Source organism: Pararoseomonas sp. SCSIO 73927 (assembly GCF_037040815.1).
GTDB lineage: Bacteria > Pseudomonadota > Alphaproteobacteria > Acetobacterales > Acetobacteraceae > Roseomonas.
In genome coordinates this window covers 2,256,361-2,367,688 of the sequence record NZ_CP146232.1, presented here as the reverse complement: position 1 = coordinate 2,367,688, position 111,328 = coordinate 2,256,361, and the positions used below count along the sequence as shown (strand labels likewise).

Annotated in this window: 107 protein-coding genes, 2 tRNA genes and 1 other RNA gene (1 of these 110 cut by a window edge); 48 read left to right on the top strand and 62 right to left on the bottom strand. The window is 72.3% G+C overall.

Going from position 1 to position 111,328, the window contains the following annotated elements; genetic code table 11:
• Together VQH23_RS11190 and VQH23_RS11185 are read left to right on the top strand one after the other, a co-directional pair.
• A protein-coding gene (locus VQH23_RS11190; protein ID WP_338665720.1) for a protein-disulfide reductase DsbD domain-containing protein crosses the window boundary here: on the top strand, window positions 1–1,699 show its 3' portion. It extends 434 nt beyond the left edge of the window; only the last 1,699 of its 2,133 coding nucleotides appear in the window; the start codon falls outside the window, past its left edge; the stop codon is at window positions 1,697–1,699.
• A tRNA-Leu gene (locus VQH23_RS11185) sits at window positions 1,679–1,763 on the top strand. Before VQH23_RS11190 ends, VQH23_RS11185 begins: the two co-directional genes overlap by 21 nt.
• Before the next feature lie 43 nt (window positions 1,764–1,806).
• Here VQH23_RS11185 and VQH23_RS11180 read toward each other — a convergent pair.
• Window positions 1,807–2,052: a hypothetical protein gene (locus VQH23_RS11180; RefSeq protein ID WP_338665719.1), complete on the bottom strand. Its 246-nt coding sequence runs from the start codon at window positions 2,050–2,052 to the stop codon at window positions 1,807–1,809.
• 187 nt (window positions 2,053–2,239) lie between these two features.
• Complete coding sequence (locus VQH23_RS11175; RefSeq protein ID WP_338665718.1) at window positions 2,240–2,665, bottom strand: hypothetical protein; 426 nt, start codon at window positions 2,663–2,665, stop codon at window positions 2,240–2,242.
• Window positions 2,666–2,887: 222 nt separating this feature from the next.
• Here VQH23_RS11175 and VQH23_RS11170 point away from each other — a divergent pair, with 222 nt between their 5' ends.
• A complete protein-coding gene (locus tag VQH23_RS11170; RefSeq protein ID WP_338665717.1) occupies window positions 2,888–3,265 on the top strand; it encodes a DUF2934 domain-containing protein in 378 nt (125 codons plus the stop codon).
• Between the two features lie 83 nt (window positions 3,266–3,348).
• Here the strand turns inward: VQH23_RS11170 and VQH23_RS11165 are convergent, their stop codons facing one another.
• Entirely contained in the window at window positions 3,349–4,101 is a 753-nt protein-coding gene (locus tag VQH23_RS11165; protein ID WP_338665716.1) for an SH3 domain-containing protein, read from the bottom strand.
• 158 nt (window positions 4,102–4,259) lie between these two features.
• On the opposite strand from VQH23_RS11165, the gene VQH23_RS11160 reads away from it, so the two are divergent.
• Window positions 4,260–4,916, top strand: a complete 657-nt coding sequence (locus VQH23_RS11160; RefSeq protein WP_338665715.1) for a DsbA family oxidoreductase — start codon at window positions 4,260–4,262, stop codon at window positions 4,914–4,916.
• A gap of 56 nt (window positions 4,917–4,972) precedes the next feature.
• Here VQH23_RS11160 and VQH23_RS11155 read toward each other — a convergent pair whose 3' ends face one another.
• The 14 genes from VQH23_RS11155 to VQH23_RS11090 all read right to left on the bottom strand — a co-directional run bounded on the left by VQH23_RS11155 (window position 4,973) and on the right by VQH23_RS11090 (window position 21,735).
• A complete protein-coding gene (locus VQH23_RS11155; protein ID WP_338665714.1) occupies window positions 4,973–6,193 on the bottom strand; it encodes an FAD-dependent oxidoreductase in 1,221 nt (406 codons plus the stop codon).
• Between the two features lie 244 nt (window positions 6,194–6,437).
• Window positions 6,438–8,057 carry a squalene/phytoene synthase family protein gene (locus tag VQH23_RS11150; RefSeq protein ID WP_338665713.1) on the bottom strand — a complete coding sequence of 540 codons (1,620 nt, stop codon included), beginning with the start codon at window positions 8,055–8,057 and terminating at the stop codon, window positions 6,438–6,440.
• Between the two features lie 10 nt (window positions 8,058–8,067).
• Window positions 8,068–9,165, bottom strand: coding sequence for a glycosyltransferase (locus VQH23_RS11145; RefSeq protein ID WP_338665712.1), 1,098 nt, complete (start codon window positions 9,163–9,165; stop codon window positions 8,068–8,070).
• Window positions 9,166–9,206: 41 nt separating this feature from the next.
• A complete protein-coding gene (locus tag VQH23_RS11140) occupies window positions 9,207–10,001 on the bottom strand; it encodes a lysophospholipid acyltransferase family protein (protein WP_338665711.1) in 795 nt (264 codons plus the stop codon).
• 5 nt (window positions 10,002–10,006) lie between these two features.
• On the bottom strand, window positions 10,007–11,605 hold the full coding sequence (locus VQH23_RS11135) for a phytoene desaturase family protein (RefSeq protein ID WP_338665710.1): 1,599 nt from the start codon (window positions 11,603–11,605) through the stop codon (window positions 10,007–10,009).
• A 2-nt stretch (window positions 11,606–11,607) separates the two neighbouring features.
• Complete coding sequence (gene crtI / locus VQH23_RS11130) at window positions 11,608–13,158, bottom strand: phytoene desaturase family protein (protein WP_338665709.1); 1,551 nt, start codon at window positions 13,156–13,158, stop codon at window positions 11,608–11,610.
• A gap of 172 nt (window positions 13,159–13,330) precedes the next feature.
• Window positions 13,331–14,914, bottom strand: a complete 1,584-nt coding sequence (locus VQH23_RS11125; RefSeq protein ID WP_338665708.1) for an acyl-CoA dehydrogenase family protein — start codon at window positions 14,912–14,914, stop codon at window positions 13,331–13,333.
• A 117-nt stretch (window positions 14,915–15,031) separates the two neighbouring features.
• Window positions 15,032–16,057: a DUF3140 domain-containing protein gene (locus VQH23_RS11120; protein WP_338665707.1), complete on the bottom strand. Its 1,026-nt coding sequence runs from the start codon at window positions 16,055–16,057 to the stop codon at window positions 15,032–15,034.
• Window positions 16,054–16,824 (bottom strand): hypothetical protein, encoded by a 771-nt coding sequence (locus VQH23_RS11115; protein ID WP_338665706.1) that lies wholly within the window; start codon window positions 16,822–16,824, stop codon window positions 16,054–16,056. Before VQH23_RS11115 ends, VQH23_RS11120 begins: the two co-directional genes overlap by 4 nt.
• Before the next feature lie 61 nt (window positions 16,825–16,885).
• Window positions 16,886–17,725 (bottom strand): aldose epimerase, encoded by an 840-nt coding sequence (locus tag VQH23_RS11110; RefSeq protein ID WP_338665705.1) that lies wholly within the window; start codon window positions 17,723–17,725, stop codon window positions 16,886–16,888.
• 6 nt (window positions 17,726–17,731) lie between these two features.
• Entirely contained in the window at window positions 17,732–18,574 is an 843-nt protein-coding gene (locus tag VQH23_RS11105; RefSeq protein ID WP_338665704.1) for an NAD(P)-dependent oxidoreductase, read from the bottom strand.
• A 325-nt stretch (window positions 18,575–18,899) separates the two neighbouring features.
• The gene (locus VQH23_RS11100; protein WP_338665703.1) at window positions 18,900–20,180 is read right to left on the bottom strand and encodes a TRAP transporter large permease; all 1,281 of its coding nucleotides are present in this window, start codon (window positions 20,178–20,180) and stop codon (window positions 18,900–18,902) included.
• A gap of 20 nt (window positions 20,181–20,200) precedes the next feature.
• Window positions 20,201–20,746: a TRAP transporter small permease gene (locus VQH23_RS11095; RefSeq protein WP_338665702.1), complete on the bottom strand. Its 546-nt coding sequence runs from the start codon at window positions 20,744–20,746 to the stop codon at window positions 20,201–20,203.
• Window positions 20,747–20,748: 2 nt separating this feature from the next.
• Entirely contained in the window at window positions 20,749–21,735 is a 987-nt protein-coding gene (locus tag VQH23_RS11090; RefSeq protein ID WP_338665701.1) for a TRAP transporter substrate-binding protein, read from the bottom strand.
• Between the two features lie 144 nt (window positions 21,736–21,879).
• Here VQH23_RS11090 and VQH23_RS11085 point away from each other — a divergent pair, with 144 nt between their 5' ends.
• The 9 genes from VQH23_RS11085 to VQH23_RS11045 all read left to right on the top strand — a co-directional run bounded on the left by VQH23_RS11085 (window position 21,880) and on the right by VQH23_RS11045 (window position 32,324).
• The gene (locus VQH23_RS11085; protein WP_338665700.1) at window positions 21,880–23,232 is read left to right on the top strand and encodes an amidase; all 1,353 of its coding nucleotides are present in this window, start codon (window positions 21,880–21,882) and stop codon (window positions 23,230–23,232) included.
• A 211-nt stretch (window positions 23,233–23,443) separates the two neighbouring features.
• On the top strand, window positions 23,444–24,526 hold the full coding sequence (locus tag VQH23_RS11080) for a glycosyltransferase (RefSeq protein WP_338665699.1): 1,083 nt from the start codon (window positions 23,444–23,446) through the stop codon (window positions 24,524–24,526).
• A gap of 253 nt (window positions 24,527–24,779) precedes the next feature.
• Window positions 24,780–25,547, top strand: a complete 768-nt coding sequence (locus VQH23_RS11075) for a sugar phosphate nucleotidyltransferase (protein WP_338665698.1) — start codon at window positions 24,780–24,782, stop codon at window positions 25,545–25,547.
• A complete protein-coding gene (locus VQH23_RS11070; protein WP_338665697.1) occupies window positions 25,544–26,353 on the top strand; it encodes a TIGR04290 family methyltransferase in 810 nt (269 codons plus the stop codon). The genes VQH23_RS11075 and VQH23_RS11070 overlap by 4 nt, the downstream gene beginning before the upstream one ends.
• Window positions 26,354–26,394: 41 nt before the next feature.
• Complete coding sequence (locus VQH23_RS11065; protein WP_338665696.1) at window positions 26,395–27,135, top strand: PIG-L family deacetylase; 741 nt, start codon at window positions 26,395–26,397, stop codon at window positions 27,133–27,135.
• Complete coding sequence (locus tag VQH23_RS11060; RefSeq protein ID WP_338665695.1) at window positions 27,132–28,175, top strand: glycosyltransferase; 1,044 nt, start codon at window positions 27,132–27,134, stop codon at window positions 28,173–28,175. Before VQH23_RS11065 ends, VQH23_RS11060 begins: the two co-directional genes overlap by 4 nt.
• Window positions 28,160–29,149: a GNAT family N-acetyltransferase gene (locus VQH23_RS11055; protein WP_338665694.1), complete on the top strand. Its 990-nt coding sequence runs from the start codon at window positions 28,160–28,162 to the stop codon at window positions 29,147–29,149. The genes VQH23_RS11060 and VQH23_RS11055 overlap by 16 nt, the downstream gene beginning before the upstream one ends.
• Window positions 29,146–30,003: a class I SAM-dependent methyltransferase gene (locus VQH23_RS11050; RefSeq protein ID WP_338665693.1), complete on the top strand. Its 858-nt coding sequence runs from the start codon at window positions 29,146–29,148 to the stop codon at window positions 30,001–30,003. The genes VQH23_RS11055 and VQH23_RS11050 overlap by 4 nt, the downstream gene beginning before the upstream one ends.
• A 350-nt stretch (window positions 30,004–30,353) precedes the next feature.
• A complete protein-coding gene (locus VQH23_RS11045; RefSeq protein WP_338665692.1) occupies window positions 30,354–32,324 on the top strand; it encodes an alkaline phosphatase in 1,971 nt (656 codons plus the stop codon).
• 84 nt (window positions 32,325–32,408) lie between these two features.
• Here the strand turns inward: VQH23_RS11045 and VQH23_RS11040 are convergent, their stop codons facing one another.
• A complete protein-coding gene (locus tag VQH23_RS11040; RefSeq protein WP_338665691.1) occupies window positions 32,409–33,767 on the bottom strand; it encodes an FAD-dependent monooxygenase in 1,359 nt (452 codons plus the stop codon).
• A 179-nt stretch (window positions 33,768–33,946) separates the two neighbouring features.
• Here VQH23_RS11040 and VQH23_RS11035 point away from each other — a divergent pair, with 179 nt between their 5' ends.
• The 3 genes from VQH23_RS11035 to VQH23_RS11025 all read left to right on the top strand — a co-directional run bounded on the left by VQH23_RS11035 (window position 33,947) and on the right by VQH23_RS11025 (window position 36,832).
• On the top strand, window positions 33,947–34,285 hold the full coding sequence (locus VQH23_RS11035) for a P-II family nitrogen regulator (RefSeq protein ID WP_338666089.1): 339 nt from the start codon (window positions 33,947–33,949) through the stop codon (window positions 34,283–34,285).
• Window positions 34,286–34,326: 41 nt separating this feature from the next.
• Entirely contained in the window at window positions 34,327–35,685 is a 1,359-nt protein-coding gene (locus VQH23_RS11030; protein ID WP_338665690.1) for an ammonium transporter, read from the top strand.
• A gap of 121 nt (window positions 35,686–35,806) precedes the next feature.
• The gene (locus VQH23_RS11025) at window positions 35,807–36,832 is read left to right on the top strand and encodes a DUF808 domain-containing protein (protein WP_338665689.1); all 1,026 of its coding nucleotides are present in this window, start codon (window positions 35,807–35,809) and stop codon (window positions 36,830–36,832) included.
• Window positions 36,833–36,844: 12 nt separating this feature from the next.
• Here VQH23_RS11025 and VQH23_RS11020 read toward each other — a convergent pair whose 3' ends face one another.
• The 8 genes from VQH23_RS11020 to VQH23_RS10985 all read right to left on the bottom strand — a co-directional run bounded on the left by VQH23_RS11020 (window position 36,845) and on the right by VQH23_RS10985 (window position 46,348).
• Entirely contained in the window at window positions 36,845–37,822 is a 978-nt protein-coding gene (locus tag VQH23_RS11020) for a tripartite tricarboxylate transporter substrate binding protein (RefSeq protein WP_338665688.1), read from the bottom strand.
• Window positions 37,819–39,405 carry a hydantoinase B/oxoprolinase family protein gene (locus VQH23_RS11015; protein WP_338665687.1) on the bottom strand — a complete coding sequence of 529 codons (1,587 nt, stop codon included), beginning with the start codon at window positions 39,403–39,405 and terminating at the stop codon, window positions 37,819–37,821. Before VQH23_RS11015 ends, VQH23_RS11020 begins: the two co-directional genes overlap by 4 nt.
• Complete coding sequence (locus VQH23_RS11010; protein ID WP_338665686.1) at window positions 39,402–41,417, bottom strand: hydantoinase/oxoprolinase family protein; 2,016 nt, start codon at window positions 41,415–41,417, stop codon at window positions 39,402–39,404. The genes VQH23_RS11015 and VQH23_RS11010 overlap by 4 nt, the downstream gene beginning before the upstream one ends.
• 32 nt (window positions 41,418–41,449) lie before the next feature.
• The gene (locus tag VQH23_RS11005; RefSeq protein ID WP_338665685.1) at window positions 41,450–42,457 is read right to left on the bottom strand and encodes a tripartite tricarboxylate transporter substrate binding protein; all 1,008 of its coding nucleotides are present in this window, start codon (window positions 42,455–42,457) and stop codon (window positions 41,450–41,452) included.
• Between the two features lie 69 nt (window positions 42,458–42,526).
• Window positions 42,527–43,765, bottom strand: a complete 1,239-nt coding sequence (locus VQH23_RS11000; RefSeq protein ID WP_338665684.1) for an FAD-dependent oxidoreductase — start codon at window positions 43,763–43,765, stop codon at window positions 42,527–42,529.
• A gap of 137 nt (window positions 43,766–43,902) precedes the next feature.
• Complete coding sequence (gene coaE / locus VQH23_RS10995; RefSeq protein ID WP_338665683.1) at window positions 43,903–44,499, bottom strand: dephospho-CoA kinase; 597 nt, start codon at window positions 44,497–44,499, stop codon at window positions 43,903–43,905.
• 10 nt (window positions 44,500–44,509) lie between these two features.
• Complete coding sequence (locus tag VQH23_RS10990; RefSeq protein WP_338665682.1) at window positions 44,510–45,376, bottom strand: shikimate dehydrogenase; 867 nt, start codon at window positions 45,374–45,376, stop codon at window positions 44,510–44,512.
• A 48-nt stretch (window positions 45,377–45,424) separates the two neighbouring features.
• Window positions 45,425–46,348 (bottom strand): LysR family transcriptional regulator, encoded by a 924-nt coding sequence (locus VQH23_RS10985; RefSeq protein WP_338665681.1) that lies wholly within the window; start codon window positions 46,346–46,348, stop codon window positions 45,425–45,427.
• Between the two features lie 105 nt (window positions 46,349–46,453).
• Here VQH23_RS10985 and VQH23_RS10980 point away from each other — a divergent pair, with 105 nt between their 5' ends.
• The 4 genes from VQH23_RS10980 (at window position 46,454) to VQH23_RS10965 (ending at window position 49,856) form a co-directional block, all read left to right on the top strand.
• Window positions 46,454–47,317 (top strand): NmrA/HSCARG family protein, encoded by an 864-nt coding sequence (locus tag VQH23_RS10980; protein ID WP_338665680.1) that lies wholly within the window; start codon window positions 46,454–46,456, stop codon window positions 47,315–47,317.
• A 40-nt stretch (window positions 47,318–47,357) separates the two neighbouring features.
• Window positions 47,358–47,831: an SRPBCC family protein gene (locus VQH23_RS10975; protein WP_338665679.1), complete on the top strand. Its 474-nt coding sequence runs from the start codon at window positions 47,358–47,360 to the stop codon at window positions 47,829–47,831.
• A gap of 145 nt (window positions 47,832–47,976) precedes the next feature.
• Window positions 47,977–48,924 (top strand): glutathione synthase, encoded by a 948-nt coding sequence (gene gshB / locus VQH23_RS10970; RefSeq protein WP_338665678.1) that lies wholly within the window; start codon window positions 47,977–47,979, stop codon window positions 48,922–48,924.
• 62 nt (window positions 48,925–48,986) lie between these two features.
• On the top strand, window positions 48,987–49,856 hold the full coding sequence (locus VQH23_RS10965) for a DMT family transporter (protein ID WP_338665677.1): 870 nt from the start codon (window positions 48,987–48,989) through the stop codon (window positions 49,854–49,856).
• Between the two features lie 58 nt (window positions 49,857–49,914).
• Here the strand turns inward: VQH23_RS10965 and VQH23_RS10960 are convergent, their stop codons facing one another.
• Window positions 49,915–50,559, bottom strand: a complete 645-nt coding sequence (locus VQH23_RS10960) for a gamma-glutamylcyclotransferase (protein ID WP_338665676.1) — start codon at window positions 50,557–50,559, stop codon at window positions 49,915–49,917.
• Window positions 50,560–50,674: 115 nt separating this feature from the next.
• On the opposite strand from VQH23_RS10960, the gene VQH23_RS10955 reads away from it, so the two are divergent.
• Window positions 50,675–51,799, top strand: coding sequence for a DUF2125 domain-containing protein (locus VQH23_RS10955; RefSeq protein ID WP_338665675.1), 1,125 nt, complete (start codon window positions 50,675–50,677; stop codon window positions 51,797–51,799).
• Window positions 51,800–52,101: 302 nt separating this feature from the next.
• Here the strand turns inward: VQH23_RS10955 and VQH23_RS10950 are convergent, their stop codons facing one another.
• Genes VQH23_RS10950 through VQH23_RS10930 form a run of 5 tightly spaced genes read right to left on the bottom strand, consistent with a single transcriptional unit; the run spans window position 52,102 to window position 56,052 of the window.
• Window positions 52,102–53,607 (bottom strand): LolA-related protein, encoded by a 1,506-nt coding sequence (locus VQH23_RS10950; RefSeq protein WP_338665674.1) that lies wholly within the window; start codon window positions 53,605–53,607, stop codon window positions 52,102–52,104.
• A 10-nt stretch (window positions 53,608–53,617) separates the two neighbouring features.
• Window positions 53,618–53,923 (bottom strand): hypothetical protein, encoded by a 306-nt coding sequence (locus VQH23_RS10945; protein WP_338665673.1) that lies wholly within the window; start codon window positions 53,921–53,923, stop codon window positions 53,618–53,620.
• A complete protein-coding gene (locus VQH23_RS10940; RefSeq protein WP_338665672.1) occupies window positions 53,920–55,233 on the bottom strand; it encodes an AMP-binding protein in 1,314 nt (437 codons plus the stop codon). The genes VQH23_RS10945 and VQH23_RS10940 overlap by 4 nt, the downstream gene beginning before the upstream one ends.
• A complete protein-coding gene (locus VQH23_RS10935; protein WP_338665671.1) occupies window positions 55,226–55,744 on the bottom strand; it encodes a hypothetical protein in 519 nt (172 codons plus the stop codon). The genes VQH23_RS10940 and VQH23_RS10935 overlap by 8 nt, the downstream gene beginning before the upstream one ends.
• 32 nt (window positions 55,745–55,776) lie before the next feature.
• Window positions 55,777–56,052: a phosphopantetheine-binding protein gene (locus VQH23_RS10930; protein WP_338665670.1), complete on the bottom strand. Its 276-nt coding sequence runs from the start codon at window positions 56,050–56,052 to the stop codon at window positions 55,777–55,779.
• 79 nt (window positions 56,053–56,131) lie between these two features.
• On the opposite strand from VQH23_RS10930, the gene VQH23_RS10925 reads away from it, so the two are divergent.
• A complete protein-coding gene (locus VQH23_RS10925; protein WP_338665669.1) occupies window positions 56,132–57,145 on the top strand; it encodes a polysaccharide deacetylase family protein in 1,014 nt (337 codons plus the stop codon).
• A 275-nt stretch (window positions 57,146–57,420) separates the two neighbouring features.
• Here the strand turns inward: VQH23_RS10925 and VQH23_RS10920 are convergent, their stop codons facing one another.
• Window positions 57,421–57,996 (bottom strand): nucleotide exchange factor GrpE, encoded by a 576-nt coding sequence (locus tag VQH23_RS10920; RefSeq protein WP_338665668.1) that lies wholly within the window; start codon window positions 57,994–57,996, stop codon window positions 57,421–57,423.
• A gap of 159 nt (window positions 57,997–58,155) precedes the next feature.
• On the opposite strand from VQH23_RS10920, the gene VQH23_RS10915 reads away from it, so the two are divergent.
• The 5 genes from VQH23_RS10915 to hemJ all read left to right on the top strand — a co-directional run bounded on the left by VQH23_RS10915 (window position 58,156) and on the right by hemJ (window position 62,372).
• Window positions 58,156–58,605, top strand: coding sequence for a MarR family transcriptional regulator (locus tag VQH23_RS10915; protein WP_338665667.1), 450 nt, complete (start codon window positions 58,156–58,158; stop codon window positions 58,603–58,605).
• A complete protein-coding gene (locus tag VQH23_RS10910; protein ID WP_338665666.1) occupies window positions 58,602–59,792 on the top strand; it encodes a multidrug effflux MFS transporter in 1,191 nt (396 codons plus the stop codon). Before VQH23_RS10915 ends, VQH23_RS10910 begins: the two co-directional genes overlap by 4 nt.
• 338 nt (window positions 59,793–60,130) lie before the next feature.
• A complete protein-coding gene (gene hemH / locus VQH23_RS10905) occupies window positions 60,131–61,249 on the top strand; it encodes a ferrochelatase (protein ID WP_408904334.1) in 1,119 nt (372 codons plus the stop codon).
• Window positions 61,249–61,923 carry an HAD family phosphatase gene (locus VQH23_RS10900; protein WP_338665664.1) on the top strand — a complete coding sequence of 225 codons (675 nt, stop codon included), beginning with the start codon at window positions 61,249–61,251 and terminating at the stop codon, window positions 61,921–61,923. The genes hemH and VQH23_RS10900 overlap by 1 nt, the downstream gene beginning before the upstream one ends.
• Window positions 61,920–62,372 carry a protoporphyrinogen oxidase HemJ gene (hemJ, locus tag VQH23_RS10895; protein ID WP_338665663.1) on the top strand — a complete coding sequence of 151 codons (453 nt, stop codon included), beginning with the start codon at window positions 61,920–61,922 and terminating at the stop codon, window positions 62,370–62,372. The genes VQH23_RS10900 and hemJ overlap by 4 nt, the downstream gene beginning before the upstream one ends.
• A 19-nt stretch (window positions 62,373–62,391) precedes the next feature.
• On the opposite strand, the gene VQH23_RS10890 is transcribed toward hemJ, so the two are convergent.
• The 7 genes from VQH23_RS10890 to VQH23_RS10860 all read right to left on the bottom strand — a co-directional run bounded on the left by VQH23_RS10890 (window position 62,392) and on the right by VQH23_RS10860 (window position 68,855).
• Window positions 62,392–62,631 (bottom strand): DUF3072 domain-containing protein, encoded by a 240-nt coding sequence (locus VQH23_RS10890; RefSeq protein WP_338665662.1) that lies wholly within the window; start codon window positions 62,629–62,631, stop codon window positions 62,392–62,394.
• Window positions 62,632–62,720: 89 nt separating this feature from the next.
• The gene (locus VQH23_RS10885) at window positions 62,721–64,304 is read right to left on the bottom strand and encodes an ABC transporter substrate-binding protein (RefSeq protein WP_338665661.1); all 1,584 of its coding nucleotides are present in this window, start codon (window positions 64,302–64,304) and stop codon (window positions 62,721–62,723) included.
• On the bottom strand, window positions 64,301–65,650 hold the full coding sequence (locus VQH23_RS10880; RefSeq protein ID WP_338665660.1) for a CapA family protein: 1,350 nt from the start codon (window positions 65,648–65,650) through the stop codon (window positions 64,301–64,303). Before VQH23_RS10880 ends, VQH23_RS10885 begins: the two co-directional genes overlap by 4 nt.
• A gap of 331 nt (window positions 65,651–65,981) precedes the next feature.
• Window positions 65,982–66,521 carry a hypothetical protein gene (locus tag VQH23_RS10875; protein ID WP_338665659.1) on the bottom strand — a complete coding sequence of 180 codons (540 nt, stop codon included), beginning with the start codon at window positions 66,519–66,521 and terminating at the stop codon, window positions 65,982–65,984.
• Window positions 66,518–66,817, bottom strand: a complete 300-nt coding sequence (locus VQH23_RS10870; RefSeq protein ID WP_338665658.1) for a phosphoribosylamine--glycine ligase — start codon at window positions 66,815–66,817, stop codon at window positions 66,518–66,520. Before VQH23_RS10870 ends, VQH23_RS10875 begins: the two co-directional genes overlap by 4 nt.
• Entirely contained in the window at window positions 66,814–67,755 is a 942-nt protein-coding gene (gene nudC, locus VQH23_RS10865; protein WP_338665657.1) for an NAD(+) diphosphatase, read from the bottom strand. The genes VQH23_RS10870 and nudC overlap by 4 nt, the downstream gene beginning before the upstream one ends.
• Window positions 67,756–67,841: 86 nt before the next feature.
• Entirely contained in the window at window positions 67,842–68,855 is a 1,014-nt protein-coding gene (locus VQH23_RS10860) for an alpha-L-glutamate ligase (RefSeq protein ID WP_338665656.1), read from the bottom strand.
• 164 nt (window positions 68,856–69,019) lie between these two features.
• Between VQH23_RS10860 and ffs the strand changes: the two genes are divergently transcribed.
• The 8 genes from ffs (at window position 69,020) to VQH23_RS10820 (ending at window position 77,521) form a co-directional block, all read left to right on the top strand.
• Window positions 69,020–69,116, top strand: an RNA gene (ffs, locus tag VQH23_RS10855) — signal recognition particle sRNA small type.
• Between the two features lie 48 nt (window positions 69,117–69,164).
• Window positions 69,165–71,165: a DNA polymerase III subunit gamma/tau gene (locus VQH23_RS10850; RefSeq protein ID WP_338665655.1), complete on the top strand. Its 2,001-nt coding sequence runs from the start codon at window positions 69,165–69,167 to the stop codon at window positions 71,163–71,165.
• 58 nt (window positions 71,166–71,223) lie between these two features.
• The gene (locus VQH23_RS10845; protein ID WP_338665654.1) at window positions 71,224–71,565 is read left to right on the top strand and encodes a YbaB/EbfC family nucleoid-associated protein; all 342 of its coding nucleotides are present in this window, start codon (window positions 71,224–71,226) and stop codon (window positions 71,563–71,565) included.
• 299 nt (window positions 71,566–71,864) lie between these two features.
• Window positions 71,865–72,497 carry a recombination mediator RecR gene (gene recR, locus VQH23_RS10840; protein WP_338665653.1) on the top strand — a complete coding sequence of 211 codons (633 nt, stop codon included), beginning with the start codon at window positions 71,865–71,867 and terminating at the stop codon, window positions 72,495–72,497.
• Window positions 72,498–72,611: 114 nt separating this feature from the next.
• The gene (locus VQH23_RS10835; protein WP_338665652.1) at window positions 72,612–74,093 is read left to right on the top strand and encodes an FkbM family methyltransferase; all 1,482 of its coding nucleotides are present in this window, start codon (window positions 72,612–72,614) and stop codon (window positions 74,091–74,093) included.
• Window positions 74,094–74,109: 16 nt separating this feature from the next.
• Window positions 74,110–75,147 carry a glycosyltransferase family 4 protein gene (locus VQH23_RS10830; RefSeq protein WP_338665651.1) on the top strand — a complete coding sequence of 346 codons (1,038 nt, stop codon included), beginning with the start codon at window positions 74,110–74,112 and terminating at the stop codon, window positions 75,145–75,147.
• On the top strand, window positions 75,144–76,178 hold the full coding sequence (locus tag VQH23_RS10825) for a glycosyltransferase family 4 protein (RefSeq protein ID WP_338665650.1): 1,035 nt from the start codon (window positions 75,144–75,146) through the stop codon (window positions 76,176–76,178). Before VQH23_RS10830 ends, VQH23_RS10825 begins: the two co-directional genes overlap by 4 nt.
• The gene (locus VQH23_RS10820; RefSeq protein WP_338665649.1) at window positions 76,175–77,521 is read left to right on the top strand and encodes a glycosyltransferase; all 1,347 of its coding nucleotides are present in this window, start codon (window positions 76,175–76,177) and stop codon (window positions 77,519–77,521) included. The genes VQH23_RS10825 and VQH23_RS10820 overlap by 4 nt, the downstream gene beginning before the upstream one ends.
• A 51-nt stretch (window positions 77,522–77,572) precedes the next feature.
• Here the strand turns inward: VQH23_RS10820 and VQH23_RS10815 are convergent, their stop codons facing one another.
• The 7 genes from VQH23_RS10815 to VQH23_RS10785 all read right to left on the bottom strand — a co-directional run bounded on the left by VQH23_RS10815 (window position 77,573) and on the right by VQH23_RS10785 (window position 84,072).
• Window positions 77,573–78,808: a nucleoside transporter C-terminal domain-containing protein gene (locus VQH23_RS10815; protein WP_338665648.1), complete on the bottom strand. Its 1,236-nt coding sequence runs from the start codon at window positions 78,806–78,808 to the stop codon at window positions 77,573–77,575.
• Window positions 78,808–79,191, bottom strand: coding sequence for a DUF971 domain-containing protein (locus VQH23_RS10810; RefSeq protein ID WP_338665647.1), 384 nt, complete (start codon window positions 79,189–79,191; stop codon window positions 78,808–78,810). The genes VQH23_RS10815 and VQH23_RS10810 overlap by 1 nt, the downstream gene beginning before the upstream one ends.
• 4 nt (window positions 79,192–79,195) lie before the next feature.
• Window positions 79,196–79,417, bottom strand: coding sequence for a Trm112 family protein (locus VQH23_RS10805; RefSeq protein WP_338665646.1), 222 nt, complete (start codon window positions 79,415–79,417; stop codon window positions 79,196–79,198).
• A 38-nt stretch (window positions 79,418–79,455) separates the two neighbouring features.
• Window positions 79,456–80,118 carry an LON peptidase substrate-binding domain-containing protein gene (locus VQH23_RS10800; RefSeq protein WP_338665645.1) on the bottom strand — a complete coding sequence of 221 codons (663 nt, stop codon included), beginning with the start codon at window positions 80,116–80,118 and terminating at the stop codon, window positions 79,456–79,458.
• Window positions 80,119–80,182: 64 nt separating this feature from the next.
• Window positions 80,183–81,115 (bottom strand): co-chaperone YbbN, encoded by a 933-nt coding sequence (locus VQH23_RS10795; RefSeq protein WP_338665644.1) that lies wholly within the window; start codon window positions 81,113–81,115, stop codon window positions 80,183–80,185.
• Between the two features lie 376 nt (window positions 81,116–81,491).
• Window positions 81,492–82,889, bottom strand: a complete 1,398-nt coding sequence (locus tag VQH23_RS10790) for a cytochrome P450 (RefSeq protein WP_338665643.1) — start codon at window positions 82,887–82,889, stop codon at window positions 81,492–81,494.
• Complete coding sequence (locus VQH23_RS10785) at window positions 82,876–84,072, bottom strand: hypothetical protein (RefSeq protein WP_338665642.1); 1,197 nt, start codon at window positions 84,070–84,072, stop codon at window positions 82,876–82,878. The genes VQH23_RS10790 and VQH23_RS10785 overlap by 14 nt, the downstream gene beginning before the upstream one ends.
• A 122-nt stretch (window positions 84,073–84,194) precedes the next feature.
• Between VQH23_RS10785 and VQH23_RS10780 the strand changes: the two genes are divergently transcribed.
• From VQH23_RS10780 to VQH23_RS10770, 3 genes are all read left to right on the top strand, one after another.
• A tRNA-Gly gene (locus tag VQH23_RS10780) sits at window positions 84,195–84,269 on the top strand.
• A gap of 595 nt (window positions 84,270–84,864) precedes the next feature.
• On the top strand, window positions 84,865–86,169 hold the full coding sequence (locus VQH23_RS10775; protein ID WP_338665641.1) for a cation:proton antiporter: 1,305 nt from the start codon (window positions 84,865–84,867) through the stop codon (window positions 86,167–86,169).
• Between the two features lie 623 nt (window positions 86,170–86,792).
• Entirely contained in the window at window positions 86,793–88,316 is a 1,524-nt protein-coding gene (locus VQH23_RS10770; protein WP_338665640.1) for an ABC transporter substrate-binding protein, read from the top strand.
• Here the strand turns inward: VQH23_RS10770 and VQH23_RS10765 are convergent.
• Window positions 88,303–89,328 (bottom strand): P1 family peptidase, encoded by a 1,026-nt coding sequence (locus VQH23_RS10765; protein ID WP_338665639.1) that lies wholly within the window; start codon window positions 89,326–89,328, stop codon window positions 88,303–88,305. The two genes, VQH23_RS10770 and VQH23_RS10765, sit on opposite strands and share 14 nt — an antisense overlap.
• Window positions 89,329–89,582: 254 nt before the next feature.
• Window positions 89,583–89,732, bottom strand: a complete 150-nt coding sequence (locus VQH23_RS10760; protein WP_338665638.1) for a hypothetical protein — start codon at window positions 89,730–89,732, stop codon at window positions 89,583–89,585.
• Between the two features lie 218 nt (window positions 89,733–89,950).
• Between VQH23_RS10760 and VQH23_RS10755 the strand changes: the two genes are divergently transcribed.
• Entirely contained in the window at window positions 89,951–90,130 is a 180-nt protein-coding gene (locus VQH23_RS10755) for a DUF6726 family protein (protein ID WP_338665637.1), read from the top strand.
• A 116-nt stretch (window positions 90,131–90,246) separates the two neighbouring features.
• Here the strand turns inward: VQH23_RS10755 and VQH23_RS10750 are convergent, their stop codons facing one another.
• From VQH23_RS10750 to VQH23_RS10740, 3 genes are read right to left on the bottom strand one after another with little or no spacing between them, the layout of a single operon-like run.
• Window positions 90,247–90,669 carry a hypothetical protein gene (locus tag VQH23_RS10750; RefSeq protein ID WP_338665636.1) on the bottom strand — a complete coding sequence of 141 codons (423 nt, stop codon included), beginning with the start codon at window positions 90,667–90,669 and terminating at the stop codon, window positions 90,247–90,249.
• Complete coding sequence (locus VQH23_RS10745; RefSeq protein ID WP_338665635.1) at window positions 90,666–91,586, bottom strand: recombinase family protein; 921 nt, start codon at window positions 91,584–91,586, stop codon at window positions 90,666–90,668. Before VQH23_RS10745 ends, VQH23_RS10750 begins: the two co-directional genes overlap by 4 nt.
• Window positions 91,586–91,873: a DUF3489 domain-containing protein gene (locus VQH23_RS10740; protein WP_338665634.1), complete on the bottom strand. Its 288-nt coding sequence runs from the start codon at window positions 91,871–91,873 to the stop codon at window positions 91,586–91,588. Before VQH23_RS10740 ends, VQH23_RS10745 begins: the two co-directional genes overlap by 1 nt.
• Before the next feature lie 709 nt (window positions 91,874–92,582).
• On the opposite strand from VQH23_RS10740, the gene VQH23_RS10735 reads away from it, so the two are divergent.
• Window positions 92,583–93,536, top strand: coding sequence for a tripartite tricarboxylate transporter substrate-binding protein (locus VQH23_RS10735; protein WP_338665633.1), 954 nt, complete (start codon window positions 92,583–92,585; stop codon window positions 93,534–93,536).
• Between the two features lies 1 nt (window position 93,537).
• On the opposite strand, the gene VQH23_RS10730 is transcribed toward VQH23_RS10735, so the two are convergent.
• Both VQH23_RS10730 and VQH23_RS10725 read right to left on the bottom strand, forming a co-directional pair.
• On the bottom strand, window positions 93,538–94,413 hold the full coding sequence (locus tag VQH23_RS10730; RefSeq protein ID WP_338665632.1) for an aspartate/glutamate racemase family protein: 876 nt from the start codon (window positions 94,411–94,413) through the stop codon (window positions 93,538–93,540).
• 66 nt (window positions 94,414–94,479) lie between these two features.
• The gene (locus tag VQH23_RS10725; protein ID WP_338665631.1) at window positions 94,480–95,463 is read right to left on the bottom strand and encodes a dihydrodipicolinate synthase family protein; all 984 of its coding nucleotides are present in this window, start codon (window positions 95,461–95,463) and stop codon (window positions 94,480–94,482) included.
• Window positions 95,464–95,540: 77 nt separating this feature from the next.
• Between VQH23_RS10725 and VQH23_RS10720 the strand changes: the two genes are divergently transcribed.
• Window positions 95,541–96,557, top strand: a complete 1,017-nt coding sequence (locus tag VQH23_RS10720; protein ID WP_338665630.1) for a ketopantoate reductase C-terminal domain-containing protein — start codon at window positions 95,541–95,543, stop codon at window positions 96,555–96,557.
• Between the two features lie 25 nt (window positions 96,558–96,582).
• Here VQH23_RS10720 and VQH23_RS10715 read toward each other — a convergent pair whose 3' ends face one another.
• The 7 genes from VQH23_RS10715 to VQH23_RS10685 form a co-directional block, all read right to left on the bottom strand.
• A complete protein-coding gene (locus VQH23_RS10715) occupies window positions 96,583–97,419 on the bottom strand; it encodes an alpha/beta hydrolase (RefSeq protein ID WP_338665629.1) in 837 nt (278 codons plus the stop codon).
• A 6-nt stretch (window positions 97,420–97,425) separates the two neighbouring features.
• On the bottom strand, window positions 97,426–98,247 hold the full coding sequence (locus VQH23_RS10710) for an alpha/beta hydrolase (RefSeq protein WP_338665628.1): 822 nt from the start codon (window positions 98,245–98,247) through the stop codon (window positions 97,426–97,428).
• A gap of 22 nt (window positions 98,248–98,269) precedes the next feature.
• A complete protein-coding gene (locus VQH23_RS10705; protein ID WP_338665627.1) occupies window positions 98,270–99,259 on the bottom strand; it encodes a tripartite tricarboxylate transporter substrate-binding protein in 990 nt (329 codons plus the stop codon).
• 95 nt (window positions 99,260–99,354) lie between these two features.
• Window positions 99,355–100,152, bottom strand: a complete 798-nt coding sequence (locus tag VQH23_RS10700; protein WP_338665626.1) for an SDR family oxidoreductase — start codon at window positions 100,150–100,152, stop codon at window positions 99,355–99,357.
• Window positions 100,153–100,156: 4 nt separating this feature from the next.
• Window positions 100,157–101,119 (bottom strand): tripartite tricarboxylate transporter substrate binding protein, encoded by a 963-nt coding sequence (locus VQH23_RS10695; RefSeq protein ID WP_338665625.1) that lies wholly within the window; start codon window positions 101,117–101,119, stop codon window positions 100,157–100,159.
• 80 nt (window positions 101,120–101,199) lie between these two features.
• Complete coding sequence (locus VQH23_RS10690) at window positions 101,200–102,033, bottom strand: polysaccharide deacetylase (RefSeq protein WP_338665624.1); 834 nt, start codon at window positions 102,031–102,033, stop codon at window positions 101,200–101,202.
• Between the two features lie 2 nt (window positions 102,034–102,035).
• Window positions 102,036–102,611 carry a hypothetical protein gene (locus tag VQH23_RS10685; RefSeq protein WP_338665623.1) on the bottom strand — a complete coding sequence of 192 codons (576 nt, stop codon included), beginning with the start codon at window positions 102,609–102,611 and terminating at the stop codon, window positions 102,036–102,038.
• Between the two features lie 46 nt (window positions 102,612–102,657).
• On the opposite strand from VQH23_RS10685, the gene VQH23_RS10680 reads away from it, so the two are divergent.
• Genes VQH23_RS10680 through VQH23_RS10655 form a run of 6 tightly spaced genes read left to right on the top strand, consistent with a single transcriptional unit; the run spans window position 102,658 to window position 109,057 of the window.
• Complete coding sequence (locus tag VQH23_RS10680) at window positions 102,658–103,386, top strand: GntR family transcriptional regulator (RefSeq protein WP_338665622.1); 729 nt, start codon at window positions 102,658–102,660, stop codon at window positions 103,384–103,386.
• A 2-nt stretch (window positions 103,387–103,388) separates the two neighbouring features.
• Window positions 103,389–104,609: an MFS transporter gene (locus VQH23_RS10675; RefSeq protein ID WP_338665621.1), complete on the top strand. Its 1,221-nt coding sequence runs from the start codon at window positions 103,389–103,391 to the stop codon at window positions 104,607–104,609.
• A complete protein-coding gene (locus tag VQH23_RS10670) occupies window positions 104,606–105,454 on the top strand; it encodes an aspartate/glutamate racemase family protein (RefSeq protein WP_338665620.1) in 849 nt (282 codons plus the stop codon). Before VQH23_RS10675 ends, VQH23_RS10670 begins: the two co-directional genes overlap by 4 nt.
• A 32-nt stretch (window positions 105,455–105,486) precedes the next feature.
• Window positions 105,487–107,067, top strand: coding sequence for an ABC transporter substrate-binding protein (locus VQH23_RS10665; RefSeq protein WP_338665619.1), 1,581 nt, complete (start codon window positions 105,487–105,489; stop codon window positions 107,065–107,067).
• Window positions 107,068–107,088: 21 nt separating this feature from the next.
• Window positions 107,089–108,120 carry a 2-oxoglutarate and iron-dependent oxygenase domain-containing protein gene (locus VQH23_RS10660; RefSeq protein WP_338665618.1) on the top strand — a complete coding sequence of 344 codons (1,032 nt, stop codon included), beginning with the start codon at window positions 107,089–107,091 and terminating at the stop codon, window positions 108,118–108,120.
• Window positions 108,121–108,175: 55 nt separating this feature from the next.
• Entirely contained in the window at window positions 108,176–109,057 is an 882-nt protein-coding gene (locus tag VQH23_RS10655; protein WP_338665617.1) for an alpha/beta hydrolase, read from the top strand.
• A gap of 6 nt (window positions 109,058–109,063) precedes the next feature.
• Here the strand turns inward: VQH23_RS10655 and VQH23_RS10650 are convergent, their stop codons facing one another.
• Window positions 109,064–109,804: an aspartate/glutamate racemase family protein gene (locus VQH23_RS10650; protein WP_338665616.1), complete on the bottom strand. Its 741-nt coding sequence runs from the start codon at window positions 109,802–109,804 to the stop codon at window positions 109,064–109,066.
• A 1,212-nt stretch (window positions 109,805–111,016) separates the two neighbouring features.
• Between VQH23_RS10650 and VQH23_RS10645 the strand changes: the two genes are divergently transcribed.
• A complete protein-coding gene (locus VQH23_RS10645; protein ID WP_338665615.1) occupies window positions 111,017–111,289 on the top strand; it encodes a hypothetical protein in 273 nt (90 codons plus the stop codon).
• Window positions 111,290–111,328: the final 39 nt, after the last annotated feature.

Genomic DNA, 111,328 nt, shown 5'->3' with positions numbered 1-111,328 from the left:
CGAGGAGGGTGATTTCCGCCTGGACCTGCCGGTCGAGGCCGCCCCGCGCCCCGATCCGGACGCCGCCCCCCTCTTCCGCGCCGCCGAGGCCGCCCTGCCCCGCCCCCTGCCCTTCGCTGCCCGCGCCGGCTTCGAGGGGACGCGCGGCGCCCTGGAGATCGTCGGCCCCGGTCTCGCCCCCGGCGCCGTGAGGGAGGCCTTCTTCTTCCCCGAGGCGTCAGGCGTCATCGAGAGTGCCGCGCCCCAGCCCCTCTCTCTCCGGGACGGCACCCTCACCCTCTCCCTCGCCCGTGACCGGGCGCCGCTGCCGGACCGCCTCTCCGGCGTGGTCGCCATCACCGACGCCGCCGGCGTGCGCAGCGCCTATACCCTCTCCGTCGCGCCCGGCCCGATGCCCGCCGCCCTGGACCAAGAGAGGGGCGGCCTGCCGCTGTGGCAGGCCGCGCTCCTCGCCGCGCTGGGCGGCCTGATCCTGAACCTCATGCCCTGCGTCTTCCCGATCCTGGCGATGAAGGCGGTGTCCCTGGCCCGCCACGCCGGCGCGGGCCGCGCCGCCCTGCGCGCGGAATCCCTGGCCTACGCCGCCGGGGTCCTGCTCGCTTTCCTCCTTCTCGGCGCCGCCCTGGTCGGGCTGCGCGCGGGGGGGATCGCGGCCGGCTGGGGCTTCCAGTTCACCGCCCCCGCCTTCGTGGCCGCCATGGCTTGGCTCATGCTCGCGGTGGGGCTGAACCTCTCCGGCGTCTTCTCCGTCGCCGGCCCCGCCCTCTCCGGCGGGCGCGGCAGCTTCGCCACGGGGCTGCTGGCGGTGGCCGTCGCCACCCCCTGCACCGCCCCCTTCATGGCCGCCGCCCTCGGCGCCGCCCTCGCCATGCCGCCCGCCGCCGCCCTGGCCGTCTTCGCCGCGCTCGGCCTCGGCATGGGCGCACCGCAACTCCTCATCGCCCTCTCCCCCAACCTTGCCGTGGGCCTGGCCCGCCTCCTCCCCCGCCCCGGTGCCTGGATGGAGCGCCTGCGCCAAGCCCTCGCCTTTCCCATGTACGGGGCCGCCGCCTGGCTCGCCTGGGTCGTCTCCGTGCAGGCCGGTCCCGAAGGATTGGGCTGGGTCCTCGCCGGCGCCGTGCTCGTGGGCTTCGCCGCCTGGGCCCTCGGCGCCGCCCCGGCCGGCCGCGCGCGCTGGATCGGCCGCGGCGCCGCCGGGCTCGCCCTCGCCGCCGCCCTCGCCACCCTGCCCGCCCTCTCCGGCGCCGCCCCCACCCCGCGCGCGGAGGCATCCGGCGAGCCCTGGTCGGGCGCCCGCCTCGCGGCGCTGCGGGCGGAGGGACGCCCGGTCTTCGTGAACCTCACCGCCGCTTGGTGCATCACCTGCCGGGTGAACGAGCGCGTGGCGCTGGAAACCGAGGCCACCCGCGCCGCCTTCGCCCGCGCCGGGGTCGCCGCCCTCACCGGCGACTGGAGCCGCGGCGACCCCGCTATCACCGCCCTCCTGCGGGAACAGGGGCGGGAGGGCGTGCCCCTCTACCTCCTCTACCCGCCGGGAGGCGGCGCCCCGGTGGTGCTCCCCCAGATCCTGACCGAGCGGATGGTGGTGGATGCGGTCGCCGCCCTGCCCCCTCCCGTGGCGCGCGCCTTGGCGCACCCGGATGACGCGCGGACGGGAAGCGCTATGCTGCGCCGCCCTCCCCCCTTGGCGGAACGGTAGACGCAGGCGACTTAAAATCGCTCACCCATCGGGTGTGCCGGTTCGAATCCGGCAGGGGGGACCAGCATCCCGCGGCAGGGAAGGCGCCGCGGCTGCCGGCCCGAGGCCTAGCGCCACTGCCTCCGCCCCATCCCGCCCGTGCCCGCCCCCTCCATGCCCGGCGCGGGAAGCGTGACCTGCGGGAAGACGGACAAGCCCTCGTTCCCTGACGAGGGCGGGAGCTCGGCGGGCGCCGCGCCGCAGCCCGGTCGTAGCGCGCCGCAATCCCAGGCGAAGCGGTCGCGCCGCCCCGCGACGCTGCCGCCCCGCTCGAACCGGCAGAGACAGGCCTTGCCCGCCAGGCAAGTCGTCACACCCTCCCGCGCCGGCCCGCAGATGGGGCCAGTCCCACCCCCTGCCTCATCCGGCAGCTCGTCACCCCTGGCGCAAGGCACGGCCAAGAGGAGAGTCAGCGGGAGGATGAAGAGGCGAGGCACCCTTCCCCGATACGCCCCGCCGGGCTGACGGAAGGTGAACCGCCCGGCCGCTTCGCGCGCGGCCTCAGCCCGCCCCTGCCCCGTAGCCGGCCATCCGCGGCAGCCCCGGCGGGTTCAGCAGCCCCGCATAGGCGCGCCAGGCATCCCGCGCCTCCAGCGCCGGCGCCTCCGCCTCCCCGCCCTTCGGCACGGCCGGCCGGGCCAGGTCCTGCAGCAGCCGCAGCGGGGGCACGCCCCGCACCGCCGCGGCGCTCGCCCGGGCGATCACGTCCACGTCCTCGCGCTCGATCAGCGCGGCCACGACCCGCGCGGCCTCGCGCTCCACCAGCGGCAGCGGCCAGGCCGGGTGATAGACGCGGAACACCTCCACCGCGTCGGCCCAGGCCGCCCCCTCCGGCACGCCGCGCGCGACGGCGGCGCGGAACAGCCGGGCCGCGCGGCGGGCGGCCAGCACGTCGAGATCGGGCGAGGCGGAGCGGGACTCGGGCATGGGCGAAGGATAGCCCAGAAGGGAACGATACGTGAACACGAAGTTAATGCCTTGCCTGCCCTTCTCTGTGCGGGCACCGGGCGGCAACGCCGTGCCCTGGCAGCGCCGCCCAACGGCCACTCTCAACGAAAAGTGGTCCGGTGGCGCGGGAAGCCTGCTTGCCGCAGGTTGGTGGCAGCGGGAGACAATGGGATTACCACCTCTCCACGAGCAGAGAGAATCATGACCGACGACAGGCGCATCCGCGAGCGGGCCTACGCGATCTGGGAAGATGCCGGCCGGCCCGAGGGACGGCACGAGGCGCACTGGGACCAGGCCCGGCAGGAGATCGGGTCGAAGGCGCCCGCCGTCGCGGCCGAGCCCGCCGCGAAGCCGGGGCGGGCCGGGAAGGCCAAGTCGCCGACACCGGCAGCGCCGGATGGCGGCTCTGCCCCCGCCGAGGTCGCGGTCGCGACCGAGGAGAAGGGCAAGGCCAAGAAGTCGAAGCCTGCCACGAAGACGGCCGCCGCCACCCTTGCGGCGCCCGATGGCGGCGGCTCCACCCCGGCGGAGGCCGCGGCGGCCAAGCCTGAGGCGAAGAAGAAGAGCAAGAAGGCGTAAGGCTGCGCCCCTCCGGGGGGAACCGCCTGCCGGCCCCAGGCCGGAAGCGCTCGAGCCGGAGCGCCCCAGCCCTGGACGTGCCTCTACTGCACCGAGGCGAGCGCGCCGGAGGACCCGGAGGCCTGCCGCGCCGCCACGGTGCTATGGACCCAGCCCTCCGGCTCCGTCTCGCCCACCTGGAACCAGCCGCCCGGCGCCGTGCCGAACACGTTCATCACCGTGCCCGTGCGTGCCACACGCAGCACCGCGCCGCCACCGCCCGGCGAGGCGCGCAGGTTGCCGTTCTGCTTCATCACCACGGAACCGGCGCTGGCGGGCGCGGCATTCGCGGCGGCGGTGACGAGGTCGGGCGCGGGCGGCGCCTCCGGCCGCACCTGCTCCAGCAGCGGCAGGCCGTTGGGCAGGGGCGGCGTCGGCGCGCTCACCAGCGTACCGCCGGCGCGCTGGATCGGCCCGCCGCCCTCGAAGCAGCGCCCGACCATCTCCACGTAGACGCGCGTCGCCTCCACGTTGCTGCGCCCGACGAACTGCTCCACCTCCATGGCGCCGTTGCGCTGGCTCACCACGGAGACGAAGGGGATGTACACGGCCTCGCCCGTCACCGTGGCCTGCCCGCACACCGCGTAGGTGTCGGCCATCGCCTGCCGGTAGGTTTCCACGGCGCGGAAGCGGAGCGAATTCGCGTCTCGCGCCACGCCGCGCACGCGCTCCTCGGCGGCGGTCCTCACCCGGGCCGCGGCGCCGCCATCCGTTCTCGCTGCGGGCTTCGGCGCCGCATCCTCCAGGCACCCGCCCAGAGCCAGTAGCCCGACGAGGAGAAAGCCCTTGCGCATCATGTCTCTCCACCCGGGTGTTACGACGGGTGCAGAACGCGCGGCGCGCCCGGATCATTCTTTCACGTTCCCGTGCCACCCATCTTGCGAAACGGCGCGCACCGATGGTGTCGCCATCCCGCGCGTGCTTCCCTGAACAACGGGCGAGAGGGGAACCACCGATGGCCGGAACCGAGGCGACTCTGCTGGTGGTGGTGGACACGGTCTGCCCCTGGTGCTGGGTCGGCAAGCGCCGGCTGGACCGCGCCGTGGCGATGCTGGCCGGTGAAGGCCTGCACCTCTCCCGCCAGTGGCACCCCTTTCAGCTCAACCCCGACATGCCCGCCGGCGGCATGCCGCGCGCCGAGTACCGCGTGAGGAAATTCGGCAGCGTGGAGCGTGGCCGCCAGCTCGATGCCCGTCTCGCCGCCGAGGGCGCGAGGGACGGCATCCCCTTCGACTTCGAGCGGATCGAGCGCAGCCCCAATTCCCTCGACAGCCACCGCCTGATCCGGCTCGCCGCGCTGGAAGGTGGCGCCCCCCTGGCCGATGCCGTGGCCGAGGCGCTCTTCTCCGCCTACTTCTCGGAAGGCCGCGACATCGGCGACCCAACGGTCCTCGCCGCCATCGGCGACGCCGCCGGCCTGCCCCCTGGGCGCGCCGCCGCCATGCTGCACTCCGACGAGCTGGCGAAGGAAGTGGCGGACGACGCCGCCCGCGCCACCGGCCTCGGCGGCGTCCCCGCCGTCATCCTGGACCGCCAGCTCATCATCTCCGGCGCCCAGCCCGCCGAGGCGATGGCCGAGGCCGTCCGCACCGCCCTCCGCACCGCGGCCTAGGGCGCGTCCCGCCCGAGCGGCCCCGCGCGCCCGGCGAACACCTCCGCCGGCCCGCCCTAGCCCGCCAGCGCCCGCGCCGCTCGCCGCCCGGACCGCACCGCGGCGTCGATCGTCGCCGGCAGCACCGGCTCCATCCAGTCCCCCGCCAGCGCCAGGTTCGGCAGCACCAGCACCGGCGGCGGGGCCGGATCGCCCGGCCGGTGCCGCGGCGTGGCCCGCTTCTCCTTCACCGCGCGGCAGGGCGGCGGCACGTCCGGCCATTCCCCCGGGAGGTCGAAGGCGGCCGCCAGCGCCCGGATCTCCGCCCAGGCGCGCGGCGCCAGATCCTCCGTCGCCTCCCGCGCCTCCGCATCCGCCGCGCTCACCGTCACCGCCACCGTGTCCGGCCGCACCAGCACCCACTGGCACAGGCCGCCCAGCACCCCGAGGAACCGGACCGGTCCCCCTTTCCCATCAGGGGGCGTGCGGTGATCGAAATGCAGGTTCAGGATCGGCGCGTGCGCCACCGGCACCGGCAGCCCCGGCAGCAGCCGCGCCGCCTCCCAGGGCGGCACCGCCAGCACCACCGTATCCCCATCCCCCAGCGCCAGGGTTCCATCCCCGAACTCCAGGGCGATCACCCTCTCGTCCTCGCCGGTCCGCAGGCCACGCAGCCGCGCCCCCGGCCGGATCTCCACGCCCCGCGCCCGCAGCGCCGCCAGCGCCGGCTCCACCAGGTCCGGCCCCAGCCCGCGCCGCGCCACCAGCAGCCGCGCCGCCCCTGGCGCCCCCACCCGCCGCAGCACCGCCCCCAGCTTGCGGGACGATGCCTCCGCCACCGGCGTGTTCAGCGCTGCGATCACCAGCGGCTCCACGAACCCCCGCAGGAAGGCCGGATGCCCCGCCATGGCCTCTGCCACCGCCACATCCCCCGGCCCCGCCAGCCGGAGCAGCGCGCCCAGCGCCCGCACCCCGGCCCCATCTGGCCGCCGATCCCGGCGCCACCAGCCCAGGGGGGACAGCGCCACCCGCCGTGCCCGCCCATCCACCATGTCCAGCACCGGCAGCCCGCCCGGCTCCGGCTCCACCCAGCCGTCCCGCGCCCCGATCTCCCGCAGGAAGCCCAGCGCCGCCCGGTTCGCCCCCACCAGCGCGTGCGTGCCGTTGTCCAGCCCATCCGCCAGCGCCCGCGCCCGCCCGCCGGCCAGCGGCGCCGCCTCATGCACCACCACCCGCCCCCGCGCGGCCAGCGCGGCGGCCAGGCCAGCCAAGCCGGCACCGATGACGTGGGTGGTCATGGGTTGGCGCCCGTGGACTTCGGGGAAGGGCGCCGCCCTTCCCCGCGCCCCAACCCGCCAGGAAACTGAGTTTCCTGGACCTTCCATCTGTTAAACGCCCTTGGTTGGAGGAGTCCGAAGGGGGCCCCTCCAACCAAGGGCATCTCTTTCACGGGCGGGAGGTGCGGGAACCTCAGGTTCCTGCCGGATAGGGGGTCCGGGGAGAAGGCAGCGCCTTTCCCCCGAACACCACGGACCCACCCCATCACCACCCCAGTGCCATCGCCGCCAGCCGCGCCTTCTCGCCCGCGCTCAGCCGGGGCCGCAGGCGGGGCGCATGGAAGCCGCGGGCGGCGAGGCGGCGGAGAATGCGGTGGTAGGCCCACATCATCACGCGCGCCGGGCGCAGGGGCTTGCTGTTGGTGCCCTTGGCAAGCTCGGCCTCGGCGGCGGCGAAGCCGGCCTCCGCGCGGGCCATCAGGCGGTCGCAGGCCTCGAAGAGGTCGGGCCGGGCGATCAGCGTTCCCGCATCCGCGTCGGGGCCGAGCCAGGACAGGGGGATGTAGACCCGGTCCCGCGTGGCATCCTCGTCGATGTCCCTGAGGATGTTGACGAGCTGCAGCGTGCGCCCGAGCGCCAGCCCGAAGGCCTCCGCCTCCGGCGCGCCGAAGATGCGCACGGAGAGCGCGCCGACGCTCCCCGCCACGCGCCGGCAGTAGAGATCCAGCGCCGCCTCGTCGGGGATGCGGAGCCGGGCGGTGGAGTCCGTCTCCATCCCCGCGATCATCGCCTCGCACTCGGATTTCGGCAGGTCGAAGGCCTCGCGCGCCCAGAACAGCTCGCGCGAGACGGCGCAGTCCGGCGCGTCCAGCTTGCCCCGCCACTCCATGAGGAACTGCCGCTTCTCCGCCTCCGGCGTCGTCCCGTCCGCGATGTCGTCCACCGCCCGGCAGAAGGCGTAGACGGCGTAGAGCGCCCGCCGACGCTCCCCCTTCAGGCTCGCCATCCCCTTCGCGAAGGAGGACCCGGCCCGCATCACCCGCGCCCGCACCAGCGCGGCGTCCGACGGCCCGCCGGTCGGCGCTGCGATCAGCGCGCCGAGGAAATCCGCCTTCCCGAGCGCCACCCGCCCGGCCATCGGATCGGCCGCCCGCAGCTTCGCCAGCAGCCGCCGCGCGCAGCCGATCGTGGTCGCGGACTGGAAGGCCAGCCGCCGGCTCTTCAGCAGCCGCGGCAGCGCGGCCGCCACGTCCAGCAGCGTGTCCGTACGGTCCAGCAGCGCATCCAGCACCGCGCGGCGCGGGCCGGGCTGGGTGAACATTGCCTCCACCCCTCCGACCTCGGCCATCCAGGATTGCGGGATGTAGATCCGCCCGATCGTGTCCCGGTCCACGCCCATGTCCTGGATGTGGTTCAGCACCTGCAGCGAGGTGCAGAGCGCGTCCGCCGCCCGGATCGCCGCCGGGTCGTCATCCCCATGGATCCGCAGCAGGAACCGCCCCACCGGATCGGCGGAGTGCGCGCAGTAATCCGCCAGCGCGTCCCAGTCCGCGCAGGGCTCGTTGCGGGAGTCCCGGCGGAAGGCGGTCAGCATCTTCCGCGCCTCCTCCACCCCCGTGCCGCTCGCGCGCAGCGCGCTGGCCTCCGGCACCTCCGCCAGGGCAGCGGCATCGCCGTCCAGCGCCGCCTCGATCAGGTCCAGCCGCCGCAGCTTCTCCTCCGCGGGAAGGTCGGGGCTGTCCCCGATGTCGTCCGCCAGCCGCACCACGCGGTAGAAGGCGAGCACCTTCCCCCGCACGGCGGGCGAGAGCAGGCGGGAGGCGACGGGGAAGTTCTCGGAATCCGGCCCGCGCGTGGCGGGCCCGGCGGCAATGCTGGCGCTCATGTCGGGTCGCTTATGCCCCATCCGCGGGCTGGTAGGCACGGCCCTTCCACCCCGCCGGCCGCCCCAGGGCGGATCGGACGAGTGCGGTCCACTGAATGGCAAGGGCGACAAGGACGGTGGCGGGGTGCAGGGGAATGGTCCAGCTCGGCTCCTGCCCCCGCCAGGTGATGGCGGCGCGGGTGATGTAGGTGAGGATAAGGGCCACGGCGGCCAGGGAACCCGGCAGCAGCAGCCAGGGCAGCAGATGCCCTCCCGCCAGCAGGAGAGTCCAGACCGGCAGCCCGACGGGCGTCGCCATGCCCTCCCGCGCGTTCTTCACGAACCCGCCCCAGGCCTCCCGGAAGCCGCCATACATCCGGCACTCCGCCAGCGGCGCCCCGTCCACCACCTCCGTCCGGTGCCCCGCCGCGCGGAGGTTGCGCGCCAGGTGCAGCCCGTCATGCAGCTTGGTGCGGAAGGCCCCGTGCCCGCCCACCGCCTCGTAGGCGCCCCGCTCGACCAGGATGAGCTGCCCGCAGGCGGCCGCCATGCCGGGATGGCGGGTGGCCGCGCGCCCCCCGCCGGGCAGGTAGCCCATCATCATGAGGTTGATGGCGGGCACCGTCAGCCCTTCCCCAACGGTCCGCATGACCTGCCGCGGCACCCCGGTGACGAGGGCGATGCCCCTGGCCGCCGCGTGCCCCGCCATGGCCGCCGCCGCCCCCGGTGCCAGCCGCACATCGGCGTCGATGAACAGCAGGTGCGTCCCCCGCGCCGCCTCCGCCAGCCGGGCGCAGGCGTGAACCTTCCCCGTCCAGCCCGGCGGCAGGGGCGGCGCCCGCAGCAATCGCAGGCGCGAATCCGCCTTCGCCCGCGCCGAGACGATGTCCGGCGTCGCGTCAAGCGACCCGTCATCCATCACCAGCACTTCCACATCCACACCCGCGCTCGCCAGCGCCGCGTCCAGGCAGGCCCCGATGTTCGCCGCCTCGTCCCGCGCGGGAATCAGGACGGAAACCATGGTGCCGGCCGCCGGCCCGGCCTTCGCGCGGGGCTGCAGGGCCAGGTTGGCCGCGGCCATGCCGGCCGGCAGGGCGGCCAGCGCGAGAGCGAGCGTCTCCAGGATCATCCGCCCACCCCGCTGCCCTGCCCCGGTGCCACGCCGGCCTTCTAGCCCGGTTCCGCCCGGCGCGCATGCCGGGGATCGAAGCGCCGCCCGCGCACCAGCGCCGAGACGCGCCGCCACAGGTCGTAGATCCCGCCCATCCCCTCCGCGCCGGAGACCAGCACGGCGAAGCGCGCGGGATCGCGCGTCATCGCCTCCTCGGCCAGCCGATCCATCGTTGCGGTCAGTGCCGCGCGGATCCGCTCCTCCCGCGCCTCGCGGTCCAGCGCCAGGAGCTCGCGCGCCTCCAGCGGTTCGCCGAAGGCGGCCAGCATCTCCGGCCGCCGCTCCGTCCAGAACACGTAGTCCAGCGCCAGGGGCAGCACGATCGCCTCCGGCGCGATCTCCGGCAGCCGCGTCACCCCTGGCGCGATCGCCACCGGCCGCTCCCGCACGTCCTGGAACCGCCCCGGCGCGTTCATCCAGAGCATCGCGCGCGGCCCCGCCAGCACCTCCTTCGCGGTGCGCAGGAAGGCCACCGCCCCGCGCGGCCCCGGCTCGATCCCGAACACCCCCAGGCGCCGCATGAAGCGGTACTTGGCCAGCGCCGCCGCCTCCATCGGGATGTAGATCTGGCGATCGCTGAACAGCCGCACGGGCAGCAGCATGAAGGCCACCCCGTCCCACCAGGAGGGGTGGTTCGCCAGCACGATCAGCGGCCGCTCGCCCGCATCCGGGGGCATCCCCCAGGCCGGCACCCGCAGCGCGCCCATGTGCCGGCGGAAGAAGCGCCGGAAGATGAAGTGGTAGAAGGCGAAGAGCCGCGCGTCCCGCAGCGCGAGGGGGGACGGCTCCGCCATGGTCCTTACTCGGCGGCCTGGGCCAGCAGCGCGTCCCGCATGCCCGCGCGCTCCGCCGCCGCCGACATGCCGCGCCCGCCCATGTCCCCGTCCATCGCGTCCGCCGCGATCCAGCCGGACATCATCACCATCGGCATCCCCGGCCCGGGATGCGCCGCGCCGCCCGCGAGGTAGAGCCCCTTCACGGCCTTCGAGCGGTTCCCCGGCTTGAACGCCCCCGTCCAGGCCCCGTGGGAGGCAAGGCCGTAGATGGCGCCGTCCAGCACCTTGTAGCGGTCGTGGATGTCCTGCGGCGTCAGCGCGCTCTCCACCACGATCCGCTCCTCGATGTCCTCCATCCCCGCCGTGCGCTTCAGCTTGTCGAGGATGGTCTGTCGGTAGGCCGGGAACATCTTCGACCAGTCCTGGCCGGGGCGGAGATGCGGCGTGTGCACCAGCACATACAGCGCCTCCCCCCCATCCGGCGCCACGGAGGGATCGGTGGAGGAGGGCGCGGCGAGGTAGGCGGTGGGATCGGGCGCCGGGATCCCCTTCTTGTAGATCGCGTCGAACTCCTCCTCCGCGTCGCGGGAGAAGACGAAATCGTGGTGCGCCAGGTGGTCGTACCGCTTGTTCAGGCCGAGGTAGAGCACCACGCCGGAGCAGGCCGGCTCGAACCCCTTCCTCTCGTACTTCCGGCCCGTCTTTCCGCCGACGAGCTCCTTGTAGGTCCGCAGCGCGTCCATGTTGGAGATCACCGCGTCGAAGGGAATGGTCTGCCCCTTCGCCACCACGCCGGCCACGCGCGTGCCGTTGTCGCGCAGGTCCAGCCCCGTGACCTCCGTGCTCGGGCGCAGCTCCGCACCGAGGCTCTCGGCGAGCTTCATCAGCCCTTCCGCCACCGCGCGCGTGCCGCCCACGGGGTACCAGATCCCCTCGCTCGCCTGCATGTCGCCGATGCTGCACAGCACCGCCGGCGCCAGATAGGGCGAGGAGCCGACATACTGGCAGTAATGGTCCAGCATCTGCGCCAGCCGCGCATCCGGCACGTGCCCGCGGATCACCTTCGCCACCCGCTTGCCCATGCCGAGGGCCATCACGTCCTTCAGCGTGTCGGCGCGCATGTTGGCCTTGAAGTCGATCGTGTCGGCGATGTCCTCCACCGGCTTCCAGAAGAAGAAGCCCTCGGAGATGCGGTGCAGGTTCTCCGACATGCGCTGGAATTCGCGGTAGCCCGCGCCATTCCCTGGCGCGAAGGAATCCATGTCCTTCGCCATCTCCTCCACGTTCTCGCGCAGGTCGATCCGCGTGCCGTCCTCGAAGAAGCAGCGCCACTGCGGGTCCAGCCGGATCAGCGGCAGGTCGCGCGCCTGCTCACGGCCCGCTTCCGCGAAGATGCGGCGCAGCACGCGCGGCACGGTCAGGATCGTCGGCCCCATGTCGAAGCGGAAGGACCCGCCGTTGCGCCCGCCCGGCTCCGAGGGCGCGTCGAGGTTCAGCACCGCCGCCTTGCCGCCCAGCCACTCGTTCTTGTCGAACAGCGTCACCTGATGCCCGCGCGCCTGGGCGACGCAGGCGGCGGCGAGGCCGCCGAGGCCGCCGCCGATGATGGCAACCTTGGCCATGCTTAGATCCTCGTGGAAACGGGCGCGCGGCCGAGATCGCGCAGCAGCAGGTTCGCGCTGATCCGCGCGCCCTCGTAGATCACGGGCAGGCCGGAGCCGGGATGGGTGCCGCCCCCCACCAGGTAGAGCCCCTGCGTGTCGCCGAAGCGGTTCCCCGGGCGGAACATCAGCATCTGCCGGAGATCATGCGCCAGGTTGAAGGTGGCGCCATAACCCACGGCAAACTCGTCCCGCCAGTCGCGCGGCGTCACGCACCTCTCGTAGCGGATGCGGGCTTCGATGTCCGAGATCCCCAGGGCCCGCAGCCGGTCCAGCGCCAGCGCGCGGTAGCGGCGGGTGTCCGCCTCCGTCCACTCGTGCCCGTGGGTCAGGTTCGGCACGGGCACCAGCAGGTAGAGGCTGGAATGCCCCGCCGGCGCCATGGTCGGGTCCGTCGCCACGGGGTTGTGGAGGTAGAGGGAGGGCACGTCCGGCACCGTCCCGTCCTCGATCTCCTGGATGTTCCGCTGGTAGTCCTCGGAGAGCAGGATGGAGTGGTGCGCCAGCTCCGGGAAGGTGCCCTCCACGCCGAGGTAGAGCATGAAGGTGGAGCAGGAGTAGCGCGCCTTGCCGATCTTCCGGTCGGACCACTTTCGCCGGATCGCGTCCGGCACCAGCCGCGGCATGGCGTGCGCAAAATCCGCGTTCATCACCACCGAATCCGCCGGGATGAAGGCGCCGCCCGCCTCCACCCCCGTCGCGCGGTTCCCCTCGAAGGCAATGCGGTCCACCGGCGTGTTGAACCGGAACTCCACCCCGAGATCCGCCGCCACCCGCGCCATGGCCGAGGCCACGGTGCCGCAGCCGCCCCGCGGGTGGAACACCCCGTGCTCGTACTCGAGGAAGGAGAGGATGGTGAAAAGGCTGGGGCAGCGGAACGGGCTCATCCCCAGGTACTTCGTCTGGAAGGAGAAGGCGAGCCGCGTGCGCGGGTCCCGGAAGTGCCGGCGCAGGTCCGCATCCACCGAACGCCCGGGCCGCAGCAGCGGCAGCGCCCGCAGCATGTCCGCCCCCATCACGTCCGCCGCCCGGGTGAAGGCCCGCTCCAGCACCGGGCGGAAGGCGGCCAGCTTGCGCCGGTTCTCCTCCAGGAAGGGGCGCACCCCCGCGGCGTCGCGCGGGTGGATCTTCGCGACCTCCGCCTCCATGCGGGCGAGGTCGGGCGTGGCGTCCAGCGTCACGCTGCTGCCGCCCGCCCCCTCGAAGATCAGGCGGTACTGCGGGTCCAGGCGGATCATCTCTACCTCGTCCTCCAGCCGCGCCCCGCACTCCGCGAAAACCTCCGACAGGATCCGGGGATAGAGGAAGAAGGTCGGCCCGAGGTCGAAGCGGTAGCCCTGCTCCGTCTCGATCGTACGGCTCCGCCCGCCGACCACCCGGTCCTTCTCCAGCACCGTCACCTTCAGCCCGCGGGAGGCCAGCAGCATGGCGGAGGCGAGTCCGCCCGGCCCGGCGCCGATGATGACGGCGTGCGGCCGTTCGGGGCGCAGGGCAGGTCGGCTGAGGGCGTTCACGCGGTCTCCGGTACCAGTGGGAGGGGCGGCAAGGGATGCCAGGATGTTTGGGCGGATGACAAAGGCGCAAGATGCCCGCCGCGCTTTAGGTCCCGAGTGGCGCAGCCGTGATGGGCCGCGGCGCGGCAGCAAGGGGCCGCGGCGCTGCCGCGGGAAGCGCACCCGTGGCGGATCAGGCCGGCGCCAGCGCCTCCTCCAGCCGCGCCCGGGCCCGGGGCAGCAGCCGCCGCAGGAAGAAGCCCGCCTCCCCTGCCAGCCCCGGCTCCACCGCCGCCGCGCGGGCCAGCCAGGCCCCGCCCAGCACCCAGCCGGCGGCATCCAGGAAGGGCGCCGCCCCTGCCCCCGCCACCTCCGCCGGGGCCGAGGCCAGCCGTCCGGCCGCCTCCGCCAGCGCCTCCGCCGGCCCCCGCAGGGCCGGGTCCGCCGCCCCCGCCTCCGCCGCCATGGCGCGGAAGGCCTCCATGCCGCGCGGCAGCTTGCGGGCGACGAGGTCCATGGCCTGGATCCCGTTCGTTCCCTCGTAGATCGGCGCGATCCGGGCGTCGCGCCAGATCTGCGCCGCCCCCGTCTCCTCCACGTAGCCCGCGCCGCCATGCACCTGGATGCCGAGCGAGGCCACCTCCACCGCCCGATCCGTGCACCAGGCCTTGCAGACCGGCGTCAGCAGCGCCAGCCGCGCCTCCGCCCCCGGCTCCCCCACCCGCGCCCGGTCCAGGGAGACGGCGCAGTCCAGCGCGATCAGCCGTGCCGCCGCCGTCACCGCCCGCATTTCCGCCAGCATCCGCGCCACGTCCGGATGTCCCGCGATCGCCCGTCCGCCCTGCTCCCGCCCGGCGGCGTAAGCCTCGGCCAGGGCGGTGGCGCGGGCGCACTGCCCCACCCCCTCTACCCCCACCGCCAGCCGGGCGGCATTCATCATGGCGAACATGGCGGGCAGCCCCCGGTGGGGCTCCCCCACCAGCTCCCCTTCCGCCTCCTCGAAGATCATGGTGCAGGTCGGGGAGGCGTGGATCCCCGCCTTCCTCTCGATCCCGCCGCACCGCACCCCGTTCCGCCGCCCGCCCGGCAGCAGCTTCGGCACGGCGAACAGGGAAATGCCGCGCGACCCTGCCGGCGCGTCCGGCAGCCGCGCCAGCACGAGGTGCAGGGTGTTCGCGGCGATGCTGTTCTCGCCCCAGGTGATGAAGATCTTCGCCCCGGTGACGCAATACCCGCCCGCCCCGTCGGGGACCGCCCGCGCCCGCACGGCGGAGAGGTCGCTCCCCGCCTGCGGCTCCGTCAGCCCCATCGTCCCGTTCCACTCGGCCGAGACCAGTGGCGGCAGGAACCGCGCCGCCTGATCCGCCGAGGCTTGATGCGCCAGCAGTTCCACCGCGCCCGCCGTCAGCATCGGCATCAGCCCGAAGGCCATGTCGGCGGAGGAGACCAGCTCGAACACCGCCGCCCAGACCGCGTGCGGCAGCCCCTGCCCACCGTGCTCAGCGGGCGCCGCCACCCCCTGCCACCCCGCCGCCTGCCACTCCCGCAGCAGCCCGGCATAGTGCGGCGGCGTGCGCACCACGCCGTTCTCCAGCACGCAGCCCGCCCGGTCCGCGTCCCGCCGCCCGGGCGCGATCCGCTCCTCCGCGAAGCGCGAGGCCTCCTCCAGGATCGCGACCAGGTCCGCCTCCGCCAGAGGCGCCCCGAGCCGCCCCGAGAGCTGTGGCAACCCGTGCAGCCGGTTCAGCGCCAGGGCGAGCTGCTCAGCCGGCGACATCACGGCGCCACCCGCCCGAGGTGGAGGCCCATGATCCCGGCCCCGAGGACAAGCGCTTCTCCCATGCGCCCATCCTGCGCCAGGGCGGGGCCGGGCGGAACCCGGCCCCGCCCCGGTTCAGCGCTTCGCCGGCCTGCGCGGGGCGACGGTGCGCCGGGTGCCCGGCTTCGAGGCGCCCGGCTTCGTGGCCGCCACCTTTGAGGCACCCGTCTTAGAGGCCGCCGTTTTTAAAGCTCCCGCCTTGGCCGGGGCGCGCCGCACGGGCGCGCTGACATCCTTCGCCGCCGCGCGGACCACGCGCTTCGCATCCTTCGCGGCGCCTCGCACCTTCGGTGCCTCGCCGGTGGCGGCCTTGCGGACGCCGCCTTTCACCGTGCGCGCCGCAGCGCGGGTGGTGGTGCGGGCCTTGTCCGTCGCCTTGCGGGCCACGCTCCGGGGCGCGGGCTTGCCGCCCGCGGCCGCCTTGGCGGCGCGGGCCGGCGCCTTGCTCGCGGCGGGCTTGCGGGTGGCCGTGGCGGCCCGCGTCGGGGCGCCGCGCTTCGGGGCGGCCGTGCCCGTCCGCTTCGCCGCCGTGCCGCCGGCGCGCCGGCTCGAGGTCGTGGTGCGCTCGGCGGCCGCCACGCGCTGCCCCGCGCCCGCTCCGGCGGTGCGCTGCCCGTTCGTGCCGGAGGCGCGCTTGGGGGTCGTGCCGGAGGTGCGCTTCGTGGGCGTGCCAGCGGCGCGCTTCGTGACCCGCTTCGCCGCCCCGCGCTCCGTAGCGGCGCCGGCCGCCTTGCGCGGTGCCGCCGCGCGGCGCGCGGCCGGCTTCTTCATCGGGTCGTGCCCCCAGTTCATGAGGCTGTACCGCCAGCGCGTGTGCTCCACGTCGCCGTCCGGCCGCTGCGCCAGGTGACGGTGCACGTAGCCCACCACCTTTCGCATGTGCTCCACATCCTCGTCGGAGGGATCGCCTTTGTGAGCCTCCAGCAAGCGCAGGATGTGCCGCCCGCTCTCGTGCCCGATGGACTCGCTTTCCCCCTCCGGCGTGATCCCGACGGAGCCGCTCTCCTCCGATCCCAGCCACTTCTTCAGCGCGGCGGGGGTCATGTTCACGGCGGCGCGGAACTCCCGCAGCACCGCCTCGCGGTCGAGGTGCTCGGTCACGCCTTCTTCCCTCCCTTCGGAGCCTTGGAGGCGGCGCGCCGCGTCGCCGTGCCCTGCCGCGCCGCCGCCGCGCGCCGGGGCGGGGCCTTCGCCGCCGAACCTCTGTTCGCCGGGGCCTTCGTCGCGGCCGAGGCCCGCTTGGGGGCCGCCTTCTTCGCGGACGGCGCCGCGCGGCGCGCCGGCGCCTTGGCACCCTTCGCGGGCGCGGCGCGCTTGGCCGCCGGCTTGCGGGCCGCCGTCGTGCTCCGCTTCGCGGCCGCGTCCGTCCTCGGCTTCGCCGGCGCGGCGCGGCGCGTCGTGGCCGTGCTCCGCTTCGCGGCGGGCTTCGCGGCAGCCTTCCGGGCGGGCGCCTTCTTCGTGGTGTCCTTCCCCGTGTCGCGCGCCTTCGCCGTCTTGCGCGCCACATCCTTCGGCTGGCTGGAGAACTGCTTGCCCTTCGCCGTGTCCCGCCGCTTGGCCGCCGTCGTCCGGGCGTACTCCGCGTCGCTCAGCTCCTCGCGCGCCTTGCGCGGCAGGTAGCGCTCATGCGTCTCCCCGCTCTTCTTGCCGGACTTGGTTCCCCAGTCCTCCTTCGTCCACTGCGTCAGGCTGTTGTCGGCGCTCTTCCCGCCCTCGTAGCCGCCGCCGGCCTTCTTGTACTCGGAGACGGCGAGCTGCGCCTTGCGCGCGGACCACTCACCGGCGTCGCCGCCCTTGCTGCCCTTCGTGACGCGGGCCTTCACCTTCTCCCAGAGCTTCTCGTCGGTGCGCTTCGCCCGTGCGGCCATCTCGCGGTCCTCCGTGGTTCACGGGCGAACGCGGCATGATTCACGAAGGTTGCAGGTTGCATCACGTCCGCGGCAGCAGCACCGCGCGCCCCGTAACCATCCCGCCGCGCGGCAGACGCCGCATGTCGCCCAGCGCCGCGAGTCCCGGACGGTTCACCACGTCCGGCACATGGCTCACCGGCTCCGCCGAGATCACCGCCGCCCCGTGCGGCGCGAAGACCTGCAGGTTCCCCGCCCAGGCCTCCTCCCCGCGCAGCGCGAAGCGCGCGTCGCCGAGATCCAGCCGCGCCTCGCCCGCCCATCCCGTGTAGTGCGTGTCCAGCCCCGCGAAGGCCTCCTCCCCGCCATCCAGCCCGGAAGAAGGCACGGCCGCCACCGGCAGGTTGCGGTCGTCCCGCGCCAGCGTGCCCGTGGCGGAGAAGCCGATCCGCGTGCCCGCCCGCCGCACGAAGAACGGGTGCAGCCCCGTCCCGAAGGGCATCCCGTCCACGCCGAGATTCGTCACCGCCAGCGTCAGTGAGAACGCCTCGCCCACCGCCACCTCCAGCCGGGCCGCGTAGTGGTAAGGCCCCTCCGCCATCTCCTGCACCAGCACCGCGCGGTCCGGCGCGGCGCTCCTCACCTCCCACGGGTGCTCCCGCCCGAAGCCGTGCAGCGCCGTGCGCTCCGCCGCCCGGTTGCAGGGAAAGCGATGCACCCCGCCCGGCCAGGGCAGCCGCCCCTCGTCCAGCCGGTTTGTCCAGGGCAGCATCAGGAAGGCGCCCGCCCAGCTCTCGTTCGGGTTCGCACCCGCCGGCAGCGGCAGCAACACGTCCTGCCCCTCGTAGGAGAGCGCGGCCACCGCGCCCCCACGCTCCGGCAGCAGCGCCGCGCGCCAGCCGCCCCCCGCGATCTCGATCACCTGCCCTCAGTCCAGCGAGAAAGCATCCTTCGGGGAGGGCGCCTTCCGCGTGTACCCGTCCGAGGTGTAGCTCCCGCCCTGGTACCGCTCCGTCACCGGATCGCCGGAGACCTTGCCCCCCACCTTCTCCTGGAAGGGCGCCGAGGAGTCCTGCGGCTGCCACCCAATGCGGTCGCGATGGTCCGCGCCCCAGTAGCTGTCGGGATTGTCGGAGGCGCCCCACACCACGGCGTGCCCCACGCGCGGCGCGGTCACGAACTTCTCCACCAGCCGCGCCAGATCCCCGTAGGACAGCCAGGTGGACAGCATCCGCCGGTCCACCGGCTCCGGGAAGGAGGACCCGATCCGCAGGTTCAGGTTCTCCACCCCGTGCTTGTCCCAGTACAGCCGCCCCATCAGCTCCCCGAAGGCCTTGGACAGCCCGTAGAAGGTGTCCGGCCGGAACTCGCAGGTCGCGTCCAGCCGCTCCGCATTGCCGCTCGGCCGCTCATGGAACCCGATGGCGTGGTTGCTGCTGGCAAACAGCACCCGCGCCCCCTCCCGCCGCGCCGCCTCGTACACGTGGAACAGCCCGCGGTAGTTCGGCCCCAACACCGTCTCGAACGGGTGCTCCGTGCTGATTCCCCCGAAATGCAGGATCGCCTGGCACCCCTCCGCCAGGCGCAGGATCGTCACCCCGTCGTTCAGGTCCGCCTTCGTGAAGGTCGCGCCCGCCGGGATCGCGTCCGGGAACGGCGCGATGTCCGTCAGCCGCAGCGTCCACCCGGCCTCGCTCAGCGCCTTCGTCAGCGCGCGGCCGAGATTGCCGGATGCCCCGGTCAGGAGAAGGGGGCGGGTCTTGTCGGTCATCGGAGCCTCAACGGCGATTCGGGATTGGAGGGACGTTCGCGCGGACAACGGTTCAGGGGAAGATGCCTGCCGGGGCAGTCTGTCCCGGGGAGAGGAAGAAGGAATTCTTCCTCTCCCCGGCCCCCTCACCATCATCTCTTTCTAGTAGGTGGTTTTACCCTGCTGACGGTGCGCCTCGGGTCGACGACCCGAGGCGACTGCAAGGGCAGGACGGAACCCCTCGGCCAGCAACACCGCCTCAGGACGGCGCGGCGGCAGCCAGAAGGGGATCCAAGGGCCTCAGGCCCTTGGCGGGGGTTCCAGGGGGCGGAGCCCCCTGGGGCCACTACCGGAACATCGCCGGCAGCCACAGCGACACCGCCGGCACGTAGGTGACAATCATCAGTACGATGAAGCTGGCGATGTAGAACGGCGCCGATGTCTTCGTCGCGTCCCACATGGACACCTTCCCCACCGCGCAGGCCACGAAGAGCAGCGGCCCCACCGGCGGCGTGATCAGCCCGATGCCGAGGTTGAGGATCAGCACGATCCCGAACTGCACGGGGTCCATCCCCGCCGCGATCGCCACCGGCAGGAACACGGGCGTGCCGATCATGATCAGCGGCGCCATGTCCATGAAGGTCCCCAGCACCAGCAGGGCCAGGTTGATCAGCAGCAGCATCATCAGCGGGTCGCTGGTGATGCTCTTCATGAAGGCCACCGTGGTCGCCGGGACCTGCATCAGCGCCATCAGCCAGCCGAAGGCGGAGGCGGTGCCGATGATCAGCAGCACCATGCCGGTGGTGCGGCAGGCGCCCAGCACCGCTTCCTTGAAGGCGTCCAGGGTCAGGCTGCGGTAGACCAGCCCGATCACCAGCAGCGCGTAGATCACCGCCACGCAGGCGCTCTCGGTGGCCGTGAACACGCCGGAGCGGACGCCGGCGAAGATGATGACGATCAGCATCAGCCCGGGCAGCGCCGCCACCAGCAGCCGCAGCAGCACCGCGAAGCCCGGGAACGTCTCCCGCGGGTAGCCGCGGCGCACCGCCACCAGCCAGGCCGCGAACATGATCGCGAACATCAGCAGCGCGCCTGGGATGAGGCCGGCGGTGAAGAGGTCCGCCACGCTGATCGCGCCGCCGGCGGCGATGACGTAGAGGATCATGTTGTGGCTGGGCGGGATCAGCAGGTCGATCAGCGCCGCGTTGGCCGTGACGTTCACCGCGTAGTCCGGCGCGTAGCCCCGCGCCCGCATCTGCGGGATCATCACCCCACCCACCGCCGAGGCATCCGCCACCGCGGAGCCGGAGACGCCGCCGAACAGGGTCGCGGCCACCACGTTCACCTGCCCCAGCCCGCCGCGCAGGTGCCCGACCATGGCGGCGGCGAGCGCGACCAGCCGGTCCGCGATCTGCCCGCGCATCATCAGGTCGCCGGCGAAGACGAAGAAGGGGATGGCCAGCATGGAAAAGATGTTCATGCCGGAGACGATCTGCTGGAAGACCACCACCGCGGGCAGGTCCATCCAGAGCACGGTGATCAGGGCGGCGATGCCGAGCGCGAACGCGACCGGCGTGCCGATGAGCAGCAGCACGGCAAAGCTGCCGAGCAGGACGGCAATGTCCATTGTAGGGGCCTCTCCGGCGCTCAGGCGTCGGTCAGGATGGGGGTGGGGTGCCTGTCGGCGGGCGCGAGGCGGCCGGCGGCGTGCGCCAGCAGGCGCTCGATCCCGAACAGGGTGATGAGGATGCCGCCCAGCGTCATCGGCGCGTACTCGATGGCGCCGTTCAGCCCGAGGACGGGCAGGGTGGTGTCGGCGACCTCCGCCGCCAGCTCCCCGGTGAACCAGACCATGCCGGCCCCGAACCCCGTGATGCAGAGGTCGGAGACCACGTCGAAGAAGCGGCCCACCGGGGCGGGCAGCACGGATTTCAGCGCGTCGAAGCCCATGTGGAAGCCCTCGCGCACGCCCACCGCAGCCGCGCCCATGATCATCCATCCCATGAGCAGCATGGAGGCGGATTCCGCCCAGGCCGGCGTGTCGTTCAGCACGAAGCGCCCGAACACGGCGTAGGCCACGATCGCCGTCATCGCGAGCAGCGCGAAGCCGGAGACGAAGAGGGCGATGCGGCAGGTGGTGTCCAGCGCGGCCGCAAGGCCGCGCTGCGCCCCGGAGAGCCGGGTACGGACCATGGTCAGGCGGTTTCCCGGATCTTGGAGACGATGCCCTTCATCCGCGCATCCCGCACGAACTGGTCGTAGACCGGCCCCATGGCGCGCTCGAACGGCTCCTTGTTCATGGCATTGATCTGCGCGCCGGCCGCGATCACCGTCGCCTTCGCCTCGTTGCTCCGGGCCTGCCACAGCCGCCGCATCTCCGGCACGCTGTCCTTCGCCGCCTGGCGCAGCAGGTCCTGCAGCTCCTTCGGCAGCCGGTCATGGCTGCGCTTGGACATCACCAGCAGCTCCGGCGCCATGGAGTGCTCGGAGACGGAGTAGAACTTCGCCACCTCGAAGTGCCGGAAGGACTGGTAGGAGGGGTAGTTGTTCTCCGCCCCGTCCACCACGCCCGTCTGCAGCGCGGAGTACACCTCGCCCGTCGGCAGCGGGGTCGCGTTGGCGCCGAAGGCGCGCATCATCGCCACCCACATGTCGCTCGGCTGCACGCGGATCTTCTGCCCGCGCAGGTCGCCCGGCTCGTTGATCGCCTTGGCCCGGGTGTAGAAGCTGCGCGCCCCGCTGTCGTAGTAGCCCAGCGGCACGAGGTTGTGCCGCGTGAGGCCGGAGGCGATGTCCTCGCCGATCGCACCGTCCAGCACGCGGTGCATGTGCTCCTCGCTGCGGAACAGGAAGGGCAGGCCGGGGATCACCGTCTCCGGCACCAGGGAGTTCAGGCTGGCGGAGTTCACGCGATTCAGGTCGATCACCCCGAAGCGCGTCTGCTCCAGCGTGTCCTTCTCCTCGCCCAGCTGGCGGGAACCGAAGACCTGGATGCGCAGGCGGCCGCCGGATTTCTCCTCCACCTGCTTGCTCATGAACTTCACGGCCTCGACGGTCGGGTAGCCGTCGGGGTGCACGTCGGCCGAGCGCAGCGTGACCGTCTGCGCGCGCGCGGGATCGGCGAGGAAAGGCGCGGCGAGCGCGCCGAGCAGCACCGCGCGGCGCGGGGCACTGATGGTCATGGACTTCTCCCGGTTCTCTTTAAGGCCCGCCTCGGCGGGCCGGCGTCTTGGGGCGGAGCGTGCTGCTATGGCAGAACGCTGTCAACGGTGTTCGCCGCCCTTCACCGGTGGACGCCCCGCCCGCCCCGCTCCAATCTCCGGCGCATGAGGACCATCGAAGACGCCGCCCGCGCCCTGGAAGCCGGCAGGACCACGTCCGCCGCCCTGGTGGAGGAAGCCCTGGCCCGCATCGCCGACCCGGCCGGGGAAGGCGCGCGCGCCTTCGTCGCCGTGCAGGCCGATGCCGCCCGCGCCGCCGCCGGGGCCATGGATGCGCTGCGCCGCGCGGGCCGCGCCCCCTCCCGCCACGCCGGCATCCCCATCAGCGTGAAGGACCTCTTCGACCAGGCCGGCGTCACCACCACCGCCGGCTCCGTCGCCCGCCGCGGCGCGCCGCCCGCCACCGTCACCGCCCCCGCCATCGCGCGGCTGGAGCGCGCGGGCTTCGTCGTGCTCGGCCGCACCAACATGGTGGAGTTCGCCTTCTCCGGCACCGGCCTCAACCCGCACCACGGCACCCCCGCCGCGCCCTGGGACCGCGGCAACATCCCGCGCGCGCCCGGCGGCTCCTCCTCCGGCGCCGCCGTCGCCGTCGCGGACGGCATGGGCTTCGGCGCCATCGGCTCCGACACCGGCGGCTCCTGCCGCGTCCCCGCCGCCCTCTGCGGCATCACCGGCTTCAAGCCCACCGCCCGCCGCGTGCCGCTGGCCGGCGCCTTCCCTCTCTCCACCACCCTCGACAGCATCGGCCCCCTCGCCCCCACCACCGCCTGCTGCGCCGTGCTGGACGCGGTGATGGCCGGCGAGGAGAACGCAGAGGCCCCGCCGCCCGCCCCGCTCGAGGGCCTGCGCTTCGCCCTGCCCAGCAACACCGTCCTCTTCGACGGCTTGGCCCCGCCCGTCATCGCCGCCTTCGACATCGCCCTGCGCCGCCTGGAGGCTGCCGGCGCGAGGCTCATCGACCTGGACCTGCCCGAGCTCGCGGAGATCCCCCGCGCCAACGCCCGGGGCAGCTTCGCCGCCGCCGAGGCCTGGGCCCTGCACCGGGACCTCATCACCCGCTCCCGCGACCTCTACGATCCCTTCATCCTCGCCCGCATCGAGCTCGGTGAGAGGATGACGGCGGCCGACCTCTACGACCTCACCGCCGCCCGCGCCCGCATCATCGCCGCCGCCGCGCCCCGCACAGCGCCCTTCGACGCGGTGCTCTGCCCCACCAGCCCGATCCTGCCCCCCGCCATCGCCGATCTCGAAACCGCCGAGGCCTTCAACAGCATCAACCTCCTGCTGCTGCGGAACACCAGCATCGGCAATTTCCTGGACCGCTGCTCCATCAGCCTCCCCTCCCACGCGGAGGGCGAGCCGCCCGTCGGCCTCATGCTGACCGGCGAGACCATGGGCGACGCGCGCCTCCTCGGCGTCGCGCGCGCCGTAGAAGCGGTCCTGCGGCCCGCGTGACCGCGGCGCCGCAAGCACATAAGATGGTCCGGAAGGGATTGCTTTTCCCCCGCCGGACCGCCGTGTGGCAGGAACATCCCCGCCCTTACGCAATGGTGAACCCCCGGACTCTTGATGCCCGCCGCCATCGGCCCAGGATTGTACCTGCCTTTCCGGACGGTCCCCCGATGCTTCCTTCCCCCTTCCCCGCACCGCGGAGAACCGACGCCGCATGAGGCTCGTCGTCTTCGGCCTCGCCGTGTCCTCCTCCTGGGGCAACGGCCACGCGGCGCTCTGGCGCGCCCTCATTGCCGCCCTGCTGGCCGAAGGCCACCGCGTCACCTTCTTCGAGCGCGACGTCCCCTACTACGCGGAGAACCGCGACCTCCACGCACTGCCTGAGGGCGGCGAGCTCGTCCTCTACAAGGACTGGGCCGAGGCGCTTCCGAAGGCCCGCCGCGCCCTCGCCGAGTGCGACGCGGGCATGGTCACCTCCTACTGCCCGGACGCGGGGGCCGCGACCGCCCTGCTCATGGAATCCCGCGCCCTCCGAGTCTTCTACGACCTCGACACCCCCGTCACCCTCGCCCGCCTCGATGCGGGGGAGGACGTCGGCTATATCGGCCCCGAGGGCCTGGGCGGCTTCGACCTCGTCCTCTCCTACACCGGCGGCGCCGCGCTGGACGCGCTCCGCACCCGCCTCGGCGCCCGCCGCGTCGCCCCCCTCTACGGCTCCGCCGACCCCACCATCCACGCCCCCGCGCCCGCCCCCGCGGACCGCTACGCCCTCTCCTACCTCGGCACCTACGCCGAGGACCGCCAGGCCGCCCTCGAAACCCTCTTCCTCGCCCCCGCGCGCCAGCGCCCGGAGTCCCGCTTCGTCATCGGCGGTGCCCAGTACCCGCAGGACTTTCCCTGGGGGAAAAACATCTGGTTCCGCCGCCACCTCCCCCCGCCCGAGCACGCGGCGTTCTACGCCGGCTCCCGCCTCACCCTGAACATCACCCGCGCCGCCATGGCCGCCTCCGGCTGGTGCCCCTCCGGCCGCCTCTTCGAGGCCGCCGCCTGCAACGTCGCCCTCCTCTCCGACAATTGGGACGGCCTCGACACCTTCTTCGAGCCCGGCCGCGAGATCCTCATCGCCTCGACCACCGAGGAAGCCCTCGCCGCCCTCGACCTCTCCGACGAGGCGGTCGCCACCATCGCCCGCCGCGGCCGGGAGCGCTGCCTCGCCGAGCACACCGCCACCCGGCGCGCGCGCGAGATGGTCGAAGCGATCGAAGCCGCCTCCTCCCCGGCCCTCTCCCGCGCATGACGGTGGCGCTTGCGGCCCCAGGAGAGGCTTTGCCTCCCCTGGAACCCCTCCACCGAGGTGGCGACGGCCACCCCGGACCCCGCGAGAGAGCTGCCGCCGCACGAACCGCCATGTCCCACGCCGAGGGTCCTGGACCCTCGGCGCACCACAGCCGAACATTCCGCGGCAGCCCTGCAGAAAAAGATGAGGGGTGGGTTCCAGGGAGGGGAGAATTCCTTCTCCCCTCCCTGGCGTCGCCCGGAGCACCAGCAGCATGACGAAGACCTGGGGCATCATCCCCGCCGCCGGCCAGGGCACGCGCATTCAGCCGCTGGCCTTCTCGAAGGAGCTGCTCCCTGTCGGCAGCCGCATGGACGAGAACGGCACGGAGCGCCCGCGCGCGGTCAGCGAGCACCTGGTGGAGCGCATGGTGCTCGGCGGCGCCGACCGCATCCTCTTCGTCATCTCGCCGCTGAAGTCGGACATCCTTCGCTACTACGGCGCCCGCTACGGCACGGCGGACATCGCCTACGCGGTGCAGGAGCGCGCGGCGGGCCTCTGCGACGCCATCTTCCGCGCGGTACCTTTCGTGCGCGACGACGAGTGCGTCATCATCGGCCTGCCCGACACCGTGTGGTTCCCCGCGGATGCCCTGCGCCGCCTGCCGGACGACCGTCTCGCCTTCCTCCTCTTCCCCGTGGAGAACCCCGCGCTCTTCGACGCCGTGGACACGGATGAGGAGGGCCGCGTGCGGGAGATCCAGGTGAAGCGCCCGGACGCCGCCACGCACTGGATCTGGGGCGCCTTCAAGATGCCCGGCCACGTGTTCCGCGCGCTGCACGCGCTCTGGGAAGCGCGCGAGCGGCAGGACGAGTACATCGGCACCCTCGTCAACGCCTGGATTGCGCGTGGCAACGCCGCCTGGGGCGTGCGCGCGGGGACCAGCTACGTGGACACCGGCACGCTGAACGGCTACCGCGACGCCTCCCGCCTCCTCGACGTGCCCCAAAGAGCGGATCAGCAGGCCGGAGAATCCGCATGACCAACTGGACACCGGAATCCATTGCCGCCCGCGCGGCCGAGCTCGGTCCCTGGTTCCACAACCTGGACCTGAGGGGCGTCCGCACCGCGCCCGACCACTTCCTAGGCGACTACCCCGCCAACAAGTTCCGCAACTTCGCCCACGTCATCCCCGCCGACCTCACGGGCAGGACCGTGCTCGACATCGGCTGCAACGGCGGCTTCTACTCCATGGAGATGAAGCGCCGCGGGGCGGCCCGCGTGCTCGGCATCGACTTCGACGAGGACTACCTCGCGCAGGCCCGCTTCGCCGCTGAGGTTGAGGGCCTCGACATCGAGTTCCGCCGCCTCTCCGTCTACGACGTCGCCCGCCTCGGCGAGCGCTTCGACGTGGTGGTGTTCATGGGCGTGCTCTACCACCTCCGCCACCCGCTGCTGGCGCTCGACCTCATCTTCGAGCACGTCGCGGGCGACCTGCTGCTCTACCAGTCCCTCCAGCGAGGCAGCGAGGAGATCGCGCCCATCCCGCCCAACCCGCCCTTCACCGAGACCGCCATCTTCGACGAGCCCGGCTACCCCAAGCTGCACTTCATCGAGGGCGAGTACTCCAACGACTTCACCAACTGGTGGGCCCCGAACCGCGCCGCCTCCGCCGCCATGCTCCGTTCCGCCGGCTTCACCATCGAGGCCGAGCCGGAGCCGGAGGTCTTCCTCTGCCGCCGGGCCAAGCGCGACCAGTCCTTCTACGGCGCCGTCTATCCCGCCCGCGGCCCGGAGGACGAGGAAGGCGGCGGCACCGCGCCCACCGCCCCGGACAGCACCACCTGACCACGCGAGACCTGCTCGCGCGCCTCGCCGCGCGCGCGCCGGTGGAGGCGCCGGCGGCTCTCGTCATCGCGCATCCCGATGACGAGACCCTGGCCGCCGGCGCCGTCCTCCCCCTCTTCCGCAACCTCCTCATCGTGCAGGTGACGGACGGTGCCCCGCGAAACCTCGCGGACGCCAACGCCGCCGGCTTCGCCACCGCCGGGACCTACGCCGAGGCCCGCGCCCACGAACTGCAAGCGGCCCTCTCCATCGGCGGCGTCCACGCACAGCGCACCACCCTCGGCGCCGCCGACCAGGGCGCCGCCCACGCCATGCCCGAACTCGCCCGCGCCCTCGCGGCGGTGCTGCAAGAGCACGGCGCACAGGCCATCCTCACCCACGCCTACGAGGGCGGCCACCCCGACCACGACGCCACCGCCCTCATCACCGCCGCCGCCGCGCGCCTCGCCGGCATCGAGACCCTCGTCGAGTTCCCGCTCTACCACGCCGCCGAGCAGGGCTGGGCCCTCGCCACCTTCCTCCCCGGCCCGGAAGCGACCACCCTCGACCTCACGCCGGAGGAACGGGCCCGCAAGCGCGCCATGCTCGCCGCCTTCACCACGCAGCGATCCACCCTCGCGCAATTCCCCGTCGCGCAGGAACGCTTCCGCCCCGCCCCCGCCCACGATTTCACCGCCCCGCCCCACCCCGGCCAGCCCCTCTATGAGCGCCACGGCTGGGGCCTCGACTTCCCCCGCTGGCAGGCCCTCGCCGCCGCCGCACGCGACGCCCTCGCGGAATGACCCTCACGATCCTCTCCGTCGCCTACCCCCTCGCCCCCGTCGGCCCCGATTCCGTCGGCGGCGCGGAACAGGTCCTCTCCACCCTGGACCACGCCCTCCACGCCGCCGGCCACCGCTCCATCGTCATCGCGCAGGAGGGCTCGGCCACCGCCGGCCGGCTCCGCCCGATCCCCCCTCCGGTCGGCCCGCTGGACGAGGCCGCCATCGCCCGCGCCCAGCGCGCCACCGCCGAGGCCATCGCCGCCACGTTGGCGGAGGAGCGGGTGGACGCGGTCCACATGCACGGCATCGATTTCCACGCCTACCTCCCGCCCCCCGGCCCGCCGGTCCTCGCCACGCTGCATCTGCCGCCGGGCTGGTACACCGCCCCCGCCCTCGCCCCCGTGCGCCCGCGCACCTGGCTCCACGCCGTCTCCGCCGCCCAGCACGCCGCCCTGCCGCCGGGCTGCACCGCCGTCCTCCCCCCCATCCCGAACGGCGTCCCGGTGGACGAACTGGCCGCCGCCCGCCACGCCCCCCGGACCTACGCCCTCACCCTCGGCCGCATCTGCGAGGAAAAGGGCCAGCACCACGCGCTGGAAGCCGCCCACCGCGCCGGCATCCCCCTCCTCATCGGCGGCGCTGTCTTCCCCTACCCCGCCCACGAGGCCTTCTTCGCGGACAGGATCCAGCCCCGCCTGGACGAACGCCGCCGCTTCCTCGGCCCCCTCGCCTTTGCGCGGAAGCGTCGCCTGCTGGCCGCCGCAAGCTGCCTCCTGGTCCCCAGCACCGCGCCCGAGACCAGCTCCCTCGTCGCCATGGAGGCCGCGGCCTGCGGCACCCCCGTCATCGCCTTCCGCTCCGGCGCCCTGCCCGAAGTCGTGGAGCACGGCGCCACCGGCCTCCTCGTGAACGACGCCGCCGAGATGGCCGACGCCATTCCCCTCACCGCAACCCTGGACCGCGAAGCGATTCGCGCCACCGCCCGCGCCCGCTTCTCCCGCACCCGCATGGCCGCCGATTACATCGCCCTCTACAGACAGCTATGCGCCACGACCTGATCACCACGAACGAGGCCATCCCCGCCCTCCGCGAGGAGTGGGACGCCCTCTGGCGCCGCGCCGGCGCCCGCCCCTTCCAGGCTCCCGCCTGGCTCCTCCCGTGGTGGAGCGTCTTCGGCACCCGCCACCCCCGCATCGCCACCCTGCGCGACGGCGGCGGCACCCTCCGCGCCCTCCTCCCCCTCTATCGCCTGGAGGAGAACGGCACCGCCAAGCTCCTCCCCATGGGCGTCGGCATCACCGACTACACCGATGCCCTGCTCGACCCCGAAGCCCCGCCGGATGCCGTCACCCACCTCCTCGCCACCGCCCTGGCGAACGAGACGGGCCCCTGCGACCTCCCCGACCTCCCCCCCGACGCCGCCCTCCTCGCCGCCGCCCCGCCCGAGGGCTGGCGCGCTGAGACCTGGTCCGGCGAGCCCTGCCCCGTCCTCGCCCTCCCTGACAGCGTCGAGGCCCTGCGCGGCCCCGTCCCCTCCAACACCCTCCGCAAGCTCCGCATGTCCCGCCACCGCGCCGAGCGCGCCGGGGGCTGGTCCGCCACCACGGCCAGGCTCGACGAAGTCCCCGCCCTCTGGGAACGCCTCGTCGCCCTTCACCAGTCCCGCTGGACACGAAAGGGGGAAAAGGGCGGCGTGCTCGCCGACCCGTCCGTCCTCGCCTTCCACCGCGCCGCCCTGCCCGAGCTCCAGGCCGCCGGCGCCCTCCGCCTCCACGCCCTGAAGATCGGCGGGGAGATCGCGGCGGTCTTCCACACCCTCGCTGGCCCCGGCCGCCTGCACCTCTACATCGGCGGCTTCGACGAGGCCCGTGCCTTCGAGAGCCCCGGCACCCTCCTCCTCGGCCACCTCATCGAGTCCGCCGTGACGGAGGGCCTGCGCGAGATCCACTTCCTGCGCGGCGCCGAGCCCTACAAATATGCCTGGGGCGCGGGGGACCGCGTGAACACCGGGCGCCGCCTGACGCGCGCATGAGCGACCCCGTCGCCCTCTGCCTCGCCGGCCGCCTCTCCCCGGAGGTGGCCCTCGCCCGCCTCCTGCTCGCCGGCACCCCGCCCGAAGGGATCCCCGCCCAGCTCGCCCCGCACGAAGCGCCCGGGAATCCCGCCTGGGACCGCCTGCAGGCCCTCGCCGCCCGAGGCGAGGCGCTGCAGTCCCTCGCCACGATGCTCCGCGAGGCCGAGGTGGACCACGACCCGGCGGACACCACCCCCGAGGCCGCGGTCGCCACCATTGCGAAGGTCTTCGACCGCGCCGTCGCCCGCGCGCCGGAGGCCAGCGTCGCCGCCTATTCTCTGAACGACCCCGCCATCCTCGCCGCCGCGACGGACGAGATCCTGTCCTGGCTCCGATCCGAAACCCTGATCGCCCCGGACAAGGACGTCCTCGACCTCGGCTGCGGCATCGGCCGCGTCGCCGCCGCCCTCGCCCCCCTCTGCCTTAGCGTCCTCGGCCTCGACGTCTCGCAGGGCATGGTGGACGAGGCCCGCCGCCGCCACGGCAACCTCCCCAACCTCCGCTTCGCCACCACCCCCGGCACCGGCCTCGCGGACCAGCCCGGCGGCGCCTTCGACCTGGTCCTCGCCGTGGACAGCTTCCCCTACCTCGTCCAGGCCGGCATCGCCGAACGGCATATGGAGGATGCCGCCCGCCTCCTCCGCCCCGGCGGCGCCCTCGTGATCCTGAACCTCTCCTACCGCAACGACCCCGCGGCCGACCGCGCCGACGCCGCGAGCTGGGCCGCAAGGGGCGGCTGGCACCTCGCCGCCAACGGCACAGACGCCTTCACCCTCTGGGACGGCCGCGTTTTCCTGTTCCGCAGGCCCTGACAGGCCGGCCGGGGCAGCCGGCCGGGCACGCCTCTCGGCAACAAACCTCCCTGGTCGCCCGGTTTTCTCGCAAGTTGCGGTAAGGTGCTGCATCGTTCCCAGCGGCCGTAAGGCAAATACCGGCGCAATAACCGGCTTTGTAAATCACGCGGCTATGATGCCGAATTCATCATAGGTCCTCAGTTTCTTAATTCGACGCCGCAATTTCCCGTCCCTAACAATCGGTCCGTCCCCGGGATCTCCGTTCCATCCTCCGCGGCACCCTCCCACCGGGAGGGACGTGCCCGCCCGAAGCGCGCCTCCCCCCGCTTCGCCCTCCCGACAGAAATCCCCCGAAAGGAACGCCTTCCATGTCCGAGAGCACCCCGCCCGTCGCCAGGAACGTCATCTTCCTTCTGCCCGACGGCTTCGGCCCGGCCGCCGACACCGGCTACCGCTGGTTCAAGGGCGAGGGCGCCGAAGACCCCGTCTGGTCCGACTACCTCAGGGTCCAGGTGCACACGGAATCCGCGAACAACCCCGTCACCGATTCCGCCGCCTCCGCCACCGCCTACGCCACCGGCGTGAAGACCTTCAACGGCGGCGTCGGCGTGGACGCCGAGGGCAACCCGGTCACCTCCGTGCTCGACATCGCCAGCGCCGCGGGCAAGGCCACGGGCATCGTCAGCACCGCCGCCATCTGGGACGCCTCCCCGGCCGCCTTCGCCGCGAGCAACGCCAACCGCAGCAACGCCGGCGCGATCACCCAGGAGTACATCGACAACGGCGACCTCGACGTCATCCTCGGCGGCGGCCGCGCGGCCTTCGAGCTGGACGCCGACGGCGACAACAGGACCACGCTGCAGGAGGCCCAGGACGCCGGCTTCGACCTCGTGCAGACCGGCGCCGAGCTCTCGGGCTACGGCGGCGACAAGCTGCTCGGCCTGTTCAACGACGAGGACATGGTGGCCCCGATCGGCGGCGGCGCGCCCGGCGAGCGGCCGAACGGCGAGCCGTCGCTCGCGGAGATGATGGAGGCGGCGCTCGGCGTCCTGGGGAACGACGAGGACGGCTTCTTCCTCTTCGTCGAGGAGGAGGGCACCGACACCTGGGGCCACGCCAACGACGCCGGCACCGTGTTCAACTCCGCCGCCTCCTTCGAGAAGGCCTGGCAGGTCGCGCTCGACTACGTCGCGGCCCACCCGGACACGCTGATCGTCTCGGTCGCCGACCACGAGACGGGCGGCATGACGCTGGAGCTCGGCAACGACCGGCTGCCCTCCATCTACCAGGACTTCCAGGCCACCTACGAGGCGATGGGCACCGCCGTCCTCGCGGCCGTGGACGCGCTGGGCGAGGATGCAGACCAGGCCGCCGTCGTCGGGGCCGTGAACGCGGTCGTCTCCGACCTCACCGGCGGGACCGTCACCCTCACCGGCACCGAGATCGGCACGATCCTCGGCGCCGAGGACGAGGACGCTGCCTACGCGGCCCTCGCCGCGGTGCTGAACGCGCGCGGCGGCATCGACTTCACCACCACCGGCCACACCGCGGTGGACGTCCCGCTCTACGCCACCGGGGCGGGGGCGGAGCTGTTCAACGGCGTGATCGACAACACGGCGGTGGCGGAACTGGTCGCCCGGGCCATGGGGCTGTCCCTGACCGAGGAGCCGGACGACGGCACCATCCGCGGCACCCCGGGCGACGACGACCTCACCGGCACCCGTGATGACGACGTCGTCGAGGCCGGGGCGGGCAACGACCGCGTCGCCGGGCGCGCGGGCGACGACGCGGTGAACGGCGGTGCCGGGGACGACCGCCTGGACGGCGGGGCCGGCGACGACCGGCTGGCCGGCAATGTCGGCGCCGACCGCATGACCGGCGGTGCCGGGGACGACCACCTCCGCGGCGACGACGGGGACGACCGGATCGCCGGCGGGGCCGACGACGATCGCCTCATGGGCGGCGAGGGCGACGACCGCCTGACCGGCAACGACGGGGATGACCGCCTCCTCGCGGATGCGGGGGCGGACCGGCTGGACGGCGGCGCGGGCGACGACCGCCTGACGGGCGGGGAGGGCGACGACCGGATGACGGGCGGCGACGGGGACGACGTCTTCATCTTCGCCGCGGGCTCCGGCTCGGACCGCGTGACGGACTTCGTCGGCGGCGAGGACAGGATCGTCTTCGAGGGCGGCCTTTTCGCCGACTTCGAAGCCCTGCTGGAGGCGAGCGAGAGCGTCGGCGACGACCTGATCGTGTCCTACGGCGAGGGCGATCAGCTCCGCATCGACAGCTACGCGCTGAGCGCCAGCAGCGAGAGCGACTTCCGCCTCGTCTGAGCCACTCTGGGCAGCATGGGGGGCGCCGCAAGGCGCCCCCCATGCTCCTGAAGAGCCGGGCGACCCGCCGCCGGACCCGCGCCCCTACCCCGCTACAACCCGCCCGGTCAGCAGCGCGGAGGCCGCCCCGCCCCCCATTCCCATCGCCCGCCGCGCGAAGAACCCCTTCAGCCCGGGCATCCGGTCCACCGCCGCGATCCCCAGCCGCCGGGCGATCCGCACCGGCGCGAAGTCGTTCCCGAACAGCCGCTCCAGCGCGTGGGTGGCCCCCAGCATCACCAGGGAGTCCGGCCGCCGCGCCGCCTGGTAGGCCGCCAGCAGCGCCGGCCCGCCCACATCCTCGCCCCGCCGCTTCGCCGCCACCAGCAGCTCGGCCAGCGCCGCCACGTCCCGCAGCCCCACGTTCAGCCCCTGCCCGGCGATGGGGTGGATGCCGTGCGCCGCATCCCCCACCAGCGCCAGCCGCGTGTCCACGAAGCGCATCGCCTGCAGGGCGGAGAGCGGGTAGGACCACCGCCCCCCCACCAGCCGCACGCGCCCGAGATGGTCGCCCATCCGCCGCGTCAGCTCCCGCTCGAAGGCCTCCGCCCCCATCGCCATGAAGTGCGGCGCCAGGTCCGCCCGCTCGGACCACACGATGGCGGAGGCGTGCGGGAATCCCTCGCGCGCCGCCTGCGCCCGCTCTCCTTCCCCCGCCGGGTCGGCGTCGGAGAGCGGCAGCTGCGCGAAGGGCCCGTTCGGCAGGAAGGCCTCCAGCGCCGTTCCCCGGTGCGGACGCTCATGCGCGATGGCGCAAACGATGGCGTGCGTGCGGTAGTCCAGCCGTGCCGCGCCGATCCCGGCGCCTCCCCGCAGGCTGCTGTTCCGCCCCTCCGCCGAGACCGCCAGCCGCGCCCGCACCGTCCGCCCGTCGGAGAGCCGCGCGATCACCCCCTCCGCCCGCCGCTCCAGCGCCGCCGTCATCGGCGCCAGCACGGAGAGGCCGGGCAGCGCCGCCAGCCGCGCGTTCAGCGCCACCCGCAGGGCGCGGGCCTCCACCATCCAGCCGAAGGCCTCCTCACCCGTCGCCCCCATTCCCATCTCCTGGGCGTCGAAGTGCAGGTGCAGCCGGGAAGGCCGCTCCCCCGGCCGCCCGTCGCTCACCCGGATCCCCGTGATCGCGCAGGGCTCGCCAGAGGTGTCGCGGGGGATCAGCCCCCAGATCCCCGCCGCCTCCAGCAGGTTCCGGCTTCCCGCGGCGATGGCGTAGGCCCGCCCGTCGAAGGCCGGGAGCTCCATCGGCGGCAGCGCCTGCGCGTCCAGCACGGCGACGGAGAGACCCCCCGTTGCCAGCGCCGCCGCCAGCGTGCCCCCCGCCGGCCCCGCCCCGATCACCAGCACGTCCAGTTCCCCGGCCAGCTCGGGGTGCGGAGGCTCGGGGGCCAGGTCCGGGTTCGGCATCATCGGGTCTTCCTGCATCGCGGCGCGGTGTTCTGCCCATGATTTGGGCACTCCGCCAGCCTTCACAACCGCGCCGCAGCCGCCCCCGCAACGGTCGGGGCGATCCCGCCGCGCGTGTAACGGGCATGGCACGCAAGTCGCATTGCAGCCCCGGCACAGCGGAGGAAGGGGGCCGCGAGACGATGAAATTGGTGATGGCGATCATCAAGCCGTTCAAGCTGGACGAGGTGCGCGAGGCGCTCACCCCGCTCGGCGTGCAGGGGCTGACGGTGACCGAGGTGAAGGGGTTCGGCCGCCAGAAGGGCCAGACCGAGATCTACCGCGGCGCGGAGTACCAGGTCTCCTTCCTCCCGAAGCTGAAGATCGAGGTGGCGGTGCCCTCCGAACTGGTCGAGGCCGTGGTGGAGGCGATCGCTACCACCGCCCGCACCGGCAAGATCGGCGACGGCAAGGTCTTCGTGCTCGACCTCGAGCGCGCGCTCCGCATCCGCACCGGCGAGACCGACGCGGGGGCCCTGTGAGGAACACCGTGGACACGATGCTGACGAACAAGGAAACGACGATGCGACCCGACACCCGCCGCTGGCTGGGGATGGCCGCGGCCGCCGCCCTGCTGATGGCCGGCCCCGCCCTGGCCCAGGACGCGCCCGCGGCCGCCGAGGCCGCGACCGTGAGCGCCGGCGACACCGCCTGGATGCTCACCTCCACCGCCCTCGTCCTGCTGATGACGATCCCCGGCCTCGCGCTCTTCTACGCCGGCATGGTCCGCAAGAAGAACGTGCTGTCCACCATGATGCAGTCCTTCTCCATTACTGCGATCGCCACGATCGTGTGGATGGTGATCGGCTACAGCCTCGCCTTCGGCGAGGGCGGCGCCTACATCGGCGACCTTTCGAAGCTGCTGCTGCGCGGCGTCGCGGAGAACTGGGACAAGCCCTTCACGCTCGGCACGAGCGACGACGCGGTGCCCTTCACGATCCCCGAGACGGTCTTCCTGATGTTCCAGATGACCTTCGCGATCATCACCCCGGCCCTCATCACCGGCGCCTTCGCGGACCGGATGAAGTTCTCGGCCATGGTGCTCTTCACGGTCCTCTGGATGCTCGTCGTCTACGCCCCGGTCGCGCACTGGGTGTGGCACCCGAACGGCTGGATCTTCGACCTCGGCGCCGCGGACTTCGCGGGCGGCACGGTGGTGCACATCAATGCGGGCGTGGCCGGCCTCGTCGCCGCGATCGTCCTCGGCAAGCGCGTGGGCTACGGGCACGACAACATGTCGCCCTTCAACCTGGCGCTGGCCGTGATCGGCGCCGCGCTCCTCTGGGTGGGCTGGTTCGGCTTCAACGCGGGCTCCGCCGGCGCCGCCGGCGGCCGCGCGGGCATGGCCATGCTCGTCACGCAGGTCGCCGCTGCCGCCGCCGCGCTCGCCTGGCTGTTCGTGGAGTGGGCCGTGAAGGGCAAGCCCTCCGTGCTCGGCGTCATCTCCGGCGCCGTGGCCGGGCTGGTGGCCATCACCCCGGCGGCCGGCTTCGTCCTGCCCGGGCCGGCGCTGATCATCGGCGTGGTCGCCGGCCTCACCGGCTTCTGGGGCGCCACCGCGCTGAAGCACTGGTGCGGCTACGACGACAGCCTGGACGCCTTCGGCGTGCACGGCCTCTGCGGCATCGTCGGCGCGCTGCTGACGGGGGTCTTCGCCTACGGCCCGCTCACGGCCACGACGGCGCTGCCGGACGGCGCCTATGTCGGCGGCGCCGAGCTGCTGACAAAGCAGGCCATCGCCACCGTCGCGGTCTTCGTCTTCACCGCGGTCGCCACCTGGATCCTGCTGAAGATCGTGGACGTGATCGTCGGCCTCCGCGTGACGGAGGAGGAGGAGCGCGAGGGCCTCGACGTCTCCCTCCACGGCGAGCGCCTGGGCTGATCCCAGCCGGATCGGCGTGAACCGGAAGGCCCCGGCGGAGCAATCCGCCGGGGCCTTTCACGTTCCGGCCCGGGCAACGATGCGCTGCCCGACCGGTTAACGCCCCGGACCCGCGGAGGAGATGCGCGTGAGCCTGGGCCTGATCGCATTGCTGGACGACGTGGCGGGCCTCGCCAAGGCTGCCGCCGCCTCGCTGGACGACGTGGCCGCCCAGGCCGCTCGCTCCGGCGCCAAGGCCGCCGGCGTGGTGATCGACGACGCCGCCGTCACCCCGCGCTACCTCACCGGCTTCAGCGCCAGCCGCGAGCTCCCGGTCGTCTGGCGCATCGCCCTCGGCTCGCTCCGCAACAAGCTCCTCTTCCTTCTCCCCGCCGCGCTGCTCCTCAGCGCCGTCGCCCCCTGGGCCATCACGCCCATCCTCATGCTCGGCGGCGCCTACCTCTGCTACGAGGGCACGGAGAAGGTCTACGAGGCCATCCACCCCCACGGCGCCCACGGCCCGGAACATGTCACCGGCCAGGCCCCGCAGGATCCCCAGGCCTTCGAGGACGCGAAGGTTCAGTCCGCGATCCAGACTGACTTCATCCTCTCCGCCGAGATCATGGCCATCTCCCTCGCCAGCATCCCGGACGGCTCCTTCCTCTTCCGCGCCGCCATCCTCGCCGCGGTCGGCCTGGCGCTCACCGCCCTCGTCTATGGCGGCGTGGCCCTCATCGTGAAGGCGGACGACGCCGGCCTCGCCCTCGCCGGGGCCGAACGCCCCCTCACCGGCCCTCTCAGCCGCGACGGCACCCCCACCGCGGCGGACCGCCTCCTCCGCCCGGTCACCCGGGCCATCGGACGCGCCCTTGTCGGGGGCATGCCCGTCCTCCTCCGGCTTCTCGCGATCATCGGCACCGCCGCCATGGTCTGGGTCGGCGGGGGCATCATCATCCACGGCCTGGAAGGCTTTGGCCTGGCCGGGCCCGCGCACCTATCGGAAGCCGCCTCCCACGCCGCTGCCGGCGCCGTCCCGGCGATCGGCCCCTTCCTGGGATGGCTCGCCGGCGCCGCGATCTCCGGCATCCTCGGCCTGCTCATCGGCGCCGCCCTGATCCCAGTGGTGGAGCACGGGATCGCGCCCCTTCTCAGGCGGGTGCGCGGGTAGCCCTCGATCGGGCTACTCCTCGATCTCCACCTTGGCGTCGCGCACCACATCCGCCCAGCGGCGCATGTCGGCGCGCCAGACCGCGTCGAACTCGGCGGCGGGGGCCGCGGCGGGGGTGGCGCCAATGGTCCGCAGCCGCGCCTGCCCCTCGGGCGCCGCGACGGCCCGCTGGATCACGTCGGAGAGCTGCGCCACGGTGCGCGGGTTCATGCCGGCCGGCCCGAAGATGCCGACCCAGCTCGTCACCACGAAGTCGGGCATGCCCGCCTCCGCCATGGTCGGCACCTCCGGCAGGGTGGGCAGCCGGTTGCCGCTCGTCACCGCCAGCGCGCGCAGCGTGCCGCCCTGGATCTGGCCGAAGACGTTGGGCAGGTTGTCGAACATCACCTGGATGCGGCCGGCCTGCAGGTCCAGCACCGCCGGGGCGCTGCCGCGGTACGGCACGTGCGTCATCGACAGGCCGGAGCGCAGGCGGAACAACTCCCCCGTCAGGTGGATGGAGGTGCCGGCCCCCTGGGAGCCGAAGTTGATCCCGCCGGGCCTGCCCCTTCCCCAGGCGATGAACTCCTGCACGCCGCGCACCGGCGTGTCCGCGCCCACCACCATGACGTTGGCGAACTCGGCGATGCGCCCGATGGCCGTGAAGTCCCGCCCGGCGTTGAAAGGCAGGTTGCGGCGCACGGCCGGCGTCACGCCGTGCGTCCCCGCGCCGCCCACCAGCAGCACGGCCCCGTCCCGCGGCGCCTTCGCCACGAAGTCCGAGGCGATGGTGCCGCCGGCGCCCGGGCGGTTCTCCACGATGGCGTTGATGCCGAGCTGCTCCCGCAGCCCGTCGGTCAGGATGCGGCCGTTCACGTCGAAGGAGCCGCCGGGCGCGTAGCCCACGATCACCCGCACGACGCGCCCGGGCTCGAGCTGCGCCGCGGCCGGCGGCGCGTGCGCGGCCGTGCCGAGGGCGAGGAGGATCAGCGAAGCGATCGCGCGTCTCATGTCGGGGTTCCCCAGCCTCCGGCGCCGGCCGTGCCCATCCGCAGCCGGTCGCCCGTGTTCAGCACCGTGGTCAGCTTCGACCGAACTTCCTCCCGCGCGCCGTCCGCGCGGATCACCAGGGCCTCGGCCACGCGGCCGTCGCCGCCGCCGGCGCTGCCGCGGGCCGCGTGGAAGTGCCGCTCCCCGCGGAAGGTGAGGGTCAGCGGCCCGCACAGCACCTCGTACTCCCGGTCGATCCCCGCCCCGCCGGGATGCCGCCCGGCCCCGCCGGAGCCGCGCCGCACGCGGAGGTGGTGCACCCGCACCGGCGCGTCGGACTCCATGGCCTCCACCGGCAGGTTCATGGTGTTGCCCACATCGGTGGAGATGCCGTTCACGCCCGGCCCGCGGCCGGACCCGCCGCTGCCGCCCGAGAGCACCTCCGTCACCACCCAGGCCGATCCGTCCGCCCGTCGCCCGGAGAGCGCCATGACGGTAGAGCAGCCGGAATTGGCGGCGGGGATGCGATCCGGCAGCGCTTCCGCCAGCGCGCCGAGGATGGCGTTGGTCACGAGCTTCACCGTGCCCGTGCGCGCGTTCAGCGCGGCGGGCATGCGGGGGTTCAGCAGCGATCCCTCGGGCAGGATCACCTCCAGCGGGCGCGCGCAGCCGCCATTGTTCGGGATGTCCGGCCCGGTCACCGCCCGCAGCGCGAAGAAGCACCCCGCCATCACCCCGGCCGGTGCGGCGTTCACCGGCCCGCGCACCTGCGGGGCGGTGCCGGTGAAATCCAGCCGCATCGTGTCCCCCGCCACGGTCACGCGCACGCGGATCGGCACCGGGCGGTCCAGCTCCACCCCGTCATTGTCCAGCGCGTCCTCGTAGGTCCAGCTGCCGTCGGGGATGGCGCGGATGGCGGCGCGCGTCGCGGCCTCCGCGCGCCGCACCAGCTCCGCCATCATGGCGGCCAAAGGCGCGGCGCCGTGGCGCGCGGCGAGTTCCCCCATCCGCACCGCCGCCAGGTCGCAGCAGGCGATCTGCGCGCCCAGGTCCCAGGCGAAGGCGTCCGGGGTGCGGGTGTTGAGGGCGATGATCCGCATGATCCCCGCGTCCGTCACCCCGTCCCGCCGCAGGCGCAGCGGCGGCAGGCGCAGCCCCTCCTGGAAGATCTCCGTCGCCGTGGTCGGCAGGGAACCCGGCGTCATGCCGCCGAGGTCCTGGTGGTGCACGATGGCGCCGGCCAGCGCGATCACCCGCCCCTCCGCGAAGACCGGCACCATCAGCGACACGTCCGGGATGTGCGTGCCGCCATCATAGGGGTCGTTCATCAGCAGCACGTCGCCCGGCCGCATCTCCGCCACCGGGAACTCCCGCAGCATGCGCGCCACCGCCGGCATCAGGGCACCCAGCAGCAGCGGCAGGGAGATGGACTGCGCGATCAGCGTGCCGTCCGGCAGGAACAGGCTGGCCGAGGCGTCGTTCGCCTCCCGCACGATGGGGGAGACGGCGGAGCGCAGCATCACCGCCTGCATCTCCTCCGCGATCGCCTCCAGCCGGCGGCGGACGATCTCGACGGTCGCGGGGTCCAGATGCGTCTCGCTCACGGCGCGCGCTCCATCAGCAGGTGGGCGGGACCGGCGGTCACCCGCCAGCCGGCGGGCACGACGACGGTGGTGTCGTCCTGCTCGATGATGGCGGGCCCCTCCAGCACCTCGCCGGGGCGCAGCGCGGCGCGGGGCACCACCGCCACCTCCCCTGCCAGGCCCGCGATCACGGCGGCGCGGCGCGTGCGCGCGGCCCCGGCGCCGGAGACGGCGCGGGGCGCCACGGGCGCCGTGCGCAGGCGGCACACGGCGCGAAGGGCGATCAGCCGCACCGGCGCCTCGCGCGCGTGGCCGTATGTGGCGCGGTGCAGGGCGACGAAGCCGTCCCGGATGGCGGCGCGCGGGTCGTCGTCCCCCACCGGCAGCGGCACCTCCAGCGCGTGGCCCTGGCCGGCGAAGCTGGCCTGGGCGGTCAGCACCACCTCCGCCGCCCCGGCATCGGCGCCCTCCGCCACCATCGCCGCGCGGGTCTCCTCCACCAGCGCCCGGATCGCGGCGCGCAGTTCCTCCTCCGGCAGATCGTCCAACAGGCGCCCGAAGCCGCGCGCGGCGTCGTGCTCCAGCGGCGCGTCCAGCAGGCCCGTCGCAGCCAGCACGCCGGGCGCGGCGGGGATGACGATCCGGGTCTGCCCGAGGTCCTCCGCGATCGCGGCCACGTGCAGCCCGCCGCCGCCGCCGGCGGCCACCAGGGGCAGGTCGCGCGGGTCCACGCCGCGCGCCACGGTCACGGCGCGCACCGCCTCCGCCATGGTGGCGTTGATGACGCGGTGGATCGCCACCGCCGCCTCCCGCACGCCCAGCCCCAGCGGGCCGGCCACCTCGCGCGCGATCGCCTCCTCCGCCGCCGCCGCGTCCAGCGGCAGTTCCCCGGCGGCGAAGCGGGCCGGATCCACCAGCCCCAGCACCACGGAGGCGTCCAGCACCGTCGGGCGCGTCCCGCCGCGCCGGTAGCAGGCCGGACCCGGCGCGGCGCCCGCCGAGCGCGGCCCCACACGCAGCCCGCCCGCGGCGTCGATCCAGGCGATGGAGCCGCCCCCGGCCGCCACCGCCAGCACGTCGGCGGTGGGCACGCGCACGGGGAAGGTGCCGATCCTCCCGTCCATCCGCAGCGCCGGGGCGCCGTCGCGGATCACGGCCACGTCCGCGCTCGTCCCGCCCACGTCGATGGAGACGCCGTCGGGGAAGCCCGCCCCCCGCAGCACCGCCGCCGCGCCGATGGCGGCCGCGGAGGGGCCGGAAAGGGTCAGCCGGATCGGCCGCCCCCGCGCCGCCGCCGCGCCCAGCAGGCCGCCGCGCGAGTGCATGACCTGCAGCGGCACCCCCACCTCCGCCCCGCGGAGGATCGCCTCCACCCGGCCGAGATAGTCGCTCATCACGGGCTTCAGCGCCGCGTCGAAGGCGGTGGCGCAGGTGCGCTCATACTCCCGCGGCGCGGGATCCACCTCCGAGGAGAGGGAGACGGCGAGGTCCGGGCAGGTGGCCCGCACGATTTCCCGCGCGCGCCGCTCATGCGCGGGATCAACGAAGGCGAAGAGGAAGCAGATCGCGACCGCCCGTGCGCCCGAAGCCTCCAGCGCCCGCGCCGCCTCCGCCACCTCCGCCTCGTCCAGCAGTTCAAGCACTGCGCCGTCGGCGCCGATCCGCTCCGTCACCTCCATGCGCCGCTCCGGCGGCACCAGCGCCACCGGAGTCTGCGGGCCGAAGAGCAGGTCGTAGTTGGAAGCGCGCGTCATCCGGCCGAGCTCGATCACGTCCGCGAAGCCGCGCGTGGCGATCAGCCCGACCGGCGCGGCCGTGTTCTCCAGGATGGCGTTGGTGGCCACCGTGGTGCCGTGCAGGAAGCGGCGCACGCCTTCCGCCCCGCGCTTCCCCAGCAGCCGCTCCAGCGCGTGGCCCACGGCGCGGGCGGGGTCGTCCGGCGTGCTCGGCACCTTCAGGGAGCGCAGGGAACCGTCCCCGCCGCGCAGCACCGCGTCCGTGAAGGTGCCGCCGATGTCGATGCCGATATCCAAGCGCCCGTCTTCCCCACCCGTTCCCGGCCCGTTCAGTCGAGCCTGACCCTGCCCTCGCGCACCACCTGGCCCCACTTCCCGACCTCCGCGCGCACGAAGGCCGCGAAGCTTTCGGGGGTGGTCGCCTCCACGCGGAAGCCCTGCCCGGCAAAGGAGTCGCGGATCTCCGGCGCCTCCATGGCGCGCGCCACCTCCGCGTGCAACCGCGCCAGGATCGCCGGCGGTGTCCCCGGCGGCGCGAAGACGCCCTGCCAGGACTCCGCCTCGAAGCCCGGCAGCGCGGCCTCCGCCACCGTCGGCACGTCCGGCAGCAGCGGGTGGCGCGCCGCGCCTGTCACGGCGAGCGCGCGCACCGCGCCCGCGCGGATCTGCGGCAGCAGGATGAGAAGGTCGCCGAAGCTGGACCGCACGCGCCCGGCGATCAGGTCCGTCGTTGCCTGGGCGGTGCCGCGATAGGGCACATGGGTCAGCTCCACCCCGGCGGCGAGGCCGAACATGACGCCGGTGAGGTGCATGGAGGTGCCGTTGCCCGGCGTGGCGTAGGTGATCGCGCCCGGATTCACCCGCGCCTCCGCGATGTAGCCGGCCAGGTCCCGCAGCCCGGTCTCCGGGTTCACCGCCACGACCAGGGGCGCGGAGACCACGCGGGAGATGGGCGCGAAGCCCGCCACGGGATCGTAGGGCAGGTTGGGGAAAAGGGTACCCGCGATCGCGTTGCTGCCCGTGACGCCCATGAGGAGGGTGGTGCCGTCCGGCGCGGATTTGGAGACGAGGTCGGCGCCCGTCGTGCCGCCCGCCCCCGGCCGGTTCTCCACCAGCACGGGCTGCCCGAGGGAGGCCGTCATCCGCTCCGCCAGGCGCCGCGCCAGCGCGTCCGTGCTGCCGCCGGGCGGGAAGGGCACGACGAGCCGGACGGGACGGCCGGGCCAGCCAGGGGCCGGGACGGGACCGGGAACAGGACCCTGGGCGCGGGAGACCGCCGGCAGGGCCAGGCCGATCGCGCCGAGGCCGAGGGCGCGGCGGCCGAAGGAGAGACTCATGCGGGCATCGCTCCGAAGGGGTTGCGCGCCGATCGTTGCAGGAAGCGGGCCGGAAGCACGCCGATTCCCTCAGCCGAAGCGAAGAGGCGAGAAGGGCGCGAGGTCGATCTCCGGCGCGCGCCCCGCGACGAGGTTCGCCACCTCCCGCCCCGTGCTCGCTGCCCCGCACATGCCGACATGGCCGTGGCCGAAGGCGAACCAGGCATTGCCCGCGCGCGGGGCGGGGCCGATCACCGGCAGGCTGTCCGGCAGGCAGGGCCGGTGCCCCATCCAGGAGGTGGTGCGGGAGGTGTCGAGGTGCGGGAACATCTCCCTTCCCCGCGCCAGCAGCACATCCGCCCGCGCGAGGTTCGCGGGCGCCTTCAGCCCGGCGAACTCCACCGATCCCGCCAGGCGCAGCCCCATGCTCATCGGGTTCACCATCATGTTGTGCTCCACCGCCATCACGGTGTGCCGCAGCCCGAGGTTGTTGCTGGCGACGGTGACGTGGTAGCCGCGCTGCGTCTCCAGCGGGATGGAGGGGCCGAGCTGCCGCGCCAGCCGCGCGGACCAGGCGCCGCCCGCCAGCACCACCCCGTCGCAGGCCACCTCCCGCCCGCCCTCCAGCAGTACCGCCGCCACCTCCGTCCCGTTCCGGCGGAAGCCCGTGGCGCGGGCGCGCACGACCTCGGCGCCATCCGTCACGCAGCGGTCGAAGATGGCGCGGGTCAGCGCCGCGGGATCGGTGGCGGAGCCGTTCTCCGCCGCCAGCAGGCCGAAGCGGAAGCGGCCCCGCAGGTCCGGCTCCAGCGCCGCCAGCTCCTCCTCCCCCACCTCGCGCAGCGCGACGCCGAGGGAGCGGCGGAGGTCCATCCCCCATTGCCACTGCCGCGCCACTGATGCGGAGGAGTAGACGTAGAGGCAGCCGCTGCGGCGCATCAGCCCGGTGCCGCCGGCGCGCTGCAACAGCGGCTCGTAGCACTCGAAGATCGGCGCCAGCAGGCCGCGCAGCGCGGTGGCGATGCGGACCACCTCCGCCGGCCCGCTCGCCCGCAGGAAGCGCAGCAGCCAGGGCGCCGCCACCGGCGCGTAGCGCCAGCGGACGGAGAGCGGGCCGAGCGGGTCCAGCAGCCAGCCCGGCACCTTCTTCCACATTCCCGGCATTCCCACGGGCAGGCAGGCGGAGGGCGAGAGGGAGCCGGCATTGCCGAAGGAGGTTGCCTCCGCCGGCCCGAGCGGATCGACGAAGACCACCCCATGCCCGTCGCGCTGCAGCCAAGCCGCGCAGCAGCTGCCGAGGATGCCGTTGCCGATGACGGCGATCTTCATGCGGGCCCTCCCTTGCCGGGGCGCCCCGACCCCGGTGCCCGTCTCAGATCACGCGTCTCAGATCACGCGCCGCAGGTTAGCGGCAGCGGAACGGGCGCATCCAGTGCCGCGGCGGATGCGGGACCTGCCGGAGTCCCTCAGCCCTCCGCCAGCACCAGCCGCCGCACCGCCCGCTGCGCGTGGTGCCGCGACAGCCCGGTATGCACCAGGTGGTCCGCCCGCCGCCGTCGCAGCGCATCGGGCACCTGCCGCGCCAGGATGGCGGCCAGCCGCTCCCCGCTCATCCCCTTCCGCCGCAGCACCCGCGCGCGCTGGATGGCGGCCGGTGCGGTCACCACCACCACCCGGTCCACCCGCCGCTCCCCGCCCGTCTCGAACAGCAGCGGCACGTCCAGCACCGCCAGCCGCGCGCCCCGGCGCCGCGCCGCCGCCAGGAACCGCCGCTCCTCACGCCGGACCAGGGGGTGCACGATCCGCTCCAGCCGGTTCATCGCCGCGTCCTGCCCCAGCACGGCCCGCCGCAGCGCCTCGCGGTCCACGGCGCGCCCGCGCGGCGTCTCCCGCGTGGTGCCGGGAAAGGCCGCCTCGATCGGCCGCACCGCGGCCCCGCCCGGCCCCTGCAGCCGGTGCACGGCCGCGTCCGCGTCGAAGACCGGCACGCGAAGGCGGCGGAACGTCGTGGAGGCGGTGGACTTGCCCATCCCGATGCCGCCCGTCAGCCCCCAGACTTTCATGGAGCGGCCTTCATGCCGGCCTCCTCGGGATGTCCGCCGCCACGAAGTCCCGCAGCTCCTGCGTCACCTCCGGCATCACCCCAAACCAGGCCTCGAATCCCCGCCGCCCCTGGTGCAGCAGCATCCCCAGCCCGTCCACCGCCGCCAGGCCCCGCGCCCGCGCCGCCGCCAGAAGGGGTGTCTCCAGCGGCACGTAGACGATGTCCGCCACCACCGCCCCCGCCGGCAGCGGCGAGAGGTCGATCTCCAGCGCCGGCTGCCCCTGCATTCCCAGGCTCGTCGTGTTCACCAGCAGCGCCGCACCCTTCAGGGGCGGCGCCGCCGCCACCGCGACCCGCGCCCCGTGCCCCGCCAGCTCCGCCGCCAGCGCCTCCGCCCGCGCCGTGCCGCGGTTCACCAGGGTCAGCCGCGGACACCCCGCCCCCAGCAGCGCGTGCGCCACCGCCCGCGCCCCGCCCCCGGCCCCCAGCACCACCGCCGGCCCCGAACCCAGGGTGAAGCCCGGCGCCCCCTCCCAAAGGCTCTGCAGGAACCCCCAACCGTCCGTGTTCCAGCCCTCGACCCGGCCGTCGTCGCGGAACACCAGCGTGTTCACCGCCCCGATCCGCCGCGCCTCCTCCTCCACCACGTCGCAGGCCGCCAGGGCCGCTTCCTTGTGGGGGATGGTCACGTTGGCGCCCCGGAACCCCAGCGAGGCCAGGGCTCGGACAGCGGCGCCGAACCGGTCGGGTTCCACGGGCAAGGGCACGTAGGCCCCGTCGATCCCGTGCCGCTCCAGCCAGAAGCCGTGCAGACGCGGGGAGCGGGAATGGGACACTGGATGGCCGAGAAGACCGGCCAGACGGCTGTGTCCGGTCAGGGTGCGAAGCGCCTGCATCCCCCGGCCATAGCCCAGCCCCGCCGCCGGGGGCAGAGGGCGCCCGCCCTACCCCCCGACATAGGCCGCCAGCTCCTCCGGCGCCCCCGTGGGGAAAGCCTCCTTCAGGAAATCCAGAAAGGCGGAGACGCGCGCGCTCAGCAGCCGCCGCGAGGGGTACAGCGCCCAGAGCGCAATCTCCGGCCCGTCTACGTCGCCCCAGTGCACCAGCCTTCCCGCGGCCAGGTCGCGGCCGACGAGCGAGACCGGCAGCCGCGCGGCCCCCACCCCCGCCCGCACCGCGTCCCGCACCATGACGAGCGAGGACAGCCGCAGCACCGGATCCACCGCGATCCCCGACCGTCCCTTCGCCCCTACCACCTCCCAGACCCCGGCCCCCTCCCCCGCCCCGCGCACCACCGCCGGAACCGCCGCCTCCCCCGCAGGCCTCGCCAGCCCGGGGGTCGCCACCACCACCAGCCGATCCCGCAGGAAGGCCCGCCCGACCAGGCTCTCATCCCGATCCGGGTTCACCCGGATCACCAGGTCGAACCCCTCCTCCACCATGTCCACGGCCCGGTCCTCCGTCGTGACCTCCAGCCGCACCTCCGGGAACCGCAGCGCGAACCCCGCCGCCAGACCTCCCATCGCCGTCTGGGAGAAGAGCAGCGGCGCGCTGATCCGCAGCCTCCCCCGCGGCCGGTCCCCGCCCGAGGCGATCGCCGCCGCCGTCTCCTCCAGCTCCGTCAGCAGCGCCCCCGCCCGCTCGTGCAGCGCCCGCCCCTCCTGCGTCAGCCGCAGCGCCCGTGCCCCGCGCTCGAACAGCCGCAGCCCGAGCGCCGCCTCCAGCTCCCCCACCCGCCGGGACAGCGTCGCTTTCGGCCGCCCGCTGGCGCGCGCCGCCCGCCCGAACCCGCCGTGCCCGGCCACCAGGTTGAAGTCAGCGAGGGCGAGAAGGTCCATGTGTTCCACCAGCGGGACGGTCTGTCCCAACATACCGTCTCCCGGGCCAAGTGTGGACCGATCATCTTCGGGGCGTCCCATACACCAGCCTTTCCAGGCACCAGCCTTTCCAGGCACCAACCCGGAGTGATCCCTATGACCATCCTCGTCACCGGCGCCACCGGCAGCATCGGCCGCCATGTCGTCACCCAACTCGCCGCCCGCGGCGCCGACATCCGCGCCCTCGTCCGCGATCCCGCGAAGGCGAACCTCCCCGCGGGCGTCGAGGTCGCGAAGGGCGACCTGCTCGACATCGGCTCCCTCCGCCGCGCTCTCGAGGATGCCTCCACCCTCTTCCTGCTGAACGCGGTGGTGCCCGACGAATTCACCCAGGCCCTCGTCGCCCTCAACCTCGCCCGCGAGGCCGGGGTGGAGCGGATCGTCTACCTCTCCGTCATCCACAGCGATGTCTACGTGAACGTGCCCCACTTCGCCGGCAAGTTCGGCGTGGAGCGGATGATCGGGCGGATGGGCTTCTCCGCCACGATCCTCCGCCCCGCCTACTTCATGCACAACGACCTCATGGTGCGCGACGTCGTGCTGAACCACGGCGTCTACCCCATGCCTCTCGGCGACAAGGGCCTTACCATGGCCGATGCGCGCGACATCGCCGAGATCGCCGCGATCGAGCTGCTGCGCCGCGACCGCGCCGCCGCGCCCCTGCCTTCCAGCACGATCAACGTCGTCGGCCCGCAGACCCTGACCGGCGCGGACGTCGCCGCCATCTGGTCGGGGGTGCTGCAACGCCCCGTCGCCTATGGCGGCGACGACACCGCCGGCCTCGAGCGGAACCTCCAGGCCTTCATGCCGCCCTGGATGGCCTACGACATGCGCCTGATGAGCGAGCGCTTCCTCACGGACGGGATGATCCCCGAGCCCGGCGACGTCGAGCGCCTGACCGCGCTGCTCGGCCGCCCCCTCCGCTCCTACCGCGACTTTGCCGCCGAAGCTGCGGCCTGACACCCCGCAACCCCGCACCCCCGAGACAGGAACCGCCGCCATGATCTACTCGACCGCGACCGTCCCGGTGAACCCGGAAGGCGAGACCCCGCTGACCCGCGCCCAGGCCTGGGCCGGCCTCGTCCTCAAGGCCCGCGACGCCCGCCTCTTCCTGCCCCCCGGCCTCTGCACCCGCTGCGACGTGGTGGAGGAGAGCGCGACCCACATCGTCCGCGAGGCCACGATCGCCGGCGCCGGGCTGCGCGAGATCATCGCCTTCGAGCCGGAGAGCAAGGTCACCTTCTTCCAGGCCACCGGCCCGCGTGAGGGCGCCATCGTCAACGAGCTCTACGAGGACGACTCCGGCGCTCTCCAGCTCCGCTTCTACTGCCTCCTCGGCCTGCGCGGCCGCGAGCCGGACGGCCCCGAGGAACGGGCGGAGCAGGCGCAGTTCGACAGCGACAAGGGCTACCGGGCCGCCCTGCTCTCCACCCTGAAGCGCACCCGCGAGCTGCTGGCCGAGGGCCGCCTCTGACTCCGAAGGACCGGGAGGGCGGGAAAGCCCCTCAAGGCCTGTCCCGCCCTTCGCCCCCTGGCGTACCGCGCCAGGGAATGCCACCAACACCGCCGAAGACGATTTCCCACGACGATCCCCCCACGAAGATCACGGACGGACACCCATGGCGAAGACCCTGCGGGTAGCGGTGCAGATGGACCCGATGGAAGGCATCGGGATCGAGGGCGACAGCACCTTCGCCCTGATGCTGGAGGCCCAGGCCCGCGGCCACGCCCTCTGGCACTACCACGTGCGCGACCTGGCCCTGCATGGCGGCCGCGTCACCGCCTGGGCCCACCCCGTCGAGGTCCGGCGCGTGAAGGGGAACCACTACACCTTCGGCGAGCGCGTGGAGCTGGACCTCGGCCGCGACGCGGACGTGGTCCTCATGCGTCAGGACCCGCCCTTCGACATGGCCTACATCACCGCCACCCACATCCTGGAGCACATCCACCCGAAGACGCTCGTGGTGAACGACCCGGCCAGCGTCCGCAACGCCCCGGAGAAGCTCTTCGTCACCCACTTCCCGGACCTCATGCCGGAAACCCTCGTCACCGCGGACCGCACGAGGATCATGCGCTTCCGCGAGAGGCACGGGGACATCATCGTGAAACCGCTCTTCGGCAATGGCGGCGCGGGCGTCTTCCACCTCCGGCCCGACGATTCCAACCTGAACTCCCTCATCGAGATGTTCACGGAGCGCTCCCGCGAGCCCCTGGTGATCCAGAAATACGTCCCCGCCGTGCGCCAGGGCGACAAGCGCATCATCCTCGTGGACGGCGAGCCCATGGGCGCCATCAACCGCGTCCCCGCGGAGGGCGAGGCCCGCTCCAACATGCATGTCGGCGGGGTGGCCGTGCAGACGACACTGACGGACCGCGAGCGCGAGATCTGCGCCGCCATCGGGCCGGAGCTGAAGGCCCGCGGCATGATCTTCGTCGGCATCGACGTGATCGGCGGCTACCTGACGGAGATCAACGTCACCTCCCCCACCGGCCTGCAGGAGGTTGCCCGCTTCGACGGCGTCCACCTGGAGAAGGCCATCTGGGACGCCATCGAGGCGAAGCGCTGAGCTAATCCCGAGAGAGTGGCCCCAGGGCGGTGAGGACGGGCACGGAAATCCGCCAGGGCTCGATGGCCTCGGCCGCCATCGGGCTCACGGTCCTCTCGGGGCTCCTCTACGTCCTGGGCTATGCGCTCTCCAGGAACCTCGTCACGGACCACGGCCTGAGCCCGCTGCAGGTCACCTTCCTCCGCTGCGTCGTGATCCTTGTGGTCGTCCTGGCCGCGACCGCCTGGCCGGGGAGCCGAATGACGTGGCGGCGCCTGCTGCGGCCCGAGAGCGCGTGGCAGCAGCGGGCGGCGGCAGTCGCGCTCGTCGTCTCGAACGCGCTCGCGGTGCTCGCCTACACGCTCCTGTCCGTCACCGCCGCATCGGCCCTCGGCTTCACCGCACCGCTGCTGCTCGCGCTCCTCGGCGGGCTGTTCCTGCGCGAACGGGTCTCGCTGGGCCGCTGGCTCGGGACCTCCATCGGCTTCGCCGGCATGCTGCTGATCGTCAGGCCGGGCGGGGAGGCGAGCCTAGCCGGCATCGCGGCGGCCTTCGCGGGCGCGCTCACCTACGCCGCCTATCAGATCGTCATCCGGCGCCTCCGCGAGGTCGCCACCACGCTCGACACGATCATGCAAGTCGCCCTGGTCGGGGTTGTCCTGCTGGCCGTGCCGGTCGCCGCCGATTGGCGCCCCGTCAGCCCCGTATCCGCCGGGCTGATCGTGGTGGTGACCGCCGTCCAGACGGCCGCACTGGGGAGCATCGCGGCGGCGCTGCACCGGGGCGAGGCGTCGCGCCTGGCACCGTGGCAGTTCTCCGGACTCCTCTGGGCCATGGCGCTCGACGCCCTCGTCCTGCATGCCACGCCGACGCCCCTGGGCCTGTTCGGTGCCGTGCTCGTGATCGGCGGCGGCGTGCTGGCGCAGGTGCTCCCATCCCCGGAACGCACCTAGCCAGGCCCGCCCTCCATCGCCAAGCCTCGCGCCTGCCCGGGGGCAACGCCCCCGAGAGCTACCCCGCCGGCTCCAGCAACGCCGCGATCCGGTCCAGCCCCGCGTCCCGCACCCCCATCTCGCGCAAATGCGCCACCGTGTTGAGCAGGTAGTCCCTGTTCGGCCCCATCACCCCGTGCCCCCGCGCGATGGCCGCCGCCGCCGCATCCGGCTCCAGCGCCCCGCAGTAGGATCCCGCCCGGCGGTCCGCCACGAAGGCCACCGCCCGCCGCACCCCACCCCCGCCCCCACCCCCACCCCCACCCTTGGCCCCGTCCAGCAGCCGCACGGGCAGCAGCCGCCGGTGGTACACGTCCCCCGACATCTCCCGCTCGTTCAGATAGGCGAGCACCTCCGCCGCCCGCGGCGCCGCTACGCGGAACGCCACCCCCCGGCAGGACCCGCCCCGGTCCAGCCCGAGAACCAGCCCCGGCATCTCCGGCGTGCCCCGGTAGCTGCGGGACCAGATGCAGAAGCGCCGGTGGAACCCGCGCAGCAGGGCCGGATGGGCCGAATCGAAGGTGAAGCCCGGCTTCCAGATCAGGGATCCGTAGCCGAACACGTAGAGCGAACCGTCCGGGTCCAGCATCGGCGCGGGATCCAGGGAAGCGGGGTCGAGGGCGCCGGGGTCGAGGACAGTGAGGTCTGGCGGGGCGTCGGTCATGGTCCTGGCCATGCAAGATAGGGGGATCCCGTCCCCGATCCACCCCAGGGCCACCCCAGGGCCACCCCGCGCGGCGGGCTGGGCAAGCCCCCCGCCCGGTCCCATATGCCCGCCCGTGAGCGACACCCGCACTTCCCCTTCCCCATCCGAGGCCAGCCCGGGCCCCAGGTCCCCGGGCCGCCCCTGGCTACGCCCGCGCCGGCTCCTCCTCGGCGGCGCCCTGTTCCTCGTACTGCTGGCGGTGGCCCACTCCCTCCTCTGGCACGCCATGGCCGGCCGCCTGCAGGCCGGCTACGACGCCTGGGCCGGCGCCCGCCGCGCCAGCGGCTGGCGGGTGGACCACGCGCCCCCTGTCCGCGGCGGCTGGCCCTTCTCCGCCACGCTGCGCCTGCGCGAGTTCCGCCTCGCCGGCGCCGCGGCCACCCTCCCCGGCGGCATCGACTGGACCGCCCCCGTCGTCACCCTCCGCGTCGCCATGCACCGCCCGGGGGAGTTGCGCATCGCCGCCGGCGGCCCCCAGCGCCTCCGCCTCGGCACCACGGAAATCCCCTTCGCCGCCGACCGCCTGACCGCGAGAGTTCCCCTCCAGGCCAACGTCCTCCCCCGCGGCGGCACCTTCGAGGCCGGCCGCCTCCGCATCGGCACCGCCGCCGGTGGCCTCGACATCGGCAGCGCCCGCCTCAGCCTCGACAGCCGCACGACCGCCATCGAGGGCGAGCCCGCCATCAGCCTGGAAGGCGAGGCGGCGAACATCGCCCTCCCCACCGCCACCCCCCTCGGCCGGACGCTCCAGGACGTGCGGATCGACGCCGCCCTGACCGGCCCGCTTCCCGGCGGCCGCAACCCCACCAACCGCGCCGCCACCTGGCGCGACGCCGGCGGCACCCTCGAACTGCGCAATCTCCAGCTCCGCCTCGGCCCCGCCACCGCCGGGGCTACCGCCACCATCGCCCTCGACGACACTCTCCAGCCCATGGGTGCCGGCACCCTGAAGCTGACCGGGGCGGAGGCCGTGCTGGACGCCCTCGCCGCCGCCGGCCTCGTCACCCCCCGCAACGCCGCACTGGCCCGGCGCGTCGTCACCGCCCTCGCCCGCCCGCCCGCGGAAGGCGAGCCGCCCCAGATCGAGGTCCCCCTCACCCTCGAGCGCCAGGGCCTCGCCGTGGCCCGCATTCCCGTCGCCCGTCTGCCCGCCCTGGTCTGGCCGGGGCCCGCCGAGAGAAGCGGGCCGGGTCCGTGAGGCGGTTCGCAAGGGGGCGCCGCCGCCTGCAATCCCCGAGCAAATGCGAAGCATCTGTCCCGAGTCAGTGGGCCGAGGCCCCTGCATCGCGATCCGGCTGCCGCCACCCGTCCTGACGCGGGATGGCTGGGTGAAGGGCTTATCCCTGCTCTCGCCATCGCCTCGGGTCATGAACCCGAGGCGCACTGTCAGCCGGGTAGAACCAAAATTCAGAAGAAGATGATGGAGAGGGGTCCGGGGAGAGGAAGAATTCCTTCTTCCTCTCCCCGGGACATCCTGTCAGTCCAGGACCGGCCGCGGCATCACCGCCGCGTCCTGACCTCCATCACCGAGGATTCGTTCCCCACCGTCTCGAACCGCGAGATGGTGCCGCCGCTGCCCCGGATAGCCACGCGCTGGACGACCGCCGCCACCCTGGGGGAGAGGGGCGAGAGGCGGATGGTCCAGTCCGCCGGGCTGCCCTCGAACTCCAGCTTCCAGAAGCGGCGCAGGGTGGGCAGGTCGCCGGCGAGGGTGGAGCGGATGGCTTCCACCAGGGCGCGCACCTCCGGCGCCCCGTTCAGGTCCACCTCCTGGCGTTCCCGCCCCTGGCGCTCATAGACCACGCGGTCGCCGGAGACGGTCACGCGCTCGGCGAAGGGTTCCACCACCCGCTTCTCCAGGGTGGACGGGGCCTGCCAGAGGAGGGTGCCGCGGCTCGGCAGGGTGTCGGCCAGCCCGGCGATCTCTTTCCGCTCCTCAAAATCGGCCTCCGTCCTCCGCACCGCGGCCAGGGCGGCCATCACGGCTTCCAGCCCGCCTTCCGCGGCCAGGGCAGGGGAGGCCAAGGCAGGGGCGGCGAGGAGGGGCAGGACGAGGGCGGCGCGGCGGAGGAGACGGGGCGCGGGCGGGGCTGGTTCGGACATCTCCTCCCAGAAGTCGTAGAAGTTGAACCAGTTGCCGGGATGGTCCCGGGCCACGCGCTCCAGCGCGGCGGCGTAGCGGGCGGCGCTGGTGCGCAGGTCCCTCTCCCGGTTGCGGCGGTCCAGCACCAGGCGGTCGGCGAAGGGCTCGAAGCGGATCTCGTAGCGGCGCGGGCCCTTCCAGATGCCGAAGGCGAGCATGACGGGGGCGCCGAGCACGGCGGCCAGGATGTGCGGGCCGGCCGGCATGGGGGCGGGGGCGCCGAGGAAGGGCACGGGCATCACCCGGTCCTCCCCCACCGCGGGGCGGCGATCCGCCAGGATGCCGACGAGTCCGCCGCGCTCCAGGCACTCCTTCGCGCGCAGCATGGAGTCCGGGCGGCCGAGCGGCACGACGAGCTCTGCCTTTTCGGCCGAAAGGGCGGAGAAGACGGCGTTCGCGCGCGCCGCGTTGTCCTCGTACATGAAGGCCATCACCTCCACGGGGCAGCCCCCCCGGCCATGGCACCCGTCCGCGAGCGCCCGCATGGCGCCGAAGCTGCCGAGATGGGCGCCCAGCAGCACGCAGCCCCGCCCCTCCGCGATGCGCGCGTCCAGCAGGTCCAGGCCGGTGGTGGTGATCTCGAAGTTTCGGGTGTCCCTGCGCAGCAGGTAGACCCGGTCCAGCATCGTAGCGGCGAAGGCGAAGTAGGGGCGCCAGAGGTCGCGCCAGCCCGGTTCCCGCCCCAGCGCCCGCCGCTGGAACCGCCGCACCGCTTCCTTCTGCCGCGCGGGCGCGGTGAGGAGGAAGTAGGACGTCACGGGGAAGAGCAGCGCGTAGGAGAGGTGCCAGCCGGCGTGCCGCGCGATCCAGGCCATCAGCGCCAGCGCCGCCCCGCCCCGCTCCCGCTGGGACTTCCAACTCATGAAGGGCCGCTCACGCCAGCTCGCCCCCAAAGGCCGGGGTGCCGGCGACCCCGCCCGCGAAGGCCAGGCGGCCGGTAGCGGTGCGGCGCAGCGTCAGCTCCACCTCCTCCTCCGGGCCGACGGGGCGCAGGAACTTGGCGGAGGCGATGCGCGCGGCCTCCTCCCTTCCCATGGGCAGCCCGGCGGCGCGGGCGGCCTGCATCACCGCATCCAGCAGCACAACGCCCGGCACCACGGGGCGGCCGGGGAAGTGGCCGGGCAGGCAGGGGTGGTCCGCCGGCACGCGGAAGCGGGCGGTCCAGGGGCCGTCGCTCACGACCCCTCCTTCGGCGCGTCGCGCAGGGATTGCAGGCCGCGGCGGGTGATCTTGCCCACGGCGTCGCGCGGCAGCCGGTCCACCAGCACCACGGGGCGGGGCAGGAACACCGCCTCCACCCGCTCGCGCAGCGCGGCCACGATCTCACCGCTCGTGCGGCCGGGGGCGACGACGTAGGCGGCGAGACGGGCGGCGGGGTTGGCCTCCAGGTCGTCGGGGGCGAGGAAGACGCCCTCCTCCACCCCCTCGATCTCCGAGAGCACCCGGTTCAGCCCGGCCAGCGAGGCGCGCTTGCCGCCGCGCTTCACCATGTCCCCGCGCCGGCCGAGCAGGCGGAAGCGGCCGTCCGGCTCCGCCTGGATCAGGTCGGCCAGCGGCACGGGCTCCGGCAGGCCGGGCACCCTCGCGGCCGCGGCCTCGTCCCCCTCCAGCACCACGCCGTCGTAGAGGGTCCAGGCCTCGCCCTCCATGGTGCGACGGCTGGCGATGGAGCCCATCTCCGTCGCGCCGTAGATCTCCAGCACGGGCGCGCCGAGCGCGGCCTCCGCCTCCCCCGCAAGCGTCGGGGAGAGGGGGGCGGTGGCGGAGATGAAGGCTGAGGCGCCGCGCACCCCGCCCGCCACCAGGGCGCGGAGCTGCAGGGGGGTGGTCACCACCACGCGGCGGCCGGGGGCGGCGGCCACGGCCTCGGCCACCTCCACGGGATAGAAGTGCGGGCCGGAATGCACGGCCACCGGCGCCCGCAGCGGCAGCATGACCGTCGTCTCGAAGCCGTACATGTGTTGGGCGGGCACGGTGCCGATGACCGTGGCCGGGTCCGCCGCGTCGTCCAGCCCGAAGCGCGCGGCCGCGGCCCGCGCGGCGGCGGCCAGGGCGCCCCAGGGCTTGGCGTGCGGCCGCGGCTCCCCCGTGCTGCCGGAGGTGAAGCCGATCGCCGCCACGCGGTCCGCGGGGATGGTGAAGTTCGCCCACTCCCCCTCGCCCCGGGCGTCGGCCAGCACGGTCGGGATCACCGTCTCCACACCGTCCGCGATCGCCACCGTGCCGGGCCAGGCGGCCGCCAGCTCCCGCTGCCGGTGAGGGGAGCGGTCGGCCGAGAGCAGCGTGACCTGCCCGCGCGCCAGCGCCGCGCCGAAACCCACGAGGGCCAGGTAGCGGTCCGCGCAGAGGTTCAGGACATAGGGGGCTTCCGGCAGGCGCGCGGCCAGGGCCGCCACGTCGGCCAGGTAGCGCCCGGCCGTGACGGGCTCACGGCCCCGCAGCGCGAAGAGGTCGCCCGGCGCACGGGCGAGGAAGGGGGTCTCAGCCATGCCGCGCCCTCTCCGCCCGCAGGACGGCGCGGAAGGTCTGGCTGGGCCAGGCGATCCCGCCTTCCGGGAAACGCAGGCTGCGGACCGCGTGCTCGCCGAGGAAGAGGGCCAGCAGGGTCACCTCCGGCGCCCAGCCGAGCTCCACGCCCCGCAGCGCCGCCGCCAGCTCCGCCACCGCCATCCCCGCCATCACCGCCGCCCAGAACAGCGTCAGGCCGCGCGCGTAGCCGGCGCAGGCCACGGGGTCGCGCCGCTCGTCGAAGCGGATGTACTCCGCGATCAGGGGCTGCGCGCCCGGGCGCAGGGTGCGGGCGAAGGCCCAGGCGAGGCCGGCAGCGCCCAGCGCGGGGAAGAACGCCTCCCCCTTTCCCACCCATTCGCCGAGCCCGAAGGGCCAGGCAGAGGCCGGCAGGGCCCAGGCCAGGAGCAGGAGCAGCGCCAGCGCCGCGCGCCGGACGGCCCGGCGGCGCCCGCGCGCCCGCGCGCCCGGCACCGGTTCTACCCCCGGCACCGGACCCGGCCCTGCAGCCGGACCAGCCATGCTCACCCCGCCCGGTTCTTCTCGATATGCGCGGAGAGGCTCCGCAGGGAGGCGAAGATCCGCCCGTTCCGCTCGTCGTCGGAGCGGAGCTGGAAGCCGTACTTGCGCGAGATGGCCAGCGCCATCTCCAGCGCGTCGATGCTGTCCAGGTCTAGCCCTTCGCCAAACAGGGGCGCCTCCGGCTCGATCTCCTCCGGCCGCACCTCCAGCTGGAGGGCGCCGACGATCAGCGCCGCCACCTCCGCCTCAAGCGCCGTCATCGCAGTCGTCGCACCCACGCGTCCCGTCTCCACCCTGGTCCTGGCAATCACATGGGGATAAAGCACACGGGATGGTGACGCGCCTTAAAAATTCAGCATGACGGCGCGTCCCCCGCGCCCCGCCACGCTCGATGCGTGCCCAGGGAGCGGCAAGCCGGCCGACGCCCCGGCGGCCCCGTGGGGGAATCCAGCCGCGATCCGGGGGACCGGGTCCGCTCCGGGCGACGCCTTCACGGCCCTGCCACGCCTGCTGAGCTTCACCGCCGACATCGAGCCGAGCCCGACCGACCGCACGGGCCGGCGCCACCTGGCCGCCACCGCAGCCCTGCTGGACCTGCTGGACGAGACGGGCGCGCGCGGCACCTTCTTCGTCCTCGGGGATGTGGCGGACGCCGCGCCCTGGCTGGTGCGCGAGATCGCGGCGCGTGGGCATGAGCTGGCCAGCCACAACCAGACCCACCGCGCCCTGCCCGAACTCGGCCCCGCCGCCCTGCGCGAGGAGGCCGGGCGGGCCCGCGCCGCGCTGCAGGACCTCTCCGGCCAGCCGGTCGCGGGCTTCCGCGCGCCCTACTTCTCCCTCACCCCCGATACGGAATGGGCGGCCGATACGCTGCGGGAGGCGGGCTATGCCTACTCCTCCTCCGTGCTGCCGGCGCGGTGCTTCCTCTACAACCACCCCTCGGCCCCGGCCCGGCCCTTCGCCTGGCCCTGCGGGCTGTTGGAACTGCCCGTGCCCGTCGGCACGCTCGGCCCCCTGCGCCTGCCCGCCCTGGGCGGCATGTACCTGCGCTACCTGCCGACCTGGGACCTGCGCCGCCTGACGGCACGGCTGGAAGGTCCCCTGGCCTGGACCTACTGCCACCCCTACGACATCGACGCGGACGAGCCCTTCTACCCCAACCGGGAGCTCGGCCTGCTGAACAGCCTCTTCCTCTGGGCCAATCGCGGCGTCACCGCCCGCCGCCTGCGCGCCCTGCTGCGGGGGCGCGTTTCCGTCCCGCTGGGCGAACGGCTGGACGAGGCCTGGGAGATGACGCACGCGGTGCCGCAGGCGCGGCCGGTGCCCGCAGGCACCGCGCGCCGGCTGCTGACGCTGGCTGTCGGGGGATAGAGGAGCCGCTGTAGCTCCGCCCCGGCACCCCAGGGCAAACGCGAGCGTTGTCCCGAGCCCGGAGCTTGAGCCTCCTGGATCGGCCTGAGGCTGCCGCGGGACTGGCGGAACGCGCCCACTCTTTAAGACCTGCCCTCGCAGTCGCCTCGGCTCCTCGAGCCGAGGCGCACCGTCAGCAAAGGTCAGACCAATCTGAAGAAAAAGATGATGGAGAGGGGTCCGGGGAGAGGAAGAATTCCTTCTTCCTCTCCCCGGGGCATCCCGTCAGCGACGGATCAGCCCTTCCCCGCCACCACAACCATGGCCGGCTTCAGAAGGCGCCCGTTGATGGTCCAGGCCGGCGTCCAGGCCGTGATCACGGTGCCCGGCTCCACGCCGGCCGGCGCCGGCTGCTCGGCCATGGCCTGGTGCAGCTCCGGGTCAAAGGGCTTGCCGGAGGGGTCCTCGGACTTCACCCCGTGGCGCTCCAGCATGGCAAGGAAGGCGCGCTCCACCCCCTCGAAGCCGCCGCGCAGCTTGGCGACGGGGGAGTCCTCGCCTTCCGCCGTGGGGGGCAGGGCGTCCAGGCCGCGGCGCAGGTTCTCGGCGGCGTCGGCCACGTCGCGCGCGAACTTCGTCACGGCGTAGTTGCGGGCGTCCTCCAGCTCGCGCTTGTGGCGGTTGCGGAGGTTCTGCATCTCGGCCTCGGCGCGCAGCCACTTGTCGCGCATGGCCGAGAGCTCCGCCGCCGCGTCGGGGGCGGGGGTCTCGACGCTGGATGTCCCGGGGGTGGTGCCGGGCTCATGGATCTCGGGGGCGTTGGTGGCCCCGGGCTGGGCATCGACTTCGGAGGGCTTCTGGGGATCGCTCATCGGATGATCGGGTCTTTCCTGGCCCTCGGCAGGGCCGTTTCTCGACGCCTCACCTAGGGTCCGGGGAGCGTCGGGGCAAGCTGCGCCGTGCCCGCCCAACCGCGGCGAGAGAGGTGAATATTGCATCGCAGCAAATGCGTGACATACCATCGATTGGCGATGCACACGTCCCCCCGGGCGACCCTGCCCATCCTTATCGCCGCCACGGCGCGGCACTGGCGGCGCGCCGTGAACCGGAGGCTGGAGCCGTTCGGGCTCTCCGAGGCGACCTGGCTGCCGCTGATCCGCCTGGCCCGCGCCCCGGCGCCCATGCGGCAGAAGGAACTGGCCCTCTCCCTCTCCCTGGACGGCTCCTCCGTGGTCCGGCTGCTGGACTCGCTGGAAGCGGCGGGGCTGGTGGAACGGCGTGGGGCGGGCACGGACCGGCGCGCCAAGGCGATCGTGCTGACAGAGGCGGGGCGGAGCCTGGCATCGCGGGTGGAGGAGGTCTCTGCCGCCATGCGGGACGAAGCCATGGCCGGGCTGACCGAGGCGGAGATCGACGCGGCGCACCGCGTGATGACGCGGATCATGGCCCGGCTGGCGGACCCGGAGATGCAGGCGGCATGAGCGACGCGCCCCGGCCGGCGGTTCCCCTCTGGCTGCTGGCCCTCGTCACCTTCAGCGGCACGGTGGCGATGTACATCTTCGTCCCCGCGCTGACGGCGGCCACGGCGGCGCTGGGCGCCAGCCAGGGGGTGCTGCAGCTCACCATCAGCCTCTACGTGCTGGGCCTCGCGCTGGGGCAGCCGATCTACGGACCGCTGGCGGACCGGTTCGGGCGGCGGCCGGTGCTGCTGGCCGGCCTCTCCCTCTACACCCTGGCCGGCCTGGCCGCGCTGGTGGCGCCGAACGCGGAGACGCTGGTGGCCGCGCGGCTGTTCCAGGCGCTGGGCGGCTGCGCCGGCGTGGTGCTCGGCCGCGCCATCGTGCGCGACACCTCCGGCGCGGCGGACACGGCGCAGCGGCTGGCCCTGCTGAACCTGATGGTCACGGTCGGCCCCGGCCTCGCGCCGCTGGTCGGCAGCGCCGCCGTGGCCGTGGCCGGCTGGCGCTCCACGCTGCTGATCCTCTGCCTGCTGGGGGTGGCCAACCTCGTCTTCACCTGGCGCCTGCTGCCGGAGACGGGCCAGCCCGCCGCCACCCCGACCTCCACCCTGGTGCGGGACTACCTCCGCCTCGCCTCCTCCCCCGTCTTCCTGGGCTACGCGGTCTGCGGGGGCTGCGTGACCACGGCGGCCTACGCCTTCTTCAGCGCCGCCCCCTTCATCCTCCACGAGCTGGGCCGGCCCGCGCACGAGGCGGGGATCGCCCTCAGCGCTCTTGTCGTCGGCATCTCCATCGGCAACTGGATCGCCAGCCGGCTGATCCGGCGCGGCGCGCTGGACCGCGTGCTGGCCCGGGCCAGCCTTCTCGGCGCGGCCGCCTCCCTCACCTTCCTCGTCGTGGTGCTGGCGGGGGCGCTGAACCCTGTCTCGGCCATGCTGCCGATGTTCGTCTTCACCCTCTGCGTCGGCGTCGCGGGGCCGGCGGTGCTGACCCAGGCCATCAGCCTCAACCCGCGGATCACCGGCTCCGCCTCCGGCCTCTACGGCTTCATCCAGATGGCGATCGGCTCCCTCTGCTCCGCCCTCGTCGGGCTGGGGTCGAACCCGGCCCTGGCGGCGGCGGTCGTGCTGACCGGGGCCGGGGTGGTCGGGCAGGTCGCGTTCCGGGTGGCGCTCTACGGGAAGGGGCGCGTCGTCTCGGCGGAGTAGCGTGGGTGGCCCCAAGGGAGGGGAGAAGGAATTCTCCCCTCCCTTGGACGTCGAAGGCAGTGCCTTCGACCCCCTCATCTTCTTCTGGTGGGCTGCCGCGGAAGGGGGGGGCCGGGGTCTCGCCTCGGGTCAGCGACCCGAGGCGTGGGACACGTCTGCCCGCGTTGCCGTTGAGTGAAGATTCCGGCGATGCCAGCCCCGCTTCCCGCGGCAGCCGAATGAGGAAAGATGATGGGGTCCAGGGGAAGAATTCCTTCTTCCCCTGGCGGAGGGCACGGGAGGCGGAGCCTCCCGACCTTGACCCCACCGCCGGGAATGGCATCTGGCGTCCCATGAGCATGAACGAGGGCGGCCCGTCCGGGCCCCGGCGGCTGGCGGTGGTGCTGTTCAACCTCGGCGGGCCCGACAGCCCGGCGGCGGTGCGGCCCTTCCTGACGAACCTTTTCACCGATCCGGCCATCCTGCGGTTTCCGGCCATCCTGCGGATCCCGCTGGGACGTTTGGTGGCCGCGCGGCGGACGAAGGCGGCGACGGAGAACTACGCCATCCTCGGCGGCAAGTCGCCGTTGCGGGAGCTGACGGAGGAGCAGGCGCGCGCGCTGGAGGGCGTACTGGCGGAGGAGGGCGTGGAGGCGCGGTGCTTCGTGGCCATGCGGTACTGGCACCCCTTCACCGAGGAAGCGGTGCGGCAAGTCAAGGAGTGGGGTGCTGACGAGGTGCTGCTGCTGCCGCTCTACCCGCAGTTCAGCACGACGACGACGGGCAGCAGCCTGACGGTGTGGCACGCGGCGGCGAGGAAGGCCGGGCTTTCCGTGCCGGTGACGACGCTGTGCTGCTGGCACTCCGATGACGGCTACGCGGAGGCGACGGCGGCGATCGTGCGGCGCGCGCTGGAGGAGGCGCGGGCGGCGCTGCCGGCCGGGGCGAAGCTGCGGCTGCTGTTCAGCGCGCACGGGCTGCCCGAGACGATCGTGAAGCAAGGCGATCCCTATCAGTGGCAGGTGGAGCGCAGCGCGGCGGCCGTGCTGGCGGCGCTGGACATGCCGGAGCTCGACAACGCCATCTGCTACCAGTCCCGCGTGACGCCGCAGAAGTGGCTCGGGCCGAGCACGGAGGAGGAGATCGCGCGCGCCGCGGCCGACGGCACCGCGATCCTGGTCTGCCCCATCGCCTTCGTGTCGGAGCACTCCGAGACGCTGGTGGAGCTGGACGTGGAGTACCGGGAGCTGGCGGAGCACAAGGGCGTGCCCGGCTACTTCCGCGTGCCAGCGCAGAACAGCGACCCGGCCTTCATCCGCGCCGTGGCCGCGCTTGTCGCGCGCGCGCGGGCGGAGACGCGCGGATCGCGGGACGCGGCGGGCGGCAAGCTCTGTTCCTTCGCCGGCGGGCGGCAATGCCCGAAGGCCCATACGGGTTGCCCGCACTCCGCGGCCCAGCCCCTCCGGAGTGCCGCCTGATGCGTCCTGCTGCCGTGCTGCCCGCTGCCGTGTTGTTCGACTGCGACGGGGTGCTGGCCGACAGCGAGGCCGTGGCGAACGGCTCCATCGCCGAGGACCTGACCGAGCGCGGCTTCCCGATGACGATGGAGGCCGCGAAGGAGACCTTCATGGGCACCTCCCTGCCCGACATCGTGGCGGTGGTGCGGGACAGGCTCGGCCTCGACGTGCCCGATGACTGGCCGCGGCAGATCGTGGCGCGCATCGTCGGCAAGTACCGCGCGGGGATGCTGGACCCGATCCCCGGCGCGCAGGGCGCGGTGGAGGCGGTGGCAGCGGCGGGCATTCCCATGGCCGTCGCCTCCAATTCCGGCCGCGACGAGCTGCGGACGAAGACGGGGCTCCTTCCCTTCTTCTCGCATTTCCAGGGGCGAATCCTCTGCTTCGAGGACGTGGAGCGGCCGAAGCCGCACCCCGATCTCTACATCGCCGCCGCGCGCCTCTGCGGCGCCGATCCGCGCGACTGCGTGGTGATCGAGGACAGCGTGACGGGCGCGCGGGCGGGGGTGGCCGCCGGCTGCCGCGTGCTCGGCTTCGCGCACGAGACGCCGGCGCTGGACCTGCTGGAGGCGGGAGTGGCGGAGGTGTTCACCAGCCACGCCGCCCTGCCCGGGCTGCTGGGGATTTCCCGGTGACGATCCCCTGGCTGATCAACCTCTATCCCTGGACCAAGGCGCTGCACCTGATTGCGGTGGTCGCCTGGATGGCGGGGATGTTCTACCTGCCGCGGCTCTTCGTGTACCACTCCGCCGCCCCTGCCGGGGGCGAGCCGTCGGAGACCTTCAAGGTGATGGAGCGCCGGCTGCTGCGCGCCATCATCAACCCCGCCATGGCCGCCACCTGGCTGCTCGGGATCACGCTGGTGCTGACGCCCGGGGTCATCGACTGGTCGCAGGGCTGGTGGCACGTGAAGCTGCTGGCCGTGCTGCTGATGAGCGGCTTTCACGGCCACCTCTCCGCCGCGCGCAAGCGCTTCGAGCGCGACGAGCGGCCGAAGAGCGAGCGCTACTGGCGGATCGCCAACGAGGTGCCGACGATCCTGCTGGCCGTGATCGTGGTGATGGTGATCGTGCGGCCGTTCTGAGCTTGCTGGGCCGGGCGCCTCAGGTGCCGCGCCCGGTCTTCTCCTGCAGTTCGTCGATGCGCTTGGAGGCATCGCCCTTGGACAGGGTCTCGTCGAACTCCTCGCCCGCCTCTTCCGAGAGGGTCTTGAGGTAGGAGGCCTGGGCGCCGGTCATGGGCTGGTCGCCCGTCGTCCAGTCGTCCGGGTCCTTGATGGTGTTGGAACCGGGCTCGGGATCGGTCTTCGGGTTGTGCGCGTGCTGGTCGGCCTGCTTGGCCATGATGGCATCCTCCTGCGTGCTGTTCTCCAAACGTTCGCGGATGGAAGAGGTTGCGTGCGCGACCCCGGGAGGCTCTGCCCCAAGGACCGTTATCCCCGCCGTACCCCGTAGAACAGCGGCGCCCCCGGCGGGAAGCCGGTGAGGTCGGTCTTGTGCGCCGTCAGGGTGCGGTACTCGCCGAGCGGGATGTAGGGCACGTCCTGGAAGGCCTGGCGCTGCATCTCCGCGCAGAGGGCGGCCTGCGCGGCCGGGTCCGGGGCCGTGATCCAATCCTGGCGCAACTCCTCCAGCCGCGGGCTGTCCGGCCAGCCGAACCAGGCACGCGCCCCGTTGGCCCGCAGGCCCAGGTGGCCGCCGGGATCGATGGTGTTGCCGAGGCCGGTGACGAAGATGCTCCACCCGCCCCTGTCCAGCGGGCCGCGGTTGGCCCGGCGGGTGCTGATGGTGCCCCAATCCCCGTTCTGCACCTCCACGTTCATGCCGACCTGCTTCAGCAGGTCCGCCGTGACCTCCGCGAGGCCCTTGAGAGAGGGGTAGTCGTCGGCCTGCAGGACGACGACGCGCTCCCCCGCGTAGCCGGCCGCCTGGAGGTCGCGCTTCACCTTCGCCAGGTCGCGCCGGCCCGTCAGCACCTCCAGCCCGGCCTTGCTCGCCATGGGGGAGTCGGAGGTGAAGTAGCCGACGTTGATCTCCCACGCCGCCGGGTCCGTGCCGTAGGCGGCGGTCATGAAGTCCTCCTGGCTCACGGCGCCGAGGAGGGCGCGGCGGATCGCCGGCCTGTCGAAGGGCGGCTGCAGCCAGTTGAAGCGCATGATCGTGCCGAACAGGTCCTCCACCACATGGACGTTCAGGTTGCGGTTGCGCTTCAGCAGCGGGGCGAGGTCGTTGTTCGTCACCTCCAGCCAGTCCACCTCGCCCGCCAGCAGGGCGGAGGCGGCGGTGGCCTGGTCGGGGATGATGGTCCACTCCACGCGGTCGAAATGCGCGAGTTTCGGGCCGGCGGTGCGGCTGGCCGTGCCGTCCGGGCGGGGAACGTAGCCCTCGAAGCGGGCATAGGCGGCGCGCGCCCCGGCCATGCGCTCGTCCGCCAGGAAGCGGTAGGGGCCGGATCCCACCATCTCCGTCACCTGCCTCGTCGCCTCCGTGTTGGCGAGGCGCTCCGGCATCATCGGGCAGACGGAGGCGCCGTTCTTGCCCAGCGCGGCGTGCAGGCCGGGGAAGGGCTTCTTCAGGCGAAAGCGGATGGTGCGGTCGTCCGGCGCGCTGATCTCGTCGGCGCGCGCGATCACCTCCTGCCCGTACATGTCGCGCGATCCCCATCGGCGGATGCTCGCCACGCAGTCGCGGGCGCGCACGGGCTCGCCGTCGTGGAACCTCAGCCCCTCGCGCAGGGTCATGGTCCAGGTCAGGCCGTCATTCTCGACGACGTGGCCCGCGACCATCTGCGGGTGCGGGCGGAACCTGGCGTCCAGCCCGTAGAGGTAGTCGAACACCATCTGCGAGTGGTTGGTGGTGACGGCGGCGGTGGTGAAGACGGGATCGAGCACCGCGAGGTCGGCCTGCGGCACGAACTTCAGCACGCGCCGCCCCTGCGCGGCCGAGAGGCGGGGGGCTGCGAGAAGCGCGGCGCCGGCGCTGAGAGCGGCGCGGCGGTTGAGGGTCGGGACGCTCATGCGGGCTCCTCCTGACGGGCGGGGGCGGTTTCGGGGGTGAGGTCGAGGAAGGCGCGCTCCCCTTCCAGCCGCAGCCGCGTGCCGAAGGGGGCGGAAAGGGCGGCAAAACGATCGAGGATGCGCCGGGCCTGCTCGCCCTCCGCGAGGCGCGGGCGGCCGCGCAGGTGGCGCGCCTCGCCGAGGCCGAGGGAGACGGGGACGATCTCCATTCCCGCCAGCCGCCCCGCCTCGAAGGTGAGGAAGGGCACCACCGTCTCCCAGTATCGGCCATCCGAGGGGAAGCCGCCCTCGTCGTTCCGCGTGCGCTGGCGATAGACCATGCCGGGCGTCAGCGCCGGGTCCGCCCGGAAGCGCTCGTAGGAATCGCTCGGCAGGCGCGGCACCAGCTCGTTCTGTCCGATGAAGTTGCCGAGCGAGTAGAGGATCGGGCGGCCCTTGTAGACCTCCATCCCGCGCAGCAGGTGCGGGCCGTGGCCCACCACGAGGTTCGCCCCCTCGTCGATCATGCGCCGCGCGAAGACGGACAGGAACTCGGCGGGCTGCTCCTTCGTCGCGGCGAAGTCGTGCTCGTGCGCGTGGACGGAGACGAGCACCACGTCCGAGGTCAGCCGCGCCTCCCGCACCCAGCGGGCGATGCCGTCCAGGTCCGCGGGCTTCGCGGTCTGGCGCTGCGCCACCCTCTCCGCCTCCCGGAAGTTCAGCGGGCCGAAGGGAAAGACGCCCTCCTCCGGCGGGAAGCCGAAGCCGAGCTTCACGATCATCTGCCGGAAGGCCTCCAGCCCCAGCCCATCCGCCATCTCGCGCAGCGCCCGCATGTGCTCGGGCCGCACCTCGTGCACCGTGTCGTAGCGCAGCGGGTTCAGCCCCGGGCGGCCGGGCATGTCGGGCCGCTGCGCGCTCGCCTCCTGGCCCTTGGCGAAGGTGGCGGAGCAGGCGAGCATCGCCACCGTGCCGTTCGGGTGGCCGTGGAAGACCGGCCGCCGCGCCTCCTCCAGATTGCGCCCGAGCCCGGCATGGGACAGGCCGCGCGCGTCCAGCGCCTCCAGCGTGTGCAGCAGGCCGGAGACGCCATAGTCCAGCGCATGGTTCGTGGCGGTGGCGAAGAGGGAGAACCCGGCCTCTGCCAGCTCGTCCAGCACCCAGGCCGGGGCCCCGAAATGCGAGCCGCCCGATTCCAGCGCCGGATCGCCCCGGAAGTCATTCGCGAGCGTCTCGAAGTTCGTGAAGGCCACGTCCGCGCCCCGGATCATGTCGAAGAGCGGGCGGAGGACCGGATCGGTGCGCGAGAGGAGGCGGCGCTGGAGGATGCTGTCGCCGGTCAGGGCAAGGCGGAGCGGATCGGGCAAGGCGGCGTCTCCGGGGAGGAAGCCCGGCGATCCTGGCACGGGCCGTGCCAGATCGTGCCCGGAAATCGTGTGCGCCGTCCCGCACCGGCCGTCTGTCCCGGGGAGAGGAAGAAGGAATTCCTCCTCCCGGCCCCGTTCGAAGCAGTGCTTCGAACCCTTCCTCTTCTTCGAGCTGGTCTCCCTCCGCTGACGGTGCGCCGCGGCTCATGAAGCCGAGGCGGCTGACGCGTCCCGCCCGTCCTGCGGCAGCCCGATGCAGGTCCAGGAGGCTCAGCCTCCTGGTGGGGGTCCAGGGGGCAAAGCCCCCTGGCTCCGGCCCCCAAGGACGGCCTCAGCCGCAGCCCAGCCAGGCGATGAAGGCGGGATGATGGGGTGCGATGGCGCGGGCGCCCAGGCCATTGCGGCTGGCCCAGTTGCAGTGGAAGGCGCGGACCAGGGCGGCCCCGGCCTCGTCGGGTGGGGCAAGGAGGATTCTGGCCACCTCCGCCTCCCGCCCGATCAGGCGCGTCTCCTCGCCACTCAGCGGGCGGACGCCCTGGATGCCGAGAGGAGTCAGTTCGCTGGAGAGGGAGATGATCCGGCCCAGGGTGCCCGGGCCGGTCTCGGCGGCGGCCCAGGGGGCGGCGACCTCCACGCCGTCGGCCAGGCTGGGACGGTGGCGATAGGCGAAGGCGTAGCGGCGCAGGGAGCCCTGCGGCGGCCAGGCGACGGGAAAGGCCGGGGAGGCGAGGAGGGACCAGCCCCGGGCGGCGGGGCCGAGCGCGGCCCAGGCCGCCTCGATCTCGGGGCCGGGCGGCAGGGGCTGGGCGCGCGCGGCGGCGGGCAGGGTGAGGAGCGCGGCGCCGAGGGCGCGGCGGCCGTCCGCCCTCACCCGGGCGGGCGGACGGGCTCCACGCCGCCCGGCGCCGCCAGCCCCTTGGTGCGGAGGCAGCGCAGGTAGGCCTGACGCTCGGCCAGGGCGATCTCGCCCGTCACGCGCTGGTTCTGGGTCGGGTTCTGGATTTGCAGGCGCTCGAAGCCGCGGTCCACGCCGGCGGAGTCCTGCGCCTCCCGGCGGCAGGCGGCCTCGGCGGCATTGGCGGGGGGCGGCAGGGGATCGTTGGCGCGGCAGGCCGCCAGGGCCAGGGGGGCCAGCAGCAACGCGGCGAATGGAAGGGCGCGGGTCATGGGGCGTGCTCCAGCCAGTCCTCGATCAGGCGCCGGGCAATGGAATCCACCCGCGGCAGGAGGAAGCCGGCGGCTTCGGGGTTTCGGATCTCCTCCCGCGTGAACCAGCGGGCGTCGCGCAGCTCGGCGGGGTCGATCGTGACCTCGCGGCTCAGCGCCTCCGCGTGGAAGCCGAGCATGATCGAGGCGGGGAAGGGCCAGGGCTGGGAGGAGTGGTATTGGCAGGCGCCGACGGTCACGCCCGTCTCTTCCTTCACCTCGCGGCGCACCGCCTCCTCCAGGCTCTCCCCCGGTTCCACGAAGCCGGCGAGGGTGGAGTACATGGCGCTGTTGGGGAAGCGCGTGGAGTGGCCGAGCAGGCACTCGTCGCCGTTCACCACGAGCATGATCACGGCGGGGTCGGTGCGCGGGAAGTGCTGGGCGTTGCAGTTCGTGCAGGCCATGGCGTTGCCGGCGCTGCGAGGCTCGCAGGTGTGGCCGCAGACGCCGCAGAAGCGGTGGCGGGTGCGCCAGTGCATCAGGCCGCGCGCGTGGGCGAGCATGGATGCCTCGCCCGGGGGCAGCAGGCCGGCGACAGCGCGCAGGTCGTGGAAGGCGCCCATGCCCTCGGGCAGGAGGGGGAGCGGGTCCTCCGCCGCGCTGCAGTCCACAGCGAAGACGGGGGTGCCCCCGTTCAGGCCGAGGAGCGCCCAGGTGGACTGATCATGGCCGCCGGCCATGAGGACGGCCTCGGCGGCCTCCCGCGTCAGCAGCACCGCCTCCGGGGCGCCCTCCTCCACCCCGCGCAGGAGGCTCTTCGATCGCCAGACGGGGGCGATGAGGCTCTCCTTCGAGGCCAGGGCGGCCGCGACGAAATCGGCGTCGTCCCGCCGGTCCGAGACCCGGTCGAGCGGGGAGCCGGTATAGGCGTTGGGGCGGCTGGCGGGGATGGTGAGCATGGACCGGCCGAACCTGCCATGGCCGGGGGGTACGGTCCATCCGGCGGGACCGGGGAGAGGAGGAGGCCTCCCCTCCCCGCCGCGCGTCAGGCCGCCGCGCGCCGGGTGCGGGCCAGTTCGGCGCCGAGGAAGGCGGCGATCGCGCCAGGGCCGGAGCGGTCCGTGCCCGCGAGGTCGGCGGCCTCCTCGGCGGCCGGGTTGTAGTTGGTATTGGTGTTCACGTCGTAGGTGAACACCTCGCCCTCCACCGTGCGGATGAACTCGATCCCCGCCACCTCGATGCCGTTGGCGGCCAGGAAGCCCTCCAGCGCCGCGCGCTGCCCGGCCTCGATGCCGTCCGGCAGGACGCGGAAGCGCGGCGCGGCCGCCACCGGCGCGGCGGCCGGCGCCTCACCAACCGGACAGAAAGCGTCGCCCACCGCGGCGGAGGGGCTGGGCACCTCGCACACATCGGCGGGGCAGAGCTCGAAGCCCGAGGAGGTGTCCACCTCCACCGCATAGAGGAATCGGCCGCCGACGAACTCGGCGCGGGTGATGAAGGGCCGCGCGGCGCGGAGATAGTCCTGCAGCAGCCAGAGGCCGTCGGCGGGCAGCTCGTCCTCCGGCGCGTCGGCCAGGAAGGCGGCCAGCGCGTCCGGATCGGCGAAGAGGCGCACGCCCAGGCCCTTGCCACCACGGTTGGGCTTCAGGATCAGCGGGCCGCTGCCGTACCGGGCGCGGGCCGCCCTCACCACGTCCTCCGCCTCACCCCGCACCACCACGGTGCCGGGCACGGCGATCCCGGCCGCCTCCAGCGCCGCGTACTGCCGGGCCTTGCTGATCTCCAGGTCCAGGGCGCGGGGGCCGTTCACCACGCGGCGCCCGTAGCGCTCCAGCCAGGCCAGCACAGCCGCCGTCAGCTCCGCGGAGTAGCGGTGGCCGCGCGTGTGGGAGGAGGCGGACATGCGGTTGTAGAACACGCCCTCCGGCGGGGGCCGGGAGAGGTCGAAGCTGCCGGAGGAGAGGTTCCAGTCCGCCCAGGGCAGGCCGCGCTTGTCCAGGGCCGCGGCCAGCGGCGGGAGCCACTCGGGGTTCTCGTGGATGATGTGGATCTGGGACATCCCGGCGTCTCACGATGAGCTGTTGTGGTGGCCAGAGATAGGGCGACATGCCATCGTGAGAAAGGGTGGGCGGCGGGGACGCGCGGGAAATCGTCGTTCCCAACCCGCGAACCGGCCCCGATCCCGGTTGCTCCCGGGGCGCCTTCCCCTCATATACCGCGGCGGAAGGCCGGTCGCGGACGGGCGCCCTGTCGACCCGGTCAGGTCCGGAAGGAAGCAGCCGAGGCGGGTCATCGCTCGGGTCGCGGTCCGGTCTTCCACCTCTTGGTATGATGCCTGGCGGCCCAGGCCGCGTATGATGCGGCCCGGATGACCAGCGACACCGACCTCTCGACCGAAGCGCCGGACGACCTGCCGGAGCCCCCGATGGAAGGGCCCGGCCTGTTCGGCGATCCCGCACCGGCCGCGCCCCCTGCGCCCACCGCCGCGCCCACACCCGCGCCCACACCGGATGAGCCGGCCCAGCCCTATCGGGTGCTGGCCCGCAAGTACCGGCCGAAGAGCTTCGCGGACCTGATCGGGCAGGACACGCTGGTCCGCACCCTGCGGAACGCCTTCGCGCAGAACCGGGTGGCGCACGCCTTCATGCTCACGGGCGTCCGCGGGGTGGGGAAGACCACCACGGCCCGCATCATCGCCCGCGCCATGAACTGCATCGGGCCCGACGGGAAGGGCGGCCCCACGGCCGATCCCTGCGGCGTGTGCCCGGAGTGCCGCGCCATCCTGGCGGACCGCCACCCGGACGTGGTGGAGCTCGACGCCGCCTCCAACAACAGCGTGGACAATGTGCGGGAGATCCGGGAGGCGGTGCGCTTCCGGCCGAGCCAGGGGCGCTTCAAGGTTTACATCCTGGACGAGGTCCACATGCTCTCCGGCGCGGCCTTCAACGCGCTGCTGAAGACGCTGGAGGAACCGCCGCCGCAGGTGAAGTTCCTGTTTGCCACCACCGAGATCCGGAAGGTTCCGGCCACCATCCTCTCCCGCTGCCAGCGCTTCGACCTGAAGCGCGTGCCGCAGGAGACGCTGCGCGCGCACTTCGCCCGCATCGCGGAGGCGGAGGGGACGACCGTGGAGCCGGAGGCGATCGCCATGGTCGCCCGCGCAGCGGATGGTTCCGTGCGCGATGGCCTCTCCCTGCTCGACCAGGCCATCGCCATGCCGTCCGAGGACGGGGCCGGCGTCACGGCCGAGGCGGTGCGGGACATGCTGGGGCTGGCGGACCGCGCCCTGGTGATGGACCTGATGGAGGCCGCCCTGCGCGGCGACCTTCCCGCCGTGCTCGCCGCCATGGACCGCGCGCATGAGCGCGGCGCCGATCCCGGCGTGGTGCTGGCCGACATGGCGGAGCTGACCCACACCCTGACGCGCTTCCGGGCCGTGCCGGCGCTGAGGAACGACCCCTCCGTGCCGGAGGCGGAGCGCACGCGCGGCGCGGCCCTGGCGGAGACGCTGACCATCCCCGTGCTCGGCCGCGCCTGGCAGGTGTTGCTGCGCGGCATCAACGAGGTGGCGGAGAGCCCGGACCGGCGCGCGGCGGCGGAGATGGTGCTGATCCGCTTGGCACACCTGGCGGAGATGCCCACCCCCGGCGACATTGTCCGCCGCCTCTCCGGCGCCAGCCCGCCCCCGCGCGGCGGCGGGGGCGGCGGTGCGCCCGCGGGCAGCCCCGGCGGCGGGGCGGAGGCCGTCGGCACGCCGATGGCCGCTGGTGGCCCAACCGGCGGCTTCCGGGCCATCGCGGGTGGTGGCGGCGCGGCCGTGGCCGTGGCGGCCCAGCCGGAGCCCGAGGCTGCCCCCCTCGCCCGCCCCACCACCTTCCGCGAGGTGGCGGCGCTCGCTTCAGGCCGTCGGCCGAAGCTGCACGCGCACCTCGTCCATACCGTCCACCTCGTCCGCTTCGCGGAAGGGCGGATCGAGCTGCGGATGCTGCCGGACGCGCCGCGCGACCTGCCCGGCCAGCTCTCCGCCCTGCTGCAGGAGATGACGGGGGCGCGCTGGACCGTCTCCCTCTCCAACGCCGAGGGGGAGCCGACGCTTGCCTCGCAGCGCCGGGCGGCGGACGAGGCGCGGCTGGAGGTGGCGCGCAGCCACCCGCTGGTGCTGGCCGTGATGGAGACCTTCCCCGGCGCCCAGATCCGCGACGTGCGCGACGCCAACCTCGACGACTACGGCCTGCCCCCGCCCGAGGCCGCCCCGGCGGAGGAGCCGGAGGTGGTGCTGGCGGACGACGTGAACTTCGCCCCGGTGGACGACGACGATTTCGCCTTCGCGCCGCTGGACGCCGAGCCCGCGGGGATGGACAGGCCCTGAGGCTTGGTCCATCCGCCTGGGCCATCGCCCTCCCCCCCCCCCAATTGAGGACCGCCGCATGAAGAACCTGGGCAACATGCTGAAGCAGGCTCAGCAGATGCAGTCGAAGATGCAGGAGATGCAGGCGACGCTGGAGGCCGCCACCATGGAGGGCCAGGCCGGCGCCGGCATGGTGCGCGTCACCCTCTCCGGCAAGGGCGACCTGAAGGGCCTGGCGATCGACCCCTCCCTCATGGTGGCGGAGGAGCGCGAGGTGCTGGAGGACCTGATCGTCGCCGCCCACGCCGACGCCAAGCAGAAGGTGGAGGCGATGATGGCGGAGGAGATGTCGAAGGCCACCTCCGGCCTCAACATCCCCGGCATGGGCGGCGGGCTGGGCGGGTTCAAGCTGCCGTTCTGAGCGCGACCGGCCCCAGGGGGCTTCGCTCCCTGGACCCCCACCAAGGGCCTGAGGCCCTTGGATCCCCTTCTGGCTGCCGCCACGCCGGCCTGACACGAGGTCTCGGCGTGACGGGCCTCTTCCTGCCCTTGCAGTCGCCTCGGGTCATCGACCCGAGGCGCACCGTCAGCAGAGTAAATCCAAAGCCTAGAAAAAGATGATGGTGAGGGGTCCGGGGAAAGGAAGAATTCCTTCTTCCTCTCCCCGGTCCGCAAGCGCCGTCCGATGCGCCGGAGGGGGATCGTCACCATATGCAACGGATGCCGTTCGACCCTTCCGCGATGCGCCCGGATCCGGTTCCGCCCAACGACCCGGTGGAGCAGTTGGTCGCCCTGCTGGCGCGGATTCCCGGCCTCGGGCGGCGTTCCGCCCGGCGCGCCGCGCTGCGGATGCTGCAGGACCCGGAGCGGCTGATGCGTCCGCTCTCCCGCGCGCTGGATGCGGCGGCGGAGGCGGTGAAGCCCTGCCGGGTTTGCGGCAACCTCGACTCGCGTGATCCCTGCGGCGTCTGCCGCGACCCCCGGCGGGAGCGCGGGCTGGTCTGCGTGGTGGAGGGGGTTTCGGACCTCTGGGCGCTGGAGCGGGCGGGGGCGCATCGCGGGCTGTACCACGTGCTGGGGGGCACGCTCTCGGCGCTCGGCGGCGTGTCGCCGGAGGACCTGGCCATCCAGCCGCTGGTGGAGCGGGTGGCGAAGGGGGAGGTGGAGGAGGTGATCCTGGCGCTGCCGGCGACGGTGGAGGGGGCCTCCACCGGCCATTACCTGGCGGACCGGCTGCGGCCGCTCCTCGTGCCCGTCACCCGGCTGGCCCAGGGCGTGCCGATGGGCGGAGCGCTGGACGTGCTGGACGACGGCACCCTGGCCGCCGCCCTCCGGGCCCGCCGCCCGGCGTAGCGGGAGCACAGCGTCGGTTTCGGTACGGGTCGTCCCCTCCCCGACTTGCCGCCCCCCGTGGGTCCGTTATGAAGGCGCCGCGGCCCAGGCCGCCGATCACCCATGACAGGTCCGGTGCCGCGCGTGTCTGAGAGCCAGCCTCCTCGTCCCATCCACCGGCGCGCCGGCCGGGTCGCGCTGCGGGGACTGCGTCCCTTCGCCCTACCCTTCCTGCACCGCATCCAGCTGCGGCTGCGGCAGGCGGTGGAGGACACGAACCTCGACGCCCGGATCAACAGCGGGGTTGCCGCCACCGTGGCGGCGGCCACGCACGCGCTGGCGCGGCAGATGCAGGCGATCGCGGACCGCATCGACCCGCTACCCCCGCGGCTGGACGACCTCGCGGGGCGCCTCGAGCGGGTGGAGCACCACCTGCGGGCCGAGACGGCCGGGGTCGAGCAGGCGATCGACCGGCTGGGGCTTCGGATGCGGGCGCTGCAGCTCGGCATCGACGCGCTCCGCCTCGAGCAGGGGCAGCGGCAGGACGCGGTCACCGGGGCCGTGACCGCCACCGGGGAGCGGCTCGCGGGGGCTGTCACCGCCACCGAGGAGCGGCTCGTGGGGGCCGTGGCCAGCACGGAGGAGCGGCTCGCGGGGGCCGTGGCCAGCACCGAGGAGCGGCTCGCGGGGGCTGTGGCCAGCACAGAGGAGCGGCTCGCGGGAGGGGCCAACGGAGGGGCGGAGGCGCTCTCCGGCCAGCTGCAGAGCCGGACCGACATGCTCTACGGCCTTGTGCGGGACCGGACGGAGCCGTTGCTCTCGCGGGTGGCGCTTCCCGTCGGCGACGCCCTGCTGATGCGCCTGCCCGAGGGCTTCCTCCTCATCCCCGCCGAGGACGCGCCGCTCGTCGCCGCGATGTACGAGAGCGGCGGGCGGCTGGAGCCGGGCACGGTGGCGGTGATCCAGGCCGTGCTGCGGGAAAGCGACACCGTGCTGGACGTGGGGGCGAATGTCGGGCTGACGGTGCTGCCTGCGGCGCGGCGCGTCGGCCCGGCGGGCCGGGTGATCGCGGTGGAGCCCACGGCCCGGCTGGCGGAGCTGCTGCGGCGGAGCCTGGTGACGAACGGGCTGGACAGGATCGTGACGCTGCACCGCTGCGCGGCCGGCGCGGCGCCGGGCACGGCGGAGCTGAACCTCGGCGTCACCTCCGGCCACTCCTCCCTGCTCGCCCTGCCGGGCTCGGAAGGGAGCGAGACGGTGGATGTGCGGCCGATGGACGCGCTGGTGCCGCCCGGCACGCGCGTGCACCTCGCCAAGATCGACGTGGAGGGGTTCGAGCCGGAGGTGTGGCGGGGCATGGGCCGCATCCTCTCGGAGAATCCGGGCATGGCGGCGCTGGTGGAGTTCGGGCCGGAGCACCTGCGCCGCGCGGGCGTCGCGCCCGCGGAGTGGATGGCGCTGTTCACGGGCGCCGGCTTCACGCCCTACGAGGTGGACGAGGCCACGGGCACGGTGCGGCCGGCGCGGCCGGTTTCCGCCCTGGCGGCGGTGCCGACGGCCAACCTGCTCATGCTGCGTCAGCCGGCCGAGACCTACCCCGCGCTGCGGCTGGCCTGAGCGGGGATCGGCGCGCGTGAGGATCGGCATCGTCTCCTCCGCCGTGCCGCTGGTGTACGGCGGCGGGCGTTTCATCGTGGACTGGCTGAACGAGAAGCTCACGGCGCGGGGGCACCAGGTGGAGACGGTCTACCTGCCCTTCGTCGAGTACCAGGACCAGATCCTGTCGCAGACCGCGGCCTTCCGCATGATGAAGCTCGACGACTACTTCGAGCAGGTCATCACGATCCGCCCGCCCGCCCACGCGGTGCGGCACCGCCGCAAGGTGGTGTGGTTCATCCACCACCTGCGCGGCTTCTACGACCTCTGGGGCACGCCCTACGGCGCGGTGCCCGACCATGCCGCCGGCCGGGCCCTGCGCGACGCGGTGATGGCGGCGGACAACGAGTTCCTGTCGGAGGCGCGGCACGTCTTCACCAACTCCCGCGTGGTGGGGGACCGCCTGCGGCGCTTCAACGGCGTGGCCAGCGACATCCTCTACCCGCCCATCCTGCGGCCGGAGATGTTCGTCGCCGGGGCCTACGGCGACGAGATCGTCAGCGTCTGCCGGATGGAGCACCACAAGCGCCAGCACCTGATGGTGGAGGCGATGGCGCACACGCGCACGGCCGTGCGGCTCCGGCTCTGTGGCCTTTCCATGCACCCGGCCTACGTCGAGGGGCTGCGGCGGCGCGCGCTGGAGCTGGGGGTCGCGGACCGCGTGACGGTCGAGGAGCGCTGGATCTCCGAGCAGGAGAAGGCCGACCGGCTGGAGAACGCCCTCGCCTCCGCCTACCTGCCCTTCGACGAGGACAGCTACGGCTACCCGACCATCGAGGCGGCCCATGCCGCGCGCTGCACGGTGACCGTCTCCGACTCCGGCGGCGTCGCGGAGTTCGTGCAGGACGGCGTCACCGGGCTGATGACCGGCCCGGACGCGGCCGAGCTGGGCGCCGCCTTCGACCGTCTCTATGCCGACCGCGCCCTGACCGCCCGGATGGGTGCTGCGGCGCGGGAGCGGGTGGCGGAGCTCGGCATCGACTGGGACACGACGATCGAGAGGCTGCTGGCATGAAGGTGCTCGTGCTCAGCACCATGGTGCCCTTCGTGCACGGGGGCGCGGAGGAGCTGTTCGACCATCTCGTGCTCAACCTGCGCCGCCAGGGGCACGAGGCGGAGGGGATGCGCATCCCCTTCACCTGGCACCCGGCCGAGGGGCTGATCGAGGAGATGCTGATCGCCCGGCAGCTCCGCCTCTACAACGTCGACCGGGTGATCGCGCTGAAGTTCCCGGCCTACATGGTGCCCTGGCACGACAAGGTGCTGTGGCTGCTGCACCAGTTCCGCCAGGCCTACGACCTGCTGGATGCCGGCCAGAGCAACATCCCCGACACCCCGCGCGGGCAGGAGATCCTGTCCGCGATCCGCGCGGGCGACGCGCTGGCCTTCCGCGAGGCGCGGCGCATCCACACCAACGCGCCCATCACCTCCCGCCGACTGAAGCGCTACAACGGCTTCGACAGCAGCGTGCTGCGCCCGCCGCTGAACGACCCGGAGCTGTTCACGGGCGGCGAGTCCGAGGGCTACATCCTCGCCACCGGGCGGGTGAACGCGGGCAAGCGCCAGGCCCTGCTGGTGCGCGCCCTGCGCCACGCCCCGGGCCTGCGGCTGGTGGTGGCCGGCCCGCCCGACCGGCCGGAGGACGCGGAGGCGCTGCGCCGCCTGGCCGCGGAGGAGGGCGTGGAGGACCGGGTGACGCTGGACCTGCGCTTCCTGCCGCGCGCGGAGCTGGCGCGGCTGGTGAACGGCGCCCTGGCCGTGGCCTACCTGCCCTATGACGAGGACAGCCTGGGCTACTGCACCATGGAGGCCTTCCAGGCCGCCAAGCCCGTGATCACGAGCACGGATTCCGGCGGCGTGCTGGACATTGTGCGGGACCGGGACAACGGCCTCATCGCGCCGCCGGAGCCCGAGGAGCTGGGCGCGGCCATGGCGGCGCTGGCCGCCGATCCCGCCCTCGCCCGGCGCTACGGCCGGGCCGGGCGCGGCGCGATGGAGGATGCGGGGCTGGACTGGCCCACCACCATCGAGAGGCTCGTCGCGTGAGGCATCTCCGCATCGCCTGGGCAGGCCCCTGGAACGAGCGCTCCGCCATCGCCGCCTTCGGCCAGGGCATGGCGGAGGAGCTGACCGCGCGCGGGCACGAGGTGACGGTGCTGCGGACGGAGCTGGGCGCGGGCGCCGGCCTGCCGCCGCGCCCGGCGCCCGGGGCGGTGCACCGCATCGAGGCGCTGGACGACGGCGCGATCGAGCGCGGCTTCGACGTGCTGGTGGCGCAGATCGGGGATAATCACGGCTTCCACGGCGCCCTGCTGGACCGGATCAGCCCGCTGATGACGGTGGGCGTGTTCCACGACGCCTTCATCCTGAACCTTGCCGTCCAGCACGTGCTGGCGAGCGAGGACGACGCCGCGCTGCGGCGGCTGGTGCGCGCGGTGCACGGCGAGGAAGGCCTGCACGAGGGCGAGCCCATCTGGACGGATCTGGCGGAGGTCGCCCGGCGCCGCCCGATGCTGGAGTGGCTGGCCCGCCGTTGTGCCGGGGCCGTGGCCCACGCCGCGCACTACGCGCCGCGCCTGGCCGCCGCCTGCCCCGGCCCCACCGCCACCATCCCGCTGGCCTTCGAGGTGCCGGACCTGCCGCCGCCGCCCGCCCGCTGGAACCGCATGACGGTGGCGGCCATCGGCCATGCCAACCCGAACCGGCAGCTGGACCAGGTGATCACCGCGATCGGCGCCTCCGGCGCCCTGCGGGAGCGCTGCCGGCTGCGCGTGATCGGCGCGGCGGATGCGGCGGAGCGGGAGCGGCTGACAGCGCTCGCGGCGCTCCTCGGCGTCGATCCGCCGGAGTTCACGGGCTGGGTCAGCGACGAGGACCTGCGCTGGAGGCTGCGCGACGTGGACGCCATCGCCTGCCTTCGCAACCCGGTGCTGGAAGGGGCCTCGGCCTCCGTCATCCTTGCCCTCTCCTCCGGGCGGCCGACGCTCGTCACGAATCACGGGTGCTACGCCGAGCTCCCCGGCGACACCGTGCTCGCCTGCCGCCCGGAGGCGGAGGCGCTGGACGCCATGCGGCACCTGGAATGGGTGCAGGCCAACCCGGCGGATGCGGCCGGGCTGGGGGCGCGCGGCCAGGCGCTGGCGCGCACCCGGCATTCCTTCCATGCCTATGCCGACGCGCTGTTGCCGTTGCTGGAAGAGGTGGTGAGGGGCCGCCCGCGGCGCGAGGCGCGGGTGCGGCTGGCCTCGATCCTCAAGGATTTCGGGCTGGGGCCGGACGATGCGGCGGCCGGGCGCGTCGGGGCGGTGGTGGACGCGATGGGACTGGACCCGGCGAAGGTGGAGAAGGCCCGGCAGATCGCCGCGCCGGCCTTCCGGGCGGCGGACTGAGCGGGGGCGGTTCCGGCAGGCCTTCCCCTAGGGACTGCGAGCGCCGCCGGGTCAGGGCGAGAGCAGCCCCACCGTCGCGCCGGTCATGCAGCAGGCGATGGTGGCCGCGAGGAGAGAGGGCAGGCCGAGGCGGACGATCTCCGCCCGGCGCTCCGGGCAGAGGGCGCCCATGCCGGAGACCATGATCCCCACGCTGGCGAAGTTCGCGAAGCCGCAGAGCGCCCAGGAGAGGATCAGCTTCGTCCGCGGGGCCAGGGCGGCGCCGTTGGGGCCGGCCATGTCGAGATAGGCGACGAACTCATTCACCACGCCACGGATTCCCAGCAGGCGGGCGGCGGCGGCGGCGTCCTCCGCCGCGATGCCCATGGCCCAGGCGAGCGGCCAGAGGAGGGTGCCGGCGAGCGCCTCGAGCGTCAGGCCGGTGAGCGGCTGGAGTATCATGTTCGCCAGCGCGACCAGGGCCACGAAGACGATGAGGCCGGCCATGATGTTCAGCAGCAGGGAGAGGCCGTCCGCGGTGCCGCGGGTGAGGGCGTCCATGCTGCTGTCGTAGAGGCGCGGGGCCTCGATGTCGGCGGATTCGGGGGCGGCGGCCTCGGGCAGCATGAGGCGGGCGGCGAGGATCGCGGCGGGGGCGGAGACGAGGGAGGCGGCGAGAAGCTGGCCGGCGGCGTCCGGCACGGCGCCGGAGAGCATGGCGGCGTAGACCACCAGCATGTTGCCGGAGATGGTGGCGAGGCCCGCCGTCATCACCACCAGGAGCTCCGGGCGCGAGAGGGTGGCGAGCCAGGGGCGGATGAAGAGCGTGGCCTCCACCATGCCGGTGAAGACGTTGGCGGCCACCGAGACGCCGCAGGCGCCGGAGACGCCGAAGGCGGTGCGGAGGGCGCGGGACATCACCCGCACCAGGGCCGGCAGCACCCGCCAGTGGTAGAGCAGCGCGGAGAGGGCCCCGACCAAGAGGACGATGGGCAGGGCCTGGAAGAAGAGGACGAAGCCCCCGCCCGGCCGGGTCTCGGCGAAGGGCAGCGGCGCGCCGCCGAGATAGCCGAAGACAAGGCTCGTGCCGGCGCGCGTGGCCCGCGCCAGGGCGTCCACCGCGTCGCCCACCAGCGCGAAGCCGGCGCGCAGCGGGGGGATGTGCAGCAGGGCGGCGGCCAGCGCGACCTGCAGGGTCACCCCGGCCAGGACGGCGCGCCAGGGGACCGGGCGCCGGAAGCCGCCGCAGGCCCAGGCCAGGGCGAGCAGCGCGGCCAGGCCGACCGCCGACTGGAGCTGCAGCGGCACTACGGGATGGTCTTGGGGGCGGCGCGGCCGCGCAGGTCGCGGGACAGGCCCTTCTCCTCCAGCGCGGCCAGGTAGGCCGGCCAGAGGGTGCCGTAGTCCCGGCCCAGGCGGTGCAGCGTCTCCCAGCTGTAGATGCCGGTGCTGTGCAGGTCGTCGAAGGTCAGGCGGACGGCGTAGTTCCCCACCGGCTCGATCCCGATGATCGCGACCTCCCGCTTGCCGTGCACCAGCACCTTCTCCCCGGGGCCATGGCCCTGCACCTCGGCGGAGGGGCTCTCCACCCGCAGGTACTCCGCGGGAAGTTCGAAGCGGCCCCCGTCGTCGAAGGCCACCTCCAGGCGGCGTTCGGCGCGGTTCAGGCGGATCTCGGTGGGAGTGGGCACGCCGCTACAGGCGGCGCGCCTCGTCCGGCAGCATGATGGGGATGCCGTCGCGGATGGGATAGGCGAGGCCCGCGCCCTCGCTCACCAGTTCCCCGGCCGCGCGGTCGTAGCGCAGCGGGCCCTTGGTGACGGGGCAGACGAGGATCTCCAGCAGGCGGGGATCGACGGTTGCCGCGGGGGTTGCGGCGGGGGCGGCATCGCCGGCGGGCGGCGTCGTCTGGCTCATCGGGAAGTCCTCGGCTCCGGCGCCCTGAACTGGGCGCCTCAACTCGGGCGCATGTCTTGGCCCGGACCGGGCAGGCTGTCCATCCGCAGCATGGCGGCCAGCGCCTCGGCCCGGGCGGTGGGGTCGGCGGCCTCCAGCAGGGCCTGCTTCTCCACAGGGTCGAAGGGGCAGACCATGGCGAGGGTGGCGACGAGCGGGCCGTCCTCCAGTCCCTCGATTGCCTCCCAGTTCGCCTCGATGCCCTTGCTGCGGAAGTATGCGCGCAGGGAGTCCAGCAGCGCCGGGCGGTTCAGCATCGGCGGAGGGGCGGGTCGGGCCAGGTCGGCGGCGAAGGGGGCGTAGTCCGGGCGCACCCGGCGATAGCCGTCCCGCATCGGCAGCTCCTCCGCGATGTGGAAGCGGACAAGGCCGGTGAGGCTGATCAGCAGGCGGCCATCCTCCGTCTCCGCGAAGGAGGAGACGCGGCCGAGGCAGCCCACGCGGTAGAGGGCGGGGCCGGTGGGGCCGGCGGGGGCGCCCGTGTCCGGCTGGATCATCCCGAGGCAGCGGCCGTTCGAGAGGCTCGCCTCCATCATCGCCAGGTAGCGCGGCTCGAAGATGTTCAGCGGCAGCCGCCCGCCGGGCAGGAGAAGGGCCCCCGGCAGGGGGAAGATCGCGATCTCCGCCGGTAGGCCGCCGAGGTCCCGGGGGTGGAAGGGCATGTCCGGGGCTCCTCGTGGCGGTCGGAAAGCGAGGGAGGGCGGGCGCCCTCCCCCCGGCTCCGCCTCAGCTGAACAGCATGGAGGAGAGCTTGCGGCGCCCGGCCTTCGTGGCCGGATCCTCGAAGCCCCATGCCTCAAAGAACTTGAGCAGCTGCTTGCGGGCGGCACCGTCGTTCCAAGTGCGGTCGCGCTTGAAGGCGTCAAGGAGCGCATCGGCCGCCGCGGTGCGATCCCCGGCGGCGTTGAGGGCCACGGCAAGGTCAATCCGCGCCTCGTGGTCGTTCGGGTCGGCGGCGAGCCGGGACTCGTACTCCGCCAGCTTGCCGCGCGCCTCGCGCCCGGCCTTGGCCAGCTCCAGCGCGGAGCGGACCGCGGTCACCTCCGCGTGGTCGCGCAGCTTCGCGGGCAGGCTCTCGAGCACCTGCTCCGCCTGGTCCTCCTCGCCCAGCTCCATCAGGCAGCGGGCGACGCCGGCCATGGCGGCCGCGTTCTCCGGTTCCTGCTGGGCCAGCGCCCCGTAAAGCTCCAGCGCGCCCTGGAAGTCTCCCTCCTCCACCGCCTGCTTCGCCTCGGCGAGGAGGTCGGCGGAAGGCATCTGCCCGCCGGCCGTCTTCAGCAGGTTCTCGATGAACTTCTTCACCTCGCTCTCGGGCAGCGCGCCCTGGAAGAGGTCGGCGATCTGGCCCTGCCAGAAGGCGGCCACCGTGGGCACGGACTGCAGCGGAAGGCCGAGCTGCGCGAGCTGCTGCACCAGGGCGCGGTTGGCGTCGATGTCGATCTTCACCAGCCGCACGCGCCCGCCGGCGGCGCGGACCACCTTCTCCAGCGTGGGGGTGAGCTGCTTGCAGGGACCGCACCAAGTGGCCCAGAAATCGACCAGCACCGGCACCTGGCGGCTGGCGGCCACCACGTCCTGCATGAAGCTCTTCTGGTCGCCATCCTTGATGACGTCCTCGGCGGGCGCGCCGCCTGGGGCAGGGTTGAGAAGGGAATCCATGATGACCGACGCCTGTCCGGAGTGATTTACCCCTAGATGCGGTTCATGTGCCGTCTGGGCAAGTCGCGCAGGACGGAACACCGATGGAGGTGTGCGGCCCTGTCCTGCGCTGTCCGGAGCCAGGGGGCGCTGCCCCCTGGAACCCCCGCCAAGGGCCTGAGGCCCCTGGACCCCCATCTGGCTGCCGCCGCGCCGTCCTGAGATGGGGTTTCCGCGTGACGGGCCCCTTCCTGCCCAGGCAGTCGCCTCGGGTCATCGACCCGAGGCGCACCGTCAGCAGGGTATTCCCAAAGCCTAGAAAAAGATGATGGAGAGGGGTCCGGGGAAAGGAAGAATTCCTTCTTCCTCTCCCTGGCCACGGACCGGACGCGAAGGATCAGCCCCCTGCTCTCCGGGGAATAGCCCGGCACAGGACGGTCCCGTTGGGCCGGATCGTCAGGCGGGCGGTGGGCTGGATGCTGGCCGGGGAGACGGGGGCGATGTCGAAGGCGCCCAGTAGTCGGGCGAGGAGGAGGGTGCTCTCCACCGTGGCGAAGGCGGCGCCGGGGCAGACCCGGGGGCCGAGGCCGAAGGGGATGTAGGCGTCCTTCGGGATCTCGGCCGCGCGTTCCGGCAGGAAGCGGTCGGGGTCGAAGAGGTCGGGGTCTTTCCAGAAGAGGCGGTGGCGGTGGACCACCCAGGGGGAGACGACGACGAGGGCGCCGGGCTGGAGGGTCCAGCGGCGGACCTTGTCCGGGGCCAGGGGGGAGCGGACGAGGAAGCCGACGGGCGGGTAGAGGCGCAGGACCTCGCGGAGGACGCGCTTGGTGTAGGGGAGGCCGGCCTGGAGCTGTTCCAGGGTTGGGTCCCCCTGCCCCAGCCCGTCCGCCTCCGCCCGGATGCGCGCGGTGGCGCCGGGAAGGTTGGCGAGGATGACGAAGGCCCAGGTGAGCATGCTGGCCGTGGTCTCGTGGCCGGCGAGGAAGAAGACGGCGATCTGGTCCACCAGCTCTTCGCGCGTGAAGGGGCGGCCGGTCTCGGGGTCGGCGGCGCCGATCAGGGCGTCGGCGATGTCGCGCCCGGCAGCGCTGCCCGCGGCCAGGCGGCGGTCCACCATGCGGCCGAGGGTGCCGCGGATGGCGGCGCAGGCGGCGCGGAAGCCCGCGACCTGGGGCGGGGCGGGCGGCTTGCCGGAGTAGAGGAGCTGCCAGGGGGCGAGCTGGTCCGAGAGGACCTGAAAGCGCGAAAAGGCCTCGAAGACGGTCATCGCCTCCTCCGCCTCGATCGGCTCGGAGAAGATGGTGCGGAAGACGACGTCGGCGGTGACGTGGCTGAGCTCCGCGTCCAGCGCGAAGGGTTTGCCGGCGCGGGCGTGGGCGGCGATTCGGGCGGCGCAGTCCGCCACCGCCGCGCCCATGTGGGGGTAGGCGCGGGAGAGGGCGATGCCGGACATGGCCGGGCGGATCATGTCGCGCTGGCGGTGCCAGCTGCGGCCGTTGGCGACGAAGATGCCGTCTCCGACGAGAGGGGAGAGCGCGTCCACGAAGAGGGCGGCCTTGGGGTAGTTCGCCGCGCGCTCCACCATCACCTCGCGCGCCGTTTCCGGGTGGTTGATGATGTAGATGCGGCGATCGCCCACGGCGCGCTCGCCCATGAGGATCTCGTAGGCGCGGCGCGGCAGGGCGGTGAGGAGGTTGGCGTCCCGGCCGAGCAGGACCTTCAGGAAGGTGCCGAGATTGCCGGAGGGGACCGGCGCGGGCGGGCGATAGCGGGGCGCTGTCTCAGCCGGGTTCACGCGTGACGGACTCCAGGGGCTCGGGGCCGGCCAGGAAGCGGTAGAACTCGTACTCGCCGTGCCGGTCGTTGGCGCGCAGGAACTGGAAGTGCAGCTCGTAGAAGCGGTAGGCCATTTCCGCGTAGCGCTCCTCGGAGAAGATCTCCCGGAAGCGGGCGGAGCGGACGGAAGGGTTGCGTGGGGGCTTGCCGCCGAGGTCAAGACGGAAGGCCGCGACCGGCTCCAGCCAGGGGAAGTTCAGCACGTCCTGCGGGGCGAAGTAGTCCACCCAGAGCATCCCGCCATCCGTGACCAGGGCCTGCATGGCCGCGCGGGCGGGGCTGGGCTGCCGGCCGGCGACGGCGATGGGGGTGTTGCCGCCAACCGTCATGAGGGCGAGGCGGGGCCGCCCCTCCACCTCCCTCATCAGTTCCCGGGCGCGGGCCACGATCGAGATGGAGACGAAGCTGCCGGAGCTGTGGCCGATGACGAGGACCTCGTCGAGGGAGGGATCCTCCGCGGCGTCGGCGACGCGGCGGGCGAAGCTCTCGAACCGCGCATCCGCCTCCGGGTCCCGGCGGGTGCGGTGGCGCCAGGTGAAGATCCAGTCGTTGATGAGGTACCAGACGAAGAAGCGGCGATCGAGGATTTCGGTAAGCCGCAGCAGGCCGTAGAGGCCGAGGGCGGCGGGAGCCAGCCCGGCCAGGCGGGGTAGGCCGACCGCCCCGGCCAGGGTCAGGCAGGCGGCGACGAGGCCCAGCGCCGCCAGCGCGTAGAGCAGCGCCATGCCCCAGGGGTAGAGGGAGAAGATCCCGAACTTCCAGTTCAGACGAAGCATCCTCCACACCGTGCCGGTCCACACCGCGTCCCAGAGGACGCGCAGGCTGAGGAGGGCGACGCGCCACTTCGGCACGGCGAAGTCCCGCACGGCGATTTCGTGCCAGGAGAGGCAGTCCACGGTTGTCTTTACCGGGCCGCCAGGCCAGTCCGCGGTGACGTGCCAGCTTGTGGCGGGGTCTTCCTTCCCCGCGCGCATGCGGGCGGTGATGCCGTGGAGGGCGGCGAACTTCCGCAGCTCGCGCGAGAAGAGGAGGAAGTAGGTGCGGGGGCTCCGGGGGTCGTAGCCCGGGACGTAGAAGACGCGGCGGTGCCGGACCCTGGCGGGCGGCCTGCCGGCCTCGGCGCGGTCTTCGGCAGGGATCATGGGGGGAGACTACCGGCGCGGCGGGGTGAGGGCCAGGGCAGGGGCGTTGCCGGTGCGATACGACCCGCGGAGGGGGTTGCGTGCCCCGCGGGCCCGTGTCATACGGCCGCCACGCACGGAGCGCGGGCGTAGCTCAGGGGTAGAGCACGACCTTGCCAAGGTCGGGGTCGAGGGTTCGAATCCCTTCGCCCGCTCCAATCTTCTCCAGAAGAACTTTTCTCTGGGTAGGTTGGGATCGCGCTTTTCCGTGTGGCTCCGCTACATTTTCGGCGCGCACCTTGATACTTCGAAGGTGGAACGAGCGCCGTTTTCTCTCTCCGGAGAGGCATTCGTCTCCAAAGCTTGGGACTTGGGCGATTTAGTCTACAAGGTTTAGCGCCTTGTAATCGCGCGATGTTTTCCGATTACTCTCATCCAGAGTTGGTGTTTCGTCACCTCGGGCGATCCAACTCTTCCTCCAATTACGCGCTAAACGCCCGAGCTTCAGCTGTGCCGATCGTGGGCGTGGCGATGCCGTGTCGTTCGACCCGCTGCGCCGATCCCTCCTTCCAACATCACGAGGCGTTCCCATGGCCAACCTCCCTCCCCTTCCGCCTGCCGGTCGCGCACCTCAGGGCGGCAAGAACGCCACAGGTGGTAAGGCCAATCCTAAGGATGCTCATGCGGGCGCTGTACGCAGCGGCGGCAAGCAGGGCGGGGTAAGCAGCTCGACCCAGAGCAACCGCAAGTCGGGAGACCGTTAAACCACGGGTAGGCAGGGCGGCGGTCCAATCAACCTCGGTAGGACGCATGATGGACGGCAGCCTGCTTCCCGATCCCTACATCCTCGCCCTCACCGGCTTCGGGGTTCTCGTCGCCCTGGTCGCCTGGCTGCCGCTGGTCCTCAAACGCCTGCCGCTCTCCCTGCCGATCGTCTGCATCGCGCTCGGTGCGGCCCTCTTCTCGCTGCCGCAGATGACGATCAGGCCGCTGCCGCTCGACCACCCAGAGATCACGGAGCGGTTTACCGAGTTCGTGGTGATCATCGCGCTGATGGGGGCGGGCCTGAAGCTCGACCGCATCTTCGACTGGCGGCGATGGGCCGTGACCTGGCGGCTGCTCGGGGTGACGATGCCCCTCGGCATCGCCGCCATCGCTCTGCTGCTGGGCGGAGGGTTGGGAATGCCCTGGGTTATCGCCCTCCTGCTCGCGGCCAGTCTCGCCCCCACCGATCCCGTTCTCGCCGCCGACGTCCAGGTGGGCCCGCCCAAGACAGGCGAGGAGGACGAGGTGCGGTTCGGCCTGACCTCCGAGGCCGGGCTGAACGACGGATTGGCCTTCCCCTTCGTTCATCTCGCGATCGCCCTGGCCGCGGTGGCCGGCACCGGTGAGCCCTGGTTCGTCGAGTGGTTCACCTACCGGGTGCTGTGGGAAATCGGAGCCGGCGTTGGTGCCGGCTGGCTGATCGGCCGCGCCTTCGGGTGGCTCACCTTCCACGTTCCGGCCGAGACCAAGCTGGCCAAGACCGGTGACGGGCTGATCGCGCTCTCCGCCACGCTCGTCTCCTACGGGCTGACGGAGATCATCCACAGCTACGGCTTCCTGGCGGTCTTCGTGACCGCGGTCGCCTTCCGCCATGCTCACCGTGATCACGATTTTCAGTTGCAGATGCACGCGGTGACCGAGCAGATCGAGCGCATCGCCATGATGGTCCTGCTGCTGGTCTTTGGCGGTGCGCTGGTGAGCGGCCTTCTCGCCCCCGTGACCTGGGCCGATGTGGGGATCGCCGCGGTGATTCTGCTGGTCATCCGGCCGGTGACGGGCCTGATCGGCCTGATCGGGTTCCGGGCGGACCGGAGCGAGAAGCTGACCCTGGCCTTCTTCGGCATCCGGGGCGTCGGCTCCTTCTACTACCTGGCATACGGGCTGAACCACATGGAAGTGGCGGGCGCCGAGCGCCTTTGGGGGCTGGTGGGGCTTATCGTCCTCATGTCGGTCCTGCTGCACGGGCTCACCGTCACGCCCATCATGCGGTCGCTCGATAGGCAGCAGGGCCGCGACCCGGATGCGGAGGAGGCGACACCACCTCCAGGGCTGCAGGGTCCGGCGCGGTTGTAGAGGCACGCAGGCTCGGTAACACCAGTACCGCCCGTCCTCCCCTCCTCCGAGTTCCAGATCTTCGATGTAGGGATCCAGCGTGTGGAAGCCTGTCGTGGCTTCCCGCAACTCGCGGCCAGCATGAGCCCAATGCAGCACCGTAACCGAGAAGCAGTCGCCGCCATGACTCATCAAGCGGCGCTCACCTCAAAGTCCGAGGTTGGCCGAAAGCGGCATGGCCGCTTCCGAGTGAGTCATCCAAGGAAGGGGCCACCGGAAGGCCCAGCCTCAATCGGCCGTTCGCAGCCAACACCAGCCAAGCTTGTGCCGGGACCAAGTCCTTCATCCACACGGCGCTAGGTCTCGCCGGGAGGCAAGCGCGACCGCTCAGGATCGGGTGGCCGAGACGAATGATTTCTCGCTGCTGCCGAGATCCCAACGGCCCTAGCGAACAAGGAATACCGCTCGCTCGAGGTGACCCTCACAGCCATACCCCGCCGCTCTGGGCGGTAAAGGGGCGGACTTGCGCCAGAGCAGCCTTCCTGGCGATCATTCCGCGGTTTGAGGGAGAGGCACGAGCAATGGTGTTGGCACGACGCGGCTTGCTACAAGCCCCACTTCTCTTGGGCGCCGCCCTGCCCGCCATGGCCCAGACACCGGCCGGCGTTCTTGTCGTCGCTAAGCAGATCAGCGATCTCACCAGCGTCGATCCGGCCGAGAGCTTCGAGTGGAGCGGCGCCGAGGTCTGCGGCAACGTCTACCAGAAGCTTGTCACCACCCCGAACAACGACCCCGCCCAACTCACCGGCGAGCTCGCCGAGAGCTGGGCCGTCTCCGACGATGGCCGGACCTTCACCTTCCGCATGCGCCGGGGGCCCCGCTTCTCCTCCGGCAACCCCGTCACGGCGGAAGACGCGGCCTGGTCGCTCCAGCGCGCCGTGATCATGAACAAGTCGCCCGCCTTCATCATCAACCAGTTCGGCTTCACCAAGGACAATGTGGCCGAGCGCATCCGCGCCGCCGATCCCCACACCCTCGTCCTGCGGACGGAGGAGCCGACCGCTCCCAGTTTCCTCCTCTTCTGTCTCTCCGCCGTGGTCGGCAGCGTGATCGAGAAGGCGGCCGCTACCGCACAGGCGCGCGGCGACGATCTTGGGAATACCTGGCTGAAGGCCAACACCGCCGGCTCCGGCCCCTACATGCTCCGCAGCTGGCGGGCGAACGAGAGCATCGTGCTGGAGGCCAACCCCCACGCCGGCCGCGCCCCTGCCACCCGCCGCATCATCACGCGCCATGTCGCGGACCCATCGGTCCAGCTTCTCGGCCTCCAGCGCGGCGACTTCGACATCGCCCGCAACCTCCTGGCCGAGCAGATCCGTCAGGTCTCGCAGGATCAGCGCTTCCGGCTTCACGCGCAGCGCCGCGCCAGCGTCATGTATCTTTCCCTCAACCAGAAGGTTCCGCAGCTCGCCCGGCCGGAGGTGCGGCAGGCCATTAAGATGGCCATCGACTACGAGGGTATCCAGCGCGGCCTCGTTCCCAATACCTACGCCGTCAACCAGAGCTTCCTGCCCCAGGGCTTGCCCGGCGCCCTCACCGACACCCCCTTCCGCCAGGACATCGACGCCGCAAGGGCTTTGATGGCCCAGGCAGGTCTCGCCGACGGCTTTGAGGCCAGCTTCGACTTCACGGCCGAGGCCCCCTTCCTGGACATCGCCCAGGCCATCCAGGCGAACCTCGCCCGCATCGGCATCCGACTGCGCATGAACCCGGGCGACAGCCGGCAGGTCGTCAGCCGCACCCGCGCCCGCCAGCACGACATCGCCCAGGTGCAGTGGGGCAGCGACTACTTCGACCCCAACACCAATGCCGAGGCTTTCCTCATCAATACAGACAATTCGGATGAGGCCCGCAACAAGACCCTGGCCTGGCGCGCCAGCTGGCACATCCCCGAGATCAGCGCCCGAACCCTCGCCGCCCGCAAGGAGCCGGACGCCGCCAAGCGCAACGCCATGTACGAGGAGCTCCAGCGGGTGAGCCGGGAGAGCAGCCCCTTCGTCATGCTCTTCCAGCTCATCGAGAACTCCGTCACGCGCGCCACAGTCACGGGCCTCGACACCGGCCCCATGAGCGACCGCTACCGCTATGCCGGCGTCACGAAGGCATAGCGGCCAGCACGTCCCGCAGCGCCGCCCGGTGGTGTCCGCGGAAGCCCGTCATGGGCTCCGCGGCCACTATGGCGTCCATCACCGCCTCGGCCGTGGCCTCGGCCGCCGCACGGAACAGCGCGTCGATCCCGGCTTCGGCCAGGACGCGCCGGGTTAGGATCGGCTGCGGCGCCTCGTGTGGCCGCCGCTCCGCCGTGGAGAAGGCCAGCGCCAAATCGCCGCTGCCATGCCCCCAGAACGACCCCGTCCAGGCGATCCCTGCACCGGCCCGTGCAGCGACGCGGCGCAGTTGGCGATGGTCCAGCGGCACGTCCGTCGCGATCACCACGATCACCGATCCCCGCTCCGGGCTCCCCGCCCCGGCCGGGATGCGCCGCCCGTCCGGCAGACGCAGGTCGCCTGCCCGTCCGTAGTTGGCCAGCACCAGGGCCCCAAGATGGAAATTGTCCCCACCGATCCGCAGCCGACGGGACGAGGTGCCGACCCCGCCCTTGAGGCCGAAGCAACTCATCCCCGTTCCCGCGCCCACGGCGCCGGAGTTCATATCCTCACCCGCCGCCTGGATCGCGGCCGCCGCGTCGGCCGGCGTGACGGCCAGGGCCTGGATATCGTTCAGGTAGCCGTCGTTGCACTCCATCACAACGGGATTGACTGTGGAGGTATCCCGGCCGACCCGTGGCTCCTCCACGATGGCGTGGCGGATCAGGGCCTCGGTGCACGCCGCCACCCCGAAGGTATTCGTGAGCAGGAGCGGCGTCTCGAGTTCGCCGAGTTCCTGGACCTGCATCAGCCCGGCGCTCTTACCGAAGCCGTTCACGATCTCGACCGCCGCCGGAACCCTCTCGCGGAACAGGTTGCCCCCGTGCGGCAGGACCGCCGTCACCCCGGTCCGGATATCCTCTCCGCGACGCAGGGTGACATGGCCTACCCTGACCCCGGGCACGTCGGTGATCGCGTTCCGGGACCCGGCGGGAAGATCGCCCCAGCCGAGGCCGGCATCTCTGGCTCGCAAGTGCAACTGCTCCGTTGGTTCATCCCATACAGGTATACTCGACCAGCGACGGTCAGGGCTGCCCTGCGCCCCAAGCGGCTATGTCGGCTTCCCAGAAGTCGACGATGCCAAGTGAATGGCCGGGACAGGCGCAAAGCTGCCGTAGCTGCGACGGCCGTCAGCCGAACTGTTTACACTACTGGCCCCATGCTGCGGACCGTGAAATCATGGCTTGGGCAGGTTCGGCGCAGGACAACGCCCATCCAGCATCGCCTCTACAATCTCCGCGCCAACAACGTCACCTGCAGCAGCCGCCCCATGTACCCGCGGCCCGGCCTCTCGGACTCGGCCATTTCGGTAAGGGAGGAGTAGCGCCCCTTGTCCAGCATCTGCTCGTACCGGCGGGCTCGGGCCAGCACTTTCAACGAGGCAGGATTAGCACGAGTAGAAATTGTGGGGCTGGGCGCAGCCGGAGTTACCCCCTCCAGCGTGCCCACCGTCTTCCACCCTGCCCGGCGCTGGATGCGCAACCACACTCTGTCCTCCGGCACCTCAGATCACTTCGGTCGTAATCCGCCCCTGGACATACGGACGGCTGGTACCCTGATGTATCATCTCAATCCGAAAGTTGAGGAGATTCGCTATGATGCTTCCCCGCCGTTTGACGCGTCTCGCGCTCCTCGCCACGTTTGCAGCAGGCTTGACTGGGTGCGGGGTTGTGGCGCTGCCGTTCCGGGCTACCAGCGCGGTGGTCAAGATTGTACCCGTCGCGGGTGACGTGGTCGCGGCCCCCCTAGACGTTACAGCGGACGTCGTCGACTAGAGGTGTCGATCGGCCAGCTTATCCGGATACGATCTATAACTTAGCGCGGAGGCACATACCTGTGCCTCGGGGGCGTCGCACTCTGCCCCATCAGCGGGCCTGAGCGCGAGGCGGACTTAACTCGCAGATGCACGATGGTCGCTGGCCAGGATGGCAGCTTGCTGTTCCCACTCCGGCAGAAGCGGATCAATGGCCCGGCCTAACGATAGCTGCTCTGATTGCGACCCGTTCAACGTCGCCTCTACGATCTCCAGCAACAGCAACATCAGCTGCAGCAGCCGCCCCATGTACCCGCGGTCCAGGTTCTCCGCCTCGGCCAGCTCAGCGATGGATGCATACCGCCCCTCGTCCAGCATACGCTGGTATCGGAAGGCTCGGGCCAGTGCCTTGACCAGAGCAGGATCCGCACAGGTCGAGATGGTGGGGCTGGGCGCAGCCAGGGTCGGTCGTTCCGGCGTGACCACCGTCTTCCGCCCCGGTCGGCGCCGGATCCGCAGCGGCACCTGGACCGTGAGGCTGGCCGGGTGCGTGGCGCTCATTCCGCTGCCTCCAGCACCGGCGTTCTGCTCGCCCCCAGGTCCCGCACCAAGCTGGCTAACCCCTCGAAACGGAGCCGGATGTCAGCCCCCGTGCTCGACACCGTCACCCTCTCGACCAGCAGTCCGACGATCCGCGCCTGCTCCGCCGGGAATAGCTCGTCCCAGAGCGGCTCCAGCTGATACAGGGCATCTCTGGTCTCGCCCTCGGTTAGGCCGGGGTCCGTGGCCCGCGCCGCCGCCCAGGCGCCCACGACGATCTCGGGCTGACGCAAGAGGGCGCGCACCTGCCCGACTACTGCACCCTCAATCTCGGCGGCCGAGATGCGCCGGACCAGAGTGGGGTCTGTGTCCTCTGCACCCTTCAGCGCGGCCTGGCTGACGTAGTACCGGTACAGCCGCCCGCGCTTACAGGTGTGCGAGGGCGAGAGCGCCCGACCGTCAGTCCCGAACAGCAGCCCCTTCAGCAACGCCGGCGTCTGATGCCGATTGGCGTTGCCCCGTGTGTGCGGGCTCTCCTTCAGCAGCGCGTGGACCTTGTCCCAGAGCGCCCGGTCGATGATGGGGAGATGCTCACCCGGATAGACCCGCCCCTTATGCGCCGCCTCCTCCAGCAGCTGCGAAAGGGTGTGGGCGCGCCGGGTGATCCGATCGAGGCAGGCGGCCACCAGCACCGCCCCGAGTTGGCGGCAGCGGGTTAGGGCTGCTTGGAACCCCGGCCTGCGGTCGTCCTTGCCGGAGGCGATGTCCTGGTGCTCGGCGACCAACGTCCAACCCTCGCGCTCCGCGAAGCCGCGGACACTGGTCTGCTGGGCCTCCAGGCCCAGGCCCGAGCGCCCCTGTTCGGCCGTGGATACGCGGTCCAGCGCGACGGCGTACCGGGGTTGGGTGGCGGCGCGGGAGAGGCGGGAGCCGGCCATCAGCCCTGGCCTCCGCCGATGCGGGACACGCTGTAGCTGCCCTTCGTACCCTGTGCCCCTGGACCAACCTGGCGCACCCGCTCCAGCACCTCGGCGGTGTGCCCCTTCTTCTTCAGTCCGGCCAGGCAGCCCCGGACCGTGTGCTGAGCCCAGCCGGTCGCCTCCATGACCTGGGCGATGGTGGCGCCCTCCTCTCGGCGCAGGAGGGTGAGGACGGCCTGCTGCTTTGTCCCTTTGCGCGGTCGATTTGGGGCAGAGGGGTCGCGAGGTGGGCGGTCTGCCTCCATGCGGCTCAGGGCGGCCCGGAGCGCCTCGACGGAGACGGGCAGCGCAGAGCGCTCCAGGCTCGTGTCCCAGGCAACCAGTAGGGCTGTCGCGGCGTCCCGGAGAGTGATGCGGGGCTTCGAGGCGACAGGGGCGGTAGCCGGCGCCTGGTGCCCTCCCCGCCCTCCTGCGCGCGCTCTCCGGCTGCCTCCGCCGTGCCTGGCTCACCGACCGCCGCCAGCCCAGCCGTGGTAATCTGCAGCACCACCGCCGTTCCGTCGCCAGGTGTCGGCAACGCCTCCAGGAACCCAGCTTTCAGCATGCTCTGGAACACCGCGTTCCGAGCAGCGGTCGGCAGATTCGGTGGAGCTTCGGCCAGTCGTGCTGGGTGCTGAGCGGCCGCGCTGAGGACCTGCGTCTGCGTGGGCGAGAGTGGTTTGGTCATCGTCAGGTCCCTGGGTCGGACCCGACCAGCCGGGTCCTACGACCCAGAACCCTGACGAGTGGAGGTCAGGGCATGCGAGAATGGCGTTGCCATCACGGCGACAATGCTCCGATCTGTTTCGAGCTGAAGCCAAGAGCGATCATCTCACCGACGGTCGTCTGGCCGTGTCGCTAATGCGCTTGACACCTCTCGATTCCACTAGAACGATTTCGGTCGGACAGCACGACAGCTCAGTACATGCAAGTCGATGCTGCGAGCCACTGAGCACAAGCAGGAAAGTTCAGCAGATGATCGTGACGCGGCGCGGCGCCATGGGTGGACTGGCGGGTATGGCCCTCTGCACGCCAGCAATCGCACAGGGTACCTATCCCTCCCGCACGATCCGCATCATCGTTCCCCGGGCGGCTGGCGGGGGAACCGACGTGCTCATTCGGCAGCTCGTCCCGGTCCTCACCGCCCAACTCGGCCAGACTGTCGTCGTGGATAATCGTGCAGACATGACGACCGTCGTTGGAACCGAGATGGTCGCCCGCTCGGAACCAGACGGCTACACCATCCTGGCCGCGGACAACACGTTCTACTTCAACCCCGCCATCCAGAAGCGGCTTCCCTACGATACGCTGAAGGACTTCGCGGGCGTTACCATGCTTGCGAATTCGCCTGTTGTGTTGATGGCAGGGCCGAAGGCGACGACAAAGACGCTCCCTGATCTCATCGTGGCGGCCAAGCGCGATCCGGGCGGGGTGGCCTACGGCTCTGGTGGTGTCGGGGCATCCACGCATTTCGCGGGCGTGCTGTTCTGCCTCAAGGCCGGGATTGAAATGACGCATGTTCCTTATCGATCGACCGGTCCACTGATGTCGGGACTGCTCGCGGGCGATATCGGTGTCATGTTCAACGGACCGCGCGCGCTGCTGTCGAATGAGCAGCTGATCGGCTTGGCGACCACGGCCCGCGACCCTTCCTTGCCGAATGTGAAGACCTTCGCGGAACAGGATGTTCCAGGCGTCGATGTATCGAGCATCTGGGGCATCCATGTTCCCGCGGCCACGCCGATGCCCATCCGCCTCCGGCTGAGAGAGGCGTTCGCCGCGGCCCTGAATGATCCGTCCATCGGACCGGCACTGCGCGACAGGGGTGTCTACCCCATCGGCGACATGCCGGAGGTCCACCAAGCCCGCACGGCGGAGATCGTGGGGCAGTGGGTCCAGATCTCCAAGACCATCGACCTGTCGAAATAAGCTAGAACGTCTTGATCCGGCGCCAGCGGCGGGGCAACGGGGGTGGGAAGGCGATGCCGCTCGCCCCGACGCCGAGATTAACCATCAGCTTCGCCACCTCGATGGCGGCGCGGTAGCCCTCCAGCACTGGGATGTCCCAGCCCATCTCCTTCAGCCGCTTTTGCAGCGGATCCTGCAACCAGTAGCAGCCGGAGCAGCCGAGGATGATGCTCTCGGCGCCATCCTCCTCGATGCAAGCGATCGCCTCGCGCACGGCCTCGTCCAGCATCGCGGAAGGCTCGCCACGGGCGAAGCCACGGCGCTCGTCGAGGGTGGAGCGACCGTAGTCGAAGGGCTTGCGCGGAAGGGGGTAATCCACGACCCGGATTGAGGCGCAACGGTCAGCGAAGCCGTAGAGGCGGATGAGGTCCACCATCTTCACGCTCTGGCCCTCGGAGATGTCGAGAACGCTGAAGCGGGCGCCGAGCATGCAGGCGACATGCATCTGGGCGAAGGCATTGGCCGTCACCGCCACGCCATAGGGTTGGGCGATCTCGCGCGCCTCCCAGAAGCCTGGGTCCACACCACCGAGCAGGATAATGGCGTTGTATCGCCCGCTCTCGCAGGCTTCCCGCACCACAGGCAAGCGGTTCGACCCGACAATGGCCAGCTCCTCGCGCGTCTCAGGATAGCCGTCGCCGTCGCCATGCGTGGCCATGGGGCCGGGATGGAAGTCCCAGTCGACATCCTCAAGGAGGGGTGCGAGGTGCTGGTAGTTCATCAGCATCGCCTCTTTAGGCGCGCGGTCGTTCATGCCGAAGCGCTCATGGACATGCTCGGGCAGCGTGAAGTGCCGGACCATCAGGAACCGGAACTTCGAAGGGGCCGCGTCTGTCATCCGGGGTCTCCGCTGGGCGGCCGCTGGCGGCCGGGGGCGCTACGCATCAGGAGTGGCTGGGTACCATCATGCCCTGCCTTCGGACAGGAGGCCGAGATCCCGCAGGATCTGCTCTGCCTCCTCGCGCTCGGACGCGCTGGCTGGCGCGACGCCCGGCCGGGTGGGACCGGCCCGCATGCCCAAAAGGCCGGCAACGTGCTTGAAGAGCCCGACATGGTGAAAGCCGCGGGCGAAATACCGGCTCTGCAGACGATCGGCGATCGCCATAATCGTCCGGGCCTCGGCGGCCGCCTCCGCTAGGCTGCCTGCCGCCATCGCCTCGACGAAGCGTCCGCAATGCGGGTGCGCCTGCGTCTGGCAGAGGACCGGGCGCGATGAGCCGATGAGAAAGCGGGGCGCGCGCTCCGGAAAGGCGATCTGGCCGAAGAGATGATACTCCTCCAGCGAGGTCGCGACGGGCAATAGGTCCCCGACCCGCTCCAGCATGGCGGCGTACTGCGCAAGGTTCAGTGTCGTGTTCTGCACGGCACAGATGGCGGGCAGCGGCAGGAGCGCTTCCACTTCCAGCGGTGCCAGGTAGTAGCCGAGTTCCGGCAGGGTCGTGCTGTAGAGCACGAGCCCGATCCCGATCCGTCCGGCCACGTACTCGTAGAAGTGCCGGACACTCTCGGTGGATCTCGGCCCGTAGAAGGGCGGCCAGGCCATAACTAGGTCGGCGCCGGCCGCGGCGGCGTGCCGCGCGAGATCGACGACCGTCTCGGCCGAGGGATCGGAGCATCCGACGACGACTGGCGCGCGGCCATCCGCCTCATTCAGGACGACCTCGACGAGGCGCTTTCTCTCGGCCCCCGTGAGTGTCCAGAACTCCTGGTGCAGGGAGTTCACGGACAGGCCGCCCACGCCCGGCAGTTCCAGCGTGCGTCGCACGTTGTGCCGCAGCCCTTCCTCGTCGACCGACCCGTCCTCGCGAAATGGCGTGTAGAGGACGGTGAGATAGCCGCGGAGCGTGTTCCGCACCCAGTCGCGCGCGTCGCCGGCCGCGTATCTCACGCGATATCGCCTGTCATGCCCAACCTGCGGGCGTGGTAGGATCCCGCACGTCGATCCGGCACAAGGAAATCTCCTGCATGAGCACTCCGCTTGCCGCCAGCCAGGCGCCTCTGCTCGTCGTAGGGGCCGGGGCGGTCGGCGCTTACCTGGCCGGGCACCTCGCCGCAGCCGGCGAGCCGGTCGTTGTCCTTGAACCCTGGGACCCGAACCGGCAGGCCATTCGGACGCAAGGCCTCCGGATCGACGAGCCGTCCGGACGGCTGGAGATGCGGCTGCGCCTCATCGACACCGTGGAGGAGATCGCGTCCGTCGCGCCCGGGCTGGTCGTCCTCTGCACGAAGCTGGCCGACGCGCCCGCAACCGTCGAGCGCATTGAGACGGTCTATCGCGGGCCCTACCTCGTGACTCTCAATGCCCTGGCCGATCTGGACCTCGCGGAACAGCTGGGCGCCGACCGGGTGATGGGCTGCATCGTCACCGGCCTTTTCGCCAATCTTGTCGGGCCCGGCACCGTGCGGCGCCACCGCCGGCGCCTCGACGGCGGCGCGCCGACCTTCCGGCTGGGGGAGACGGCTGGCCCGGCGGGTCCGCGCCTCCGCGCCCTGGCCACGACGCTCGGCCAGGTGGACAGGGCGGAGGTGGTGGACGACCTGCCCGCCGCGCGCTGGACCAAGATGGTTTTCAACTGCATGACCTCGCCCCTCTCCGCCCTGCACCGGCGGCCGATCCGCGACCTTTTCCTCGATCCCGACCTTCGGGCCGAGATGACGCGGGTCGGGCTGGAGGTAGCCGCCGCGGCAGGCGCGGCGGGGATGAGGTTGAACACTCTTTGCGGCGTGCCTGGGGCGACGTGGCTCGCCGCGGCGCGGCAGGAGCCGACGGCCCTGGCGGCTCTGGACGTCGGGCTGGTCCGCTACGGCGGGGCGCTGGATTCCGGCGCCACCAGCGGCATGGCGCAGGACCTCGCGCGCGGGCGGCGCACGGAGGTCTCGCTCATCAACGGTGCCGTGGTGGAGAGGGCTGCGCGGCTCGGCCTTGCCGCCCCCGCCAACGCAGCCCTGGTCACCGCGCTGGAGGCGGCCGTGCCGGCCTGACCCGCCGCCCGCACGCAGTGCCCGCTCAGGCACCCTGGCGCCGCAGGAAGCCGAGGACATCGCGGGCGCAGCGCTCCGGCACCGCGTCGCCGAGATTGTGCGGCATTCCTTCATAGGTCAGCAGTTCCGCCCGCGGGATCATGTCTCGCATGATCTCGTACTGGGTGTGCGACCCAATGGGCTCGTGGCCGGGTGCGACGATCAGGGTGGGGCAGGCGATGCGCGGCAGCTCCTCCGTCCAGTCCCGGCTGGCCATATGGGTCACGAAGCGGCTGATCCAGTGCGGGTCGTTGCCCCCGGTCTGGCGGCAGAACCAGTCCACCAGCCCGGGATCCGTGCCCTCGGGAAAGCGGTCCGTCACCGTCGCGCGCACGAAGGTCTCCAGCCCCACCCGCGCGATCTCCGCCGGCCAGGTGCCGGCCTTGCTGTTCCGCAGGCCGGGCGTTGAGGCGAAGAGTGACAGAGTGGCGATGCGCTGAGGGTCCTCGATAGCCAGCCGCTGCCCGACATAGCCGCCCGCGGAATTGCCGACGAGATGGACGCGCGCCACGCCGGTCGCGTCCAGCAGCTCCCGCACGTCGTCGCAGAGGCGCTCGACGGTAATGGGATGGGACTCATCCGGCACCTCGGAGGCACCGTGGCCGCGCAACTCCATGGAGATCACTGGAAACTCGCGCGCGAGGACCGGAATCCAGCCGTACCAGCGGCGATAGGCGCCCATGGCCGGGTGCAGTAGCAGGATCGGCTCGCGCCGGGGGCGCCAGGGATCGGTGAAGTCGTCAACGCGCCAGGCGAGGCGGATGCCATCGCCTGCCGTGTGGAACTCCATGCTTGGAGACAGGGCATGCGCCAGCTCGGTCATCGCTCTTCAGGCCTTCGGATAGCCGAACTTGTCGCGGTGGAAGGAGAGGATATCCACGACGCAGCGGTCCGGCAGCATATCCGCGATGTTGTGGGGCATGTGCTCGTACGCGATCATCCGTACGTCGGGGATGCGGTCCCGCATCGTGTCGTAGAGGGCGGCGGCACCCACCGTCTCTGCGCCCGGCAGGATTACAAGGCTGGGGCAGCGGATGCGATGGAGCTGGTCGCTCCAGTCCTGCGTCGCGGCATAGCCGATGAAGCGGACCACGAAGTCCGGGTCATTCCCTCCAGTCTGGTCAAGAAACCACTCGACCATGCCGGGATCCGTGCTGGCGAGGTCGAAGCGCATATGGATGGTGTCAGCCAGGAAGGGCCGCAGCCCCTCCGCCTTGATGCGCGGCAGCCACTTCAGCGCCTCAGGGCTGAGGCCGGGGGTAGAGCCGACCACCGCCATGCTGAGCACCCGTTCCGGCTCCCGCATGGCGAGGTTCTGCGCCACGTAGCCGCCGGCGGAGTTGGCGGTGACATGCGCCTTCCCGACCCCAAGCAGCGCCATCAGCTCCACCACGTCGTCCACCAGCCGGTCCATCGTCAGCGGCACGGAAGGAGCCGGCACGCTGGATCTGCCATGGCCGCGCAGATCCATGCGGACCAGCCGGAAGTGCCGGGCGAGCCCGGGTACCCAGGAGTAGAAGCGCTCCGAATCGCCCATGGCGGAGTGCAGCAGGAACATCACCGGGGCTCGGCGCCACGGATCGGTGAAGTCGTCGATGTAATAGGCGATAGTCTCGCCGTCGCTCGCGGTGAAGCTGGCTGCCTCTGTCATAAATCACCCTCCCCGGGTCCCGTCAGTCCTGCACCGGGATCTTCGCGATGCGGACGATCTCGTCGAAGCGGCTGCGGTCGGCGCGGATCAGGGCGCCGAACTCGGCTGGCCCCAGCTTCCCCGGCACCACGCCCAGCGTCGCAAAGCGCGCGGTGAAAGCAGGGGCGTCGAGGATCGGCCGCATGGCCGCCGCCGTCTTCTCTACGATCTCCGGAGCGAGGCCCGCCGGTCCGACGAGGCCCCACCAGGCATCCATGGCGAAGCCGGGGTAGCCGCACTCGGCAACCGTCGGCACCTCCGGCGTCAGCGCGAGACGTTCACCGCCCGAAACGGCGAGGGCGCGTAACGTCCCAGCCTTGATGTGCGGATAGCTCGCCGCGACGGAGATGAAAGAGATCGGCACGCGGCCGGTGGTCAGGTCCGCCATCAGGTCGGCATCGCCCTTGTAAGGCACGTGCTCCAACTCGACCCCTGCGACGGCCATGAAGAGGCTCATGGTCAGATGCGGGCCGGCGCCGACTCCGGAGGAGGCGTAACTGAGCGCACCTGGTCTCGCTTTGGCGAGGGCCACAAGGTCCTTCACGTCCTTCGCCGGGACGGAGGGATGCACCGCGAGGTAATAGGGTGAGCGGGCGCCGAGCGCGATCGGCGTGAAGTCCTTCAGGGGATCGAAGCCGAGGTTGCGGCGGATGCTAGGCGCCAGCACCTGGGAGCTGGAGACCATGTAGAGCGTGTAGCCGTCCGGCGCGGCGCGGGCTGCGGCCTCCGCGGCGATGGACCCGGCGGCACCGGCCCGGTTCTCCACCACGAAGCTCTGCCCGAGGATATCGGAGAGCGGGGCAGATACGGCGCGGGCCACGAGGTCGTTGGCACCGCCAGCCGGGTAGCCGACGAGCACGCGGACGCTGCGATTGGGCCAGACGACGGGCTGCGCCAGCCCTGGCTGCGCGAGGAGCGCGCCGGTTGCCGCGAGCAGCGCGCGGCGGGATGGGGTGCTAGGCGATAGTGGCATGGTCGTCTATCTCCTGGGCGTTGCCGTACGTTCGTCCCTGCGTCTTCTCTTGTCGTTCGTGCTGCGCCCGGCGCCGGTGTCACGGTGCCGGGTGGTCAGTAGGCGGAGCGCCCGCCATCGGCGGGTATGGTGGTGCCGGTGATCATCCGCGCTGCGTCCGAGGCCAGGAACACGGCGGTGGCCGCGATGTGCTCGGGGTCGCCGACCCAGAAGGGGTACTCGCGCAGGCGCGCTGCCGGGTTCTGCGGGTCGCGCCCCTCGTCGGCCGGATCCAGCGTGCCCCAGTCGCGCAGGATGCGCGCGGTCTGCACGCGGCCGGAGGCGATAGCGTTCACCCGCACGCCCTGCTTCGCGTAGTGCCCGGCCAGGGCACGGGTGAGGGAAAGGATGGCCCCCTTGGCCGCGCCATAGACGTGGAAGGGGCTCGCCCCGCGCAGGGCGGCGCCGGAGGACATGTTGATCACCGCCCCGCCGCCCGCACGGATGATGGCGGGGATGGCATGGCGGCAGCACAGGAAGGTGCCGCGCAGATCGAGGTTGATGGTGCGGTCGAAAACCTCCAGCGGCACTTCCGTCACCGGCCCGTCCGCGGGATCGGTGCCGCCCGCGGTGTTGTAGAGCACGTCCAGCCGCCCGAAGCGCGAGAGGGTGCCCGCCACCGCGGCCGCCACGCTCTCGTCCGAGGTGACGTCGGTCTCCAGCGCCAGGGCCTCGCCGCCGGCCTGCCGCACGCTCTTCGCCGCCGCCTCCGCGCTTTCCTTCAGGCGGTCCGCTACGGCCACGGCGGCGCCGGCCGCCGCGAAGGCGCGGGCGGCCGCGCTCCCGATCCCTCCCCCGCCGCCTGAGATGAGGACGACCTTGCCCGAGAGGTCGGAAAGATCACGCCCAGCCATCGCCTCAGCCCGCCCGCGCGCCGGATTGACGGACGATCGGGCCCCAGGTCTCCAGTTCGCGCCGGAAGCGGGCGGAGAACTCGGCCGGCGTCGTTCCGGCCGTGACAAAGCCGAGGTCAATCGCCTTGGACCGGATCTCCGGCAGAGCGAGTACCGCCGCGATCTCGCGTGACAGCTGCTCGCCGATGGCGGGCGGCGTGGCGGCGGGGGCCCAGAGACCCCAGATCGTCTCGGCGTTCATCTCGGGCAGCCCGGCCTCTGCAAAGGTCGGCACATCCGGCAAGGCAGGGGAGCGCTGGTTGCCCGTGATGGCGATGGCGCGGAGTTGCCCGCCCTCCACGTATTGCCGGGTAGAGCTGATGCCCGCGAACATAATCTGCGTCTGCCCGCCCAGCACGGCGGTGACGCCCGGGGCCGTGCCGCTATAGGGCACGTGCACGATGTCCACCTTCGCAACGGAGCGCAGCATCTCGCCCGCCAGGTGGGTGGAGGCGCCGTTGCCGCCGGAGGCGAAGTTCACCGCGCCGGGATGGACGCGCGCATAGTCCAGCACCTCCCTCACCGTCCTTGGCGGGAAGGAGGGATTCGCAACCAGGATCACGGGCGCGGTGGCGAGCAGCGAGACGGGCTGGAGATCGCGCTCCGTGTCGAAAGGCAGGCGGGCGTAGAGGAAAGGGTTCACCGCCACAGCGCTGTCGATCATTAGCAGCGTGTGGCCATCGGCCGGCGCCTGTGCAACGAGGTTGGTGCCGATGGTACTGCCGCCGCCCGGCCGGTTCTCGATCAGCACGGGCTGGCCCAGCCGCTCCTGCAGCCCCGGCTGCACCAGCCGCGTGATGATGTCCGTGCCGCCGCCAGGCGGCACGGGCACGATGATCCGGATAGGCTTGGTGGGATAGGTCTGCCCCCAGGCCACGGCCGGCATCGCCACGGTAAGGGGCGAGAGGAGGAGGTGGCGTCGGCGCATGGGGGATCCTTCTGGGGTCGAACCGTGGGATGATCGGGCGTCGTGGAGCGGGGGCTCTTGCGGCCCCTCGCATGGCGGAGCTAGGCGGCGGTGCGCGCGCGGAACTCCTGCTGAATCTCGTCCAGCGTCAGGAACTCGGCGCCCATCTTGCCGAGCGCGTCGATCAGCTTCTCCAGCATAAGCATCCGGTGCCCGCGGCCGATGACGTAGGGGTGGAAGGTGAAGACGAGCATCCCCCACTCCGTGGTGCGGCGCATGTACTCGAAGTCCGCGATCCAGTTCTCTAGCACCGCGTTGGCATTTGCCAGACCGGGCATGAGCGTGGTGGGCAGGCGGAAAAACTCGAAGTGCGGGTGGTCATCCAGCGACCAGCTGATGGGGATCTCCACCAGATCCGTGGTCTCACCAAAGACCAGCGGCGCGTCGGCCGCCACCTTGTCCCCGCGCCGCGCGAAATAGGGCTCGCAGTCATGCCCCATCATGCTGCTGTCGTAGCGGCAGCCGTGCTGGATCGCGAGGTCGAGCGTGCGGTCGCTAATGTCCCAGGAGGGGGAGCGGTAGCCGACCGGCCCCTTGCCGGTCAGGCGACGGATGCTCTCCACCGCGCGCGCGAACTCCTCCGCCTCCCGGTCCGCGGGAAGGTCGGCGGGCGGCACGTGGCTCCAGCCGTGGTGCCCGATCTCGTGCCCGCCGGCGATCACGCGCTCGCAGGCCTGCGGGTAGGTTTCGATCACCACGCCCGGCACATACCAGCTGGACTTGATTCCGCGGCTGGCCAGGAGGTCCAGGATGCGCCCGGCGCCGATCACGCCAAACTCGCCGCGCGAGATGGGGGTCGGTGTCAGCATGCCGCGGGAGGCGAAGCCGGACCAGGTGTCGAAGTCGAAGGACAGGCAGGCGATGTGGCGGGGCATGGTCAGCTCCCCTCCGGCAGGGCGCTCTGCTTGCGCTGCCATTCCAGCTCGATCGCGAGGATCTCCGGCGGCTCCAGCTCCACCCCGAGCGCGAGGATCGAGGTGCCGAGCGCGAGGTAATAGGCCGCGAGGAGGGTGATGTCGGTGACCTGGCGCGGGCTGAAATGTGCGCGCAGCGGGCCGGCGATCTCGAGCCCCGTGCCGCGCCCCGCGAGGAAGGAGAGGACGTAGGCGCAAAGGGCACGATCGGCCTCCGCCAGCGTCTCCGGCACCCGGCCATCCCTGATGTCGTCGAGTTGCGCCTGCGTGATCCCGGCCTGCAGCCCGAGCGGCGCGTGATGCCCCCAGGCGTAGGGAACGCCACGCCCCACCAGCAGGATCACCAGCTCGCGCTGCACCTCCGTCAGCGCTGTGCCGTAGCGGCCGTAATGGCCGACGGCGGAAAAGACGCCGAGGCCCTCCGGCGCGTGGGCAAAGGACTTCATGGCATTGGACACCCAGCCCCGGCTCGCCGCCACGCGGTCGAACATGTCGGAGAGGACTGGGTCGGCGGCCGGATCAGCGGGGGGAAGAAGCAAAAGGAGGGTTCCTGCAAAATGCGGAGTCTAATATATTAGTTGGAGCATGACCAACGAACGTTCCCTTCGCAAGCCCCTTTCCGCGCGCAGGCTCCTGGCCGGTACGGCCGCCAAGCCCTCGGCCGGTGCGGCCGCCATCCACTACCCCAGCCGCCAGGACGTGATCGCCGCCGCCCTGCGGGAACGCATCCTGCGCGGCGAGCTAGGCGGCGGCAGCCGGCTCGACATCGACGAGATCGCTGCCACGCACGGCGTCAGCCGGACCCCCGTGAGGGACGCGCTGAAGCAGCTGGAGACCGAGGGGCTGGTGCAGGTCTTCCCTTACCGCGGGGTGGAGGTGACGACGCTCACCCAGGCGGACCTGGAGGAGCTCTTCAGCATCCGCGTGGCGCTGGAGCAGCTCTGCATCGGCCGCGTGATGGAGCGCGTCACGCCGCAGGGGCTGGAGGGAATGCGGCGGACGCTGCGCCGAATGGACCGGCTGAAGAGGCGCGACGATGCCTGGACCGACCTGAACACCGAGTTCCACAACGCGATCTACGACGCCGCCGGCTGGCCCCGCCTTGCGGAGATGCTCCGCACCCACCGCGTGAACATCGAGCGCTACATCCGCGCCCGCGCCGACGACCTCGGCACTCACCGCCAACAGGCCCAGCACTGGGCGCTGCTGGAGGCGATGGAGAAGGGAGACCGCCCCACCGCCTCTGCCACCATCCAGGCGCACTACATGGACACGGTGGCGGCGATGAGCCCCCCCGCCGGCGGGGCGGGTTGAGGGTGCTGCCCTGGGTCGCGGCGCTGGGCTCGACGCTGCTGATGCAGTCCGTCGCCTCCTTCCTGACCCAGAGCGTGCCTGTCATCGCGCCCCTGGTCACCGCCCGGGCCGGCCTCCCGCCGGAGGCAGTGGGGAACCTCTCGGCCCTGGTGGCGGCAGGCACCGCGTTGTTCCTCCTCCTCGGCGGGCCGTTGCTGACGCGCATGGGGCCGGTGCGCACGCTGCAATGGGGGGCGGCGGTCTCCGCCGCGGCCATGCTGCTGCTCGGCGTGGGCAGCACCCCGGCGCTGGTCGCCGCCTCCCTCCTGCTCGGCATCGGCTACGGTCCTTCCCCGCCCGCCGGCAGCCGCATCCTGGCGGCCACGGCGCCGGCCGGGCACCGCACCCTCATCTTCTCCATCAAACAGGCCGGCGCGCCGCTGGGCGGGGCCTTCGCGGGGCTGGTGACCGCGCCGGTGGCCAACGCCTTCGGTTGGATGGCGGGCATCCTCGTCACCGTCGCGGTCGCACTCCTCGCAGCGCTGGTCATCCAGCCACTCAAGGAAACGCTGGACGCGGAGCGGGACCCGCGCCAGCCCATCGGCCTCGGCACTATCCTCCAGCGGCGGACCTGGGCGGCGCCTGTCGTCGCGCTCGGCTTGCACCCGTCGTTGCCGCCGCTCACCGCCCTCGCCATGTCCTTCGCCGCTGTGCAGGGGTGCCTTTTCACCTTCTCCGTCACCTGGCTGCACCTCTCGCACGGCCTCAGCCTCGTGCAGGCCGGAACAGCCTTCGCCAGCATGCAGGCGGCCGGCGTCGTCGCCCGCATACTCCTGGGCTGGCTGGCAGACCGCACTGGGCGGCCCGTCCGCAACCTGCTGATCCAGGCGGTGGCGGCCGCCGCGGTGACTCTGGGCTTCGCCTGGATGCCGGCGGACACCTCCCTCCTCGTCGTCAACCTGCTGGCGGGCGCGGCGGGCTTCCTGGCGGCCAGCTGGAACGGCATCTACCTGTCGGAGGTCGCCCGCCTCGCGCCGCCAGCCCAGGTTGCCGCGGCCACGGCGGGGTCCACGCTGTTCACCTTCCTTGGCTACCTCTTCGCGCCGGCCGGCTTCACGCTGCTCGTCGCCCTCTCCGGAAGCTGGGTGCTGCCGCTGACCCTCGTCGCCGCGCAGCTTGCCCTCGTCTCGCTCCTCGTCTCCGTGCTGCTGCGCAGCCACTCCGCTGGAAGTTCCACCCGATGACCACGCCCCGCCTGATGCTGATCAACGCCTTCAGCCTCGCGCCCGGCGCCTATGCGCTGCGCCCGCACAGCGGCACGCGCGAGGACCTGGTGATGGATTACGCCAACGTCGCCCCGCTGCTGGCGAGCGTGGAATGGGACGTCCATGCCGGTGCCCCCGCCACCCATGGCCAGTGGCCGGTGGAGACGAAGGAGGAGTTCATGATGGTGGGCGTGAACCGCCTGCCCCTGGTACGGGAAGCCTGCGAGAGCGGGCGCTTCGACGCCGTCGTGCTGCTCGGCGGCGGCGATCCCGGCTATCCGGAGGCGCGGGAGATTGGGCGCCGCTATGGCATACCCGTGACGAGCTGCGCGCATGCCCAGATGCACATCGCCGTCACTCAGGGCCATCGCTTCAGCATCATCGACATCTCCGAGACGCACAACGCGCAGATGGCGAACCTCGTCGTGGGGTATCGCTTCACCGAGCACTGCGCCTCCATCCGCAACGTGAACTTCCCCCTGCCCCGCCCGGCGCACCAGGGCGAGCAGTCCATCGCGAGGGAGAAGGCGCTGGCGCTCTCGGGCCAGCCCTCAGCCATGCTGGAAGCCGCCGTTGCCGCCGCAGAGGCAGCCATCGAGGAGGATGGGGCGGAGAGCATTATCCTCGGCTGCTCCGCCAGCTACTGGATGCAGCCCTTCCTGCAGAAGCGCCTGAAGGAGATGGGCTGGAGTATTCCGGTGTTCGAGGGCTACCGCTGCGCCATCGAACTGGCCAAGCTCTTCGTCAGCCTCGGGCTGGATGCCAGTGGCATCGCCTTCCCGGCCGACCAACCGCGTCGCTGGCGAGCGCGGAAGCCGGTCTGACACGCAACGGGCAGAAGGAGAGGGGATCGGGCATGATCGGACGGCGAGCATTCCTGGGCAGCGCGGCCGCCACGACGGCCCTCTCCGCCCCGGCGAAATCCCAGCCGGCGCGCGTGCTGCGCTACGTCCCGCAGGCCGACCTCGGCAGCATCGACCCGATCTGGACCACCTCCGTCGTCACGCGCGACCACGGCTTCATGGTCTACGACACCCTCTTCGGGACGGATGCGAACTTCCAGCCGACGCCCCAACTGGCGGAGGGTTACAGCCTGGAACAGGAAGGCCGCGTCTGCATCGTGAGGCTCCGCGCCGGGCTGAGGTTCCACGATGGCGAGCCGATCCGCGCGCGGGACTGCGTGGCCAGCCTGGAGCGCTGGATGGTGCGCGCCCCGATAGGCCAGAAGCTGAAATCCGTGCTGGACGAGATGAGCGCGCCGGACGACCTGACGATCCGCTTCCGGCTGAAGCGCCCCCTTCCCTACCTCATCCCCATGCTTGGCCTGCCCGCCACGCCGGTGCCCTTCATCATGCCGGAGCGCGTGGCGCGCACCGATCCCTTCCAGCAGGTCACGGATACCACGGGCTCCGGCCCCTTCCGCTACCTGACGAGGGAGCACATCCCCGGCAGCTTCTCCGCCTACGCGCCCTTCGCGGACTACAGGCCGACCCCGGCGGGCGGCACGGGCCTGACGGCCGGGCCGAAGGTGACCCATTTTGACCGGATCGAATGGCACACCCTGCCGGACGCCGCCACCGCCGCCGCCGCCCTCCAGCGGGGCGAGATGGACTGGTTCTGCCAGCCCCCGCCAGAGGTGCTGGAACTGCTGCGCCGCAGCCGCGGGATCAGTGTCGGGCCACTGGACTTGCTGCCCTACACGCTGCTGCTGCGCTTCAACAGCCTGAACCCGCCCTTCGACAACCCGGCTATCCGCCGCGCCCTGCTGCCCGCGATCGACCAGGCCGATTTCGTCGCGGCCTGCGTGGGCAACAACGTGGAGGCGGGGATCACAGGCACGGGCGTCTTCCCCGCCGGCTCCCCATCCGCCAGCGATGCCGGGCTGGAGCCGTTGCGCGGGCCGCGCAGCATCGACCTCGCGAAGCAGCGGCTAAAGGAGGCAGGGTACAGCGGCCAGCTTGTCCGCATCCTCGGCCCCACAGACATCCTGAACCCCTCCGCCCTCACACAGGTGGGCATCGACCTGTTCCGCCGTCTCGGCATGAACCTCGACATCCAGCTCACGGACTGGGCGAGCGTCGTGCAGCGCCGTCCGAACAAGGAGCCGCCGGAGCGCGGCGGCTGGTCCGTCAGCTTCTACTCTAACCCCGGCATTGACCTGCTAAACCCCGCCACCAACGCCCTGCTCCGCGGCAACGGCGCCGGCGCCTGGTTCGGCTGGCCCACCATTCCCAGGCTGGAGGAGCTGCGCGAGAGCTGGTTCGACGCCGCCGAGCCCGCCGCCCAGGCCGCCATCACCAGGGAGATGCAGTCGGTGGCGATGCGGGAGCTGCCTTTTGTCCCGCTCGGCGGCCTGCGCAACTTCACCGCCACCCGCGCCGACCTGCGCGACCGGGTGGTGGGATCTCCGATCTTCTGGAACCTTAAGCGGGCCTAATGCCCCACGGAGCGAACGACCATGCACCTCTTTAAGCAGCAGGGCCTGTCGGGCGAGGAGCAGTCCCGCACGCCCATTCCCGTCATCGACCTCGGCCGCTACCTCGCCGGGGAACCGGGTGCGATTGAGGCGGCCGCGGCGGAGCTGCGCCGAGCCTCGGAGGAGGTGGGTTTCTTCTACGTCAGCAACCACGGCGTGTCGGAGGACTTGGTCGAGCACGCCTTCCAGGCCTCCCAGGCCTTCCACGCCCTGCCGATGGAGGAGAAGCTCTCCATCAAGGTGAACGAGAACAACATCGGCTACCTGCCGATGGCGGGTTCGCTCGCGGCGTCCTCCACCGTGCACAAGAACACCAAGCCGAACCTGAACGAGAGCTTCTTCATCACCCATGACCGGGAGACGGACCACCCGGGCGTGGTCGCGGGAGAGCCGCTGCGCAGCGCCAATCAGTGGCCGCCCTCCGCGCCGGACGGCATGCGGGAGACCATGGTGTCCTACTACCGCGCCGTGCACGGGCTGGCAGACCGGCTCGTCACTCTCTTCGCCGCCTCGCTCGACCTACCACCAAACTGGTTTGACGCGGCCTTCGCCAACGAGTCCAACGCCACCATCCGCTTCATCCACTACCCGCCGCAGGAGGTGATCGAGGAGAACCAGTTCGGCAGCGCGCCGCACACAGACAACTCCTTCCTCACCATCCTCGCACGCACCGAAGTGCCCGGCCTCGCCGTGCGGCTCACCAACGGCAAGTGGTTCATTCCGCCGCTGATCCCCGGCACCTTCCTGGTGAACCTCGGCAACATCCTGCGCCGCTGGTCTAATGACACCTACCTCTCCACCCCGCACGGCGTGGTGAACGACAGTGGCAAGGACCGCTACTCCATCGCCTTCTTCCACAACCCGAACCCGCAGGCTGTCATTGCCCCCGTGCCGACCCGCGTGACGCCGGAGCACCCGGCGCAGCACGAGCCCGCGCTGTACCTGGACCTCGCCCTCGCCTTTTACAGGGCCAACTACCTGCACCAGAAGCGCCCCGCCGAGGTCGGCGTCTGACACCCCCGCGCTCCGGGCGGCAAGCTCGGGGTGACGGACCGAGACGGAGAACGGGATGCCCTACGCGACCACCGATGACGGCGTGAAGCTCTACTGCGAGGAGACAGGTAGCGGCACGCCCGTGATCTTCGTGCACGAGTTTGCCGGCGACATGCGGAGCTGGGAGCCGCAGCTCCGCCACTTCGGTCAGCGCTACCGTGCCATCGCCTACAACGCCCGCGGCTACCCGCCCTCCGACGTGCCGGAGAACCCCTCCAACTACTCCCAGGCGCGCGCCGCGGACGACATCCTGGCCGTACTGGACCATCTCGGCGTGGAGAAGGCGCATGTGGTTGGCCTTTCCATGGGCGGCTTCGCGACGCTGCATTTCGGCTTCCGCCATCCCTCCCGTGCCCTTTCCCTCACTGTCGCGGGCTGCGGCTACGGGGCCGAGCTGGCGCAGCAGGACCGCTTCCGGGCGGAAGCAGCGGCCAGCGCAGCGGTGCTGAAGGCAGAGGGGATGGAGAGCTTCGCCGCTCGCTACGCCTATGGCCCCACCCGCGTCCAGTTCGAGAACAAGGACTCGCGCGGCTTCGCCGAGTTCGCGCGCGGGTTGGCGGACCACTCGGCCCTCGGCTCCGCCAACACACAGCTCGGCGTGCAGGGATCGCGGCCCTCCCTCTATGTGCTGGTGGAGGAGATGAAGGCGCTGACCATTCCCACCCTCGTGCTGACCGGCGACGAGGACTGGCCCTGCCTGCAACCCGGCCTGCTGATGAAGCAGACCATTCCCTCCGCCGCGCTGGCGGTGATGCCGAACTGCGGCCACACCATCAACCTGGAGGACCCGGACGAGTTCAACCGCCTCGTCAGCGCCTTCATCGTGCAGGTGGATTGCAGGCGCTGGCCGATGCGCGACCCGCGCGCGCTCTCAGCCTCCATCACCGGCATGCGGTAGGGCCGCCTAGCCCTGCTCGAAGAGGCGGCGCAGCGCGGGCGAGAGCCCCGTCATCGGCTTGAACCCGGGGCGGCGGAAGCTGCCCGCCGTCGCCTTGCGCGGCCGGAGCGCCGCCAGCGTCTCGGCCTGGCGCACTGCGGCGGCTACGCCGTCTAGCAGCGGCACGGGTACCTGCTCGGCGAGCTGCGCCGCCAGCCCGGCCAGGGGAGCGCCGCCGAGGATGCAGACATCCGCCCCCGCCGCCACCGCGCGGCCGCACAGTTCCACCAGCCGCGCCGCCTTCTCCTCCGCCACATCGCCAATGCCTGAGAAGGGCTCGTCTAGGCAGAACACGCCCGCGCAGCGCCGTGCCAAGCCGTTGTAATCCACGCACTCCCAATACCAGGGCTCCAGTGAGACCGAGAAGGTGACGATCGCGAAGCGGCGGCCCAGCATGCAGGCCGTGAGCATGGCGGCTTCTGCCATCCCGACCACGGGGACGCGCAGCAGTTCGCGCGCCGCCCCGAGGCCCGGGTCGGCAAAGGCGCCGATGATAACCGCATCTGCCCCGTCCGCATGGGCCGCCAGGAGTTCTAGCACGGAGGCGGCGCCCAGGACCGCCTCAGCCCGCGTCGTGATGTAGGGCGCGCCCGTCGGGGCCGTGACCGCGCGTAGCTCCGTCGACGGCGCGGCGGCGGCACGCGCGACGCCGGCGATCCGGTCCGTTACGGAGGTGCTGGTGTTGGGATTGATCAGCAGAAGGTTCATCAGAGTCCCCAGGAAACAGGGCAGTATCGTTCGGCTCGTTGCTCTGTGGAACTCGATTGCGATATCCCTGGCGGTAGACGTGAGAGAACCTCTCCGCCAACATCGATCTGCAGGGTATGCGGCTCCCCATGCGGAGCTCGCAGTATAGGGTGCGGTTGCGTGCGATAGATTCCAGAGAAGATTTGCGCCCAGTTCCCACCGATGCTCCAATTCCTCTCAGAAGAATTTTTCTCTGGTGGGGTTGGGATCGCGCTTCTCCGTGCGTTTTTTCTACATTTGCGGCGTGCACCTTGATACTTCGAAGGTGGAACGAGCGTCGTTTTCTCTCTTCGCAGGGCCATTCGTCTCCGAAGCTTGGGACTTGGGCGAATTATTCTACAAGGCTTAGACTTCTGTAGTCGCCCGACCTTTTCTGGCGCCATCGATGCCTTGTTAGCAGTGCCGATTGGCTGCCGATCAGTACTTACGCCCACGGCTTCACCCATCTTCAAGGCGGCGGTCAAATCCGATCAGAAATGGCTGCCCCGACCCCGCCCCTGCCAGACTCGCCGAGCTCCGGGATCCTCGCGCGCTACGATGGCGCGCTGCTGTCGGTGAGTAGTCCGGGCCGAGCAGTACTCCGCAGCCGATCCCACCACCACACTGCTAAAGCTTCGTCAGTTCGGCGAAATGTTCGCGCAGCAGCTCGCTGCGAGGACAGGTGTATTCGCGGGCGTTGATGAGCCGCAGGCGTCACTCCTCGGCCGGCTGCAGCGTGAAGGGTCTATCCCGCGCGAAGTTACCGACTTGCTGCACGACTTGCGGCGGGCCAACATCGACCGGCTGCGGACGGAGCGGGACGCCAGCCTCTCGGCGGCCGAACGTGCCTCAGAGGCAGCCGCTCAGGCCCAGGCAGCCCGTGAGGCCGCCGAAGCGCGGGCGACGGCAGAGACATCGGACAGGTCCGTGTGAGAGGCACTAGCGGTCGAGGAGGCGGCGACGCGCGCCACCGTGGCGGCGGAATCAGCGGCCCTCCAGGCGGCTGCGGTTGCGGCACCAACAGCGGCGACAGCCGCCCTCTCCGAAGCGGCGGCCGCAGCAGCGGGCGGGATCGCACTGGACGAGGCCACAACCCGAGAGAGAAATGATGCTCAGCTTCGGGCCCGCGGCTGGGAGGCCGCCACAAAGGCCCTGCGCCACTCCCTCGGGACCCGGCCGACCAAGGGTCGCAACATGGCCATCGCCGAGTGGCCCACCACCAAGGGACCGGCCGACTACGCCCTCTTCGTCGGCCTGACCTGCGTCGGCATGGTCGAGGCCAAGCGCAAGAACAAGAATGTCCCGGCCGCTACCGACCAGGCCGAACGCTATGCCCAGGATTTCCAGGCCGAGATGGGGATGGAGCTGCCCGCCGGCGGACCTTGGCCTGCTAACGATGCGGGTGAGGAATCGCCGTTCCGAGTTCCCTTCCTCTTCTCGACCAATGGTCGAGGCTACCTCGAATAGATCGAGACCCAGTCGGGCATCTGGTTCCGGGATACCCGA

Coding starts and splice junctions, on each gene's coding strand:
- VQH23_RS10710 (WP_338665628.1), bottom strand. CDS start 98,247: ATGACAGAGGCAGCCAGCTTCACCGCGAGCGACGGCGAGACTATCGCC.
- VQH23_RS10825 (WP_338665650.1), top strand. CDS start 75,144: ATGAAGGTGCTCGTGCTCAGCACCATGGTGCCCTTCGTGCACGGGGGC.
- VQH23_RS11075 (WP_338665698.1), top strand. CDS start 24,780: ATGACGAAGACCTGGGGCATCATCCCCGCCGCCGGCCAGGGCACGCGC.
- VQH23_RS10990 (WP_338665682.1), bottom strand. CDS start 45,376: ATGCAGGCGCTTCGCACCCTGACCGGACACAGCCGTCTGGCCGGTCTT.
- VQH23_RS10690 (WP_338665624.1), bottom strand. CDS start 102,033: ATGCCCCGCCACATCGCCTGCCTGTCCTTCGACTTCGACACCTGGTCC.
- VQH23_RS10715 (WP_338665629.1), bottom strand. CDS start 97,419: ATGACCGAGCTGGCGCATGCCCTGTCTCCAAGCATGGAGTTCCACACG.
- VQH23_RS10660 (WP_338665618.1), top strand. CDS start 107,089: ATGCACCTCTTTAAGCAGCAGGGCCTGTCGGGCGAGGAGCAGTCCCGC.
- VQH23_RS11100 (WP_338665703.1), bottom strand. CDS start 20,180: ATGGACATTGCCGTCCTGCTCGGCAGCTTTGCCGTGCTGCTGCTCATC.
- VQH23_RS10940 (WP_338665672.1), bottom strand. CDS start 55,233: ATGGCTGAGACCCCCTTCCTCGCCCGTGCGCCGGGCGACCTCTTCGCG.
- VQH23_RS10745 (WP_338665635.1), bottom strand. CDS start 91,586: ATGGCCGGCTCCCGCCTCTCCCGCGCCGCCACCCAACCCCGGTACGCC.
- VQH23_RS10665 (WP_338665619.1), top strand. CDS start 105,487: ATGATCGGACGGCGAGCATTCCTGGGCAGCGCGGCCGCCACGACGGCC.
- VQH23_RS10755 (WP_338665637.1), top strand. CDS start 89,951: ATGATGCTTCCCCGCCGTTTGACGCGTCTCGCGCTCCTCGCCACGTTT.
- VQH23_RS10735 (WP_338665633.1), top strand. CDS start 92,583: ATGATCGTGACGCGGCGCGGCGCCATGGGTGGACTGGCGGGTATGGCC.
- VQH23_RS11020 (WP_338665688.1), bottom strand. CDS start 37,822: ATGAGACGCGCGATCGCTTCGCTGATCCTCCTCGCCCTCGGCACGGCC.
- VQH23_RS10730 (WP_338665632.1), bottom strand. CDS start 94,413: ATGACAGACGCGGCCCCTTCGAAGTTCCGGTTCCTGATGGTCCGGCAC.
- VQH23_RS11105 (WP_338665704.1), bottom strand. CDS start 18,574: ATGACCGACAAGACCCGCCCCCTTCTCCTGACCGGGGCATCCGGCAAT.
- VQH23_RS10870 (WP_338665658.1), bottom strand. CDS start 66,817: ATGACCCGCGCCCTTCCATTCGCCGCGTTGCTGCTGGCCCCCCTGGCC.
- VQH23_RS11170 (WP_338665717.1), top strand. CDS start 2,888: ATGACCGACGACAGGCGCATCCGCGAGCGGGCCTACGCGATCTGGGAA.
- VQH23_RS10720 (WP_338665630.1), top strand. CDS start 95,541: ATGAGCACTCCGCTTGCCGCCAGCCAGGCGCCTCTGCTCGTCGTAGGG.
- VQH23_RS11025 (WP_338665689.1), top strand. CDS start 35,807: ATGCGCGTGAGCCTGGGCCTGATCGCATTGCTGGACGACGTGGCGGGC.
- VQH23_RS10775 (WP_338665641.1), top strand. CDS start 84,865: ATGGACGGCAGCCTGCTTCCCGATCCCTACATCCTCGCCCTCACCGGC.
- VQH23_RS10700 (WP_338665626.1), bottom strand. CDS start 100,152: ATGGCTGGGCGTGATCTTTCCGACCTCTCGGGCAAGGTCGTCCTCATC.
- VQH23_RS11090 (WP_338665701.1), bottom strand. CDS start 21,735: ATGACCATCAGTGCCCCGCGCCGCGCGGTGCTGCTCGGCGCGCTCGCC.
- VQH23_RS10965 (WP_338665677.1), top strand. CDS start 48,987: ATGGCCTCGGCCGCCATCGGGCTCACGGTCCTCTCGGGGCTCCTCTAC.
- VQH23_RS11030 (WP_338665690.1), top strand. CDS start 34,327: ATGCGACCCGACACCCGCCGCTGGCTGGGGATGGCCGCGGCCGCCGCC.
- VQH23_RS10670 (WP_338665620.1), top strand. CDS start 104,606: ATGACCACGCCCCGCCTGATGCTGATCAACGCCTTCAGCCTCGCGCCC.
- VQH23_RS11000 (WP_338665684.1), bottom strand. CDS start 43,765: ATGAAGATCGCCGTCATCGGCAACGGCATCCTCGGCAGCTGCTGCGCG.
- coaE (WP_338665683.1), bottom strand. CDS start 44,499: ATGAAAGTCTGGGGGCTGACGGGCGGCATCGGGATGGGCAAGTCCACC.
- VQH23_RS10845 (WP_338665654.1), top strand. CDS start 71,224: ATGAAGAACCTGGGCAACATGCTGAAGCAGGCTCAGCAGATGCAGTCG.
- VQH23_RS10915 (WP_338665667.1), top strand. CDS start 58,156: ATGCACACGTCCCCCCGGGCGACCCTGCCCATCCTTATCGCCGCCACG.
- VQH23_RS10770 (WP_338665640.1), top strand. CDS start 86,793: ATGGCCCAGACACCGGCCGGCGTTCTTGTCGTCGCTAAGCAGATCAGC.
- VQH23_RS11060 (WP_338665695.1), top strand. CDS start 27,132: ATGACCCTCACGATCCTCTCCGTCGCCTACCCCCTCGCCCCCGTCGGC.
- VQH23_RS11165 (WP_338665716.1), bottom strand. CDS start 4,101: ATGATGCGCAAGGGCTTTCTCCTCGTCGGGCTACTGGCTCTGGGCGGG.
- recR (WP_338665653.1), top strand. CDS start 71,865: ATGCCGTTCGACCCTTCCGCGATGCGCCCGGATCCGGTTCCGCCCAAC.
- VQH23_RS10750 (WP_338665636.1), bottom strand. CDS start 90,669: ATGAGCGCCACGCACCCGGCCAGCCTCACGGTCCAGGTGCCGCTGCGG.
- VQH23_RS10950 (WP_338665674.1), bottom strand. CDS start 53,607: ATGAGTTGGAAGTCCCAGCGGGAGCGGGGCGGGGCGGCGCTGGCGCTG.
- VQH23_RS10920 (WP_338665668.1), bottom strand. CDS start 57,996: ATGAGCGATCCCCAGAAGCCCTCCGAAGTCGATGCCCAGCCCGGGGCC.
- VQH23_RS11150 (WP_338665713.1), bottom strand. CDS start 8,057: ATGAGCGCCAGCATTGCCGCCGGGCCCGCCACGCGCGGGCCGGATTCC.
- gshB (WP_338665678.1), top strand. CDS start 47,977: ATGGCGAAGACCCTGCGGGTAGCGGTGCAGATGGACCCGATGGAAGGC.
- VQH23_RS10740 (WP_338665634.1), bottom strand. CDS start 91,873: ATGGAGGCAGACCGCCCACCTCGCGACCCCTCTGCCCCAAATCGACCG.
- VQH23_RS10785 (WP_338665642.1), bottom strand. CDS start 84,072: ATGATCCCTGCCGAAGACCGCGCCGAGGCCGGCAGGCCGCCCGCCAGG.
- VQH23_RS10925 (WP_338665669.1), top strand. CDS start 56,132: ATGACGGCGCGTCCCCCGCGCCCCGCCACGCTCGATGCGTGCCCAGGG.
- VQH23_RS10650 (WP_338665616.1), bottom strand. CDS start 109,804: ATGAACCTTCTGCTGATCAATCCCAACACCAGCACCTCCGTAACGGAC.
- VQH23_RS11155 (WP_338665714.1), bottom strand. CDS start 6,193: ATGACCACCCACGTCATCGGTGCCGGCTTGGCTGGCCTGGCCGCCGCG.
- VQH23_RS11175 (WP_338665718.1), bottom strand. CDS start 2,665: ATGCCCGAGTCCCGCTCCGCCTCGCCCGATCTCGACGTGCTGGCCGCC.
- VQH23_RS11085 (WP_338665700.1), top strand. CDS start 21,880: ATGAGGACCATCGAAGACGCCGCCCGCGCCCTGGAAGCCGGCAGGACC.
- nudC (WP_338665657.1), bottom strand. CDS start 67,755: ATGCTCACCATCCCCGCCAGCCGCCCCAACGCCTATACCGGCTCCCCG.
- VQH23_RS11005 (WP_338665685.1), bottom strand. CDS start 42,457: ATGAGTCTCTCCTTCGGCCGCCGCGCCCTCGGCCTCGGCGCGATCGGC.
- VQH23_RS10900 (WP_338665664.1), top strand. CDS start 61,249: ATGCGTCCTGCTGCCGTGCTGCCCGCTGCCGTGTTGTTCGACTGCGAC.
- VQH23_RS10980 (WP_338665680.1), top strand. CDS start 46,454: ATGACCATCCTCGTCACCGGCGCCACCGGCAGCATCGGCCGCCATGTC.
- VQH23_RS10695 (WP_338665625.1), bottom strand. CDS start 101,119: ATGCGCCGACGCCACCTCCTCCTCTCGCCCCTTACCGTGGCGATGCCG.
- VQH23_RS11070 (WP_338665697.1), top strand. CDS start 25,544: ATGACCAACTGGACACCGGAATCCATTGCCGCCCGCGCGGCCGAGCTC.
- VQH23_RS11045 (WP_338665692.1), top strand. CDS start 30,354: ATGTCCGAGAGCACCCCGCCCGTCGCCAGGAACGTCATCTTCCTTCTG.
- VQH23_RS10890 (WP_338665662.1), bottom strand. CDS start 62,631: ATGGCCAAGCAGGCCGACCAGCACGCGCACAACCCGAAGACCGATCCC.
- VQH23_RS11140 (WP_338665711.1), bottom strand. CDS start 10,001: ATGGCGGAGCCGTCCCCCCTCGCGCTGCGGGACGCGCGGCTCTTCGCC.
- VQH23_RS10960 (WP_338665676.1), bottom strand. CDS start 50,559: ATGACCGACGCCCCGCCAGACCTCACTGTCCTCGACCCCGGCGCCCTC.
- VQH23_RS11080 (WP_338665699.1), top strand. CDS start 23,444: ATGAGGCTCGTCGTCTTCGGCCTCGCCGTGTCCTCCTCCTGGGGCAAC.
- VQH23_RS11050 (WP_338665693.1), top strand. CDS start 29,146: ATGAGCGACCCCGTCGCCCTCTGCCTCGCCGGCCGCCTCTCCCCGGAG.
- VQH23_RS10680 (WP_338665622.1), top strand. CDS start 102,658: ATGACCAACGAACGTTCCCTTCGCAAGCCCCTTTCCGCGCGCAGGCTC.
- VQH23_RS10645 (WP_338665615.1), top strand. CDS start 111,017: ATGGCCATCGCCGAGTGGCCCACCACCAAGGGACCGGCCGACTACGCC.
- VQH23_RS10655 (WP_338665617.1), top strand. CDS start 108,176: ATGCCCTACGCGACCACCGATGACGGCGTGAAGCTCTACTGCGAGGAG.
- VQH23_RS11115 (WP_338665706.1), bottom strand. CDS start 16,824: ATGGCCGCACGGGCGAAGCGCACCGACGAGAAGCTCTGGGAGAAGGTG.
- VQH23_RS11095 (WP_338665702.1), bottom strand. CDS start 20,746: ATGGTCCGTACCCGGCTCTCCGGGGCGCAGCGCGGCCTTGCGGCCGCG.
- VQH23_RS10805 (WP_338665646.1), bottom strand. CDS start 79,417: ATGAGCCAGACGACGCCGCCCGCCGGCGATGCCGCCCCCGCCGCAACC.
- VQH23_RS11135 (WP_338665710.1), bottom strand. CDS start 11,605: ATGGCCAAGGTTGCCATCATCGGCGGCGGCCTCGGCGGCCTCGCCGCC.
- VQH23_RS11055 (WP_338665694.1), top strand. CDS start 28,160: ATGCGCCACGACCTGATCACCACGAACGAGGCCATCCCCGCCCTCCGC.
- VQH23_RS10860 (WP_338665656.1), bottom strand. CDS start 68,855: ATGTCCCAGATCCACATCATCCACGAGAACCCCGAGTGGCTCCCGCCG.
- VQH23_RS11145 (WP_338665712.1), bottom strand. CDS start 9,165: ATGATCCTGGAGACGCTCGCTCTCGCGCTGGCCGCCCTGCCGGCCGGC.
- VQH23_RS11035 (WP_338666089.1), top strand. CDS start 33,947: ATGAAATTGGTGATGGCGATCATCAAGCCGTTCAAGCTGGACGAGGTG.
- VQH23_RS10910 (WP_338665666.1), top strand. CDS start 58,602: ATGAGCGACGCGCCCCGGCCGGCGGTTCCCCTCTGGCTGCTGGCCCTC.
- VQH23_RS10850 (WP_338665655.1), top strand. CDS start 69,165: ATGACCAGCGACACCGACCTCTCGACCGAAGCGCCGGACGACCTGCCG.
- VQH23_RS10885 (WP_338665661.1), bottom strand. CDS start 64,304: ATGAGCGTCCCGACCCTCAACCGCCGCGCCGCTCTCAGCGCCGGCGCC.
- VQH23_RS11160 (WP_338665715.1), top strand. CDS start 4,260: ATGGCCGGAACCGAGGCGACTCTGCTGGTGGTGGTGGACACGGTCTGC.
- VQH23_RS11040 (WP_338665691.1), bottom strand. CDS start 33,767: ATGATGCCGAACCCGGACCTGGCCCCCGAGCCTCCGCACCCCGAGCTG.
- VQH23_RS10975 (WP_338665679.1), top strand. CDS start 47,358: ATGATCTACTCGACCGCGACCGTCCCGGTGAACCCGGAAGGCGAGACC.
- VQH23_RS10705 (WP_338665627.1), bottom strand. CDS start 99,259: ATGCCACTATCGCCTAGCACCCCATCCCGCCGCGCGCTGCTCGCGGCA.
- hemH (WP_408904334.1), top strand. CDS start 60,131: ATGAACGAGGGCGGCCCGTCCGGGCCCCGGCGGCTGGCGGTGGTGCTG.
- VQH23_RS10795 (WP_338665644.1), bottom strand. CDS start 81,115: ATGGATTCCCTTCTCAACCCTGCCCCAGGCGGCGCGCCCGCCGAGGAC.
- VQH23_RS10800 (WP_338665645.1), bottom strand. CDS start 80,118: ATGCCCTTCCACCCCCGGGACCTCGGCGGCCTACCGGCGGAGATCGCG.
- VQH23_RS11125 (WP_338665708.1), bottom strand. CDS start 14,914: ATGTCGCCGGCTGAGCAGCTCGCCCTGGCGCTGAACCGGCTGCACGGG.